This window comes from Chryseobacterium candidae, assembly GCF_004916905.1.
Classification (GTDB): domain Bacteria; phylum Bacteroidota; class Bacteroidia; order Flavobacteriales; family Weeksellaceae; genus Chryseobacterium; species Chryseobacterium candidae.
In genome coordinates, this window is the sequence record NZ_SDLV01000029.1 from 1 (window position 1) to 115,343 (window position 115,343).

A 115,343-nucleotide genomic window follows, 5' to 3' on the forward strand; every position below is an offset into this window, starting at 1 on the left:
AATGCAAAAAAAATATTTCTTATTTATCGTTTTTCTTTGTCAGAATTTATTCTTTTCTCAGAATATAAAAGGTTTTCATATTCCAGATTCTTTAAGAAAAAAAAGTTTTGAACAATTGATCAGCTGTTATAATAAAGTCTTAAGAATAGATAATGAGAAGGCAGAATTGTATGCAAATAGTATTCTTAGTAAAGCCAAAAAAGAAGAAAATAATGACTATATATATGATGGCTATTATAAGTTGGCTCATGCAAAAGGACTGAATTCCGAAGATGGACATCCTTATGCGGACTCTTTAATAAAAATAACACAAAAAGTTAATACAAAAGAATATCCGGCAAAAGCATATATCATTAAAGGAATTTTACTGAATAATGAATTTAAATATAAAGAGGCGCTAAATTACTATATAAAAGCACAGAACTTATCCAGGAATAAAAATTTAGATCAATTTTATTATGTGAAAAAACTGGTGGGCATTTTAAAGACTGCTACTGATGAAAATGAAGAAGCACTTCCTCTTTTCTTAGAATATTACCAATATGAAAAGAAAAAAATGCAAACCAATGATAAAGACATTAAAAGTTACATAGGTTCAATTTTTTCTGTATCAAATTCCTATAGTAAAAATAAAAAATACCAACAAAGCAAACTCTATAATAAAATAGGTCTTTCCGAGTGTGAAAAATATAATGATTATAGCCAATATGTTTATTTTATTATGTCTGAAGGTATAGCAGAATATTATCTTAAAAATTATGCTATTGCTTATAAGCATCTGGCAGGAATCGAAAAAGACCTTCAAAAAAATAAAAATCATGTTAATTTATCAGTTTTATATTATTATTTAGGGAAGATTAATTACGAGCTTGATAAAGAAAGAGAGGCAATACAATATTTTATAAAATCGGATTCATTATCATTCAAGTCAAACGACTTTGTACCAATAGTGAGAGATCAATATGAAATTTTAATTGATTATTATAAAAAAAATGGGGATGAAAAAAAGCAACTAAAATTCATTAATAAACTCTTTTATGCAGACAGCATTATCAATAATAACAAGCAATATTTATCCAAGGAGATTTATAAAAAATACGATACTCCTATTCTGCTAGAGGATAAAGAAAGAATAATATCTGATTTGAATAATAAAAATTCAATATTATACTGGTTTCTAGGAGGTGGTATTTTGTTTATTTTTTCTTTAATATATGTATATAAAAGAAGAATTAAAGAATATCAAAAACAGGCAGACTTATTAATTAAAAAATCAAAATCTTCCGAAGTTTTACCGACTCCTCCTGCTGTAATCAGAAATCCAAAAGTTCCTTCAGAAGAAAAGTCTAAAAGCTTATTATCTGATGAAAAATTACAGAGCCTCAAAACAAAATTAGAGCAGTTTGAAAAAAATAAAAAATTTCTACATAAAAATATTACTATAGATAATTTAGCTAAAGATTTAGGAACAAATCGGGATTACCTTTCAAAATCAGTAAATGAATTAAAAGGAAAGAATTTTTCGCAATATTTGAATGAGCTAAGAATTAACTATATTGTACAGGAATTAAAGGATAACGAAAAATTAAGAAGATATACAATTTCATCTATTGCCAATGAGATAGGTTATAATAATTCTGAGTCTTTTGCAAATGCTTTTAAGAAAATCACTGGAACTTTGCCTTCTTATTATATTAAATTATTACAAGGACAAACTGAAAAGTAAGTTAGCTGATAATAAGTATTTTGTGATATTTCGTATAAGAAATTGATCAATTTCGAGATTATTATTTTTGATAAAAGAAACAAAGATAGTTTATTTGCAATCTTAACTATTAATTATTTATACCTGATGAAAAAACAGCAAAAAGCAGAAAAAAAAATGTCGTTGAAGAAATTACAATTGGTTAAAATTACAAACGGTTTGAATTCTATCAAGGGAGGAAATATTGCTCATGTAGCAGTGTTAGGAGATGATAATCAAACAATTGTAGAACAGACTCTGGGTAGTAATAACGGATAACCTTTTTGAATGAAAAAATTCTTCTTTATATATTTTGCCTTTTGTTTACAGTTTGCTTTTTGCCAAAAAATAAGTTTGCGGGAAATTGCTCCTAAAAATGTGGCAAATACAGAAAATATTGTAAAATATCTAGCCAGTCAGCTTAAAGACAGATATATGAAAAACAAAGCTACAGGTACTTATTATGATGATATTTTCAGAATAAATATTATTAATGAAAATTATAATTTATCACTTTCACAGCTGGATTCTCTTAGAAATATTACAATGAGAAATAATTCCGTAACAGCTGGCGCAATGGGAAGTCAATTTGAAATTTATATTAATACTATTAAACGAGCACCAAATAAGAACAATTTTGACAAAATATATGAAGAAGAATTCAAAAAAAAGTATGAAAAATTACCTTTAAAATCACAAATTATTTTATCCCAATATTTTACTTATGATCCAATAGCGTTAAAAAAAGATATTAGTGAAATCATTACGAGTAATATAAAACATGATAGTATTGACATTTCAGATGCTATAAAATTATGTAGAAAATACAATATATATGATGTAGGGAATAAAACATTCAAATTAGGAGCACAGTTACTTAAAAATTTCGAAAAAGAGGTATTTACAATATATGATAGTATAAAAGTTACTACAAAAGATAATGGAATTCTTACATTAAGTGTTGTAGTAAATAATAAAGCTCCAAAACCTCAAAGTACAATACTTCTAAATACCATATATTCAGATCTTAAAAATATTAATGAGGCTAAGAAGTTAGCTTCGGATAATTATGCCGGAGTTATTTTAAATACAAGAGGAAAATATTTAAGCAATAATAGTATAGAACCTTTTGAACATGAAGTTGAAGATATCAATGAAGCGATTAATTGGATTATAAAGCAACCTTGGAGTAACGGAAAAGTGGGAATGATTGGTGGAAGCTATTTAGGATTCAGCCAATGGGCGGCTACAAAAAAACTCCATCCGGCATTAAAAACCATAATACCGCAAGCTGCGGTAGGAATTGGTACAGAAGATTTTCCTATGAATAATAATATATTTACGTCCTATGCTATAAGGTGGTTAAATTATGTAGTGAATTCAAAAATGACTGATTATGCAGATTTTAGTGATGTTAAAAAATGGAATTCCACCTACAAACAATGGTATATCACAGGGAAACCATTTAGACAACTAGACTCTATCAGTGGAAAATCTAATATCATCTTTCAGAGATGGCTTAATCATCCCAGTTTTGACGATTACTGGAAAAATATGATTCCTTATAAAAAAGATTTTTCTAATATTAATATTCCTGTTTTAACTATTACTGGGTATTTTGATGCTGACCAGTTAGGAGCGTTATATTATCTTAAAAATCATTATAAATACAATAAAAATGCCGATCACTATCTGATTATTGGCCCTTATGACCATTCCGGTGCGCAGGGATATATAAAGAACGAACTAAAAGGATATACAATTGATTCTGTGGCTAATATAGATTTTAACACGATTTGGATTGAATGGTTTGATTATATTTTAAAAAATGGTAAAAAACCATCTTTCTTGAAGAATAAGATTAATTATCAGGTTATGGGCACTAATCAATGGAAAAATGTAAATTCCTTAGAGAACATTAGTAAAAATACCCTAAGATTTTATTTAGAGAATAATGGTTTACTATCAGATGTAAAAATAAGTGATAAAAGTTTTTCATTACTGAAAGTAGATTTAAAAGACCGTTCTGATGCGGATGAATTATTAGAATTAAAGAATGAAATAGTTGAAAATAAAATATACACTAAGAATAGTCTAATATTCACAACTAATCCACTTGATAAATCTTTTGAATTGTCAGGTAATTTTTCTGGAAAATTTAAATTTTCAATCAACAAAAAAGATGTAGATGTCTATGTTTATTTATATGAGCTAATGCCCGACGGAAAATATTTTTTATTATCAAGTTATATGGATAGAGCTAGTTATAATAAAAATAACGAAAAACGAAATTTACTTACCCCTAATAAAAAGGAAACAATATCTATATCAAATAATAAATTTATAAGTAAAAAAATAGAAAAAGGAAGTAAGCTCGTTGCGATAGTAGGCGTTATGAAAACCCCATATTATCAAATAAATTATGGTTCGGGAAAAGATGTAAGTGATGAAACTATTCTTGATGCAAAGGAACTATTGGAAATAAAATTTTATAATGATAGCTATATAGATGTTCCTGTTATTAAGGAATAATTATCTGAAAAATTACAGATAACTTTAAAGCACATGATTTGCAACCAGAAGGTCTCACAGAAAATCACCGCTTATATAATGTGAGCGGTTTTTTATTGTCTTTATTTGTTTATTGTGAATCTGTGTGATAATTTTTGTTTGCCTTATAAAAATGAAGTAAGTGGTCATATACTACTATTTCAAATAATCGCTGTTAAGAAACAAATAATCTGTTAATATGCATATAAAAAATACTTTGAAAGAAATCTTTTATAGGGACTTTTAACATATCGTCTTTTCGAAATTTTAGAATTTCGCCAAGCTTTACATTACTTTCAGAAATATTATTGATTATTAAATCCCTTATTTCTTCATATTCACTGGAAGTAACGAATTCAAAAAACTCATTATATTTTCTCTTCAATTGATTATTTAAGTGCTTATCCGCCTTGAATTCTATTTTAAAAGCATTTTCATAACTTTTTATATACTGCGTTTTTCTTCTGTAGATAGGTTCAGTACTGTATAAATTTGATCAATATAAAACAGAGATACAATTATTTTTTCTTCATCATTATATTCTGAGAAATTTAAAATCAATTCGCTGCTTTAAAAAAATAGCTCTTCTGCACATTCTATAGTATTATCACCATAGCACTCAAGTTCTCTGGAGTACGTTTCCATGATGAAGGCAGACAATTCTCCCGATTTCAGATAATCTTTAGATATTGAATTGAGGATTTCCAGAACATAGCTCTAGTAACCAATATCGTATTCATTAAATTGTTTAATGATTATTTTTTGAAAAAAAATGATAGTAATCGATAAAAGAAAAGGTACGTATTACCCGAGAGGGTATACAGAGAAGAAAACCTTATTCGGTTTCCTTTTAATTTTCAGTTTTTTTATGTGGGTAATATACAAATGTCTCTGATAAAAAACACTGAAAATTGAAGCCAGACATCCATTTGCAGATTCAATTATCATAGAAAATAATCAGACGTCCTCTTCTTCATATAAAATAATTCAATTAAAGACAAACATAATAAGACCTTCATTAACAGTGTATTGAAATATTATTTTATCGAAATTTATCAATTTCGGTACATATATTTTCTTTATCTGCAAGATTAGAACTTTATTTGCATATCAATTTTAAAGGCTTAAGAAAATAGAAAGAAAAATTATCGTTAAACAAACTTAAAATGTCTAAGATAACATGCATACTAATTCCATCAGAGGTATTTTGGCTGTAAACGATCGAACTTTTTAATAGATAATAAAGCTAATGATATAGTTGTAAACAAAACACCAGAAACTATCGATATCCAACCAGGAACAAAACTAAAAAACTAATAACCATTTTATCAGTAATTTTCTTTTCAAAATTACTGATTTTTTCATTTTATGAAACACATATTAATCCTACCATTATTACTTTTTTTATGTATAACATTAAACATTTGTTTAAAAAATAATAAAATATATTTAAAATACAGTTAACAGCCTTCTTCTCCGGATACCGTTGCTTTGCAAAAAAAGTAATGATGGAAAACAACAACCCATTCAACAGAAGAAGATTTCTTAAAAATTCACTATTGGCAGCCGGAGGAATTTTTCTTGCTCCTCTCATTGAAAGCTGCAGCGACGATTTTACTGAAAATAGCAGTGCTCCTGACGATCTTAAGAACGGAGGTTTTGAATCCGGAGTAGCAAGCTTTGACCCAAGCGCAACAGGAATTATTATCTGGACCCGGTATTCAAAAGGAACTGATGCAGAGATTACATGGGAAATCAGTAAAAACAGCAATTTTTCAGAAGTAGTGAGAAGAGGTCAGGCGAATGCTGCACTGGTCAATGATTTTACTATAGCGGTAGATGTACAGAATATCTCTTCCAATACAAAATATTACTACAGATTCTATAACAGTACAAGTAAGGAAGTCAGCGTAACAGGAGAAACGCTTACTTTACCGTCAAAATCAGATGCTGTAAATGAAGTAAAAATGGCTGTCGTATCTTGTTCCAACTTTCCTGCAGGACTTTTCAATGTGTATGGTGCGATTGCAACATCTGAAGCTGATGTTGTAGTACACCTTGGAGACTATATTTATGAATATGCTCCTGGAGAATATGGCACGAACCCTTACACCAATCAGTTAGGAAGAACCCATCAGCCAGCAAAAGAAATTCTTACCCTCAGTGATTACAGGGAACGATACAGACAGTACAGAGGAGATAAAAATCTTCAGCTTCTTCACCAGAAAAAACCATTTATCTGTGTTTGGGATGATCATGAGTTTGCCAATGATACCTATAAATCGGGAGCAGAAAATCACCAGCCGAATGAAGGGGATTTTCAGGCAAGAAAAATGGCCGCTTTCCAGGCATACAGCGAATATATTCCCCTTAAAACGGGGAAGGACATGAGAATTTACAGAAGTTTCAGCTTTGGAAATATAGTTTCCCTTTATATGATGGATACAAGGGTAATTGCAAGGGATAAACAGATGGAATATTCGGATTATCTTGATAATACAGGAAATTTTAATCAGGTACAGTTTAAAACAGATTTTTTAAGCACCAGCAGAAGACTTATCGGAAGCGAGCAGATGTCATGGCTGAGTTCTCAGATCAATAGCGATACAGCAAAATGGAAAGTACTGGGACAGCAGATTTTAATGACTAAAATGATGGTTCCTGCAGAACTTCTGATGTTACTGAATCAGATTTTAGCAGAAATAAAACAGCATGGAAGCGCACAGCCGGCTACTATGCAGGCACTTCAGAATACCATCACTCAGCTGATTATTCTTAAAACAAGATATCAGCAGCAGGATCCTACATTAACGCCGCAGGAAATTGCAAGAATTACAACTACTTTACCATATAATCTGGATGCGTGGGATGGATATTTCATGGAAAGAGAGCAGCTTTACTCTGTTCTTGCAGGAAAAAATGTAGTGGTACTGGCAGGAGATACCCACAATGCGTGGTTAGGAAAACTGACCGATGCACAGGGTAAATTCATCGGAACAGAGCTTGCCTGCAGTTCCGTTTCTTCTCCTGGTCTCGAAGGATATCTGGGAATCACTTCAGATCCTGCAAAAGCAATAGAACTGGCCCAGGCATTTTCGTTGCTGATTGATGACCTGGATTATGCCAATCTTTATAAAAGAGGATATCTGCATGTGAAATTTACCACTGGAAGTTCTACTGCAGAATGGAGGTTTGTAGACAACGTTATTTCAGATACCTACAATATCACCACAGAAAAGACCTATACCATTTCATAGTTTCAATAATCATATCTTATTTTCAATTTGCTAAAAAGAGTCATGGTGCTGCTGTGGCTCTTTTATATTATTTTTTTTTGTATCTTAAACAAATGTGAGAAAATACAAGAAAAGATTTACAATAATGATACTCTTCTGTTTAGTATTAAGGAGTATTATGCTTGGGTTGGTTAAATGGTTTATTTAAGAATTTCTCATTGATTAATGGAGAATTTAAATTTCATATCCTTTTCAATTTATTTTTATATCTCAGAATCTTATGCTTATATTTATTTTATATTAAGGTTTGCCGGTCAATAAAATAGAGTGTATTTATCTAGAAACCATGGCTGGATTTAAAATTAAATAAATGAAAGGTTTAAAAAAACAGCTCGGACAGTTTCCCGATGAAAAAAGAAAAGAATATTTCAGTACACTGCCCAATTATCTCAACGGACGATTTCAGAATATATTAACAACACCAGCATTGTTAGAAGGAGAAAGTATGACTAAACTGCTTCTTCAAAGCCTGTGTAAAATAGAAAATACATCACCCAAAACCGCTCTCCCGTTTGTAGAGACTGATCTTAAAAATCTTCAGCCCGATGAAAATGTATTGGTATGGTTTGGACACAGCTCCTATTTCATTCAGGCTGATGGAAAGAAATTCCTGATAGATCCTGTTTTCAGTGGTAACGCTTCCCCCATGCCAGGTTCCATAAAAGCTTTTCAGGGAGCAGATTATTACAAACCGGAACATATGCCGGATATAGATTTCCTGCTTATTTCCCATGATCATTGGGATCATTTGGATTATAAAACTGTTCATGAATTAAAAGATAAGGTCGGTAAAGTTATTTGTGGTCTGGGAACCGGACAACATTTCGAATACTGGGGCTGGAGCTTTGATAAAATTATCGAAAAAAACTGGTGGGAAAGTATAGACATTGCAGAAGACTTCAGAGTCACACTCACTCCGGCAAGGCACTTTTCCGGGAGATTGCTGAACCGTAATATCTCATTGTGGACATCTTTTGTTTTAAAAACTCCTACTAAAAATCTTTTTCTAGGCGGTGACAGCGGCTATGGAAATCATTTTACAGAAATTGGAGAGAAATATGGACCATTTGATCTGGCCGTAATGGAAGCCGGGCAGTATAATGAAAAGTGGCCTTATATTCATACATTGCCGAATCAATTGATCACGGAAATAAAAGAACTGAAAGCCCAAAACTTTATCCCGGTACACAATTCCAAATTCAAGCTGGCACAGCATGCCTGGTACGAACCTCTGGAGCTGGCTTCAAAATATGCAGAAGAAAGTAATATGCCGATAAGTCTCCCTATGATCGGGGAAAAAGTAAACCTGGACAGTCTGGGAACGGTAAGCTGGAAAAATTGGTGGGAAGAATACAGGTAAATAATTGCAGGCAATACATCATTTGTAAAATATAAAAACCTATCTATCACTTGTCAGGGGCCTGATATTCATCAGCTGAATCAATTTCCTGCCAGAAAAATTCGGTAAAAATTTTATTTTTGAACATGAATAACAGAAACCGCGGAAAAAATACTGGCGATGATGCCCTGTTCGGCTCAGAGAAACAGATCGGCAAGCTGAAACTGGCAGTTGAAGACATGCATTATCTGCTGAGCAGAGAATACCCGGAAAAAGCAGCTTCTGATCTTGTGGGGAACAGGTACCGATTGAAAACCCGCCAGATACAGGCTCTTCGTGGAGCATCAGCCTCGGCTGCCCAGCTTCAGAACAGACAGTTAAAACAGATAGAAGCTTCAGATTTAAAAGGGAAAACTATTTATCTCGACGGTTTTAATGTTTTGATCCTGTTGGAAAGTCTGCTTTCCGAGGCTTATATTTTTGAAGGACTGGATGGCTGTATCCGTGATCTTTCAGGGGTGCATGGAACCTATAAAAGAGTTAATCAAACCTTAAGAGCTGTGGAGCTAGTGGCTTTTTTTTACCGGAAAAATCAGATTCATCAGCTTGTTTGGATCTTTGATAAGCCAGTCTCCAACAGTGGAAGAATTAAACAGAGTATCCTGGAGTTTGCAGAAGAGCACCAGCTCAATTGGGAATTCGATCTGCAATACAATCCTGATAAATTTTTGGCGGAAAGTTCAGAAATCATTATTTCCTCAGATGCCTGGATTCTGGATCACTGTAAAGCATGGTTTAATCTGATCGGTTATCTGATCAAAGAAGAAGATATTCCCGTTAACCTGATCAGAACAAAATAAGTATGAATCTGTTTGAACCCTATATTTACCTGTTTTCCGACACATGGAAAGACCAATACAAAGCCCTTTTAGCCAAAGAACATCTGGAAAACATGGAGAAAAATATCTATAGGTTTAAAGAAAATACTTTAGACTGGGATTTTCCCTATTTTAATGAAGAAATAACGATCAACAGACAGGAAAGCTTTGAAAAATTCATTACTGTTCTTGAAAGCAGTGATTCAGATGAGGTAAAAGCAGATTTTCTGGAAGCAATTCCGTTCGAGCATTGGCTGAATGTTTTGGGACAAAGATTAACCTCAGCAAGCATCCGTAATGAAAATGCCGTCCCTCCTTTGAAAACTATACTGATCAACGCCTGCAAAGAACCCTTCAACAGTGAAATAACCATGGCGCAGAGAGCCTGGGAAAAACATATAGGAAGAATAGATGATGATTTTTGGGGAGAAATCAAAGGGAACAATCAGCAGAAGCAGGAAAAAGTAATGGCAAAAATCCACGATATCCTTGAAAATAAAACCTGGTGGAATGTATTTTTTCATTATAAACATGAACTGGTTTTCGAAGTCCGGGAAAAAGAAGGGCATGGAATACGATGGAGCCATGGAGGAACAAAGCTGATCGGCTTTCTGGAAAAATTTCTCAATGAATAAATACCACACAGACATCTGTGTCATCAGCGAAATCTGGGGGAAATAAGGTCTTTCAGACGATTAAGACTCATATATCTATCCTTTAGTCCTTTTCTATTATTTTTACTGCGTAAAAACACTGCGCAGCAGGCTTCTATTTTTGCCAAATAAGTCACTCGGATCAAAAAATCAACCGGGTACAGAAAATAAAGTAATAATGTATAATAAAAAGTAAAAACAAATGAATACTTACATTGATATTGGCATTAATCTGACCAATAAACAGTTCTATAATGAACACGAAGAAATAATCAACCGTGCTTTGGACAACGGAGTTGAACATATGATTCTCACGGGAACCAACGTAAGAGGAAGCAAAGAATCTGCGGAAATTGCAGAACAATATCCTGAAATTTTATTTTCAACAGCCGGAATTCATCCCCACGATGCCAAATCTTTTAATGGACAAAGTATTGATGAGCTTAGGAAATTATTAAAACAGGATCATGTGATTTCAGTAGGAGAGTGCGGACTGGATTTTGACCGTGATTTCTCTCCAAGACCGATGCAGGAAAAATGTTACCAGGCACATCTTGAACTCGCCATTGAAGTAGATAAACCACTTTTTCTTCATGAAAGATCCGCTTTTAAAAGGTTTAATGATATCACAGATGAATACCTTGCCCAATTACCTGAAGCCGTTGTACACTGCTTTACCGGAACATTGACCGAAGCAAAAAACTATCTGGATAAAGGGTTTTATTTAGGGTTTACAGGAGCTGTCAGTGATGAAAAAAGATTTAAACATCTCGAAGAAGTTATAAAATACGTACCTCTTGACAGAATGATGATTGAAACAGACGCACCATTTATGCTTCCGAAAAATATGCCCAGAATGCAGAACAGAAGAAACGAACCTTCATTTTTACCTTATGTAGCACAAACCATTGCACATCTGAAGAAGATCAGAATTTCTGAAGTGGCAGATGAGACTACAGAAACTGCCAGAAATTTTTTCAGACTATAAAAAAGAGCTCTACTGATAAAGTATAGCTCTTTTTTATAATTAATTTTGTCTTATCACTTCTTACAAACTCTTAATGGCAGACTCCAGAGCCAGTTCCATCATCGGATTCAAAGCTTTTTCTCTCTCATCAGCAGAAATTTTCTCATGCGTTGGGATAATATCCGTTACCGTAAGAATAGTCGCTGCATTTTTTCCTAAATGCTGAGCATTGGCAAATAAACCGAAAGCTTCCATTTCTACTGCCGGGCAGTTGTATTTTGTAGCAATTTCAGGAGTTGCAGGATCTTTTCTATAGAAAATATCACTACTGTGGATATTGATAGCTTTAGCATTTAAAGATAAATCTTTAGCGGTTTCATTAATCGTGTTAAAGATATTCCCCTGGTGAGAAAGGATTTCTTCTTCAATTCCCCATGCATATTTAGCGTACGTACTTTCGCTGGCAGCTTTATCAATATTTAAGATATCAAAAAGTTTAAGATCGGTATTGTAGGCTCCACAAGTCCCGATTCTGATAATCGTATCTACTTCATATTCTGTAAACAGTTCAAAAGAATAGATTCCAATACTTGGAAAACCCATTCCACTAGCTCCTACAGTGATTTCTTTACCTTTATAAAGTCCCGTATAATAAAAAATACCTCTGGTTTTGCTTACCAGTTTAGCATTTTCTAAATAATTTTCAGCAATATACTGTGCACGAAGCGGATCCCCCGGCTGCAATACTACTTTAGCAATTTCTCCTTTTTTTGCACTGATGTGAATACTCATAATGTTATTTTGAATGGGACAAAGATAATAACTTTTAGTTTGTATCAGTTATTACGAAAATGGAAATAATGTAGCCAGATCTCGTCAAAAGAATTTATAAGATCTTACTAATAAATGTTTTAAATAAAATCTTAAATACCGTCTTTTAGGTAAATCAAAAATTCAATCTGGTAAATACAGAACAATAAAAGAATATTGCAGAGCAGGTATCATTCAATATTTAACATGAATCTTCTCTACAAAAATTTTATTCTCAACGAAATAATTTTATTTTTGTTAGATCATGGAAACCAAGTCACCGTTTTTAGACACGATCTTTTTGCTTCGTAAGGAAGAATGTATTACTCTTTTTTCTACCTTACAGCAAATTTCCCCTCGGGAAGAGGCGGAAGCAGGAGACTATTTTGAAACAGAATTCGAAAAAGAACGGCTTGAGTTTTTGTCTCACCAACTGATCTGCAATAAAGAAGCTGCAGTATGGGCTGCAAAAGTTCTTTACCATAGCGCACAGCTTTATCTCATCAGAGAAAATACAGAGAAAAATATTGAAAATCTTATTCCCGGATTCAAAGGAACACGGGATATTTCTTCTATCTTATCCGCAGACTTATCACTGAGATTTTTACCACAGGTAGTGGCTGCTCTAAACACGGCTGATCCTGAAGATCCTATAATTGCTATGCTGGAAAATATACTGACACAGTTTCACTATTCTGGAATAGGGTATGATCTTGAGCTGAAGAATGTGAATTGGAAGGAAGAACTGAAAGACTCTACCTACAGAAAACTCTATTTGGAAAGAATTGTAGAAAAAAGAGATTATAAACTGGCAGAAATTCCGTTGATCAATAAACTGCTAACTGCCGAATTCGGAATGCACAAAGAAGCATTCTGGCGAGAACTAAAAACTATAACCGAAGATAACAATGAAAATGTATGAGAAAGTATTTGAATTTTTAACCGATCCTACAAAAGAAACATTCCTGAAATGCCGTGAGCGGGTGATTAATGATCCGGAATATGATCCCTATTCCGAAGATATCGAAAACATACAGGATTTACTCAATAAAGGAAAATTTGAAGAGGTAATACGATATAATAATGTCAATATTCTGCTGAGTCCCAGAGCACATATTTATAAATATTTTGCTTACAAAGAACTGGGCGATGAAAAAGGAAGAAGTATTGAGATGACAATAGCACAGCTTATTTTTGAATGCCTTGAAAAAACAGGAAACGGAACAGAAGATTCTCCTTATATTATCACCAGGATTTCTGATGAAAGGGATTTAGTAAGACATCATCTCAATAAACAGGATGTTTCACAAAACCTGATCAGGGACGGAGATAAAATCATGGATGCACTCACACTGGAGGACGGAACGCAATTGTATTTCGATATCAAAGTGCCTTATCAGAGACTGGCTTTTTCATTCAGTAAAAGAAATGAACAGGCAGAAAATAAAGAAGAAGAGAAACCTCAGAAGAAAAAGTGGTGGAAATTTTAATTTTTTAAATCAATGAACCAGAATATCAATCAGCTTAATACAGTCCTTCACTACGTAAAAGATACTTTTGTAGGTAAAAATGATGTCGTAGATCTGTTAGGAATATGCCTGTTGGCAAGAGAAAATGCATTTTTATACGGACCTCCGGGAACAGCAAAATCAGCCATTGTCAGAACACTGGCCAAAACAGTGAAAGACGGCAGAAATTTCGAATATTTATTAACCCGTTTTACTGAACCGAACGAAATTTTTGGCCCTTTTGATATCAGGAAACTGAAAGAAGGTGAACTTTTAACCAATACGGAAGGAATGATGCCCGAAGCATCCATGGTCTTTCTGGATGAGATCTTCAATGCCAATTCAGCTATCCTGAATTCCTTATTGATGGCTCTTAACGAAAAGATTTTTAAAAGAGGAAAAGAAACCAAACACTTACCTGCGCTCATGTTTGTAGGAGCAAGTAACGTTCTTCCGGAAGATGAAGCGCTGAATGCATTATTTGATCGTTTTTTAGTGAGAATTAATGTAGATTATGTAAACCCCGAGCTCTTACAACAGGTACTTTTAGCAGGAAGAAAACTGGAAAATGAAGAAGAAACTGAAATTCCGGAAATTCATGCTGATGAGATCAGACAATTACAAAACTTATGCAGAACAATAGATCTTAAACCGATTTATGAAGTCTACCTGAATACCATTATGAGTCTCAGAAATACAGGGATTGCTATTTCAGACCGTAGAGCAGTGAAGCTTCAGAACCTGATTGCAGCAAGCGCCCTGATCTGCGGAAGAAAAGAAGCCGTACTTTCTGATCTTTGGGTATTGAAACATATCTGGGATACAGAAGAACAGATTGAAATTCTGGAAGGGATCATCAACAGAACGATTGAGAAAGATGATCACCCGGATTCCCATCCACAGGCAATGCAGAACAAAACTCCTAATCCCGAAGAGGTCATGAAAGACGTAAAAATTCTTGTGGAAAAATGGAATGGAGGAACATTGAGTTTTGAAGAACAAAATATAATAAAAGATAAACTGAGATATCTGCAGACCCGTTGCGACTGGATCAGAAATCCGGAACAGAAGCAGTATATCCAGCAGGAAATTGAAAGCTTATGGCAGAAGATTCTTCAAAGCGTTTAAAAGAATTCTGGGCGGAAATTCCCCGTGCTGATGAAGATTTTCTTGGCTCAATAAGAGACTGGAAAAATGTTCAGCTGGCAGTAGATGAAGAAACAATCTGGCTGAAAGGTTTTACTGATGAACAGGCTGCTGCTTCAGAAATACAACAGCTGCCGGATTGTATTCTGTATGAACTTCGTGATGGGCTTTTATTCAGAAAGGAAGCCTTAGTTCCGAGTAAAAAAATGCGAACAGCATTGCTTTGGATACCTATAGACAAAGCATTACAGCTTAGTCTGCCGCCTTCAAACCAGAATTATTTTGGGATTCACGAACAGGTTCATATAAAGCTTAAAGAAAGTAATGACGAACAGCCGGTAATCGCCTTGCTCAGCAATATTGAAGATATTAAAGAAAGTATTGCCGTATTGCCCAAATTTAAACTTGAAAAAATAAAATGGACCTTGCTGGGAGATAAAGCATTATTTGTAGGAGTTCCTCTACTCAGCTTTCCCGGAAAAACCTATTGGACCAAAGACAGACATTTACTGCCTGCCGGTCTGGATTTTGAATTTAAAAATGTAAGCACACTGTTGCAGCAGAAATATAATAAAGAGCAGGAAGGATGGCTTTTATGGGACGAAAGCGGAAATTGTCTTTTAATGAAAGAGACCGATTTCCGGCCATTGTCCGTAAGTTCATTCCGTCTCACCGAAAAATCTAGAAAATGGAATTAAAGGCCTACTTCCAGTCTTACGAAAATTACTTTTGGGAATGGAAAACTGATGAAGATGTTCCTGGTGATTCCGGTTACCATGACAACAATCTCCTCTCGGTTTCCGGAGTGGGAGCCATTGCTTACAGACCTTATATAATGGAAATTCTGAACTATCTTCAGCCTGTAGGATGGCCTCCGTTCGGAGCATTGCTTATGGTTTTATATGCCATGCAGGACGGCTATACAGATTTTGCCGGCCCATTAAGACGTACAGCAGAGTTTTATAGCAGAGAGGATTTTGAATTCAGTGTGGAAAAACAAATTGAATTTCTTGAAAAAATAAAATCACTTCCTAAAGCCTGTAAACAAAGACAGAACAGGATTGTACTGCTGCAGACCCTTTTTGAAAACGGGCACAACAGATTATCTCCCAGTCTTTCCGATGGTTTCTTAAGGTTCTATTACAAAAGACCGCAGGAACTTGCTGCCAGTGCAGAAAAACAAGACGACGCTTCATCAGCTTTAAACAAAGATTTAAGCGCTCTGAATCTGAATGAAAAGTTTCCAACTGCACAATCCATTATTGATGCCATGAAAGGCCTGAGTCATGAGCCTGAGCTGGATGATGAGGTCGCAGAGGAAGAAACTACGGCAGATAACAGTAAAGATTTTATTAAAGAATTAGTTGAAGAACCAAAGACCTTTCAGATAGGAAGCCTGATCAAAAGAATCTGGAGTGGACTGAAAATTCCGATGAGACATCTTTCTCCCGGAGAGCAGCCTGTCGGAGGGATTTCTGATATAACCAACAAAGGCGATTTCCACAGGATGCTGCTCTCAGAATTTGCTAATGAAGAGGACGTTTTCATGAATCGTGTAGCCAATAACGAAGCGCTTTATATTCAGAGAGAAATTCCGCCTGAAGAAAATATTTTTGAAAGAATTATCCTGATTGATACTTCACTCAGAAACTGGGGAACTCCAAAAGTATTGGCCTATGCCTCGGCAATAGCCATTATCAAACATCCCAAAGCCCATTCTGAATGTAAAGTTCTTGCTTTAGGGCAGGCAGCAATTTCGATTTCGCTGAACAAAGTGGAAGAAGTGGTGGAGAATCTTAATCAGGTAAGTCCGGTTCTGGAGGTTTCAGAAGCTTTGGAGAAATTTTTTGACGGACATCATTCGGAAAAAGATATGGAGGTTTTCTTTATTACCCATCAGGATAATATGGCTGATGAGAAAATTCAGCGGGTGGTCTATCAGAACAGAGATCAACTGAAATTTTTAGTGACTACAGCTTCAGATGGTGAAATAAATTTTTATAAACACCACAAAGGAGCAAGAAAACATATTCAGAAAATAAAACTTCCATTGCAGGAGCTTTGGGCCAATCCGCCACAGCAAAAACAATCCACTCAGAACTTCAACGGAAAGAAAACTGATCTTCCACAAAACTATCCGATTTTATTCCCAACTCCTGTTAATAAGATTGCTAAGTTCTTATATGACGGAGAATTTTTCATTCTGAGTTCAAAAAAGCAATTGCTGAAAACTTATCTTTCCGATAACTATTACGACAGACATTCCTACGATTATTATAAAACGCATCATGGCTGTGAAGTATTATTTGATAAAATTTCCATAAAACCCAAAGGACAGTTTGCGCTCGCGAAAAACAGGCAGCAGCATTTTATTTTGTGTCAGTATCAGCCTGAGCAGAAATTACTATCAAAGCTTAACCTTAATACCGGAGAATATTCTGAACAGAATCTTACAGGAATGCATATTCCCGAATCTTACAGGCTGATTTATTTTGGGCGTAACTTTTATCTGCATGAGAAATATAATCCTACCCATTACAAAATCAATATTGACGGGAATATTTCCGTAGAACCTATTACCGGAAAAGAAAAAGAATTTGAAAAAAATAATATAAAAGCCGAAGCCGAAGTCGCCAAGCTGAAAGGAAGCGGATTGAAGATTATCAATAATTTCAATAAAATCGGAATTAATCAGTATGAAAACCTGGTGGTTTCAGGAAATGAATTATACAGTGCTTCTGAAAACACGCTGAATTTTTCCAGAAATAAATATGATATCAGAATTTTTGCTGAGCAGAATAAAAATAAATTTACATTCCCTGACGGCAGTGAAATCATAACCGATTCAAGGGGAATGCTTACTTTCAGAAGCAGTAACAAAAGTATCGAAGAATTCTTCATTCCGTCAACATTGGGTGGTTTTCTCTCATTAACTACCTATACGGAATTTGGCGGATCAGAATATTATCTTCCCGAAAATGCCCTGCTGAAAGTAAGAACAATGGATGATATGTGTGACAGGTTTTTAAAACCGTTTATAGAACAGATTGTGGATTATGGAGCTTAGAATAAAACCTTTCCCCAAAAACAGCTATCCTAAAAAAGGACTTCTGATCAGAGGTTCTTCACCTGTGGTGTGGCTTCAGGAAATGGAAACGCTTGGGATCAATTTAAGCCAGATCCAATCTTTTGCTATTCCGGCAGATCGTCCCAATGTGCTGTATGGGTGTTTTCTTATTTTTAATGATCATATTCCGCAGGAAATAGGCAGGAATGCATATTTTCAAAAGGTGGATGACAGGCTTTTTATTCCTGAAAACACCACCTTTTATCCCAAAATAAATCCGGAAGACTGGGCACAGCTCGATTGCCGTTTTCTGATTATGCATCCCGAATTCGGATTGGTAAAACTCGCTGAAGAAATTGACTGGATTTCATTAATTCAACAGCCCGGTGCAATAAATGAAATCATCAGAAAACCACTGAACGGAGTTTCAATCCCTCAAAAAATAGAAAGCTACACAGTTGAAATAGATGATGAAAAAGTAATGCAGGCATTACAGCCCAAACAAACCGAAGAAGAATGGATGAACAATCTGCCGTTTGACCTTAAAAAAGTAATGGCCGGAAATAAAAAAGAAATAGAGAAATATTTAAAATACATTGAAAAATACCCTGAAAGAGCTGTAGAATTGGGTGTTTCACTGGATGTAATGGGTACCTCCAGAGGAGATGGTTTTGGTAGATTTACCTGGCTGGAAGGATTATTTGGCGGAGGCTCTGCAGGGAAAACCGAAAGTGCCGGAACAAGAAATTTCCGCAGAGTTTTCTGGGCACTCATTATTGCAGCTATCGTTTTAAAGATTGCATTACCTTCTGATAAAAACAGTTCAGAGCTGGAAGAAAATAGCAATTCATCAGGAACTATTGTAAGCAATGCGGTAAAGGCACCTTCCGATATGATAGCTTTTCAATCCGGAACTTCAGAAATTGATCTGAAGATAGATTCAATATATCACCAGCAGAGAAAAGGATTATCCAAAGAACTCATTCATGCAGGAATCATAGAATCCAAAACGAAAGAAGATAAAGAAAATTATAAAAAAAGCGGAGGAAGAGATGTAAGCGAAATAGGAAGTGATATCGAAAAGCTTGTTCATAAAGAAAAACAGAGCAGAGATTCTCTTAAAATCATTTACACCAAAAAAATTACAAAACATTTAGAACAGAAAACAGAAAACCTGAAACGTAAAATTTCAGATTCTTTAAAGCAATACACCAAAGGAAAACCAGTAAATGGTGATGTTGTAAAATATCTTCTGAAAAAGAGGAAGGCATTGATGGCCGATTCATTAGGAAAACTTTATGGTACATTGGATATCGTGGATCCTTCTTCTGCTTCAATTGACAAATCGAAAGTAAAAGGAGTGGGTACAGAAGGAACTCCTTTAGAAAAAAAAGCTCCCGTTTCAGATATTCTGTATATGGTGATCCTGATGATTGCGGGAGTAGGATTGTATTCTTTCCTGTTTAAAAACAAATCTTTGAATCTGGGTGGAGATAATGTACCTGCCTGGGTGAAATTTATTTTAATTGGTATCCTTGTAGCCATGCTTGTGTACTTATTTTATCCGCTGGTAAAAATGTTTGGATACAACTGGTTTGTATGGGTTTTGGTGATTTGTGTGCTGTTACTTCTTTACCGCCTGTTTAGAGAAGATAAAACTATTTTAAACTCCGATGATGATGAATAGACAGAAATTTATAGATAAATTTATGGCGGCATTCGTCCTGCTGGCCATGTTTAAGGTTGTCGGAATTGTAGCTCAGCTATTCCATGAAAGTTTCTGGAGTGTGGTAGGAACATTGGGGATTTTCTTAATTGTAGCCTTTATCATTCTTCTTGTGATCACTTCTTTAAAAGACAAAGAACAGAACAACAGGAATTCTGCAGGAAGAAAAGGCAGCGGAAGCAGCAGTTTCTATCTGGAAAATTCACTTTTCGACAGAATCCGGAGTAAATATGAAGAACTGGCCGAAAAATACATCGCCGAAAAAGATTATAAAAAAGCAGCAAGAGTCTATATGAACCTACTGCAGGATAATTACAGAGGTGCAAAAACACTGGAAAACGGAGGACTTTATAATGAAGCAGCTGTAGTATATCTTAAAAAACTCAATAATAAATTCGATGCTGCAGTCTGCTATGAAAAAGCAAAACAATACAAAAAAGCCATTGACCTTTACAAAGAAATGGAGCAGAAAGAAAAAGTAGGAGATCTTTATAAAGAAATCAACGATCTTAAAAATGCCCATTATTATTACCAGATGGTAGCAGACGATTATACAGGAAATAATCAGATGGTGAAAGCTTCCCTGATTTATCGTAAAAAGATGGAAAAGCCTGATGAGGCACAGAAAATCTTGTTGAAAGGATGGGAAGAAGATAAAGATGCTTTCAACTGCCTGAATAACTATTTTTCCAATATTTTTGATGTTAAAAAGCTGGAATCTGAAATTCTGAATTTATATGAAAAGACTCCAGCCTATAAAAAAATCACCTATCTGGAAGCGATGAAACATGAATTCAGGAAAGATCCTGAATTACATGCGGTAACAAAGAATATAGCGTATGAAATCATTGCCGAGAAAGTAACTACCCGTTCTGAAATTGTAAACGAACTTAAATTTTTCAACCCTGATGATTCAGTGATTCTGAAAGACATCTCAAGATTCAAAACAGGAAGAAATAAAATGTTCAGGAATTAATTATTAAATAAGAGTTCTGCTTCATTAAATCAATTTTTAATTGATTCTTCATAGCTCCCTAAAAATAAATAAAATCCCTACACTTTATAGTAATTTTCTTGGGATCGTTTTGTGGCTTTGTGTATTCGAAACCTTCCCGAAATTGTGAATATTATAAAATAATATCAAAAAAGATTTATCTTTGCACCAGAAAATTATGACAATACAAAGAGCACATATCAATGCAGAACTATTCGAAAGTCCTTCTAATAAAGGATTATTCGGATATGATGAGATGATATGGAATGAGGCGAAATGTGCTGACTTTGGAAATTATTTACTGTAAACCCGTAAAAAATTAATCAAAATACAACAGAAACGTCTCGGAAAACCGAGGCGTTTTTTGTTTTTTAGGTCAGAAATTATTTAGAATGAAAAAAAATAACCATCAACATGAAAATTTTTTAATCAACAATGAAACTTTAATACGATAAAATAGAGTGATAAGCAACCCGGTGAGAGACAGTCATTTAGGTAATTAAAATATCTGCAAAATATTGCGGACGGAAATTCTCTATTCTAAAATTAATATATAATTAATTGATTGTCAATAATTTAGATTGAAAATTTATTTGTGAATTCCAAAAATTCATATTTACTTTGCAACCGAAAATTGAAAGCAACAGGTTTTCAGGATTCAATTAAAAATAATTTAGAAACAAACAAAAATAAAATGAAACAGTTACACAACATATTCAATCAATATTCAAGACTATTCGGACAGAAGCCGACAGGTGTTGCGTGTCTTCTTGAAAGTGGAATTGTGGATAAAAGGTGCTTATATACGTGGGTCAGCTAATGATCTCTTACGTTTAAATAGATGAAGCGCCTCCCGAAAAGAGGCGCTTTTTTTATGGTTTCTTTAGCTTATTTGGTAAAGCGCCGGTCTGTGGAACCGGAGAACAGGGTTCGATCCCCGGAGATACCCAAAGGAGAAAATCTCATGGCTCAATTGGATAGAGCGTCGGTTTACGACACCGAAGGTTGAAGGTTCGAGTCCTTCTGAGATTACAAAAAAGTGAATTTTAAATTGACAAGCGAAGCGAATTGATTATTGACTATTCACGACTTTAAAACAATCTCATAGCTCAAATGGTTAGAGCACCGGTCTTTTAAACCGGGGGTTGAAAGTTCAAATCTTTCTGGGATTACAAAAAACGGTTCCGTAGCTCAACCGGATAGAGCATGGGTTTTCTAAACCCAGGGTTAGAGGTTCGAGTCCTCTCGGAATCACAAAAAGGTTCATGGAAGTTTTCCCATCCGGCTGTCTCCCGGAAAAGAAACAGAAGTGAACCCCAAAGCTGGAAAGATAACGGTGGTTGTTTACCCGTCTTGGACGCGGGAGGCCGCAAGTTCGAATCTTGCTTTCCAGACTATTTGTTCCATTAGCATAGAGGTAAGTGCATTCGGCTTTCTACCGAACGACAAGGGTTCGATTCCCTTATGGAATACCAATGATTTCGTAGCTCAAGTGGTTAGAGTGTCGGTCTGATACACCGAAGGTTGAAGGTTCGAGTCCTTCCGGAATTACAATGATTTTGTAGCTCAATGGCAGAGCACCGGTTTGTTAAACCGGAAGTTGAAAGTTCGAATCTTTCCAGAATCGCAGGTAACTAATTGTTAATTGTTTCAGGAGAAAAAGTAAAAGTTTGTCGAGAGCAGAAGATCTTTACGCCAAACACGAAAAATAGAGACAGGCTTTTCTTCTCTCCGGATTAATTAAAAGTTAAAGAATATCATTTATAAATTTTTAGGTAAAATAAAGTTGGTCAGGCGCAGAAGTTCTTTATCAAATAAATGAAGACAGACTTTATTTTTTAATCTGATGGTTCGCCGAAGTAGAAGAGTCGGGACGGTCTGCAAAACCGTTGTGTAAACTGAGTGGGTTTGAATCCCATAGCCATCTCAAAGTAAAAACTATAGGAAATATAAGAATGTTTTATCAATGATCTTTTATCATCTATAGCAAAGAATATCCTTTATTAATAAAAGGAAAAGGCTGTCGAGCGCAGAAGATCTTTAATTAAACATTCAATATAAAGACAGACCTTTTCTTTTTTGAAAGTAAAAATGAGGAATTACTTATGAATTATTACTAATTGCTCATAAAAATCCGGAAGTACGCCGAAGTTGGAGAGTCGGGGCAGACTGTAAATCTGTTGCTTCATTGCTGAGTAGGTTCGAATCCTACTACTTCCACCAACCGCTGATAATGTAATGGCAGCATGCAGGAAATGTACTCTTGTTGTTCAGGTTCGATTCCTGGTCAGTGGCTCAATGCTCTATTCGTCTAACGGTGAGGACGCCTGCCTTTCGAGCAGAAAACAAGGGTTCGATTCCCTTATAGAGTACTGGATGTGAATAACTGGTCAATATTGAATTGATAATAATACCATGAAAGTTCAGATTTTTTTAAAAATTGGCCAGTTACCATTCACACAAAAATGAAGAAAAGAGAAAAAGGACTGTCAAGAGCAGAAGATCTTTAGTCAATAAAAACAGACAGCCTTTTACTTTTTTAAAATAAAATAGAATTAGGAAATGAGAAAGGTTTGTCAGGCGCAGAAGATCTTTACAAACACTAACAGACAGAGCTTTCTCAAACCTAGACATAATATGAGTAATAAGTAATGAGCAATAAATAATACCCATGGATTTTCATTACTAGTTAATTACCAATAAGATACGCCTCTCTATTCCAATTGGCAGAGAAAACGGCTTTAAACCCCGTAAAGTCCCAGTTCGAATCTGGGGAGAGGTACAGAATATAAGTAATAAGTAAAGAGCAATGAGTAATAATGAAAATAGAAAATATTACTCATTACTCATAAAAAAGCCTGCGGGAATGGTGGAATGGCAGACACTCTTGATTTAGGATCAAGCTTTTGGGGGTTCGAATCCCTCTTTCCGTACAAAAACATAAACGATAAGAGATTAATGATCAATGATTGCTGAGCACTTCATCAATTATCAATCAACATTTATCGATTATAAAATTGATTCATAGTGTAATTGGCAGCACACAGGATTTTGATTCCTGGAGTTTAGGTTCGAGTCCTAATGAATCAACAGCAGTTACTCTGATAGTGTAATGGCAGCATCTCAGTCTCCAAAACTGATGGTATCTGTTCGAGTCCGGTTCAGAGTGCAAAAAAATAGAAATTAGAAACTAGAAGTTAGAAAATAGAACTGCTAGTTATCATTTATCAATTATCAACAATCATTTATGAATTAAAATAGGTAGAAAAAATGGAAACGCAACAACAAACATGGCAGAATATGAATGGAAAAATTTTCCAACACTCTATCACACAGCTGGTAGAAGAAGCCATCATTCGCGAACAGGCTAACGGACACCGTCTGAAAGTATGTGTGGGATCAGACTCTCATGTATACGGAGATGCCATCAGCTATGCTACGGCAGTAGTATTTATTCGTGAGGGAAAAGGAGCGTTTACCTTTATCAGAAAAGAAAGAGAAATACAGAGTATCAGTATCAAGGAGCGAATGCTGAATGAAGTCAACAAATCCGTTGAAATTGCTTACGCGATCTGTTCTGTATTGGATACTTATGGTGTGGAAATGGAGGTACACGCAGACATTAATACCGACCCGGATTTTAAATCCAACGTAGCATTGAAAGATGCCATGGGATATATTCTGGGAATGGGATATGTGTTTAAAGCAAAACCCTTTGCTTTCGCAAGTTCCAACTGTGCTGATATGATGGTGTAATAAATCTGGAAGCTTAAAAATCATAAAAATTAAATCATGGAAAAAGCAAAAAGACTATTATTTCTGGATGATATAAGATATCCTATTGAGGCTTATCATTATACGAAACAGGATATTTTCCTCAGAAGCGACTGGCATATCGTTCGTAATTACGAGCAGTTTGTCAACAGGATTTTGGAAAAAGGACTTCCGGAAATGATTTCTTTTGACCATGACCTTGCAGACGAGCACTATTTAAAACAGGATTCCCGGGAATTTGTTGAAAAAACAGGATACGACTGTGCCAAATGGCTGATAGAATATTGCATGGACAACTATCTGGACCTTCCAGAATTCTATTGCCACTCCATGAATCCGGTAGGAAAGGAAAATATCTTAAGCCTTTTAAAAAAATTTAAGAACAATTAAAAACTAAAACAAAATGATTTTCAAAACATATAACACTATAGAAAATGCTTACCAGGCCCGCGTGATCGAACAGATCAGGATGCAGGGTTTTGGGGATGAGGTTTTCATCGTACAGGAAAAAGTTCACGGAGCTAATTTCTCTTTCTTTACCGACGGAAAGGAAATTAAAATCGCGAAGAGAACTGCTTTCATTGAAAAAGATGAAAAATTTTTCAATGCCTATCAGATGTTGGAACGCTACAGAAAAAATGTAATAGAAGTGTTTCAAAAAGTGAAAGCCATTTACCCGAATGTAGAAACTGTAGTGATCTACGGTGAATTGTTCGGTGGTGGTTACAAACACAAAGATGTAGAACCCGTAAAAGATGCTGTAAAAGTACAGAAAGGTATTGAATATGCCCCTCACAACGAATTTTACGCTTTCGATATTAAACTGAATGGAATTACCTATTTGGATACAGAAGTGGTTAATCAGATTTTTGAAGAGACAGGTTTTTTCTATGCTAGAATTTTGTTTCAGGGAACGCTGGAAGAAGCTTTAAAATTCCCTAATGTTTTCAATTCAAAAATTCCGGCCTTGCTGGGATTACCCGAGTTGGAAGACAATAGGTGTGAAGGAACCATCGTAAAAACTTTGAAAACCAGATACTTTGGAAACGGAGCCAGAATTATTCTGAAAAATAAGAATGAAAAATGGGTAGAAAAGTCCAAAATGGTTAAAAAAGAAGGTAAAACTGTTCATAAACAGGTTCATTTCAGTGAAAAAGCGTATGAAATCTGGGAAGAAATCCAAAAATATGCTACAGCCAACAGATTGAATAATGTGGTAAGTAAAATAGGCGAATTCGAACCTAAAATGATAGGTAAGGTGATTGGTCTTTTTTCACAGGATATTTTAGAAGACTTTCAAAAGGACTTCCCGGCAGCTTTCACAGCTATTGAAAAAGAAGAGCAGAAAAGGATCAACAAAAAGTTGAATTCTTTAGTCATTGATTTTATAAAAGAAGAGTTGATGACTCTTAAAGTATAGTTTCGGTAATTTTTTACCGAAACTTTTTTATGTATAATAAGTATCCATCACAGTCAGAAGAACGAAAACACTTCATTGTATTAAAGAGAAACAGAACTCATGAAAGTGTGACAATTCCCATCCTTTGGAGAGGTGGCGAAAATTCAAAGAATTTTTGACGGGGTGGTTTTAAAAAGAAAAAACAATTAAAAAAATGAAACCCAATATATTTTTTACAGCAGACCATCATTTTGGTCACGAGAATATTATAAAGTTTTCAGAAAGACCTTTTGAATCACTGGACCATATGAATGAAGAGCTCATTAAAAGATGGAATGAGAAAATTGAACCTGGCGACACAGTCTACCATCTAGGAGATATGAGTTTAGGAAAACCGGATTTTACAAAAGAAATTTTAGACCGTTTACATGGCGATATTCATCTGATCAAAGGCAATCATGAAGGTGCAGCATTAACTTATCCCAAAAGGTTTGCGTCCATCAGAGATTACTACGAACTGAAAATTGATGACCCGGACCAAAACAACGGTAAACAGAAAATCATTCTTTTCCATTACGCCATGCGTACCTGGAATGGCTCACACCGCGGAGCCTGGCAATTATACGGCCATTCGCACGGAACACTGCCGGATGATGAAATGGCACTCAGTTTTGACGTTGGAGTAGACTGCCACAATTTTTATCCGGTTTCCTATGAGGAAGTCAAAGAAATAATGAAGAGGAAAAAATGGACACCACCATTTGCTCCCAGGAATTAACAATTAACAATGAAAATGAAGCTTGAGGATATGAGAAGTATAAACCTAACTAACTTTTAACCTCTAGCTTCTAATTTCTAAAAAATCATGAAAACAACCAATGAGATGATAATCATCGATCTGGAAGCTACATGCTGGGAAAACGACAGAATTCCTACCGGGCAAAAGGTCGATATTATAGAAATAGGAATTTGCAAATTAAACTTAACATCTAAAGCAATTTCCCAAAAAAAAAGCATTTACATCATTCCGGAACGGTCAGAAATCAATAGATTCTGTACAAAACTGACAGGAATTACTCCGCAGCTGATAGAACAAAAAGGGATCTATTTCGAAGAGGCCTGTGAAATGATCAGAGATCAATACCATACTGCAACATTTACATGGGCAGGATATGGAAACTTTGATGGAGAGCAGATCACAGAACAGTGTGACTGGCTCGGAATAACCAGTCCTTTTTCGGAAAACTATATGAATGTGATGCATGAATTTAAAAGACATTTCAATCTCCACAAACAGATAGGTCTTAAAAGGGCTTTGAGTTATTTAAATATGGATTTTGAAGGCACTCATCACAGCGGAGCAGACGATGCTTACAATACAGCCAGAATTTTAAGTGAAATTCTGTAAATCGTAATTAGGCTGGAAGATAGAAGCTGGAGGTTGGAAGTAAATTCAACACTGTAAAACGTTCCTCTTCCCGCATCCATCTTCCAATCTTTAACAATTAAATTTTAAACAAGTGAAAACAACAGAAAATATATTAATAGTAGATCTTGAAGCAACGTGTTGGGAAAACCGGCCGCCAAGAGGTCAGGAAAGTGAGATCATCGAAATCGGGGTATGCATTATGAATGCAAAAACGGGTAGGATCTCAAAAAATGAAGGGATTTTAATAAAACCCCAATATTCAAAAGTAAGTCCGTTCTGTACGGAATTGACCACTCTTACCCAAAATATGCTGGATCATGAAGGCATCATGCTGGATGATGCTTTCGATATCCTGAGAGCAGAATATGATTCCGAAGAATTGACATGGGCAAGTTATGGTAACTATGACCTGAATATGCTGAAGGATCAGGCAAGAAGATTCTACACAGATTATCCCATGAGTGATGATCACATCAATGTGAAGACCTTATTTGGTGAAATCCATCCTACCATCAGGAAAAGTGTCGGAATGAACAGAGCTTTGGGTGAACTGGGAATGACTTTAGAAGGTACGCATCACAGAGGAGTAGATGACGCAAAGAACATTGCAAAGATTCTGCATTGGTGTTTGCAGAATTACTAAATAATCTGAAATAAACAGATAAAAAAGAAGAGTTGTCTCAAATGTCGAATAATTTGGCTTGAGACAGCTTTTTTTGTAAAATGGGGTATTGTTGGAGATCAATTATAAAAGTTATATTGCCCATTCCTTTCCTGCAATCCGTTACAATGTTGCAGAAACCCTGAATCTTCTGCGGCATTGTAACGGATTGCAGTTCTTTTGTTATTATTTTAAAAAAAATTAACGTATCGGCAGGGTAGGATAATTTTGTTGTAAAACTTTATCAATACTTAAAATAAGACACCAAATGTTGTGTAAATGTCATTATATGGTGCTTTTAGCTGTTTTTTAATTTTATATCTTTAAACAGGGAATTATTTTTATCTTGCTAAAGGCTTTGTCAGGCATTGTTTTATTAACTTAATATTTGTTAAAAAAATCACTTTTATGGGATAATTTACTGTCTGTCAGCCATTTTTTTTTATTTTAGCCAATGAGAATAAATGGATGTTTATTAAGGAAGGTTTTGAGGTAAAATAATTAAACTGTTGATTAATTGCAAAGGAGATCATGAATATAAAGAAAAAATTCCGGAGAGATATTTATCAGATCATTTTGATACCGGATTCTTTAAATATTACAGTCCTGAAAATCCCTCTTTTATAAATGATTTATTCAATTTTTAGAAAGGTGTTTATGAAAATGTTCTGATGAGAATTTTATATAGCAGACCTGTTTTTCAGACTCTGTTTTCAGAGGAAAGAAATAGCAGATTATTGTTAAGTTCTGTATATCAGTATTGTATTGAAGGGTATGTAATGGTTTTAAATGTTGAAATGAAGATGAATTTACTTTCCATAACGAGGCTTTATTTATTTCTGTCTCTGGGACAGTTTGAAAAATATGAAGCTTGCGGTGGTAAAGCTTTTGACCCCCTGTTGGATACAGTGTTTTCAGGTTGTTATAAAGAAAAGGAACGGAAAACAGTAATCCACAAAAAGTCCAGCTTTGAATGTAAGCCTGTACAGACACCTGCATATGGGATTTTTAAACTTATTCATTTGAAAATCAGATGTAATGCTGCCTTAAGTAAACTGCTGTTCTCCATTCTTTCAGCAGTTGAGAGAAAGGTTTTTAATAGTAAAAAGTTCCTTTCGCTCTATAATAAACTGGTAGAGCAAAATTGGTTTGAACCGGAGAAAATTTTTGTCAGACCGCCTGAAGAATGGAAAAAAATAAATAACCTGAAACAAATTTATACATCAAATTAAAGCACATGAAAGAAAGACTTTATGAGATCCTTAATGAGGAAAAAGTACATGAGATTATCCCCTTTCTAAAAGAGCTTAGTATTGAAGAAAGGAAAACACTGATACCATCTATCAAGAAAATGGACCGTGAGATCAGTAAAATTGTAATGACTAAAAACTCCTACCACACGGCGGGATCTGTGAGCCAGCATTCCATTATAGATATTGCTTCATTTGTCTGCATGGACAAAAAGAATTTTGGTAAAAACTATTGGAGCCTTTTCCGTAATGCGGAACAGACCGAGCAGATACTGGAATGGGGATGTCCGGATTGGTTTTCAGATTTTATCAATGAATCAGTTGAAGCTGAATTTACAGCATTTAATTATAAAGATATTTTAGGATGGACGGAGAAAGGATATGTGCAGCCCAAACCCGAATTATTGGGACATCATCTTAGCAATTACCCGGCAGATCTTGACCATTACCCCGAAACACTTGCTACTCATTTTTGGTATTTGTGTGAATTCCCTTCCCGATCTTTGCCTTTCCGTAAAGAATGGTTTCCTATTGTTCAAAAGCTTATTGCTGATAAGAAGATTGAAAGAAAAAGATTTCTGAGAGAGTGCCTTCTGGCCTCCAACAGAAACTTTAATAAAAATGTCACGGGCTGGTTTATGGATTCATTTAACTCATTAAAACCAACGGAAGAAGAATTGTCTGATCTGCAGGATGACCTGCTTGCAGGGCTTGTTTCTTCACAGTCAAAAGCGGTGAATACAATATTATCACATCTGAAAAAAATTGTTGGAACATCTGAATTTAAGAGTGAGGAATTTTCACATTACCTGCCCAATTTACTCAGCTCAGAGGTAAAAACAGTAGTGGTTTCCAGTCTGGTACTTACAGAAAAAATATTTCAGAGAAAGAAGGTGGATACGGACATGCTTGGAATGGCATTAAGTACAGCATTTGTTAGTAAAGATGATGGTATACAGTCAAAAGCAGCAAAGATTATCCTTAAATATATTCCGGCTTCAGAAAATATGATAGAGGCTCTTTCTCATTATTCAGATAATATACTGACGAATGTGCGTCCTCTCTTGATAAAATATATTGAAGCGAAACAGCCGGAGCTTGAGGTAATAGACTCCGAAAAGAGACTGCTGGCTGCAGATGAAAATGCAGTGCAGGTACTTCAGAATTTTGAAGATCTGATGTTCTATCTGCCTGTGGCAATGGATGATCCATACAGTTATCATTGTGATATTGCTTTGACGGGATTTATCCAATTTGCAGGAGATGTAGATGCTGAATCTGTGAAACTGATAGAACCTGTATTTTTGAAAGCCTGTAAAACTATAGCAAAATGGGAAGTTCCTTATCTGAATGTTTTATTATGCAATGCAATCATCAATTATGGGTTGGCTTTAATGGAAAAATATCCGATTCAGCTAAAGAATCTGGAAAAAATATATCAGAAAACCAAAGAGGAGGAAGCGGCAAGAGAATCTTATTCCAATTATCAGAAAAAATTAGGTCCGATAGAAGATGTTGGAGCAGATTGTCCCGCAAGACAGGCTTTTAAGGATATTGCGATATATGCTGTTGACAAAATAAAATCCGGGGATAAGATTCCTTTGTTGTTTCCCGTTACCCATTCCCCATGCTGGATTTCTCCTGTAACCCTTGTTGAGAGATTGGAGAATTATCAGAATAATAATACAGAGCCTCATCATCTGGATATTCAGCTTGCCCTGCAGCGTTGTGCTTTAGATGATACCTCAAAAGCAATTGAAGAAGTTGAGAAAAGATTAAAAGGGGAATATAAAGAATTACTGCTTTTCTTCTTTGGTAAAAATGTACAGCCCGAAGGGACGTTTATACATCCCTCATGGTGGATAACAGCTGGGATTACACGTTCCCCCGAAACCTTTTTTGAGCAGTTCAAAACTCTCGGATATAATAGTATTCCTGCAGAATTCTTCTCAGGCGCTTATAAGTGGAAAACTATTGACAATAAGAAAAACTCTTATTATCCGGTGGAGCTGAATATTACGATTCCAAAATATCATCTCGAAAAAAGAAAAGAACCTTTGTTCATGGAATATTTCGTTGCCGAACAGAAAGAGCTTAATGAAATTCCAGCGCTGATGCTTTGTTTCCCCAATACACCTGCAAATGCTCTGGCGAAAGTAATTAAATACTGCCTTTTCTATTCAGGAATTGCAGAAGTATATGAAAGAAGTCTTGTTTTGAATACTGCGAATACGCTTTATCAGATCAAAAAACCTCTGGATGAAATTGGCTATTTGTTTCTTGGAACTATTTTCCTGGACAGTGATAAGACGATCCGGGGAACGGCGGCTGAAATATGGCTTGAACATGTTTCTTGCCAGATGATGGATAATGCAAGGCTGGGAAGAGTGATTGGTTTACACGAAAAATTAGAATGGGCCCCGGTGAAAAGATTAACCGATCTTATGCAGCACCACATGCTTAATGTAAGTAAAAACCATAATATTGCTCTTGAGGAATTGATTTCCAGTATTTTGCTTCAAATGGAAGAACCAGTTACCAACCTGAAAAGAATTCTGGAAATCTACCATGAAGTATTGGCTTTAAACCATTCATCGGTTCATAAAGAAGTCATGAAAAAATTAAACCACTGGAAAGAAAGCTCAAGTCTTAAAAAAATAGGGAATCTTCTTCTGAAAAAATAGATTATGGAAGATACGCTTTTTTACAACTATTCAGGAGCATCCGCTTTAGTTAAGAAAGGTGCTCTTGAAGAATTATTTCTCGCCAAGTACAGTGAGATACATAAAAACACTGATGCTCCCTGTTTTTTCTGGGGAAATGTAGGGCAGCCCTTTATTTTGGCCCGATGTCTGATCACGCTTTCCAATATTGTAAAATCCAGCTTTAACCTGTCTCCGTTTCAGATGGTACTTCTTAAAGATCCCATAGTGACGGCAGGAAATGAAAGATTAAGGTTGGAAGGTTTTTCTCATTGTGCGGGAGTATATGCAAGAGTAGATATGCTGCCAGAGGGATTGGATGGAGAGTTTCTTGAAAACGGAACAACGAATGTGGATTTCAATCAGCCCATGATAACTGCATTAGGAAGCATCCGTCCTAATGAAAAAATTATACTTTCTGTAGGACAAAAAGAAGTGGGCCTATACAAAGAGGAAAGTAAAATAACAGAAAGAAAAGTGCCATTGCCTGTAAAATGGATCAAAGGACTGGGAACCGTTCAGGTGTATTTATCAGAATCAGAAAAGCTTCATACCTTCAATAAAATCCAGACACAGCAATTGTTTAGAGGAATGCCGAAAGGAGTGGTGAAGTCAGACTATTATTTAATTGTGAGAGGAAATAAACCTGTTTTCTCTCCGGTACAATCTGCGGATTCTGTTTGCATAGGAGGACTTCACAGGCTTCGTCTTTTAGAACCCCTTCTTCCTTATATTGATGGTATGCAGGTTTTTGCACATGTTAATATGCAGTCTACTACATGGCAACTCAGTATGGGAAATATCCGGTTTAGTTTTTCTTTATCGAGAGAATGCTGGAGAGGTTTTTCAGGTGAAGGAGCAGTGTTGGATAGTCTGATTTCAGATGTTCCTGATGAATGGATTGATGCATTGGATAAATATGCCTATGCCAATCAGTCTTTTAATCCCCGCAGACTTGCCTTGGAAGAGCATATCAGTTTTGATAAAGTTGAAAATATTACAGGCAGGCTTGCCGCAATGGGATTACTAGGTTATGATCTTGATGACAGAGAATTTTTCTATCGTAGACTTCCTTTTAAATTAAACCGTATTATTGGACTCAATCCCCGTATAAAAAATGCTCAGAAATTAATAGAGGACGGAAAAGTAGAAATCTTAAATAATAATAAAGAAAGAACAGAAGCCAGAGTAAAAGGAACCGGTGTACATCATATAGTAATCATTCAAGAAGAAAAAGAGCGTTGCACCTGCGAATGGTTCAGTAAATATCAGGGAGAAAGAGGTCCCTGTAAACATGTATTGGCGGTAAAAAGACTGGTTAATGTTTAAATACTGCTGATGCTCATTTTATCATTTTGTTGAGCAGCACAAAGGCGCAACATCTTGCGCCACTGTGTTGTATTAGTGTCTTATTAATTACCAGTCTGCTTCATCCATTCCTCATAGCTCAGTACTCCCAGTTCCGGTCTGCCTTCACCCTCCAGAATAGAAATAAACTCAAGCTGGTTTCCATCAGGATCATTAAAATAAATAGCCAGTGCAGGCATCCATGCAAATACCATAGGCTCTGTACTTCCGTTTTTCAGAAAATTGTAAGGTTTTAAATTCTTTTTTTCTAGAAACTCCACAGAATAATTCAAAATATCCTCCTTACTGCTGGAAAAAGCAAAATGTCTGGTCTGAAGATTTTCCTTTTGCTCCCATAATCCCAGCATAAATTCCTTTTCTTCTCCCACCCATAAAAAAGCAATAGGCCTGGTTTTATCCCTATGAGCTAGCTTTAGCCCTAATACTTCCGTATAAAACAGTATCGCATTTTCCAGATTGCTTACCTGAACATGGGTTTCATATATTCCTTTAATCATAGTTCAATTTTAATAAAAGCAAAGCTAGAAAACCTTTGCCGGAAAACGTAGTATAGACGATTTCTTTCTTGAAAATGAATAATAGAAGGAGTTTATAATTAAGAATTAGATTCTTGTTGAATATCAATATTTTTTTAATGTTAATTCAATAGAGGTGGGCTTTAGAGCCAAAACTTAAAATCTGCTACAGTTATTCAATTATTATATCGAATTTAAATCTCCTTTCAATCACCTTTCAAAAATAAAAATTAAAAAAACAAAGAAAAAATTACTACGCAAAAAGGTTGCGTAATATCGTTTTTACTTTGCATCAGAAATCAGAGAGGAAGTATTAATCCCTTCCATGTTTAACAATAAAAACAGTAACCATGAAATTTAATTTTTTAAGAAAAGAAAATAAAGTAGTACAGAACTATGAAGGTGCAAAAGCATATGCCATGACACCTGCAGAAGAGTTGTATAGTGCTGTTGTTACAACAGGACTGTCCGATGCCAATTATGAAAAAGGAAATGACAGATTGGTGAGAATCCAGTCTCTGGTCAAAAAAAATGATCCTGAATTTGTGGCAAAACTTGCCGTATATGCTAGAAAAAATATGTACTTAAGATCCATTCCATTGGTTTTAACAACCGAATTGGCAAAGCGGACTTCCGGTACAGACCTTGTAAGCAAAACAGTAGACGGAGTCGTTCAGAGAGCAGATGAAATCACAGAATTGCTGGCATATTACCAGCTTGCCAACAAAAGAACAGATACCAAAAAACTGAACAAGCTTTCAAAGCAGATTCAGAAAGGTCTGGTGAAATCATTCAATAAATTTGATGAATACCAGTTCGCAAAATATAACAGAAAAGCGGAAGTAACCCTGAAAGACGCATTATTCCTGGTACACCCGAAAGCTAAAGATGAAAATCAGCAAACAGTTTTCAATAAAATTGCCAACAATACACTGGAAACACCTTATACCTGGGAAGTGGAGCTTTCCGTTCTGGGCCAAGCGAAATTTACAGATGATGCAGAAAGAAAACTGGCTTTCAGAAACAAGTGGGAAGAATTGATCTTCAGCAACAAATTGGGTTATATGGCAACTATGAGAAACCTGAGGAATATCCTGGAAGCTGGAGTGTCTTCTGATGCTATGCAAAAAGTATGCGCCTATCTTTCCGATGAAAGAGCAGTATCCAATTCAAAACAGCTCCCATTCAGGTTTCTTGCTGCTTACAGAGAATTAAAAAATATCGATTCTCCATACCTGTCCTCAGTATTGGAAGCATTGGAAAATGCCGTTGTAGTGAGTGCCAGAAATATCAAAGGTTTTGGTTTTGAAACTTCGGTAGTGATTGCTGCAGACGTATCAGGCTCTATGCAGAAAGCAGTTTCCGGTAAAAGTAAAATTTTGCTGTATGATATCGGATTGCTGATGTCCATGATCCTCCAGTCACAGTGTAAAAATGTGGTAACAGGTATCTTCGGCGACCGCTGGTTAAGAGTTCCAATGCCGAAAAATGGTATTTTAAGGAATGTAGATGCATTCTACAAACGTGAAGGTGAAGTAGGATACTCTACCAATGGTTATCTGGTCATTGAAGATCTCATCAAAAGAGGAGAACAGGTAGATAAAGTCATGCTGTTCACGGATACTCAGCTATGGGATAGCACAGGAAACAGAAACTCCTTTGAAGACGTGTGGAAAAAGTACAAAGCCATCGCGCCTCATGCAAAGCTGTATATTTTTGACCTGGCAGGTTATGGTACGCAGCCGCTTGATATCAGGAAGGATGATGTACACCTAATTGCAGGTTGGTCAGACAAAATTTTCGATGTACTGAATGCTTTGGAAGACAAAAAATCGGCAGTGAAAATGATTCAGAAAGTAGTGCTGTAACAGGCACTGCTTTTAACATATAGAATAAAATAATCAATATATTCAGGAGCTTAATCCCGCTTTCCACTCTATCTTTTTCGCCAAAACTTTCTTCAAGCCATTCAGAAAAAGGATGCCGTTGCAATCGGGGCTAGGAATGAAAAAATTATAAATTAAAAATGATGAATTCTTCTTGATCATGAAGTAATAGTTCTTTGTAAAATTTAACAGAATGTATATGAAGAATAATAATAAAAAGTTGAAATCTCCAGCGATGAGAACTATGGAAATGTGAAATAGAAAACGGAAGGGTTAAGAAAATAAGCTATACGAATGGTAAGAAAATTCTATTGTTTGAAGCGCGACACAGAAGGTGAAACGAAGAACTAATATAACATTCGCGCAAGTTTTAGAATTTTTAGAGCGTGTAGGTTATTTTTAGCCGGAGTTTCCAGGTCTTGAACCTTTGGTTCTTTTGCTTCAAGGCAAAATGAACCAATAGGTAAATAAAAAATGAAACGGCAAAACAACAATGGGAAATTTATTGTACAGAATTGAACAGGATCTTAAAGAAGGCAGAAAGAAAAAGGCATGCGACAGATTGAGAAATATGATCAATCAGTTTCCTGATGATCTTTCCCTGAGAAAAAAGTTAGGGTATATTTACTTTGAAGCAGGATTTCTTGATGAAGCAGGTAAATTCTGGATTCTGTCTGCACCGGAGAATAATGAAATGGAAAATGCAGTACAGATTTACATAAAGTCTTTAAGCAATTCAGGAAATGCCATTTTAAAAGACATTGTTTTCAGAGGAGATAAAAATCTGCTTGATGAATATGCATTGAAGGTAATCACAGAACTTGAACAGAATAGTCTTACAATCACAAAACAGATTCCTGTTTTCAAAACCAAAACAAGAGAGAAAGGAAACTATTCAGAAGATAAAACAGATTTTTTAAGTAAAATCGGAATCTTTTTATTGATCGGATTTATTATTTTACTTCCGATTTTAGGGGTTTTAAAACTTTTCGAAGTGATTTCATCATTATTTTATTATTAAAAATAAAACTGCGTAAAAAGATTGCGTACTTACAATATAATTTTGCAGTGTTAATATTACCGGTGCCGTTAGAAAGACTTACTTCGATTCCAAACTGACAAAGTCTTTCACCAGATTGCCCGGTAGCTGACCAATGTCGTTCATAAGAGTTCCATCATCAAACTTTTAATTTGAATCGAATCAAAAACTCTTATACATTGTTACTTGGTTTTTAATAAAAAAACAAATGCGTAAAAAGAATGCGCACTAAGAATATAAATTTGTAAAGAATAAAACGAATAACCATGAATAATCATAAACCAGATCTAAAAGAAGCACTGTATTGAGGTTAATACTCAATACTTATGAAAAAAGCTAAAGCGTTAAGAAAGAAATTCGGATTCAATGAATATGAATTGATTGACTTCCCAAAGAAAATTTCCGGTGTACAGATTTCCAGAATCTTATATGGAAATGAAATGGGTTGTTCGCGATGTTTTCCACACGGTTTTGAAGTGGTGAATGCAACGTATACAAAGTTCCAGCGATGTTGGAAGAAATACAGAAAAACCCAATGGAAAAATTAAAATCAGGTGTCGTTTTGGAATCATACTTCGAGTTAGGTCTTCAGATGTAGGTTCAATTCCTGCCATTCCTGTTGTAAACGGAACGTAGCTCAAAAGATAGAGCAGAAGAAAAAGAAGAGATTCCACCGTTTTTGCCCTGATATTATTAAAAGAGTGCCGTAGAAAAGATCTACTTCGGTTTAATTTGGTTCGATTCCAGAAAGGTCATGAAAGTGATCTTGTATAAGTCTTTTCGAACTTAGCCTCTTTTGTTTAAATCATATCAATGAAAAAAAGTAATAAAAGTCGAAATTTCCAGCGATGAGAAGTATGGAAATATGACATAGGAAATGGAGGCGTTAAGAAAATAAACTATACGAATGGTAAGAAAATTCTATTGTTTGAAGCGCGAGACAGAAGGTGAAGCGAAGAACTGATATAACATTCGCGCAAGTTTTAGAATTTTTAGAGAGTATAGGTTATTTTTAGCCGGAGTTTCCAGGTCTTGAATTTCTGGTTCTTTTGCTTCAAGGCAAAACGAACCAATAGGTAAATAAAAATTTACACTACGTAAATAGATTGCGCAGTATCAATATAATTTTGTAAAAAGAAAACTAATAACTAAAAATAAAAAATCGAGTGTCGTCTTAGAATCATACTTCGAGATTGAGTAAACATTGGGTCGCAGGTTCGAATCCTGTCTTTTCCCTCGAAAAGGAGAAGTAGCTCAGCAGGTAGAGCAAATGCACGGAAGATTCTGAAAAATATTACCTTGATTTGTAAAAGAGTGCTGTAGAAAAGGCCTGCTTCGGTTTAATTTGGTTCGACTTCAGAAGGTCATGAAAGTGATCTTGTATAAGTCTTTTCGAACTTAGCCTCTTTTTTATTTTAAAAACAAACAAGTGCCGTAGAAAAATGTTACTTCGCTCATCACGACGGGGTCACGGGTTCGAATCCCGTCTCTTCCACAATAAAAAAACACAGTCTATATAGGAAGAGTAGCTCAGCTGGTTAGAGCACGACTGCATTATTCGTTTTTTGCCTTGTTTTTACAACATACAAGAAGCCGGAAGTGGGACGTTGAAAGATCTTTGTATATAATTTTCTATAAAGTCAGATAGATTATCGGCTTTAACCTCTTTCTTCTTTCCACTTCCAGCTTCTTTATATTACTATTTTGAAGTGTCGTTAGGAAAAAATTCATCGTAACACAATTAGGGGAGGAATAGCGAAGCCGGTCACTCCGGCAAGGTTATCCGGTTCGACTCCGGCAAACGTTAGCCCGTTTTTTTCCTTACTATTACCTTTAAAAAAGCCGGTAGTTTACTTACCGGCAATTTTCATTGTATCTTCAAGCTCTTCTTCAAACATCACTTTCCACTTAGAAAGAGTAGTTCTGCTTATTTTATATTTTCTGGACATATAACTTATGGAATGACCATGCTTTTTCTGATACTGCAGTAATTTTAGCATAGTCTGTTTGTCATAGGTTTTGAGTTTTTGATTTTCTCTGGACTGCTTGAACAGTTTTTCATTGAATTTAAGCACATCCTCACTGGTATGAAGCTTTTCAAGAAGTTCTTTGATTTTCGGATCTTTCAGCTTTTCAGGATATTCCGTTTTAAGCATATCCAGGTAAATTTTTTTATAATTGGGACGCATGTCTTATCTGTTTATCCGTTTGCATTATCACTCTTCTGAAGCCATCTGTGAAGGGTACTTTTCGGAATAGAATATTCTTTAATCACTTCACTATGGGTCATCTCACCGGAAAGAATTCTTTTCATGATAAAGTCTTTGATTTCCTGAGTATAAATATTTTTCCTGAAATAAGGCGTTTTTTCGGACTTCTGCTGGTTTTTGTTAATGGCAGAAGGAGGGGCGTATAAAATCAAATGTGAGCTGTAAAGTCTGAAAAAATCATATTCCAGTAACTTGCTCCATCTTAAAAGAAGATCCGTATCCATTGATTTGCTGTCATACATCATTTCAACAGTCTCTTCATCTTTACTTAAAAATTTGCATATCCTCTCTACTGTAATTTCATTTTCATCAACTCTTTCCTTTATAAATTTCCCAATATGGATTTCTTTATATAACATTTTTACTGAATATTGTTCTTTTGTTTAAATTTATATATAAAAAAACGAGAATAGGTGCTGTATATATTATGCTTTGCAGGGAATAATTCACAAAAATTTGAAATTGATTAACAATAGAAACAATGATTTAAGAATACTAAAATAGGTTTTATAAGACTACTATTTATCTTATAAAATGGATATGTATTTTGCTAAATATCTTAATAACAGGCGGGTAGGGATCGCCTTAATGTACTTGCAATATATTCTTTATTTTCAATGGTTTTCTCTTCTTCTCTTTCAAACTTCTTTTCCTGCCATTTGTGTCAAATAATATATAACCTATTAAGGTTTTATGCAATTCTATGAGTTAAAGCTGCAGATAAACTGATAAACAGCTTTTTACACATTGAATTTTAAATTAGTACCGAATAATTGCTTATTCTTTTTCAAATGTAGACAAAAATAAGAAGTAAAAAGAATCATAAATATAAAAATTATAGATTATATATTTATTTTAATTAAAATTAACATATTATAAGAACTGATGTGGGAATTATTTAAATGGCGGATTTGTTTCTCAAAAAATCATAAAAAGAAAAAATTGTGTACCATCGGGACAGTCCATACCTTTGCCTATCAATGAAAAATACTATAAGCTTATTCGATTTTTCGAAAAAAATCAATTATAAAAATGAATTGCTGGCTGGTTTTACTGTAGCGATGACGATGATTCCTGAATCTCTTTCATTTGCTATCCTGGCCGGTTTGTCTCCTCTTACAGGACTTTATGCAGCTTTTATGATGGGATTGGTAACAGCTGTTTTAGGAGGGCGTCCGGGGATGGTTTCCGGTGGAGCAGGAGCAACTATTGTTGTGCTGATTGCTTTAATACAATCTCATGGGATAGAATATCTTTTTGCCACCGTAGCACTTGCCGGAATCCTTCAGATGATGGTAGGAATTTTTAAACTGGGGAAATTTGTAAGGCTGATTCCACAACCCGTTATGTACGGATTCCTGAACGGTTTGGCTATTATTATTTTCATGGCACAGGTAGAACAGTTCAAAATCACGGATAGTAATGGTGGGATAAGCTGGCTGCAGGGAATGCCTTTGTATATCATGGCAGGCTTAACGGCTCTTACAATCGCAATTGTTTATTTTTTTCCGAAAATCACAAAAGTTGTCCCAGCCTCTCTTGTGGCAATTATAATTGTCTTTGCAATTGTTCTCGGATTTAATATTCCGACAAAAACGGTAGCAGATATTGCTCATATCAGTGGAAATCTTCCTGATTTTCATATCCCGCAGATTCCTTTTTCGCTGGAAACGTTACAGATTATTTTCCCTTATGCCTTAATTATGGCCGGAGTAGGTCTTATTGAATCCCTTCTGACATTATCCATGGTAGATGAAATTACCAATACAAAAGGAAAAGCAAATAAAGAATCCGTAGCTCAGGGGCTGGCTAATATTGCCAATGGCTTCTTTGGCGGAATGGGTGGATGTGCAATGGTAGCGCAAACGCTGGTGAATCTTAACGCCGGTTCCAGAGCCAGATTATCCGGGATTATAGCATCATTATTAATTTTAATCATTATTCTGTGCGGAGCACCAGTCATAGAGAAAATTCCTATGGCAGCTTTGGTTGGAGTGATGATGATGGTCGCTATCAGTACTTTTCAGTGGGTATCGATCAGGATTGTGAATAAAATGCCGAAGTCTGATATCTTCGTCGGAGTTACTGTGGCATTGGTTACGGTGATTTTACATAACCTGGCTTTAGCAGTCTTGATTGGAGTGTTCATTTCAGCATTGGTTTTTGCCTGGGATAATGCTAAAAGAATCAGAGCCAGAAAATATGAGGATGAAAATGGAGTGAAGTATTACGAAATATACGGACCTTTATTTTTCGGTTCAGTAACAGCGTTTACAGATAAATTTGATCCTATGAATGATCCTGATCAGGTGGTGGTTGATTTTAAAGAAAGCCGCATTGTAGACATGAGTGCAATAGATGCGCTGGACAAATTATCCAAACGGTATAAGCAATATCATAAAACCTTACACCTGCGTCATCTCAGCGAAGACTGCCGGAAAATACTTAAAAATGCAGAGGCCGTAGTGGAAGTTGATATCCTGGAAGATCCAACGTATAAAGTAATGCCGGAAAAATAGCGAAGAGGGCAATAAGTAAATTTTGCTTCGCAAGTGAATGATGAATTTTTGTAGTTTAGAAAAAATTAACAGGCGCAGCGGATTGACGATTGACTTTTCACTATAAAAACTCCCCATAACCAGACAAGGACTGTAAGAAAAAATCTACAGTCCTTGCTTGGTTAGGTGATTAATGTATTGGCAATAAAATCAGGCACTAAAGCATAGTGAGATAATTTCATGCTGATAGAAGCGTGTCCGCTTGTCAGTGTTCTCAGGTCAGAGATGTACCCGAAAGTGGAAGCTAACGGAACTTCTGCCGCAAAAATTTTTCTTCCTGATCTTTCATCAATAGAAGTGATCATTCCTCTTCTTCTGTTAATATCCGCAGTGACAGCACCTGTGTATTCCTCTATACTTTGGATCTCTACCTGCATGACAGGTTCCATCAGTTTAGGACTACATCCTTTTGCTGCCGTTTTGAATCCTTCTCGTGCAACAATTTCGAAATCAAATGCTGCAGAATCCTGAGCGTGGAAAGAACCGTCAAGAAGAGTGACTTTCATATTTTCCAGAGGATATCCTTTCAATGGTCCATGATTCATGGCTTCCTTGAATCCTTTTTCAATAGAAGGAATAAATTCAGTAGGAATAACGCCTCCTTTGATCAGGTTAATAAACTCCAATCCGTGTTCATGGTCATTTCCTGGTCCGATTTCAAAAGTGATATCAGCAAACTGACCGCTTCCTCCGTTTTGTTTGGAAAGCTTTTCTCTGTGAACTTTAGTTTCCGTTAAGATCTCACGATAAGAAACTTTAGGTTTTCCCTGATTGATTTCAATACCATGATTCAGGCGGATTTTTTCCAAAGTGACTTCAAGATGAAGTTCACCCAATCCACTCAATAAAGTTTCCCCTGTCTGCAGATCTCTTTCAACCACCAAAGAAGGATCTTCTTCCTGAATTTTTGCCAGCACCAAACCGAAAGATTTCTCATCACCATTCGTTTTCGGCTCGATAGCAACTCTGATCACAGGAGTCGGAATTGTAATGGCTTCCAGTAAAATCGGTTGCTCTGTAGAACATAAAGAATCTCCGGTTTTGGCATCTTTTATTCCTGTTAAGGCAACAATATCTCCAGCTTTAGCTTCTTCAAGAGATAACGTTTTGTCTGACTGCATTTGTAAAATCCTGGAAATCCTGAAACTTTCACCCGTTCTTACATTCAGTATCGTATCTCCGGATTGTATCCTTCCGGAATACACACGAAGCATAGCCAGTCTTCCCATGTGTTTGTCAATCAATACTTTGAAAACAAGTCCTGAAAAGGCAGTTTCCTCATTTCTTTTCAGTACTACCGTTTCTTCTGTATGAGGATCTTTTCCCTGCAGGTCAGCAAGCTGATCCGGAGCCGGAATATAAGTGACTATAGCATCAAGAAGAGGCTGGATTCCTTTATTCTTAAAAGCAGAACCACACAGAACAGGTACGGCTGCTACGGATCTGCAGACTCTTTGTATAGCTTCCGAAATCATTTCAACAGTGACTGTTTGTTCAGTATCCATAAAGATTTCAAAGAACATCTCGTCATTTTCTGCCAGGGTTTCCATTAATTTTATCCTGTATTCATCAGCTTCCACAATATAATGGTCGGGAATTTCCTTTTCCACAATGGTTTCTCCGTTTTCATCATTCCAGTATAACGCTTTCATTTTAACAAGATCGATTACTCCTTCAAAATGGTTTTCAGCGCCAATCGGAATCTGAAGGGCAAGAGGAACGGTATTCAGTTTAGTTCTTATCTCATGAAGAACCGCGAAGAAATCTGCTCCAATTCTGTCCATTTTATTGATAAAACAGATTTTGGATGTTCCGTGTTTTTCAGCCTGGAACCAGACATTTTCAGTCTGTGGCTGAACTCCTGAAGAAGCACAGAAAACGGCGACAACACTATCTAAAACTCTTAAGGAACGTTCTACTTCCACTGCAAAATCAATGTGTCCTGGCGTATCAATAATGTTGATGTTATAAACTTTTTCGTCCTTTTTCCATTGGGTAGAAACTGCAGCGGATGAAATGGTAATCCCTCTGTTTCTTTCCTGTATGTCTTTATCCATGGTGGTATTTCCATCATCTACATTACCAATTTTATGAATAAGTCCTGTATAATACAAAAGCCTTTCTGATAACGTTGTTTTTCCTGCATCTACGTGTGCTATGATCCCTATATTTCGTGTGTTATATTTCATTTTGTTTGATTTAAATTGTTGATTTTTAGCTCTGTATTTAGAAAAGGTTCTGAAAAAATGAACACAAAATACACCCCGGTCTTATAAAGCCGGTAAAACATTTTTTGTATTTCGTATCAAAGGGAAATTTTCAGAGATCTTAACAAATACCAGAAGTTTTTTGAATTGTTAAAGTCTGAAATCAGGGCAGCAAAAAAGACCTATCCGAATAGACAGGTCTTCAATATATTTTTTAGTATAAAAGATCTGTAGAACTATTCAGATAAATATTCAGTGCTGCCAAAGAACACAGCTCTGACAGGATTGCTTAAGGTTATAATATTTATCATTTTTGTTGACATTGTTGATTTTTAATCGGTTGCGAAATTATAATTTTTTTTTGATTTTCAAAGAATTTTTGAAAATATTTTTTTGTGGGCGGATAGTAAACACTTCGTAAATCACCTTCCGTGTGACTGTCAAATTTCAGGAATTTCATAAAAATATCTTAAAACAGATAACGGACGTAATGCTTTTATGATAAATATTTTATCTTTGGGAAGAATAGTATTATAGACACTTTTTGATGATAAAATAATTACATCTTTTTCAAGAAGCTAAATAAAAACTTTTAACTTAAAACCTATTGAAAACAGATATCGACATCCATAACCACCGTCATTTTTCCTTTGACCTGTGGCTCACCTTAATCAAATCTCACCCTGAATTTAAAACAAAAAGAGTTGAGCTGTTCTCCTCATTTTTTAATGTAGATAAACCGATAGAGCAGGTTGCGAAAACCGTAAAATATTACGATAATCTTTGCAATACTATTAATGAAGTAACAGGAGGAAATATAAACACTTTTGAGATCTACCTGATGATTCTCGGTGCTCTGGATGTAGATGTAAAGCAATTGAATAAAGAAAAACTCAATTCGTTTTACGCTAAAAGTGAAGACTTGTTTCTGGAATACAAACCCGTTGTTATTTTTGAAAATATTCATGATTTTTTTGAGGATATCAAAAACCAGGGAAAGACCATTAATATTCTGAGCAATACAGGCTTTATCAAAGGGAAAACCATGAGAAAATTTCTGATTCATGAAAATCTGGATCAGTATATAGATTTCCATATCTATTCTGATGAAATCAACTGTTCCAAACCGAATCCGCTTATTTTTCAGGAAGTGAAGAATAACATCAAAGATAAGGATTTGCCGCTGCATCAGATCCTGCACATCGGAGACAATCCGGTAGCAGATTATCAGGGAGCAAAAGATTTCGGTTTCAGTGCCCATTTACTTAAACACTAACAATAAACATGAATACAAGATACAGCTTACACCACATTCATTCGGCGGATGAGTTTACTTTCTCCCCTGCGGAATACAGTTATTTCAAATATGGCGATAAGTCGTATGCTGAAAAATTTGCAAGAGAATTGTTCGACGGATTTATTTCGGAAAATGAAGAACTCTTAAATACGGATAAAGAAATTGTTGTACTTCCAAGTCCGTACATGGCGATTCCTACAGCATCCAATTTTTTATGTTTTTACTTTAAAAAGCATCTTGATTTTTACTTGTTTCAAAAAGGAAAAAAGTCAAGCATTTTATCTAAAATCAATCGTAATCATACATACATCACAGATTACGGGAATCTTAATTTTGAAGACCGAAAAAATCTGATCGCCAATGACACTTATTATATCGATAAAGATTTTTTGAGAGGAAAACTTTGTATTTTTATAGACGATATAAAAATCACGGGAAGTCATGAATATACAGTCAACAGAATCCTTAATGAATATAATGTTGAGGCAGATTTTATGTTTCTGTATTATGCAGAGCTGATGAATTTTGATCTTGACCCGAAAATTGAAAACTTTTTCAACTATTACGCCGTGAAAAATGTAAATCATGTTGCAGAAGTGATGAATAAAGAAAGCTTTCAGTTCAATACAAGGATTGTAAAATATATTTTAGGGTTGGATTCAGGTAATTTTGATTATCTTACGTCTAAAGTAAAAAAGGAACAGATGGACCTGCTTTTGGAGCTGGCGATCAGTAACAATTATCATTTAATAAAAGAATACGAAAACAATATCAATACTTTAACACAAACGGAATTATATTATGGCTATTAACTTACAAAAAGGACAAAGAGAAAACATTAACGCACCTAAATTTACTGTAGGTTTAGGATGGGATATCAATAATACTTCTACAGGAACGGCTTTCGACCTTGATGCTTCTTTATTTTTGCTTGGGGACGACAAAAAATTAGTTTCAGATAATCACTTTATTTTCTATAATAATCTTGAGTCTCCGGACAAATCTGTAATTCATACAGGAGATAACCTTACAGGAGAAGGATCAGGTGATGATGAGCAGATCAAAATTGATCTTACAAAGATTGATGATGCTATCAAAGAAATTACAGTAGTAGTAACCATTCACGAAGCTGATTCAAGAAAACAAAACTTTGGACAGGTAAGAAATTCTTTCATCAGAATTTTCAATACAGATACGAATGAAGAGATCTTAAAATATGAATTAGACGAAGATTTCTCCATCGAAACCGCTGTAGAATTCGGAAGAATTTACAACAGAAACGGAGAATGGAAATTTGAGGCTGTAGGAGCAGGACAGAGAGACGGCCTTGAGAAATTTGTATCAATTTATCAGAAGTAATTATGGACAATCAGGAAAATCAACCCATAGATCCGCTAGGATCAATAGAACCTCTTAAAACCTTTGAACCGACTCCAATGGTTCCGCCAACTCCGGCTCAGCCTGTTCAGAATGCAGCGCCGGCAGTTCTTGTGGATAGAGAAGGAAATGTAAACCTTACTCAGCTTCAGTCAGAAGAACGTCAGAAATATGAAGTTCTTGCCAACTCCATTGATGAGGCCAACCCAGGTTCCATCGTGAATTTCGGGGCGGAACTTCAGAAAACTCTTACCAATCAGAGTGACAGCTTCTTAGGGAATGTAAGAAGATCCAACTCCGGAGAAGTAGGAGGACTTATCAATGATCTTTTGGTAGAGCTTAATTATGTAGATGTAGAGGAGCTTCACGGAAATAAAGTAAAAAGCTTCCTGAGCAAATTACCATTCATGAAAAAGGTGATGACTCAGGTGGAAAATCTTTTTGCAAAATACGATAAGATCATCAATAATATTGAGCAGATCTCTTATAAAGTAAATGCCGGAATTATCACCTCTACAAAAGATAACGCTGTACTTCAGACTATTTTTGAAAGCAATGTGAATTCTATCAAGCAGATTGAAGATCTTGTGATTGCAGGAAATATCAGAATGGAAAGAGCTGCCGTAGAGCTTGCTCAAATGGAAGCTGCTCCTCAGAATTTTCAGGATTATCAGATAGCGGATAAAAGAGATTTCATTGCAAGATTAGACAGAAGAATGGCTGATCTTAAAGTGGTGCGTGTGATTATGATGCAGTCGCTTCCTCAGATCAGACTGGTACAGAATAATAACGTTTCTATTGCTGAAAAAGCACAGACAATTCTTACCACCACACTTCCTGTATGGAAAAATCAGCTTTCATTAGCTGTAGCGATGTACAGACAGCAGCAGAATATTGAAATCCAGCAGAAAGTCTCTTCTACTACAGAAGAAATTTTAAGAAAGAATGCTGAACGTCTTGGCCAGAATTCAGTGAATGTTGCCAGAGCAAACGAACAGACTATTGTGTCTGTAGAAACATTGAGAGAAACAACATCAATGCTGATCAATACATTGAATGAAGTGAAACAAATCCAGAAACAGGGAGCAGATAACAGAAGAAAGCTGGATCAGGATCTTCAGACATTGGAGCATGAACTTAAAGCGAATGTCAGAGGTTAATTTATAGGATACCAAGGTGGGGGATGATGCAGCAACCATATTGTCGCAAAGCAAAAGAAGGTTAACAAAGCTTAAGCTTCTCGCTAATTTTTTTGAACATATTGATATTATATCTATTTACATCAAAACGGATATTATTCACAATCTGTTCCAGGAAAATATGGCTTTAGATTATAATAAACTGGAACTTTTCCACCTGCAGTATACCGACAGCCTTATAGAACTTCTGACTAAAATTAAAAAACAGAAGGAAAATGACATGCTGGCGGTCATCAATGAAATTAACATCAACAGTAAATATATTTCAGGTTTTGAAGAAAGGAGGGTAGACAGTTTTGAGACCGACAGGAAAATGTACAGCGGAGTATTTTCCCAGCATCTGAAAACGGTATATAAAGACCTTACGGAAGATAGCTTTACAGCCAACTGGGAAAATGTACTGTACTTTCATAAAAAATATGCTCAGGAATTTTACAGAACGGAAGCAGATGAAACGCTGCTGAAATCTGATTCTTTCCCGGCCTATCAGTATAAAGACTATTCCATTGAAAGAAAGCTTTTAGGAAGGCTTAATATACAGGGATTTAAAGTCCGTTTTGTCTGCGGTTACCTAATTGGAACCCATGATTATGAGCTTTTCAAAATCTTTCAGTCTGATGATCATTTTATTTTCAGTGTAGACGAAAAGAAATTGTATCTTTTTGACAAAGAAATGGATAAACTGGATATTTCTGAAAATCAGTCTAACCAGAGTTCTATTATTGATCAGCTGAGAAGCAAAAATGAACAGCTTGAACATAGCATGAACGAAAGAAAACGTACGTTACCGGCAGAAGTAGAAGCGGTTTTAAAAGATTATATCAAAAACCTGGAAAATATGGATATAATGAGCAAAATATTTGACTTCGACGAAGAAACCAATATCTTGCGGGCAATGCTTAATCTGAATTTGAATAATAACTAAACGAAATTTGTAAAGCAAAGAAGATTCGCTTTTTTGCAGAAAAGTAAATAACAACTAAAGATAAAAAGATGGCTATCAACTTACAAAAAGGTCAGAGAATCAACCTTAAAAAAGAAAATGGAGCTGAGCTTTCCCAGGCTTGCGTAGGAATTAACTGGGGAGCAATTGAAAAGAAAGGATTTTTTGGAACTAAAAAAGAAGCAGTAGACTTAGACGGAAGCTGTATTTTATATGATTCAAACAAAAACGTTACAGAAGTAATCTATTTCGGAAATCTTAAATCCAGAAACGGATCTGTAAGACACAGTGGAGACGATCTTACCGGTGACGTAAACGGAGATGACGGATTGGATAACGAAGTGATCACTGTAGATTTCAGCCAGCTGGAACCTAATGTAGAGCATGTGGCAATGGTGCTGAACAGTTACAGAGGTCAGGATTTCGGAACCATTCCTTTTGCTTCTATCCGTATTTATGAAGGAACTCCTACCAATGTGAGAGAAGTTTTTGCAAAATATGATATTGCGAATGATGCTTCTTTCAGCGGACACGTAGCAATGGTAATGGGTGTTTTCTACAAGAGAAACGGAGAATGGAAATTCAACGCAATCGGAGATCCTACAGCAGATAAAAAGCTGGAGCAGACGATCCAAACGGTACAAATGAATTATCTATAATCAATTGTAAATCAAAAGGTAAATAAATTAGCAATAGTTGTACTCTGTACATCTGTTGCTTTTATCATATAATAACATAACTCAAAGTGGAACATCAAAGTATTTTAGAACTGCACCCTGGTCTGGTGTGGGGATTTGCAGTAACGGTCGTTATCATGCTGCTCCTGGACTTAGGGGTATTTAACAAAAAAAGTCATGAAGTATCTTCCAAAGAAGCTACCATCTGGTCTGTCGTATGGATTTCATTATCCATGGTATTTTCAGGAGTGGTTTATTGGGTATTCAATACCGATGGAAGCCCTGAAAGTCACGCTTTGGCAGTAGAGAAATTTACACAGTATCAGGCTGCCTATTGGATTGAAAAAGCCTTGTCTGTGGATAACTTATTTGTATTTATCCTGGTTTTCGGCTTCTTTAAAGTTCCGAAATTTCTTCATCACAAAGTCCTTTTCTGGGGAATCATTGGAGCATTGATCTTCAGGGCTATATTCATCTTTGCAGGAGTAGGGTTAATTAACCTGACTTACCTTCCTGAAATGAATATCTTTGGTGAAGCGGTTAAAATCAACGTTGTGATGACCTTATTCGGATTATTCCTTGTCTATGCAGGGATCAAGTCATGGGGAGACGGTGATGATGATGATGACGAAGATTACAGCAATACGGCAGGAGCAAAACTGATCAAGAGTTTCTGGAAAGTTTCAGATAACTACGATGGAGATAAGTTCTTCACCATCCAGAACGGAATCAAAATGGCAACTCCTCTTTTAGTAGTAGTGGGTGTTATCGAGTTTACGGACGTTCTTTTTGCTGTAGACTCCATCCCGGCGATCTTTGCAATCTCAAATGACCCTTTTATCCTTTATACATCGAATATCTTTGCTATTTTAGGATTAAGATCATTATACTTCCTGCTGGCAAACTTTATTCATATGTTCAGCAAGCTTCCATACGGATTGGCAATTATCCTGTCCTTCATTGGAGTTAAAATGCTTATTGCTCCATGGATTCATATTCCGTCCCCGATTTCATTAGGAATCGTAGGAGGTGTATTGGTGATCTCTGTTCTTTTATCCGTTATCTTCCCTGAAAAGGAAGAAGAGAAGAAAGAAGAACTGGAAGAATAATCCTATTTAAAAATACTATCAAGCCTCTGGAATTTTTTTCCGGAGGCTTTTTTATTTGCGTTTTCCAATCTTATTCCCCCAAAAATATTTTAAAAATAAACAATATACAGACTGGTCTGTATATTGTTTTTTTTCATACATTTGTTCCAGAAAAGAAAAGCATATGAAATCTCCAAGAGAAAGAATTGTAGAAACAACCTTTGAATTGTTTGCAAAACAAGGGTATAATTCTACAGGGATCAACCAGATTATTTCCGAAGCAGAAGTTGCCAAGGCGAGCTTTTATCAGCATTTTAAATCCAAAGAAGATCTGTGTGTAGAATTTCTGAACGTGAGACATGAATATTGGTTTGGTGAACTCAATATTTTTTTAGCCAAAGAAAAAGATTCAAAATCTAAAATCATCAAAGCTTTTGATTTTTTAGTTTATATGAATGAAAAGGAAAACTTCCGGGGATGCAGCTTCCTGAATATTCTATCGGAAATTCCAATGGATAATACTAAAATACTGAGCGTTATTCAGTCACATAAATCAGATCTGAGAAATCTTTTTTCAGAATTGATTAATGATGACGAACTTTCTGATCATATCTATCTGCTTTTTGAAAGCAGTATTATAGAAAGCCAGCTTTTTAAATCCAATGAACTCCTTGAAAAGTCAAAAAAAATAATTACCAATTTAATACAATAAGTTATGGAACAAAAACATCCGCTTCCGCCTTTCACTATTGAAACGGCACTGGAAAAAATTCAACTGGCAGAAGATGCATGGAACAGTCAGGATCCTGAAAAGGTTTCCAAAGCTTATACCATCAACAGTGAATGGAGAAACAGGGATACCTTCGTGAATGGAAGAGAAGAAATAATAGTATTCCTTCAGAAGAAATGGGAAAAAGAACTGAATTATAAGCTTAAAAAAGAATATTGGGCACATACTGATAACCGTATTGCCGTTCGTTTTGAATATGAATATCAGACCAAGGATGGAAACTGGTTCAGAGCCTATGGAAATGAAAACTGGGAGTTTGATGAGAATGGACTGATGGCCAAAAGGTACGCAAGCATCAATGATCTTGCTATCCAAGAAAAAGACCGGAAATTATAAATAAAAGACTGTCGTTATAACAGTCTTTTATTTATAATTATTCTTTCCTTATTTCCCATGCAGCAGCTTATTAATCTTTCTTCTGGTTTGCAAAGAAATTTTATAAGCTTCATCCCGCAGTTTCTGTATTTTTCCTACAGGCTGGAAGAATATTTTACTTTCAAAAGGATTGAATGAAAGAAGTTCATTCGTACAATTACGGGAGTCCAATAAGGAATCTTTATTGATTCTTACCTCACCAATTTTAATAAAAGGAGAGTTTTTCCATACAACATTCAGTTTGTTGATAGGCTGATCTTTCAGATCATAACAGATCTGTATCAAAACATCTGCTGCAAAATCATTTGTCTGAAGATAGTTTTTTAACGAATCTTTGACCTTTTGCTTCCTGCCAATATTTTTATCTACAGACTTTGGACATAATTTTATTTTAATGACCTGGTCTCCCAGACGGTAAGCGCCTACAGAATGATAATCAAACGACAGCATAAAATCATTTCTCTTTCCAATAAGCTTTAGCATATTGCGGAGCATATCCCCAGTGAACAAAGAAGGAATCATTTTAATCATCTGAATACATATAGGGAATACTTTTCTCCATTGCTTCATATAAAGCTGATTAATTGCTGTAAAAAACTTCAAAAACGTAGAAACAGAATTAATAGGAAACAAAGGGAAATTAACCAACGGATAATTGGCAAGCAATACTCCGTTTTCATCCTTGATCTGCACAGCAAAGCCATAGGCCGGAATATCTTTTTTTGAATTTTTGATTTTCAGCTGAGCATTAGAAAAACGTATGGTCAAATCAAATTTTTCCTTATCAAAATAGGGTTGTAATGATTCAGGGATATCAGGTTCTATCCAGAAAGTACCTTTTGCTACCGCATAGGTTTTGGCATGAGCATTCCGGGTAGCATAATTGACATCACTGATGGAAGAGGACTGCTCAACAAAATCTGCTATTGTTTTTTTATTGATTTCCAGAAGCTTTTTTTCCTCCTCATTCAGTTCATCAAACTTCTTATTATATTTTAATGGATTTGGCATTTAGTTTTTAAAATTCAATTATAACGCCAAGTTTTGGAATCTGTGTTAAATAAGTATTACAATTATTTGAATTTTGTTGAAAATATCTTTGAAAATAAGGAAATGTAAGATAATATGATTAATGAATATTAAAAAAAAATACTGTTTAACTTGTTGATTTTTAGTGTTTAGTTTTTTTTAATAAGAATGCTTTAAGAACATATCGATTAGAAAGGAAATGCTTTGGTGTTTTAAACTTCCCTCACTGAGCTTCCACCTTCCAACCCTAAAAAGCCTTATCTTTGTAAAAAATTATAATATGGGAGTAGCAGATATGTTATTTAAACGTAAAAAAGAATTAGCAGAAAAGAACCTGAAAGACGGTAAAGAATATATGGAAGAGTATGGTAAAAGAGAAAGCGTTGTGCAGTTACCAAGCGGCTTGCAGTATGAAATTATTACAGAAGGTGAAGGCCCGAAACCTGGCCCAAAATCTACTGTAAAATGTCACTACCACGGAACTACCATTTCCGGTAAAGTATTCGACAGCTCTGTGAAAAGAGGTACACCTGCATCTTTCCCTTTAAACAGAGTTATTTCAGGATGGACGGAAGCGCTTCAGCTAATGCCTGTAGGAAGCAAATGGAGACTGATTATTCCTCCGCACTTAGCGTATGGAGATCAGGAGATCAGCAAAGAAATCGGACCTAACAGTACTCTTGTTTTCGAAGTTGAATTGCTGGATATTAAATAATACTACTTAAAAATAGATTAAAATTTACCTGATTTCAGGTAAATTTTTTTATTTGTATTATATTCGTATTGACAATTGTATGGGTGAAGAAAATTATGAACCGGGTACAATTCATCAATCCTGCACAAAAAATGACTGAATGAAAAAACTTTTTTATCCTTTGATTGTTTTCGGGCTTCTTACATCCTGTGTTTCCAGGAAGAATCAGGCTATTCAGCAGAATATTCTCACACTGAAAGACAGCTACTGCAAAGCTCCGTTCAAATATAACTACAGCAATAAACTTCCCTCTTACAATGCTGATTCTATTTTGGCAGCCAATAAAGAATTAAAAGAAATTTTTTCCGATCAGAGTATCCTGATATTAAATGCACTGGATAACTTAGACGAAGTTCATAAAATTATTGATCTTAAAAAAGACTCATCCCTTGCTTCCCAAATTAAAGTTTTACAGCTAAAGACAAAAATAAATAGTAAAATAACGATTGCTCTTACAGAATTGGATGCGGTAGCTGCGGAGTTTGACTGTGAAGGAGAAAGAGTAGCACAGATAGGAAACTATGTGGATAACCTGAATTCGTCAAGAAATAATAAACTTATTTTATATTCAATTGTTGCAGGAGCAGCAGCTTCCATCGCAGGAGGAATTGTACAAGATCAGGGCTGGAGTAATGCTATCGATATAGGCGGAGGGGTGCTGGGAGCTGGTTTTGGTTTGGCAACCCTTAATCCTAAAGGTAAAAAAGTAGAATTTATCCATCAGAGAAATCTTTTAAGAGATATATGGAGAGAAAAATTAGAATCTCCCAATTTTCCGCCTTTTATATGGTATATGTATACTGAGAAAAAGTTTTCCAACAAAGAAGAGCATTCCATTATTGGAAATATGAAAATGAGATGGCTGCATTATCAGTTTGATGACAGTAAGGAGACAGCAGATAAATCTGTGATCTTCAGTGATGGCGGGTTTTACAGGGCTGATGATCTTCATAACCGAGCTGCTATGCTGAATCAGATGCAGTCGGCAACCCGTACCATTAATCAAAACATCAATTATCTGTTGCTGGATCTGGATAAATTAATCCTTTAAGAAAAATTTAACTGTAATAAATTTTGTTACATTTAAAAAATGTGTATCTTTGCCCTGTAATTACAATGAACAATACAAGATTTGCTACGGCAGTACATATTATGACACTATTGGCGAAAAGCCCTCAGGAGTGGCTTACTTCTGACTGGATGGCTGGCAGTATCAATGTAAATCCGGTGATTATCCGAAAGGAGATCAGCGTATTGAGAGAAGCAGGTCTGATTATCAGCAGACAAGGAAAAGAAGGAGGAAGCCAGCTTGCGAAGAATGCTGAAATGATCACTATTTCTGAGATCTATAAAGCAGTAAAAAATACCGAAGTATTAGGCAAAAAAAATCAGAATCCCAATCCGGCATGCAGTGTTGGAAAGGAGATCAACAATCATTTAAATACATTATTTGAAGAAACAGATCAATTGGTGGTAAACTTTTTAGGAGACAAGTCATTACAGGAATTCACTGACCAGTTCGAATAAAAATTTTTTACCCTTAAATGTAACAAAATTTATTACAATTTAATTAAAAAAAATAAAACATTATGAAAAAAGTAGCAGTAATTGGTGCAACAGGATTTGTAGGAGCACACGTAGTATCAGAATTAGCAGAAAGAGGATATGCGGTGGAAGCATTGGTAAGAGATGCATCAAAAGTGAAAATACAGGAAAATGTAACCGCAAAAAGTGTTGACGTAAACAATGTTGATGAATTAGCAGAAGCATTGAAAGGAAGTGATGCGGTAATCAGCACATTCAATGCAGGATGGACGAATCCTAATCTTTACAACGATTTTTTAAATGGTTCAGAGAACATTGAAAAAGCAGTAGAACAGTCTGGAGTAAAAAGACTGATTGTAGTAGGCGGAGCAGGCAGCCTTTATACTCCGGATAATGTACAAATTGTAGATACTCCTGATTTCCCGGAAGCTTACAAACCAGGTGCAACAGCAGCAAGAGACTATTTAAACAAAATCAAAGAAAATAATACTCTCGATTGGACATTCTTCAGCCCTGCTATTGAAATGAACCAGGCCAACGTAGGAGAAAGAACAGGAAAATACAGAACATCACTGGAAACTCCTGTATTTGATGACAACGGAAGAAGCCGTCTGTCTGTAGAAGATGTAGCCGTAGTTTTAGTAGATGAATTAGAGCAGAACAACCATATCCGTGAACGTTTTACAGCTGCTTACTAACATAAAAGAACAGAGATGATACAAAAAAAATTATGGTCGTTATTAGCACTGTTGGGATTTGTCAGCATATTCGCGGGAAATCTCAAAGTAAAAGTATATAATCCGGGAACCAAAGCTATATTTCCCATTACGTCTACCATTATTTATGGAGATAAAGATGCCATACTTGTGGATGCTCAGTTTCAGAAACAATATGCAGAACAGCTCGTTAAAGAAATAAAGGCAACAGGAAAAAAACTGAAAACAGTCTTCATTTCTCACAGTGATCCTGATTTTTATTTTGGATTGGATGTGATTAAAAAAGCTTTTCCTGATGTAAAAATTATTTCAACAGCTCAGACCGCTTATCTGATATCAGCTTCCAAAGATGATAAACTGTCAGTATGGAAACCACAGTTGAAAACAGATGCGCCTTCAGAAATTATAGTTCCTGAAGCAGCTGTTTCAATTCCTGATCTAGAAGGAAATAAAATTGAGATCAGACAAAATCCGGAAGATCCGGCGCATAGTTTTCTTTGGATTCCTTCCATCAAAACCATTGCAGGCGGGATTTCAGTTTCTGTTGGCTCACATCTTTGGATGGCGGATACTCAGAATGTTAAAGCAATCGATCAATGGATAGAACAGATTGATGCTATGAAAGGTTTGAAACCGGAAAAAGTTATTCCTTCTCATTTTGCAGAACTTTCCACATCACCACAATCTCTTGATTTTGTAAAAAGCTATCTGGAAAATTATAAACAGGCAGTTAATGAAAACAAAACTTCATCTGCTATTGTAGATTTCATGGTTAAAAAATACCCTGATCTGCCAGGAAAGGAAGAACTTGAAATGGGAGTAAAGGTTTATCTTAAAGAAATGGACTGGGATCTTAAATCACCATATCCGGCAATCGGGCATAAAGTGGAAGTGGATTTTGGAGCAGTAAAATTCATCCTGGATTTTAAAGATAACAAAACCATGACATTCACAGGAACAGCCGGAAGTTCAAAAAACAGTACAGACACTGTGGAATATACCGCTGTAGAAGTGGCGAAAAATATTTTTATGGTCTATTGGCATGAGCCACACCTTGGTTTCAATGTAACCCATATTCAGGATTATAATAAAAATATCATCTACTCGAATATTGCAGGTCCCGGCGGTACATTTACCCATCCGAAAGGAACGCTTAAAATTTTAAAATAAAAAGACAGCTGCCAGTGCAGCTGTCTTTTTTGTATCATAATAGTTAACAATAAAATATCACCAGAGCTCATCAAATCAGTTTGCTGATTCCAACTTTGTCTCCTTAGACTCAAAAGAAAGCAAATTAAAAACTTTGAATTAAAATAATCTCTCGCAGATTTTATAGATCTATGATCATGAGAATTATATTAGTGATTCTTTATATTCGTGGAACTATTCGTGTTCTTAGTGTTTAAAAAAGGTCTTTAAATGAATACTCTATTTTGTAAAACCAAAAAACTGCCTCATGAGAGACCGTTTTCTTTTATAGATTCATAAATAATTTCGGGTTAATCGGAGTATTGTTTTTGTGTACTTCATAATGAAGATGAGGCCCTGTAGAACGCCCGGAATTTCCGGATTTTGCAATGACCTGACCAACTTTTACTTTATCATTCACTTTTGAGATAAGTTCAGATAAATGTCCGTATAATGTAGCCAATCCGTTACCATGGGAAACAATCACACAGTTTCCGTAACCGCCTTTCTGTCCTGAGAAAATAACAGTTCCGGCAGCGGCAGCTCTTACATCAGAACCATAAGCCACAGCAATATCGAGCCCTTTGTGGAACTGCATCTGATCAGCTTCAGCAGGTGGATTGTTTTTTTCAGTAACAGTTGTTTTAGTTGCAGGAGTTCCGGAAGCTGCTTTTGTTGTCGTTGCAGGAGCAGAAGTTGCAGCTACAGGAGCCGCTTTTGGTGTAACCATCACTTTTACCTCTCTTTTATTTCCATAGCTGTCTGTAAGTTCTATAATTTTCTCAACAGGTTCAGCTTTTACTTCAGGCTTAGCTGCTGCCACTACTGTTGGTTTTGCCTCTGTTGCGGCACTTGATCTTACCGAAGCAAAAACAGTTTTGAACGGAATAGGATTTTTTCTTATCCCGAAATTAGATGAAATATATCCGTCAGTAGGCATTCCTAATGGAACCTGCATCAGTTTTTTCTGAAGATCCATCAGGTATTGGCTGTATCGGTTAGCCTGCCTGGAAAGATAAATAGAATTTGAAATACTGTCCTGATTGAGCATCATTAGTTTTTCATTAGTGATGTCTTTGGCCTTCAGGAAGGAGTTGAGTTGAGCAACGGTCTGATCTACAAGAGTAAGATCAGTTTTCATTTTTAAATAATCTACACTGTCTTTTTCAGTGTTTATTTTTACAAGGTTCACTTCGTAGGTTTTGTCGTCTCTTTCAGAAAAGAGCTTCGCAATGAATACACCTTGTGCAAAAACTACTAGTAAAAGTCCTCCCAGGAGAATGTTTACGTTCTTCTTGCTGCTTAGAAATTTTTTCATATTTCTTCTCTTAGTAAGTTAAAACGGTTTTGAAGATGCAAATTTAAATAAAAATAAGTTTTGTGAGTTATTTTTATTTAAAATTCAGTTTTTTCTGTATTTAACGGCTAATTAGCTGTTTAATTGTGTGGAAGTGTTAATTTTTTCAGAAAATGGCTTTTATCATAGTTTCAAAGCCTGCGTTACGTCTTTGTTTTAATATCTTTGCATTTCACATTCCAATTATGGCTAAAAAGAAAATTATTTCAGAATCTTCGAATCCAAAAAAGAATAAAAAGGATATTTCTGTAGGAGTTGTAGGAAGCGGAAGTTTTGCAACCGCTATCGTAAAAATGCTTGTTGAAAACTGCAAAGTAGTACACTGGTGTGTAAGAAATGAATTTGTAAAAGGAGCTATTGAGCTTCGTGGACATAACCCCACTTATCTTACGGCTGCCCATTTTAATCTTAAAAGTTTAAAACTGACCACAGATATCAACGATCTGGTTGCTGCCTGTGATGTTATTGTTCTGGCAACACCGTCTATCTACCTGTCTGATACGTTGGATAAGATGACGTGTGATTATTCGGATAAGATCTTTATTTCTGCAATTAAAGGGATTATTCCTAAAGTAAATGACGTAGTAGCGCATTACCTGCGTGATGAATTTAAAATCGGTTTCAGAAACCAGGCTGTTATTGCAGGACCTTGCCATGCAGAAGAGGTGGCTATGGAAAGACTTTCCTATCTTACGATTGCGACAGTAGAAGATGAAACTGCAGAAAAACTTGAAGGAATCTTCAGTTCAGACTTTATCAAAGTTCATACAAGCAAAGATATTTTAGGAAATGAATACAGCGCCATTCTTAAAAATATTTTTGCCATCGGAGCGGGAATAGCAAGTGGGTTGGGTTATGGTGATAACTTTACAGCCGTATTTGTTTCCAATGCGATCCGTGAAATGGAAACATTTCTTGAAGCGATTTATGAAGCACCAAGAGATGTGAACGAAAGTGCCTATCTGGGTGACCTTCTGGTAACAGCATATTCACTTTTCTCAAGAAACAGAAACCTTGGAAACCTGATCGGGAAAGGGTATACGGTAAAATCTGCAATTCAGTCTATGAACATGGTGGCAGAAGGATATTACGCTGCAGATTCCATCTATAAAACAGCGAAACAGAAAAATCTTAAACTCCCGATTATCGATACAGTATATGCTATTTTGTATGAAGGTAAAAATGCTGAAAAACAGTTTAAAAAACTGACTGCAAAATTGAATTAAAAAACAAAGGCGTATTACTAAAACCTTGTTTGTGAAATAAAATTAATTGAACTTAGGCATTTCAATGCTTAAGTTTTTTTATGTTCATTTTGATGATCGCGGAGATGATAATGATATTACATTATCAATCCTTTCAATAATGTTTTATTGAAATTTTCCATGGTTTTTTGTTGCGTACCCAATAAGTGTTTTGAACGAAAAAATAACGTGTAAAATCGTTCCGGTTTTTAAAACTTTTCCCGAAATTTGAAGTAAAATTTTAAAATTATGTCACAATCGCTTACAAGCAGAACACCGAAACCTAAATACGACGTTGTACTGATAGGCGGCGGAATCATGAGCGCCACTTTAGCAACGCTGCTTCATGAATTTGATCCAACTCTTGAAATCGCGATCTTCGAAAGACTCGGAAGATTTGCCAAAGAAAGTACAGCTGCATGGAACAATGCCGGAACAGGACATTCCGCTTTTTGTGAGCTAAATTATACCCCTGAAAAGCCAGACGGATCTATTGATATTACCAAAGCTGAAAGTATTGCGGAGCAGTTTGAAATTTCAAAACAATTCTGGTCTTATCTGATTACCAAAGGATATATTCATGAACCCAAAGAATTTATCAATTCCTGTGCACACATGAGTCTGGTATTCGGAGAAAAGGATGCTGAATACCTTAGAAAACGTCACGATAAAATGGCTGAATCTGTCCTTTTTTCAGGAATGGAATTTTCTACAGATCACGAGAAACTGAAAGAATGGATTCCTTTGGTGATGAGCAAAAGAAATCAGTCTGAAGTAATGGCTGCAACAAAGATGGATATGGGAACCGATGTAAACTTCGGAACTCTGACGAGAAAGATGGGAAGACACCTTCTGGAAGATTCCAATGTTGAGGTTTTCTTATACCATGAAGTGAAAGATATCAGCCCGAGAGAAAGCGGTAAATGGGAAATGAAGGTGAAAGACAGAATCCATAGCCACAAACAGGAAGTGGTAGCAGATTTTGTATTCATCGGGGCAGGAGGCTATGCGCTTCCGTTACTGGACAGTTCAGATATTAAAGAAAGTGAAGGCTACGGAGGCTTCCCGGTTTCCGGCCAGTGGCTGGTAAGCCATAATCAGGAATTGGTAGAAAAACACCATGCTAAAGTATATACTCAGGCTACGGTAGATGCTCCGCCAATGTCTGTTCCACACCTGGATCTTAGAATTATTGATGGGAAAAAAGCACTTCTTTTCGGACCTTTTGCAGGATTTTCAACCAAATTTTTAAGAGAAGGAAGTTACCTTGATCTTCCTGAAAGTGTAAATACCAAAAACCTGAAATCCCTTTTCGGAGCATGGTGGCATAATATTCCATTAACGAAATATCTGATCCAGCAGGTTGCCATGACGAAGTCTCAGAGAATGCAGCATCTGAGGGAATTTATCAAAGATGCCAAAGAAGAAGACTGGGAACTGAAAGTAGCAGGACAAAGAGTTCAGATCATCAAAAAAGATGAAAAAGAAGGCGGTAAGCTGGAATTCGGAACTGAAGTAGTAGTGAACAAGAGCGGAACAATCGCTTCCCTGCTGGGAGCTTCCCCAGGCGCATCCACAGCAGTTTATGCCATGTTGAATGTACTGGAAAAATGTTTCCCTGAAAAGTTACACGGAGAATGGAAAGGAAAACTGCTGGAAATGGTTCCTTCTTATGGACAAAAACTGGCAGAAAACCCTGAGCTGACCCATGAAGTAAGAAATTACACCAAAGAAAAATTAGAATTAGAATATTAACATCCATAATGAGCAATGAGTAATAAAGACTATTACTCATTGCTCATTATTTATTACACATAAAAAAGGTGGAAGAAGTAATTGTAAAACCAGTTATTGCAAAAGAAATCCTGGAATCTCTTCAGGCGAAAACAGAAGAGGAGAGGCAGGTTATTGTACACTGCTGTTTTCCGGCATCACCGTTTCTGGGAAACCTGATCAGGATCTGGCATTCGACCTATCTTTTTGACAACCAGTCTGAGCATAGAAGCAAAATGATTCATGCGGAAAACATTTCAATTTCCCCGTATTGGACGCCGGTTCCTTTTATGAAAGACTTTTGGTTTACCCTGATATTTTCCGGGCTTCCGAAAGACTGTAAAAGTTTTGATCTGAAAGAAGTCATTCCTGAAGAAGGCGGTTTTTTTGTGGAATCAATCAAGAGAAACTCTTCTGACGTGTATCGTGTGAAAATATCAGAGTCTTATTAATATGAAAGTGAGGGAATAAAAGCTGAAAACAGATTATTCAATGGGCTGATAACAATCCTGACATCCGTGCTGTTGTTCTTACCAGTTCATTGGTAAACCCTTACGCTCCTGTAGATGATTTTAGTGACCTTGATATCGAACTTGTTTGAAAACAGAACATCTTATGAATCCGGAAATGAATGGATCAGACTCTTTGGTGAACCCATTTCCATGATTGAAGAAGATGATTATAGAGGTGGTTTTGTGAAGTTTTTAGAGTGATATGACCTTGCATAGGTTACAAGATATAGTTTGCTTGTTTAGTAACTATTTATTATATGTATTTCGAAAAACTGCCACAGCATCTAGACCAGTGTAAGATTAAACTTTTTAATGTTGTTTTTATTGAGATTTTTTGAACAGCAAGGGATAGAATAAAATGACATATATCTGTTATTTTATATTATGGTATTCCGACGTACTTTCATTAATAAAATCCAAAAAAAAAATATGAAAAAAAAGACTTACTTATGCATGGCCTTAGTAGGCTTAGGGGTGCAATCCCTGTTTGGCCAGAATTTCTGGGAAAAAACAAAAATCAACGAGAGGGAAGTTATTGAGTCCAAAAAAAACATCGGACTCGATTATTCTAAAGCGTATACTTTAGATATTGATCAGTTACGGTCTGTTTTGAAATCTGCGCCTCAATCAAAAACAGGAATGGCAGTTTCTTCCCATGTAACCATTGAAATTCCAACAGTGGAAGGAGGTTTTGAAAAATATACAGTATATGAGGCATCCAATATGTCTCCCAAACTTGCGGAAAAGTTCCCGGATATTAGGTCCTACAGAGGAGTATCAACAAGAGACAAAGGGAATACAATCAGTTTTGGAATTTCACACAAAGGTATCAAAATGATCTTATTTTCAAGAGATCAAAAACCGGTAGTTATAGAACCTGTAGTATCAGACGGATCAGTGTATCTTGTAAGTCCTGCTGTTGCGGAGCAGCTTCCGTTGGAAAAGGGATGGACCTGCAAAGTTAACGATGCTTCGGTGAATAAAAACGTAAACTTCGTTACGGATAACACAGATGACAGAAAATTCAGAACCTATAGGCTGGCGGTTTCCGTAGATGGAGAATTTAGTGCTTATCACGGAGGAACTATTGCCAATTCTCTCGCTGCAGTAAACGATCTGATGAGTTACATCAATCCGGTTTATGAAAGAGATCTGTCAATTCACATGAACCTGATTGATAACAATGATGCTGTGATTTTTCTGGATGCAGCTTCAGATCCGTATAACAGTGCCTACAATCTTAGCAATGACGTTCAGACTACACTTACCAACACCATAGGAGAAACAAATTATGATATAGGAATTATTTTTACCAACCAGGCGGAAGGAGGAAATGCAGGAATGATTGCTTCAGTATGCCGGAACAGTCAGGGATTGGTAAACGGACAGGTTGATAAGAAAAAAGGAAGCGCCTATGCAGGGCCCGTGAACGGAACCGGACCCCAGGGATATATTTATGCGATGGTCATTGCTCACGAAATGGGGCATCAGTATGGAGCCAACCATACCTTTTCCAGACCGGAGAATTTAGACTTGGGTATTTTTGGGTCATCGCCTGAAACCGGAGCTAACAGAGAGCCGGGAAGCGGAACCACTATTATGGCATATGCGGGAGTAACCGCAACCCATGACGTAATGGATAAACACAGTGATCAGTTTTTACATTACAGCATCAGCCAGATCAATAATTATATAAAAACAACAACCTGCGCAACAAGTATTGGTTTAACGAACAATCCACCAACGGTTAATGCCGGGTCAGATTATACCATTCCAAAAGGAACGGCATTCAAACTTACGGCTGCAGCAAGCGATCCGGATAACAACAGCATTACATATTCATGGGAGGAAGCCGATATTTCGCCCCCTAATCCGCCTTTTACATTCGGAGACTATACTTTTCCAGATCGTAACTCTACAACAACTCCCAATTTCAGAGTTTACTCTCCGGTTTCAAGCCCGGTAAGGTATTTTCCACCTCTGAATGAAGTGTTGGACGGAAGTCTTTACAGTACCTGGAATATGGTCTCCGATGTAGCAAGGAATATGAAGTTCATAAGTCTGGTAAGGGACAACTCTACAGAAGGTGGCCAGACCGCTACAGATGAAGCAATTGTAAGTGTTGATACCAGTACAGGGCCGTTTAAAGTAACTTCCATTTCTCTGAATCAGAACTATCCTTCAGGAAGTAGCCATCAGCTCCAGTGGAATGTTAACGGAACAAATGCTGCCCCTATCAACACGCAGATGGTTAATATCCTGATTTCAACAGATGGAGGAAGCACATTCACAACATTGGTTGCCAATACCGCAAATGATGGGCAGGAAACCATTACCATTCCTTCCATTCCTTCCCAGAAAGCGTATATTATCGTAGAATCTGTAGGAAATATATTCTATGCTGCAAGTCCTGCTTTTGCAATAAATCACAACGTCACTTTGACATGTAATCAGTATCCTGCGAATGGGACATTTGCGATAGCTCCCAATGCACCTGCCAATATTCCAATCAATATTCCTGTAACCAATACTATTGAAGATATTAATGTGGTAATGGACTTATCATATACCAATTTAGAAAATCTGGTATTAACGCTTAGAGGACCTAATGATCAACAGAATCAGATATTCTTGTACAGCAATTGTCCGGGAGTCAGCATTCTGAAGGCTACCTTTGATCAGGAAGGTCAGTCTTTACCAATGAACTGTAATAACCTGAATGCTAGCCCGAATACAAGAATAGAACCTATCAGGCTTGATCTTACCAGGTATTATGGACAAAATCCTAACGGAAACTGGACAATCAGAGCTTTAGATTTGGTGAATAATTCCACGGCTTCTGGAAATGTGAATGCAGCGGCTATAGAACTTTGTACAAGATTAGCTACGTCTACGAGTTTAGCCGTAAAAGACATTGGACTTGAAAAAGATGATTTCCAGATCTATCCGAACCCATCCAACGGAAGGTTTAATATTCTCATGAAAGATAAAACTACCGGAACGGCACATATTTTTGATATGTCCGGAAGATTGCTCCACACACAGGAAAAAGTAGGCAATGAAAGTAAAATAGATCTTACAGGTTTTGCCAAAGGAAATTATATGATAGTGATTGAAGCCGGAACTAAAAAGCTTGCGAAAAAGATCATTATCAAATAGAAGTACACCTATATTATTTTTAGTGATTCTTGGATGGCCCTGATTTCAGGGCTATCCAATTTTATAGCGAGAAAAAACTGCAGATTCAAAAATAATGAAATAGAACTTTTATCATAATAATGGCAGAATTGATTTATTAAATAACGTGAGTTCGATGTAATGAAAGTAGTATGAAGATTTGCAAAAAAGCGAAAGATTTAGTAAGTTAAAGTTATGGATTACAAATAATTAAACTAAATCTTTGCCTGTATTTTGTTCTAATAAAATTACTGAAATTTTCTGCAAAGTTGATGATTTTTGCAAAGAATTTATTCCAGTTTGGGAAAAAGCCATGATTTCTACGAAAAAAAGGAACAGGAAATTTACGATGTCTGTTTCGGAAGTGATGACCATCCAGATCCTTTTCCATCTTTCCGGATATAGAGAGTTCAAGTCCTTTTATTTGGGGTATGTGTAAAAATTCATGAAAGAGTATTTCCCCAAAACAATAAGCTACAACAGAATGGTAGAGCTGAAAAAACAAAGCTTTATGCCCATGAGTATTTTCCTGAAAAGTGAGAATCTATCCGATTGTACCGGGATCAGTTTTGTAGATAGTACACCTTTGAGGGTGTGCCACAACAGGAGGATTCTATGATCACTGCCGGAAATGCAGATGACAGAAATCCACTTCAATATAAACGCTTCATTAAAAAGCTTTATGGGAAAGTTTTTGGGGATAAAGGATATATCTCAAAAGAGCTTTTTCAAAATCTTTTTTCTCAGGGTATTCATCTGGTAACAAAGCTTAAAAAGAATATGAAAACAAAATCTCTAACCCCAATGTTTGATGCCTATATGATACGCAAAAGAGCTATTGTGGAAACCATCTTTGACCAGCTTAAAAACAATTTTGTAGATACTAAACAACTGTATTTATTTCATTAATTATATCGAACTCATGTTAAAATAAATTATATAGTTTGGAATTTATTAAATGATAATGTTAATATTCGTGATGTGGAAGAATTTCTTAGAGAAGAATATAAATGATTCAACTAAGCCAGATTTCAGAAAACTTTTAAGTGCATATGACTATAAAAAATATTCTTAAAGCAAAATATTTATGAAAATTATTCCCACTTTCGCTTTTCATTTAATTTTTTGAGCTTAATCATTTTATAGCTACAGTACGAAAATATCTCAATGAAACCAATATTTATAAATCATTAAAAATCAATACTATAAATAAATCAATAATATATTTGAGTAATTTTTGAGGGTATAGAAAAGCCAAAAAAAGCTTTTGTTATGTGTTACTTTGCATCAGAAACACAGAATATCAGGATTTGTAAAATAATATGTAATAAGATGATTGAAATTAAATTTTAAATTGAATATTTCAAGTAGGAATTAGTACTAAAATTTCCAAATAAATTTTTATAAAAATTATATAAAAAATCATCACAGTTAAAAAACTCCTTCATATTCTAAAGGTGCATAAAATTTTGATTTAACACTTTGTTTAAATTTTTTAAAGCACCTTAGAAAACACTATATATAAAAAAAAATATACATTTTATGAAAAAGACAATTTTTTCAGCAGTACTTTTTTTAAGTATTACTGCTATCTATCATGCACAAAGTACAGGTTTTGTAGGAATTAATACAACTACACCTAGAACTACACTTGATGTTACGGCATCTAATGACCCGACAAAATCAGACGGAGTATTAGTTCCACGTATGACAACCGCTCAGCTTGAAAGTAAAAATACAGCTTATGATATCGCGCAAAATGGAACTTTAGTATTTGTTACAAGTGGCACGGGTACTCCCTCCACGAAAACGGAACTAATAACACAGTCTGGTTTTTATTATTATGATGCAACTACTAGCCGTTGGACTCCTTTAAAATCTTTTGCTGTACCACCATCAAGTACAACTGCGAGTAATGGACTATCAATGGTAGGTACTGATGTTCAATTGGGAGGAACACTGAATAAAGATACAAATATTGCAGGCAGTAATAAATTAACATTCTCTGCTCCATTACAAGTAACAAGTGGTACTCCTGGAGCTGGAAAGGTACTAACATCCGATGCTACGGGTAATGCTACTTGGGGTACATTGCCTGCTGCTACAGTTACCACAGCCAACAACGGATTAACAATGAACGGTACAACTACACAATTGGGTGGAGCTTTAACTCAGGCTACCAATATTACAGGAGCAAGCAGACTAACATTAGCAACTCCTACTACCGTATCCGGAGCCTTACAAATAAGTAGCGGGACACCTGGTGCAGGCAAGATACTAACATCCGATGCTACAGGTAATGCTACTTGGGGTACATTGCCTGCTGCTACAGTTACCACAGCCAACAACGGATTAACAATGAACGGTACAACTACACAATTGGGTGGAGCTTTAACTCAGGCTACCAATATTACAGGAGCAAGCAGACTAACATTAGCAACTCCTACTACCGTATCCGGAGCCTTACAAATAAGTAGCGGGACACCTGGTGCAGGTAAGATACTAACATCCGATGCCAGCGGAAATGCTTCTTGGGAGCAGCCAAATGTATTTCGAACCCCATTATTCCCAAATTCTAGCGGATTCAGCTACAACGGACCTTTAGTGTCTGGTATTAATAGTGGGATTTCTATTACACTGCCTCCCAATTCCACATGGATTATACATATACAACAATTAATACGATTTAACAGAGCTTTAAAAGTATATCAATCAGGTACTAATATACTGAGTGAAGGAGTTTGGGTGAGATTCCATTGGTCTGACAGTACTAATGGAAATGCGTCTTCTGATATTCTTGCGGGAAGGTTAATTTCCGCAGCCTGTTATCCTGGACCTAATTATCATATGCTTAATGGTGAGACAATTATTAAAAATAATTCTGCAGTGTCTAAAAGCTATTATCTAACAACAGCTACCATTGATACAGCTTCTTTGGATACTACTAATCCGATTACATTTAATGGCTTATTTTTTGCCTGGAGTGAAAATACTCTTTATGCACTTCCTTCTAATAATTGATTTTTATAGTTTTAAATTTTTAAAATGATTTAAATATAGATGATTTAGACTTCAGATAAACTAAGATGTTTTCTCAATGCACATATATATATATAATTTTTGAGAAAGAGTTATCTTTTTTATTTTGTCTGAAGGTAAAAAAAGAAATTAAATATAACCTAAAAGCTGTGTAAGAAAATACAATGATAATACTCCAATTATGATCTTTAAATTTCCTTTTAACCCCTAAAGCTAAATAACAAACATGGAAATTGAAAATTTTAAAAATATACATTTGGGTAGGCTTTTAAAGCAAAGAGTTGATGAATGTGAAATAAGTAATCAGAGAATTTGCAATTTCTTTAAATGTGACTCGATGAATTTTAATCATATTTATAATTCAGAAAGTATTGATGTAATAGATCTATTAAAATGGTCAAAATTGTTAGAGTATGATTTCTTTAGATTGTACTCTCAACATCTCATATTGTATTCACCTGCTACAGCCCACTCTGAACTTTCAAGTAAATTATCAAAAACAAAACTTCCATGCTTTAGGAAAAACATTTATACAAAAGAGTTAATAGATTTTATTATTGAATCATTAAATAATGGCAAAAAAACCAAAAATCAAATCATAACTCAATATAAAATTCCTAAGACCACTCTGTATAAGTGGTTAAGTAAATACAATAATGAAAATGAATAAGCCTAATTATAAGTTAATTTATTCAGATATAATAAACGAAAAATATCCTTCAAAAAAGAAACAATGTTCAAATTTTCTTAATAAAGATGAACTTACGGTTTTGGACGTTATTAATATCAATAGAATAATATTTGGATCTACAGAAGTTAATGCTAAAGAAAATCAAAAATTTAAAAGTTATGATCAAAATACTATTAGTAGAATATTAACATATCAGAAGGAAAATAAGTTTACTAACAGTCAAACGGCAATTGAATTTAAGATGAGTAGAAATACTTTAACTAGTTGGAAAAAGAAGTACTCTATAAAGTAAATTCATAAAGTGATTATTTATTTTCTTAAAAAAATTATTTCATTCGATATGAAAAGAATTTTTAAGAAAATTTAGGGATAGATTGCTTTTTAAGCATGATATGAATTTTTATAACCCCATTTAGTTGAAACTAAGTAAAGAATGTATTATTAACAATTACGCTATGAATTCCTTTCAAATGGTTACAATTGATTATTACATAAAGGTTCTGTGGATTCTAAATTTACAAATGATGATGGACTGAGTACAAAGTGGGATTAAAAATTCCACTTTTGTAACTCTTTTTTATTTAAAAAATAAATTATATTTTTCAATTTTATATTAATTTTTTTTTACATGTTTTTTATTAAGATTGTGACTATAATCACAATCTTTTTACTTGTATTTATTTAATTATTATGATAATAAAATTTAAAAGTTTATTGAGATAGTATAAATAATGTTAAAAATGAAGAGATCTGATAAACCAGTTTTTTCAATCTAAATTATTATTTTGTTATGAAATGTCGTAAATTTATAACTAAAAACAAAAATAACCTATAATGTGCATTAAGTTAAAAAAAATCATAGTAATTATAAATAAAAGCCGCCCATTAATACATCGTTTATTATCCGTATTTATTTTATTTTTATCAAAAATTTTTTTTTGCCAAAATTCTCCCGCTCAAATTGATTCTTTATATAATACTACATATGAGTATAGAAAACAAGGAAAATATAATGAGGCAATAAATTTAAATCTGAAACTGATAGAATATTCAAAATCTCAGAAGTATGCAAAAGGAGCTGCTTATTCAAGTTACGAGGTTGGAAATCTCTATTATAATTTGGGAAACTATAAACAAAGTCTAGTTTATTTAGATCAGTCTTTGTCTTATAACAAAGAAGTTAAGAGCCCAGAGCTTTATTCTAAAATCTACGCTGAAATAGGCAAAAATTATAGCATGCTCTCTTTATTACAAAATGCTATAAACAATTATAATATAGCAGAGCAATGGTCATTAAAAGTATCAGATAAGGATAAAAAAGAAAAAACACTTTTTTATATATATAGTTGTAAAGCAGTTAGTTATGAGGCATTGGGCGATTTAAAGGCTTCAATTTTGGCTGCAGAAAATGCTTTCAAAATAAAACAAAATGTCATTTCCGCAACGAGATTAGCAAAAAACTATATTCGTTTTAATAACGACTTAGCTAAAGCCAAAAAATTTTTGGATATAGCAGATAGTTTTATTCAATCAGATTCTAGCGTAACTCCATATGATAGAATAGCATTTCTATATGCAGAGGGGCTATATTATAATAAAAATAAAGAATATCAAAAATCTGAAGAATCTTATCTGGAAGCAATTAGTATAGCTAAAAAGTTAAATCGTCCAAATGAGGAAAAAGAACTTTATAAACTATTATATCAAACTTACAAAGAAGGTAATAAAGATGAAAAATCTCTCTTAGATATTTTAGAAAAGTATACGGTTATCAATGATAGCATGGAAAATGAAAACAGTAGACTTATAGAAGAACCAATACACACAATAGTTAATGAAAAACAAAAAGAATACAGACAAAATTATAAGTGGCTTTTATACATAGGGATTGTTATACTTTCTGTAGTTTCTTTAGTGACTTACAGTTTATTTAAAAGGAGTGAGAATCGTAAAAAAAAGATTATTTTAGAAAAAGAAGAGATTATTTTAAAAAAGCAAGACGAAGCGCAGGAATTGAAGCAAAAAATAAATGAGTCTTTCTCCGAATTAGTACAATTAGCTGAAAAAAATAGTCCTCAATTTTGGATTAGATTTCAGGAAGTATATCCCGAATATCTTAGTAAGATGCTTACAGTGAATCCTAAGTTTACGAATGCTGAATTAATTCTTAGTGCCTACATCTATATTGGAATTTCAAGTAAAGATATTGCTTCATATACATTCAGAAGTTTAAAAACAATTGAGAACATTAGATATTCTTTAAGAAAAAAATTAGGTATTTCTTCTGACGAAAATCTAAATGTTTGGCTAAGAGATTATATTAAACTACATTAACATCAAAACTATTTTTGTGTGTGCTATAACAAACAATAGATTCGCTACAAACTATGATAGGGTTTAATTAGCAATAGAAGATACCAGAGAGAAAAATTTGAGAAGTCTGCTCAGCAATCTATAAACTATGCGTTTATCCAGCTGCTTAAATTAGTAAGTTTTATAATTTCAGGCAATTGAGTTTCTCTGATAATATATTAGCGAACATTTATATGATTAGTATTTACGCAATGCGTAAATTTAGATGTTACCTGCCATTTTAAGGTAAGACCCAAACAAGTAATATCAAACATTAAATTGAAATTGACATGAAAAAACTAGTAAATCTAATTTTAACTCTAATGCTAAGTTTAAGCATTGGACAAAATGTATTCGGACAACAACCAGCTTATGTTGGAATACCGAGTAGCAACTTTAACTATTTTGCATCAAGCCAACGAAATTCAAATTGGTGTTGGGCAGCTTCCTTACAAATGATTTTCAATTACTATGGAGTTAATATAACCCAAGAGCAAATAGTAGCAAGAAGTTATGGGGTTGACCCATATGGACAATTGCCAAATTGGACAGGCAGCTTTCAAGTGATAACAGCAAATTTGAATAATTGGAGTGTTGATAATTCAGGGAGAAGTTATGCAGTAGGTGCAACATTAAATTGGGGAGCACCAACGCCATCATATTTAGTACAAGAATTAACAGCACAAAGACCAGTGTTAATTGGTTATAGATCTGGTTCAAATTCTGGTCATGCAGTTGTTGTAACAGCATGTAGTTATATTCCATCTGTCTATGGACCTATCATCCAATCAATTGTAGTTAGAGACCCCTGGCCAAGTCAAGAGAATATTAACAATAATGGTAGAGCAGAGTATCCAGGACAGAATATTGCAAACCTAATGCAGGCTCATTGGTATATAAGAATACAATGACAAAACAAAAACGGCAGGTAATACGATGAACTAAGTCTCAAAAAATGATTATATAGCTATTCTAGATTTATTCGAAGAAAATACCTCGAGGCTTGCCTCGGGGTCAAAAGAGGAAAAGTTTGAAAAACTGATGATTTTTCATAAAACTAAAAATAGAGTCTCTTCCATTGAATACCTCGGGGATCTGCCCCGGGGATCATTTATTTTTTGTTCTGCAAAACGGAAATTCCTGCTTTAATGTTCCATTTAACTCTCTGCTAAATCATTTTGGTTACATTCGTAAACATAAGTCATTTAGGGTTTTAATATTATTTTACTTAGTTGATTTTGATAATAGCCAGAGTTGTATTGCAGTCCTTTTGGGACATTAACATACTAAACATTCTGCAAAGTATATTTTCATTTATTAAATTGCAAAATGTTTTGGTGTGTTGTAAAACGTCAAAAAATCTCAAAAAACAATAGCTTTACTTATAATTTTAAATTCATGAAAAAATATATCATACTCTTTCTACTGCTTCCATTATGGGGCTTTTCTCAAAAAAAGATATCAAAGGAAGAGAAAGAGGTCCAGAAATTTCAGAAAGAACTGAATGCGGAATACCTTAACCCAAAAGAGACTCCGTTAAGAGGTGATAATTTAAAAAAATTTAAAGGGCATCCCTTCTTTCCTTTTGATACTAAATACAGAGTGACAGCACAATTTGTCAAATCAGAAGATACAAAACCCTTCGATCTTCCTACGTCTTCAGGAAAAACAAAGTCGTATCAGGAATATGGAAAAGCAACCTTTACGTTGGATGGTAAGCCTTATACTGTAACGCTTTACCAAAGTCTGGATTTGATCAAACAGGAAAAATATAAAGACTATCTCTTCCTTCCGTTCCGTGATGCTACCAATGAAAAAGAAACCTATGGAGGAGGGAAATATATGGATCTTAAAATCCCGAAAGGAAATACTATCGTGCTTGATTTCAACCAGTCCTATCATCCTTTCTGTGCTTATAACGCTTATGATTATAATTGCCCCATTGTTCCTGAGGAAAATAAACTTCCTGTAGAAATCCGTGCAGGGGTAATGTATGAAGATATCTACCATCACTAATAGTATATGATACATTTAGAATTTTTTAAAACTGAGGATCTTTCCGGAGTCAGTTATCATTTGGATGACAATCAGATGAGGTTTACAGCGACTGCTCAGCAGGCTTTACAAAGCATCAGTGAGCGGGATGATGATGACGCATTTCCAGTGACGATATTTCAAAATGATCTGCCTGTAGGTTTTTTTGTCCTTGATTTTGGAAAAGATAAACTTGATCTTACGGATAATGAAAACTCAGCTTTACTGCGTTCTCTGTCTGTAAATCCTCAGATGCAGGGCAAAGGAATCGGGAAAGCTGCGATGCTGGAAGTAGGTACTTTTGTCCAAAATCATTTCAAGACCTGCGATGAAATTGTGCTGGCTGTCAACCAGAAAAATGAATCTGCTTACCATATTTATCTTCAGGCAGGATATATTTATGACGGTAAAACGAGGATCGGAAGAAGCGGGCCTCAATACCTGATGTATAAAAAACTTTAATAAAATTTTAAAATCATAATTTTTTATCTGCTGATATCTTTCCATAACTTTGAGTAACATCAAATTACAAAACATGGAAATATCACTTCAAAATCAGGTGGCAGTAGTTACAGGAGCTTCCAGCGGGATCGGTTCAGGAATTGCAAAATCATTGGCTGCAGCAGGAGCAACAGTGATCGTCAATCATTCCTCGGAAAGATCTACGGATGAAGCTAAAGCCGTCTTAAAGGAAATAACGGACGCCGGAGGAAAGGGAATGACCTACCAATGCGATGTTTCAAGGGAAGACCAGGTAGTCAGAATGTTTCAGGATGTCATTGCTGAATACCAGACTGTAGATATTCTGGTTAATAATGCAGGCATTCAAAAGGATGCGGAATTCACTGAAATGACTTTGGATCAATGGAATGCTGTCATCGGGGTCAATCTGACGGGGCAATTTCTATGCGCCAGAGAAGCCATTAAAGAATTTTTGCGACGGGGAATAGATCCCTCTCGGTCTGTTGCCTGTGGAAAAATTATTCATATCAGTTCGGTGCACGAAATTATTCCGTGGGCGGGACATGCTAATTATGCTTCCAGTAAAGGTGCAGTCAGAATGCTGATGCAGACATTGGCTCAGGAATATGGTGCAGACAAAATACGTGTCAATTCCATTTGCCCGGGAGCTATTCAAACTCCCATTAATAAGACTGCCTGGGATACTCCGGAAGCTCTCAATTCTCTCCTTACTCTTATTCCTTATAACCGAATCGGCCAGCCACAGGATATCGGAAACTTAGCTGCATTCCTTGCCAGTGACCTTGCAGATTATATCACCGGAACCAGCATTTTCGTGGATGGTGGAATGACTACATTTGAAAGTTTTTCTACGGGAGGGTAGGAGAGTTCAAGGTTTAAAGTTTTCAGGTTGTTCCTAGAGTTTGAAACGGAATTAAATATTACTCATTACTCATAATTATCGCTTATGTCGGAAAAACAGAGAATTTCAGATGTTTCATGGAAAAAATGGGGTCCCTATGTCAGTAACCGTGAATGGGGGCTTGTTCGTGAAGATTACAGTGAAAACGGAGATGCGTGGAATTATACCAATCATGACACCGCAGAAGCCAAAACATACCGTTGGGGCGAAGAAGGAATATGCGGAATCTGCGACGATCTCCAGAAGCTTGTATTTTCTGTAGGATTCTGGAATAAAAAAGATAAAATGGTCAAAGAGCGGTTTTTTGGACTCACCAATGGACAGGGAAATCATGGTGAAGATGTGAAAGAATATTTTTACTATCTGGATTCTACCCCTACCCATTCCTATATGAAAATGCTGTATAAATATCCTCAAAATGCCTTCCCTTATGAACAGCTTGTAAAAACAAATGCAGCAAGAGGAAAAGAGGATGCTGAATATGAGTTGATTGATACCGGAATTTTTGATTACAATGAATACTTTGACATCTTTATCGAATACGCAAAAGAAAGTCAGAACGATATTCTTGTAAGATTAACAATAGTCAATAAATCTGAAAAGGAAGCGCCTCTGATAGTTCTTCCGACTGTCTGGTTCAGGAATACCTGGAACTGGGGATATGATGATTATAGACCACAATTGTCTGCAGAAGATGCAGATCATATTAAAATCAATCATCAGGATATCGAGGTTAAAAACGTATATGCAAAACAATCTTTAAAAACATTATTCTGTAATAACGAGACCAATAATGAAAGGCTTTATCAGTCTTCCAATGAGTCGAAATACTGTAAAGATGGGATCAATAATTTTGTGACAACTGGAAATTCTCAGACTGTGAATCCTCAAAATACAGGAACTAAAGCTTCTTTCTTTATGGATGAAGATTTTAAAGCAGGAGAATCGAAAATATTTGAATTCAGACTTTCAGATAAAGAGGTAAGAGAACCTTTTAAAGATTTTGATATTCTTTTTGAACAAAGACAAAAAGAGGCAGACGAGTTTTATGCAGAAATCCAGAAAGGAATTGCTTCGGACGATGAAAAACTGGTTCAGAGACAGGCTTTTGCCGGAATGCTTTGGAATAAAATGTTTTATCATTACAATGTAGAAAAATGGCTGAAAGGTGATCCTGCAGAAATACCTCCGCCAAAATCCCGGGAGTCAATAAGAAACTTCGACTGGAAGCATCTTAACAATGAACACATTGTTTCCATGCCGGACAAATGGGAATATCCATGGTATGCAACATGGGATCTGGCATTTCATACCATCAGCTTTTCACTGATAGATCCCGATTTTGCAAAACATCAGTTAAAACTTTTCCTGTTTGAATGGTATATGCATCCCAACGGACAGCTTCCCGCTTACGAATGGAACTTAAGTGATGTGAATCCTCCTGTACATGCCTGGGCGGTTTTCAGAGTATTTAAAATTGATGAATATTTAAAAGATAAACCCGACCTGGAATTTCTGGAAAGTGCTTTCCAGAAGCTATTGATGAATTTTACCTGGTGGGTGAATAAGAAAGACCTTAACGGTAATAATATCTTTGAAGGAGGATTCCTGGGACTTGATAATATCGGTGCTTTTGACAGGAATTCTGTTTTGCCCAACGGAGAACAGCTGGAACAATCGGATGGAACAAGCTGGATGGCCATGTTTGCTCTGAATATGATGAGAATTGCCCTGGAACTGGCTCTTTACAATAAAGTGTATGAAGAAATGGCGATGAAATTCTTTGAACATTTCCTATCGATTGCCCATTCACTGGATAATATGGGAGATGAGAATTTCAGTCTTTGGGATGAGCAGGATGAATTTTTCTATGATGCTATAGCCTCCAGTGACGGAACACATATGTATCTCAAGTTAAGAACCATTGTTGGATTAATTCCGATGTTTGCCGTTGAGGTCATCGATGATGAAATGATTGAAAACCTTCCCAATTTCAAGAAAAGAATGAAATGGGTACTGGATAACAAGCCTGAATTGGCTTCTCTGGTTTCAAGATGGGAAGTGAAAGGACAGGATTCCAAACACCTTTTGTCTCTGCTTCGGGGACATCGCTTGAAAAGACTGTTAAACCGAATGTTGAATCCGGATGAATTTCTCAGTGATTACGGAGTAAGAGCTTTATCCAAAGAATATGAAAACAATCCCTACACATTAACATTGAATGATACGGATTACAGTGTAAAATATACCCCTGCAGAAAGTGATAGCGGTCTTTTTGGAGGTAACAGCAACTGGCGTGGTCCGGTGTGGTTCCCTATCAATTTCCTTATTATTGACAGTCTTCAGCGCTTTTTTTTCTATTATAGTCCGGATTTTTTAGTGGAATATCCTACGGGAAGCGGTAATTATTCAAACCTCGATCAGATTGCAGATGCCTTAAACAAGAGACTCGCCAAGATATTTTTAAAGGATGAAAATGGGAAACGCCCGGTTCATGGGCAGTATGAAAGATTTCAGACCGATCCGGATTTTAAAGATTATATCCTGTTCTACGAATATTTTCACGGAGACAACGGCCGTGGAGTAGGAGCTTCCCATCAGACCGGCTGGACGGGACTTATTGCTAAGATTCTTCAGCCCAGATTTTCCAAAAAAGAAATGGCAGCATCTGAAACAGAAATACCGGAGGATATTGGAAAAACAACAGGAAAGTAAAAAGATGATCTGTTTTACTCAAATATCTGCTGAATAATTTCCAGTGAGGCCGGAGTTTTGAAATCCGTGATATGGTAATGATAATAGACCAAAAGACTGTCCAGGAAATCTTTTCTTAAAGAAGGATGGATTTTTGTGGCATAAAAATCTTCTGCACAAAGCGCTTCTTTCCACAACAAGGAAATTTCTTCATTGAAAAGCTGATGACTTATTCCCGGAGAAAAAGTTCCGGTCTCCGGATCTAAAAATCTGCCTTCACTCAATAATGGAGCTACACCCTGAATTTTTAAAAAAGAAAGCAAAAACAGAAGATGTGCCTGATAATTTTTATTCGTCAGCTCACTGATAAGATGATCAATTCCGGAATAGATCGGAATATTTTTATTCTCATGCTTAAGAATATGGCTCAGAAAATCTGAGATGAAGAAAATGACGGTATTGACCTTGATGTCTGTATAAATATCATTGTTTTTTACCAGTTCAAACTTTGAAACAGACGGGATTCCGTTGCCCCGCGATGGATTTACAGAAAAATTGAGCTGGCTCAGCGGTTGAAGCAAGGCTTTCTTTTTATTCTTTTTGGAATAAATTCCCTTCAGAAAATAGCTTTGAAAACCCTCTTCTTCTGTAAAACAATGCAATACAGCATCATTTTCTCCATATTTTATAAATGAAAGTAAAAAACCGTTTTGAGAATTCATTAATTAACCACTCCTATTTTGGCGGTAGCTTTATCAGATCCGTCTTCATTCGTCATCAGGACAAAATAAATCCCTGAGGCTACTCTTGTTCCTTTCTGATTATTCATATCCCATTCATAATATCCTCCGCGTGCTACGGCTGAGTGCACTACATTTCCTGCAGCATCTACAATTCTTATATTGGTTTTTTCTGCAAGACCCTTAATGGTTACTTTTCCTTTGAAGCTAGAATAAACAACAGGATTAGGATACACTACAACATCCCCGAAATTGGACGTTACATCTGCAACATCGCCCTGATATGTTACAATACCATTATACGTTACAAAATATACTTTACCCGTTTTCTTATCAATCTTTATATCGGTAACACTATTCGTAGGAAGAGGTGAATTTTCTTTTGTAAAATGTTTTATGGTTCTCTGACCGTCGGCAGACAGATAATAAACACCACCACCATCAACAGATACCCACTTGTAATCACCTGCATCTACCGCAACCTGAAGAATTGCTGACTCTCTGAAAAGCTCTTCCCCCAAACCATTCTGCTCTATAACTATTGGCTCCACTTTAGGCTGAGCGCTTTTTATTTCTGATGCTGCGTTGGACATGATCCTCAGACCACCGTCTGTACCGATCCATGCATCACCAGCCTTATCAAATGCTACAGATAATATTCCTCCTGAACTGTTAAATCCATTAGCCGTTCCCAGGATATAATCTGAATCATCGGAAAGGTTAAGAGCATTTTTATAATCATATACCCAGAAATTATTAGATCTTGGCAGAGGTGTCCAAAGCATGTTTTCATGGTAAAAAGTCTTTTGTATACCATCACTGGCAAGAACTATTTTCTTGATGAGAAAATCATCAGATGCTTTATCGTAAATTCCTATAGAAGGGTTTCCATCGTTGAATCCAAAAGAAACAAAGAGATTATTTTGTGGGTCTACAGCAAAACCTACAGGACGTCTGAGGTAAGGCTGTGCCCCCAGATTATAATATTTTACCAGTTCAAAATCTTTGCTTGTCGCATTATATTTCATTTTGTACACCCCGTTATCCAACATTGTATAATTGGTAAAGAGCACTTCATTACTGTTATAAGGACTTATAATAGCATCCAGTACATTGATGAAAATGGGACGATTGGGATTACTTTTATTGAAAAATGAAGGATAAATCCACTCTGTACCATTGAAATAATAAAATCCCGGTTCTTGTGGCTGAATAAACGGATGGTTGTAGTTATTGGCTCTGGCGCCAGAGGAAACTAAAAGTTGGTTATTATCAAAAAGATTGATATTATACGCAAAATTGAAGTAAGGGCCGGAAGGTTTAAAAGTATTGTTCCCTTCATCCTTAATCCCCGATAATACCGTTCCGCCTAAAATCTTTCCACCGGCTGTTAATGCAGTATTACATTCTTCACCAAGGCTTACTGCATTTTGCGATACTCCATTGATTCCATAAGTATATACCCGGTTATCTGTCACCACAATACTATTAGAAGTAATCACCAGATCCCTGATTTTTTCAAAAGTAGTAGGAAGTTGTGTTGGTGTACCGTTGTTATAAATATAAGCTGCTGTAGCCGTTGAATACACCAGTTCTGATTCTGAATCTATATGTTTGAAAGCTCCCGGAGCTTCCGTTGTCCAGGTAGAAAATACCGGAAACGTAGTATTCATTTGATGGCTTTTCAATCCAGTATCCGTTACAGAATATACTTTATTTCCGAATATCGTGGCTTCATTACTTGCCTGATAAACACCACCGGAAAGGAAAAATGCAGAATCACCAAACTCTTTATTCTGAAGGTTAAATATGGAAACTCCATATCCAACTGAAATGACAGCCTGATCTCCTGTTATGGAAATATGGTTGATCTTTTTGTTCCCGTTATATCCTGTAGCAATAGGAATATCAACAATATATTTGATTTCCTGTGGCGTAATGACGTCCATAGACCCGTTTTCATAACCGATAAGTCCTGTTTTAGTCTGCGGATTATAATCGAAAGCAGTAATTCCGATATTATGCAGCCCATTGGCTTTGGATAACTTCGTAATTTCTCCTGTTGATATTGTATAATAGAATATTCCGTTTTGAGTGGCTGCAATGATTTTTCCGTTGTCTTCTTTCATGGCTAAGACATTATTATAGGAAAACAGATCTGCCCATTTTTTGGATGAAATAACCTGAGCTTTTGTCAGCTGCAGGGATGCTAAAATACCAAGAGAAATTATAAAGAGTTTTTTCATATTATGCGGTTATGCTGCTATCTATTACCTGATTGTTCCAGGAAATATGCTGTACGTTTTTGTTTGTATCAAAATAAAAATCTATCCTGCCTAAAAGAAGGCCTGCCCATCCTACCTGGTTGACAAGAACATTTTTGCCCTGTCTGTTGGTAAAGTTCTGAGGTTCCGGTAAGAATGTATGAGTATGGCCTCCTAAGATAATATCAATATTTTCCGTATTGGCGGCTAAAATTTTATCACTTATTTTATCAGGTTCGTCTTTGTAGTCGTAGCCGATGTGTGAAAGACAAATCACAAGATCACATTTCTGATCTTTCTTCAGGAAATTTGAATAATGCTGCGCTACATCAATCGGGTTGGTATAAACGGTTTCTCCATATTGTTTTTTGCCTACAAGGCCATCCAGCTGGATTCCCACCCCGAAAATTCCCACTTTTATTCCATTCTTGCTGAAGATCTGATAAGGAGATGTTTTTCCGTCGAGAATGGTGTTTTTAAAGTCATAATTGGAACAGATAAAAGGAAACTTCGCATTGGGAAGCACTTTTAAAAATCCATCAAGTCCATTATCGAAATCATGATTTCCCATAGTAGAAGCATCATATTTCATCATAGACATTAATTTGAATTCCAGTTCACCTCCGAAGAAATTAAAATAAGGAGTTCCCTGGAAAATATCTCCGGAATCAAGAAGAAGAACATTGCTTTCCTGACTCCTGATCTGTTGGATTAAGCTTGCCCTTCTTGCAAAACCTCCCTGATTGGGATTTTTTGTATAGCTTGCATCAAAAGGCTCTATTCTGCTATGTTGGTCATTAGTATGTAGAATAGTCAGTTTATTTGCAGATTTTAAATTAAGAATTTTTAATTCCTCCGCCATCATCATATTAGGAGCTAAAGCCATTGCTAAAGATCCGCTTCCTATTGCTTTTAAAAAACTTTTTCTATCCATTATTACTTCCCTATAAAATGTAAACGAACATCCGAATTGACCACCACTTCAGGTGATTTTTTAAAATAATCGATAAATAAATCTCTCATTTTAATACCTGTTGCAATAGATTCTCCTTTAGCAAAGAATTTCATATTGTCTCCACCCAGCGCAAGATAGTCTGATGTGGCAATATAATAATCTTTCTCCGGATCTACTGTGTAGCCGTTAATTAAGGATTTAATTACCTGTCCGTTTTTTGTTTCAATATATAAATGAGAAACAGGATTGTTGACCTGCGTTTTTGCATAATACTCAAAAAGCCCCTGTAAATCTGCTCCTTTCATTTTTACAATGACCACTTCATTTTCGAAAGGCATTACTTCAAATACATTTTTAAGTAAGATATCTCCTTTTCCGATAGTGGTTCGGATTCCTCCGATATTGATCAATGCAGCGTCTACGTTTTGCTTAAGATGAGTTTTGATCCATTCATTACCTCCTTCAAACGTATAGTCAGCTAAAAGATTGCCCAGATTGCTGTTATCGCCCTGTTTGGTAAGATCCACATTGGTATGCGAGATCTTCTGGTTCATTTCTTTATCCAGTTTCTGCTTATAAGGTTCGATAAATTTTACAAACTCCTCATCATTTTTTAGCTCATTATTAATAGAAATATTTTTCTGGGTCTTTACATTCACAAGCTGCGGCGCAGAAGCCGTTTTGCATGCAGTAAGCGACACCAGAGCAATTCCCAGTAACAAGAATTTATTTTTCATAATCTCTTTTAGTATATGCAAATATAACTATATGTATAATAAAACATTATTATTTATTACAAATTCTTACTGTAAATTATTAAATTTGGCAAAAATAATTCTAACAGATGAGCATTTTAAAAGGAGTAGGTGTTGCATTGGTAACGCCCTTTAATGAAGATTTATCCGTTGACTTCGACAGTTTGACAAAACTGGTGGAGTACAATATTGAAAACGGAACCAATTATTTAGTTGTATTGGGAACAACGGCAGAAGCCGCAACGCTTTCTGCAGAGGAGAAGAAACAGGTAATTGAGCATATCATTAAGGTGAATAATAAACGTCTTCCTTTAGTTTTGGGAATTGGCGGTAACGATACTCTTGATGTCAAGAAACAGATTGAAGAAGCAGATCTTTCTGCATTTGAAGCCGTACTTTCAGTATCTCCCTATTATAATAAACCCAACCAGGAAGGTCTTTATCAGCATTATAAGGCATTAGCTTCCACAGGTAAAAATATTATCATTTATAATGTTCCATCAAGAACAGGGCAAAATGTAGAAGCTGATACTACGCTTCGTCTTGCAAATGAATTCCCGAATTTGTTTTTAATTAAAGAGGCGGCACCGAATATTCTGCAGTATTTTGATATCCTCAGAAAGAAGCCTGAAGGCTTTTCTTTAGTTTCCGGAGATGATGAATATACATTGCCGGTAACATTAGCCGGTGGAGATGGTGTAATTTCCGTAATCGGGCAGGCCTATCCTAAAGAATTCTCTACGATGGTACAGCTGGCTTTCGAAGGTAAGGTAAAAGAAGCTTATGAAATCCACAACAAACTTGTAGATATTACCCGTTTGATTTTTGCTGAAGGTAATCCTTGTGGTATTAAAGTAATACTTACAGAAAAAGGAATCATCAAAAATTATCTTAGACTTCCTTTGGTAAAAGCTTCGGAAGGTCTTCATGCAAAAATTAAGGCTGAAATGGCTAAAATTTAACTAATGATTATGAATGGTTATTGGAAATGAATAATGCTTTTCCGGTACATTTTAACATTATAGTAAGCATATTAAGGTGAAAGGTGATATACTTTCACCTTTTTATTTCCACATCTGATGGGATTAAAGATTATTCGGTGAAAATTTTCATCAACTTTGCATTTGAAAATTAGAATAAAAAACAAATTTAGAATATGAAATTAATAGAAGCGAAAGAAAAGGATATTCCTTTAATCCAGGAATTGGCAAGAAGATCGTGGGAGAATGCTTATGCAGGAATTATTTCAGATGAACAGATCAATTATATGCTGGGAGAGATGTATTCTAAAGAAGAAATTTCAAAACACCTCGATAATCCAAATTATCATTATTATTTAATCTTTAACGAAAATAATGCTTCTTTCGAAGGCTTTATTGGTTATGAGCATGGCTACGAACCGGATACTACAAAACTGCACCGCATTTATCTGGTTCCGGAAAGTAAAGGTAAAGGATTCGGAAAAAGAGCTATTGATTTCCTGAAGAAAAAACTTTCTGAAAGCAATGACATAAGAATCATTCTCAATGTAAACAAGGAAAATAGCGCAAGAAAATTCTACGAATCCCAGGAATTTAAAGTTTATAATGAGATGGTTTTGGATATTGGAAATGGCTTTGTAATGGATGATTATCAAATGGAATATCTAATTCACAAGTAATTGACTTAAAATTTTGTAACTTTATCCTGTAATTCTATAACAAGTGATTTCTTTTTTTGATTCATCTTTGCTTCAGAACCAAATCACTTATACAATACATTCATATGCTTGGTTTTGAGCTGAAAAAGCTTTTTATCAGTATATTTTTTTCATCCTTAGTGTTTAAATTCCTGTATTCTAAAATACAGGAGTTTTTTCGTGTATAAAGTGAAATATTAAAAACATGCATCTATTTCACGTTTAATTGAAATAAATTGTTATATTTACTCAATAATATTGGCTTATATATACTAGGATGAAAATGTATGTTAAATTTGATTTCAATGCCCTTTGTAAAAAGGTATTGGACGAAAAACTTAAAGAACACGGGCTGAAGTACAGGTTACTGAACTTCGGTGAGGTGGAATTCTATGAGCCCCTTACACAGGAACAGCACAATCTTTTTAAGAAAAATCTTGAAGAGTATGGTATCGAGATCATAGAAAGCCAAAAAAGCGCGCTGGTACAGAAAATAAAAGATGCTATTGTGGAGCTCGTTTTTTCTGATGAAATTATACCGGTAAAAGCGTCCATCTATATTTCTGAAAAGCTGAATCACAGCTATGGATATCTTTCCAATCTTTTTTCGGAAGTTGCTTATACCTCTATTGAGAATTTTATTATTCTGCAAAAGATTGAGCATGCAAAGGCTTTGATCATAAGAAACAAACAAAGTCTTACAGAAATTGCCCATAAGCTGAACTACTCCAGTGTAGCCCATTTGAGTACCCAGTTCAAAAATACAACAGGAATTACACCATCCCAGTTTCAAAAAATTATAGGCAGGCGAAGAAGAGCACAAAGCAAGGTAATAAATCCTAAAATGCAGTATGAATAAAGAATTTCTGAACGTAATTGTAGCAGATAACGATCAAAATACTTTGATTTTTTTTAAAAATATTTTGAAAGAGTTAAAAATCTCTATAAAAGTTCAATGTTTTAGTAATGGGAACAATCTTATGGAATATCTGAATAATGACGATGCGGTAGTGCCGGAACTTGTTTTTATCAATTATATGATTCCCGGAAAAGAAATCATGGAATGTCTGGAAGATATAAGTTCAAACTCAAAATTCAATAATATGGTGACGGCTATTTTTTCTGAGCCGATTCCGGAAAGTGAAATAGAAGATATTTTTGTAAAAGGAGCTCATATTTTTATGAAAAAACCGGAGTGTTTTGAGAAGCTTAAAAAGGTGCTTTCGGAAGTGATTACTATCAACTGGCAGTATCATACTTCAGGATTGAATAAAGATAATCTCATCTTGAAAGTGTGATGAGTAAAGGATTTATTAATTAAATGTTAATGATTTTTAATCGTATTTACAGCATACTATTCACGAATAAGTGAAAATTTTATAACTAATAATTAAAATAATATAAAAGGCATCTGAATTAATATTCTGACATTTGTAAAAGTAAACTCAGACACAAATTTCATTATATAGTAGAAGATACAGATGAATGGGAAGTAATTGTTTCTTAAGAACAAAATTTTATAAATCACGATGTTAGTTAAACAAAATGGATTATACTAATTTTCCAATTTTAAAGCACAGAAGATCTTTAAACAAAACGGTACAATCATGAAAACTCAATAAGTAGTTGGAGATATTTTTATTCGTTTCATTCCCTCATCTCCACCGAAACACAGTTAGTTTTTATAATAAGCAAGTTGGAAAAAATAATTCATTTTGTTTTTTTTATAATTTATTTTAATAGTTATGGTTTTAGCTCATTATTATATTGTTATATAAATATTTTCACACCACATCACAAAATATTAAGCCTGAGCTATTAAAATAAATTTTTTTTGGACACACCAAAAGTAATTTCTTCTAAAGAACAGTTTTATAAGGGGGCCGCAGGAAGTTTTTTCTGCGGTTTTTTTATGATATTTTACTCCACTTATTTTTTCCTCTGTAGTATCTGATATAATAGTTTTTGATGATCATATTGTCAGGTCTTGAAAGCATAGGATCTGCTTCAAGGATTTTCTCTACCGTATTTTTTGTTGTTTTGATGATCGCCGAGTCATTAATAAGATCCAGCCTTTTAAAATCTACTACACCACTTTGCTGAGTACCCAGTATGTCTCCGGGACCGCGAAGCTGCATATCCACCTCAGAAATTTTAAAACCGTCGTTGGTCTCAGTCATGGTTTTAATACGCGTTCTGCTTTCTTTTGATAATTTATCGGAAGTCATCAAAATACAGTAACTCTGTTCAGCACCTCTTCCCACACGTCCTCTGAGCTGGTGAAGCTGTGATAGTCCGAACCTTTCCGAGCTTTCAATTACCATTACTGAAGCATTCGGAACATTTACTCCTACTTCAATTACCGTTGTTGCAACCATTATTTCAGCTTTTCCGGAAGCAAAATAAGCCATAGCAGCATCTTTTTCGTCCGGTTTCATTTTTCCGTGAAGCATGGTGACGTTATATTCTGAGAAAAACTCCATAACATGCTCCAGGCCTTCCATCAGATTTTTATAATCCAACGTTTCAGATTCCTCAATCAAAGGATATACGAAATAAATTTGTCTGCCCTTTCTAATTTCATCTTTACAGAAATTATATACATACAATCTGTCTTTTTCCCTGCGGTGAGCTGTAATAATAGGCTTTCTTCCCACGGGCATCTCATCAATCACGGAAACATCCAGATCAGAATAAAAACTCATAGCCAGAGTTCTTGGAATAGGAGTGGCGGTCATCACCAGAATATGAGGCGGAATCTTATTTTTAGCCCAAAGTTTGGCCCTTTGGGCAACTCCGAATCTATGCTGCTCATCAATAATGGCTAATCCCAGATTTTTAAATTTAACCTTGTCTTCAAGAACAGCATGAGTTCCTACCAAAATAGAAAGTGTCCCATTTTCCAGTTCTTCATGGATAATTCTTCTTTCAGCTGCTTTGGCGGAACCTGTAAGAAGACGGATATTAATTCCTGTTTTTTCCAACAGCTCTTTGATACCGTGGTAATGCTGCTGGGCAAGAATCTCCGTAGGAGCCATCAGACAGCTCTGAAATCCGTTGTCCATCGCAATAAGCATGGTAAGAAGGGCAACCATCGTTTTTCCTGATCCTACATCTCCCTGCAAAAGCCTGTTCATCTGAATAGGCCTTTTCATATCCATTCTTATTTCCTTCAAAACCCTTTTCTGTGCATTGGTAAGCTCAAAAGGAAGATGGTTTTCATAAAAATCATTAAAATGATCTCCGATTATCGGGAAAGGATTACCATGAGACTGTGTTTTATGATGAAGCTTTTTTAAGCCATATCCTAACTGAAAGAAGAATGATTCTTCAAACTTCAATCTGTAGTCCGCTTTATCAAAATGTTCCTGGTCTTTTGGAAAGTGAACATTCAGAAAAGCGTGCTGTCTTGACATGAACTTGAATGTTTTCATCAGATATTCCGGAAAATTTTCTTCAATAAGATTGGGAATCTCCCTGCAGATATTTCTTAAAGCATTCTGGAAAAACCTTTGATTTAATCCTCTTTTGGTCAGTTTTTCAGAACCCGGATAAATAGGTTTAAGACGAGTGTCTCCTTCTTTTTTTTCTTCCGCTTCAATTTCCGGATGCGGCATAGAAAACTGACGGTTGAAAACATTGATCTTTCCGAAAATATAAACTTCCCTGTTGATTGGAAGCTGTTCTTTTAACCACTTGGAATATTGAAACCAAACCAGATCCATACTCCCGGTTTCATCATTGAATTTTGCAGATAATCTTTTGGTTTTACCCGTTTGAATTTCCTGTACCTGAGTAATTCTTCCCTTTAGCTGAATTTCCTGGCTGGTTTCTTCTCCGAGCTGAGAAACGGTATAGATCTTACTTTTGTCCAGATAACGGATAGGGTAGAAATTCAACATGTCTTCTACAGTAGATAAGCCCAACACACTTTTAATGAGTTTGGCTCTTTCCGGACCTATTCCTTTTACATATTCTATGGAGGTTTCGAGATTCATTGTCTGATTTCAGGATGCTGTTTTTCGAATTTTAAGATTCTTATTTCGGATCATAAAAATAAAGGTTCGAATTTCGGCAAAATAAGAAAGACTTCCAAAAAATTGGAAGCCTCTATAGTGATTTTTTAGCATTGAAACTGAAAATCTATGTTTCAAAGTTCTGAATTAATCTTTGATCTTAGATCTGAATTTTTTCTGGTAATCCTCCCATTGTTCTCTGGTCTTGATCTTTTTAAACAGATCTTTGGAGATCAGTTCCAGATAGGGTTCCAGTTCTTTGGCAGATAATTCTCCCTGCAGAATGGTGATGGGATCGCCATGCTCATCCAGAAATACTGTGCTTGGGACAGCTCCTACATTCATATATTGGGTAAACTCATGCAGAGAATTTTTTCCTTTTTTATGTTCAGTATTGGGATTTGAAAATGTTCTTCCGAAAATTTCAATACTCTTTTTTTCTTCCGCATTAAATTTTACGGGATAATAATTCTCATTTAAAATCTGAGCCAGTACAGGGTGGCCGTACGTTTTTTTATCCATGATTTTGCATGGACCACACCAGTCTGCATAGAAATCAATCAATATTTTTTTTGGATTTTCTTTTTGAGCTTTTAAAGCCTCCTCAATGGTCATCCACTTTACCTGTGCAAAACTGATATTTAATAAAAGTAAGAGAACTATGCTTAAAATTTTCTTCATATTGTGATATTTAGGTAAAAATAAGCATAATTACTTATTTTTTATTTTACATCCTGCATTAATTTTTTCACGTACGGAGATATCAAAATTAATACCACTCCGGCAATTACCGCATACAATCCCAATTGTTTATATCCATCAGTATAAGTGATTAATTCATCATAGTTGGTAGATCCTTTTTTTGCCGTAGCAAGACTGGCTCCGATAATCCCGGCAACATACTGTCCGTAAGCCGAAGCAAGGAACCACATTCCCATCATCATTCCCTGAAGGTTCTTGGTAGAAAGTTTTGTCATGATAGATAATCCGATAGGAGAGAGGCATAATTCTCCAAGTGTAATGATTAGCAGTGCCAGTGTGAAGAAGTTCAGTGAAGTGATTCCCTGAAGGTCTGCAAACAGACGTGTTGCAAACAAAACATAATATCCTAATCCTAAGAAAATAAATCCTAATCCGAATTTGATGATTGTGTTGGGTTCAATTTTTCTTTTGTTCAGCCAGATCCAAAGAAGCCCGATCAGTGGAGCAAGGAAGATAATAAAGAAAGCTCCTCCTGAATTATTTACACCATTTGGATCTAATCCTAAAAGATCCTTATTCAGGTTCTTAGCTGCGAAAATACTTAAAGAACCTCCACTTTGCTCATAAATTCCCCAGAATATGATTGAAAATATAATGAATACTAAAGCAGCCCAAAGTTTTTTGCGCTCAGAAGCGGTTACTTTAGACATTTCATAGAATAAATAGATTAAGGTTAATGGCCCGATGGTCCACATAAAATAATCTGTATATTCAGTTTTAGCAACCATAGTCATAATGATAGGTACAAAAACCAGTGACAAGGCATAGACTCCATATTCTTTCCATTTTGGTATTGGAGCTGTTTTTTCTTCTGCTAAAGGATGTCCAGGCTGTAAACCGATAGTTCCTAATGTTCTTTGCGTAAATACAAAGTTAATTAAGCTTATCACCATTACTATTGAAGCCAATCCGAAAGCAATATGCCATCTCATTTCTTCTGCAATAATGTTGCTTAAAAATTCTCCTTTACCAATAGCAATACATAAATAACCTCCTAATAATGCCCCAAGATTAATTCCCGCATAAAAAAGTGAAAAGCCTGCATCCGCTCTTGAGTCATTAGGTTTATAAAGCTGTCCTACCATAGAAGAAATATTAGGTTTAAAGAAACCTGTTCCTACTACAGTGAATGCTATTCCTAAGAAAAAGAATTTGTGCGGATCGGTAGCAAGAATTAAACTTCCTACGATCATCAGAAGTCCGCCCCAGAAAAGGGATTTTCGGAATCCTAAAATTTTATCGGCAAAAAGACCTCCTACAAAAGTAAAGGCATATACGAATGCCTGAGTAGCGCCATATTGAAGATTGGCTTCTTTTTCATGGAAATTAAGCTGAGAAATCATAAAGAAAACCAGCATTCCACGCATTCCGTAGAAACAGAAACGTTCCCACATTTCAGAGAAAAACAGACTCCAGATTTGTCTGGGATATTTTCCTTTGAAATTTTGTATTTCATCTAAAGTTAAGCTCATAATGATATATGATTAAATTCTAATTAAGGGTTTTTATCTTTCTGATCCAGTTCAAAGCGGATTCTGTCCTGGTCAATAATTTGTTTTAATTCTTCTTCTTTTGGGAGGTACAGCAGGTATTTGCTGGCAAATAAATTGTTTTTATCATTCAAAACGGAGTATTTTACAATGGTCTCATCTTTTTCTGAACATAATAAAATTCCGATGGTTGGGTTATCTCCTTCACCGCGTTTCAGATCATCATACATTCTTACATACATATCAATCTGTCCTATATCCTGATGAGAAAGTTCTCCTGTTTTTAAATCAATAATGACAAAGCATTTTAAGATGTAATTATAGAATACAAGATCGATGTAGAAGTCTGATGTATCCGTAGAAATATGTTGTTGTCTCGCTACGAAAGCAAACCCTTTTCCAAATTCAAGTAAAAACTTTTGAATATGATCAATAATGGCTGTTTCAATTTCTTTTTCAGAAAATTGTTCATCAGCTTTTAATCCAAGAAACTCAAAAATATAAGGATCTTTTAAAACACTGTGAATAGTTTCCGGAGAAGATTTTTTATTTTCTAAAACCCTTTCATAAGCAAGCGAATTGATTTGTCTTTTAAGATCCCTGTAATTCCAGTTATTTTGAACGGATTCATTGATATAGTAATTCATTTTATCAGCATTGTCCAGCCTTATCAGTAATCTGTAATGAGTCCAGCTCAATTCGTGACGCAATGCGTCACATATTGGAAATGCATGATAAAAAGAGCGCATGTTTCTTAAGTTACTTTCATCAAACCCTTTTCCAAATTCTAAGGTAAGCTTCTGAGAAAGTTTTTTCAGCGTATATTTTCCGTATTCTGCCCGTTCTTTTCCCTGTTGTTCATCTTCAACAATCAATTTTCCAATCTGCCAGTAAGTGAGCAGCAACGTAGAATTCGCTATACGAAACACTTTTTCGCGCGACTGCTTAATGATTTCCTTTACGGATTGGAATAAAGAATCTTCGGAAATTTCCATCATACGAAAATAAAAAAAACCTCTGACTTAGCAGAGGTTTTATGATATTTTGTTGATACAATTAGTTTACACCGTGCATCATTTTCTTTAAGATAGGTGAAATTAAACCTAAAATCACAGAAGCAATCCCACAAAGTACTACGAATACCATGAAGAATTCAAATAAATTGTGAATTTCAAATCCTACAAAAGTAGGGTTGTGTAATGGAAGCTGAGCTTTATCAAAAGCTGCAACCTGATCAGCTGTCAGGGTTACTTTTTTATCTAAAACATCCTGTAGATTAATACCCATTTCTTCAGCCTTTTTGAACTTATCACCTGTAGCAGGGATAAGCGCTCCTAATGAACCTGCCAATGCATAACCAGCAGCATTAGAAATAAAGAAAACACCGTATAGTAATGAAGCAAATCTTTTTGGAGCAAGCTTACCAACCAATGATAGACCAATTGGAGAAAGGCAAAGCTCACCACATGTTTGAATGAAATATAATAACATTAACCATTTGATGGCTAATAATCCTGAGTTTCCAAGATCTTTTACATTGTGTGCAATAATAAAATAAGAAAGAGCGATCAGTGCTAATCCCATCGCTTGTTTGAACGGAGATACCGGCTCTTTTCCTTTAGCTCTTAACTTGTCCCAGCATAAACTGAAAGGAACCGCTAAAAGAACTACGAAAATACCGTTGAAGATCTGAACCATTGAAGGCGGCATATTCCATCCGAAAATGTTTCTGTCAGTCTGATTGTCTGCAATAAACGTTAATGAAGATCCTGCCTGCTCAAACGCAGCCCAGAAGAAAATAATAAAGAATGATACAATATAGATTACCCAGATTCTTTGTCTTTCTACCTTATTTTCAGCAGAAGACATAATTAAGAAGGCAAGAGCAATACCAGCTGAATAGATGAATGGATAAATGATCCCTTTAATCAACTGTCCCATTTCTACGGAGTTGAATCCAAACTCACCTACAAGAAGGTATCTGAAAATGAAGAATAAAACAACAAATATTCCTCCGGTGATTCCTAAAGCCTGACCTGAGAATTTGGCAGTTTGAGTTTCTCCTTCTTCGAAGTCAGCACTTGTATTGTTTTTTGGTAATCCCCCGATTGGTCTTCCCTCCGGAGTTACTACATATTTGTTTTTAAGGATAAAGAAGGTTACAGTCCCAATTACCATTGCAATAGAAGCTGCCAAGAATCCCCATTTGAAAGCAAAGATATCTCTTACCCCAGTTGCAGCATCTTTTACGTCTCCTAAGTATGGACAGATAAACTGACCTAAGAATGCTCCAATGTTGATCCCCATATAGAAAATGGTAAAAGCAGAGTCCAGTTTAGATTTTTCCTGCTTTGGATAAAGACTTCCTACCATTGAGGAAATATTCGGTTTGAAGAATCCGTTACCGAAAATGATAACGAATAATGCCAGCCACATGATAAGTTTAGCACTTCCAATATCTGCTGAGAAAGTAGAGGCACTGATGAATAATAAGAACTGGCCGATAGCCATTAAAGATCCACCAATGATGATAGCGTATCTGTTTCCTATATATTTGTCAGCAATAAATCCTCCCAAAAGAGGGGTTAAATAACATAAAGCCAGAAATCCACCATAGATGATTGCTGCATCAGCTTCTTTTATTAATAGGGAATTTACCATGAAGAGCGTCAAAAGAGCTCTCATTCCATAAAAGTTGAAACGCTCCCACATTTCTGTTCCGAAAAGAACCCATAATCCTTTAGGATGCCTGGAATTCTTATTCTCTACAAATTCATCCGGTTTCGGACTCAATGCTTCAATATTATCCATTTCTATTGTTAATTTTTGTTAAGACTGACAAATATAGTTTATTTTGGGTTTTTGGCAAGGTTTTAATTTTATTTTTAAATAAAAAAGCTGCGGGACTAGTCCGCAGCTTGGTTATCGTTATAATATTGAGCATTTTAATGCCCTTTTTCTGTCATGATTTTATTCAGTCTCTTTAACATAGAAAGGCCCAAAAGTGTAGCGAATATTAACAAAGCGAAGTTAACAAGGAAATAATTCGTTTTGTTTTCGTAGCTGTACCATGTACTGGCCAGGATTCCTGAAAGCTTATTTCCAACAGAGTTAGCCAGGAAGAATCCTCCCATCATCAATGCTGTAATTCTTGCAGGAGAAAGTTTAGATACAAAAGAAAGTCCCATTGGAGATAAACATAATTCACCGATGGTAATCACTCCGTAGCTGGCCACCAGCCATAGAGGAGAGACTTTTACAGATCCATTATCTCCGGCTATCACTGCTAAAACCATTACCAGACAAGAAAGTCCGGAAATAAATAATCCTAAAACAATCTTAGTTGGTGTTAAAGGCTCTTTGCCTTTTCTTCTCAATAATGCCCAGAATCCTACGATAACTGGAGTCAAAGCAATAACCCAGAATGGATTGATAGATTGGAATAATTCTGTATTGTAAAGATATACTTTGTTTTCCGGATTTTTCTCAAGAACCGCACGCTGTTCAGGGGATATGTTTTTAAAGTAAACATCTTTCCCCATTTCCTTTTTAGTTTCTCCATTATCATCTTTTTGAGAACGGAACTGATTGTCATAAACAGGGGTTTCTTTATCTTCATAACTTTTCCCTTCCACCATATAAATTCCTTCCAGTGGCTTTTCAAGAGAAGCAGGAACACTTCTGTCGGTATAATAATTCGCCCATCTTGTTAAAGCTGTACCGTTTTGTTTGAAAACAGCCCAGAAGAACATGCTGATCAGGAATACAGAAAGTAATGCCCCGATAGATGCTTTTTCATCAGGTTTAGCTTTAAAGTAAAGAGATGCATAAAAATAAATAACGGGTATACATGCGAAAATAAAGGCATCTGTACTGTCACTTCCGAAGATATTCCCAGGAATAAACCAACCTATTGCTCCGGCAACGATAGCAGGAACAAATACTTTGATCAGAATTTCTGAAAGCTTGGTATCGCCTTCCTGTACAGGTTTCATCTGTGCAGCATGGATATAATGCTTTCTTCCTATTGTAAAAATAACCATTCCGATAAGCATTCCTACACCCGCGGTGATGAAAGCTTCACCCCAACCGAATTTATTACGCATAAAAGCCGCAATAATATTACAGATAAATGCCCCGATATTGATCCCCATATAGAAGATATTATATCCGGAGTCTTTATTCGCTTTGTAAGGTTCTTCAGAATAGAGATTTCCTAGTAATGTTGAAATAGTAGGTTTAAAGAAACCATTTCCGATGATAATTAATGCCAGAGAAGCATAAAACAAAGGCAAATCTTTAAAAACACCCATTCCTATATATCCTGCAGCCATTAAAAAACCTCCAAGATAAATAGATTTAATATATCCTAAAACCCTGTCTGCCAGGAACCCTCCAATAAATGGAGTCAGATAAGTTAAGGCAATATAAGTTCCGAAAATGTCATCAGCAGTTTTATCCGGAAGTCCAAGTCCGCCTTTCATGCCTGTAGGCTCAATAACATAGAGAACAAAGATTCCAAGAATCAGGTAATACCCGAAACGCTCCCACATTTCTGTGAAAAAGAGATAGGGCAGCCCTTTAGGATGTTTAGTCTTCATATAATCAATTTTCAAATTTCCCAAAAATAGCTTTTTAATTTTAATTGATAAAATAAATAATACGCGTATAAATGATTAATGAAATAAATATAAAATTTTAAGTATAAAGAGTGATTTATATTGCTGAATTTAACTTGTACACAGAATGTAAATAGTGTAAATAACGGCTTGTACACAGAATATACAAATTAATTTCTCTGTTAAGTGATATTTGTTTTCTAGTTTCGAAGTGTCAATAATGACATGTAATTAAAAAACATTTATTATGAAAAAGATCAATTTAAAAAAGATGAAAGGAATTTTATCAAGAGAAGAGCAGAGAACAATTAAAGGAGGGAAGATGGCACCTGATGCATATGGAGGATGTGGATGTACGAATGCAGCTTGTGCCAATACCCATAATGGGAATGGTGATTCTTATTGCAATGGTACTTTTTGTTGTGGGTAATCAATGTAAATCTTTTAAAATGGCAACAGGAAACTGTTGCTTTTTTTTAATATAAAAAGATGCTTTAAAAATGACACGCCAAAGTTATATTGCTGTTATCAATTATCTGGATTATAATGAAATACATATTGATAGGGATGAGTTTGAACTTCAATTGGAAGGACATCCCGATTTTCCAAGCCTTCTTGCATTTTCTGATGCTTTAAGCTTTTTCAATATTGAAAATTACAGTTACAGAATTAATAATGACGAAAAAGATATTTTGCCTGAGGATTTTCTGGCTTTAGTAGAAGGAGAGTTGGCAGTGGTGAGTAATAAAGATAATAAAATAACAGTAAATGGTTCTCAAACGGAAGATTTTTTTTCGGAATGGGAAAATATAATACTTATTGTAGAAAAGTCTGAAGAGCAATCTTATACAAAATCAAAACTTGATTATACATACATCAATTGGGGAATTGTAACGCTGCTGTTTCTGTTCCTTTTCGTATATGATGATTCCAATCTGGTTTTGAAACTGATCTTTGCGGCTACCGGACTTATCGGATTCATCTTTGCCCATGAAGCTTATAAAAAGACACATGGTAAAGGAACATTCATTCCGGTTGGAGTATGTAAAAGCAATTATTTGAATACGGACTGCGACCTGGTTTTTAATTCGAAAAAATGGAAGATTTTTAACAAAATAGATTTATCTGAGATTTCACTGCTGTTTTTTACCAGTCAGATAGTCTGTTTTATTTTATTTGGTCTGATAAAAAATATTGAATTCTTTTTTGAGATCTATCAATATGGGTTATTTGCATTCATACCCGTTGCTTTCTTATCCTTATTCTATCAGGTATTTGTTGTTAAAAAATACTGTCCTGTCTGCATGGTAATCATAGCCTCAGTATGTATTCAGTTGATAGCAGCCAATCTTATCTCCTTTACAAGTAAAAAACCGGACATCAGTGCTGTTCTGTTTTTAATCGGGAGCTTGGGTTCACTCATTGTCTTGATTAATTTTAGAATAAAAAATAAGAAGGAACAGAAAGACGAAAATACCCTAAAAAGAAATCTGAAATTCAGAAGAAACTACCAGTTTTTCAAAAATAATTTGTCTTTGCAGAAAAGGTTGACCAATGAAGATTTTTCAAGCGCTTTTGTGTTTGGAAATGAAAAAGCAGGTGGAACTTTAACCTTTGTCACCAATCCTTTTTGTAAGCATTGTAAAGAATTTTACCCTGTTTTTCTAAAGCTGGTAAAAAAGTATTCTGATGAGTTGAGAATCAACATTTTCTTTGATATAGACCTTAGCAGGGATGATCCGGATAATAGAACGGTTCATGTAAATCTTACCAATATTTACATCAATAGCGAAAATAAAATAGCATTTCTGGAAGCGTTAAGCGGCTGGTATGACGTTCAGGGATATAGTGAAAACAAAAGTGGCTGGTATCAAAAATATTCTAAATATTTTGGAAACTCAGAGAATGCACTTGCCTTATTAAAAGGACATGAAGAGTGGGTAAGCAGCAATGGGATACATTTTACACCCAATATCTTTATCAATGACACGGAATACCCGGTTCAGTATGAAAGAGCAGATCTGGAGTTCTTTATCCCGGAATTATTATCTGAAAATTAAATTATTATGAAAAGCTTATTATTTATATTGCTGGGAACTGTAATGTTTTTTTCCCAGAACAACCGGTTCATCTATGAGGTGAAATACAAGAAAGATTCAACCTCAAAAGATATCACCCGGGAAAATTATTATCTGGATATCACAAAAGAGGATATTGCTTATTATAACAGACTGAATTATATTAGTGATTCAGTATTTACTGCTACCGGGAGAACTCCAATTAATAGACTGACTTCTTTTTTATTAAAAAAGAAGGATGATAATATATACCAAAACTATGAATATATCGGAGATGTAAATTTTTATAAAATATCTGAGGAGGCCAGGCAACAGTGGACTATTACAGACAGTATAAAAATAGCTGATAATCTTTCGCTTCAAAAGGCGACCACTGAATTTGGAGGAAGAAACTGGATCGCATGGTTTACTAAAGATATCCCAATGCCTTACGGACCTTATAAGTTTAGCGGATTACCGGGATTGATTATGGAATTGTATGATACAAAAAAGAATTATTATTTTAATGTGATTAAGAGTGAAAAGATTCCGGATGATTATCAACGTAATTCATTAAATAATTATATCCCCAGAGCAATTCCCGTTACTCAAAAAGATTTAAATAAACTAAGGCTGGACCTCTATTCCAACCCTTTTAAATATGTTTTGAATGGAAATCTGACTATGCGCGAAGGGCAAAAATTACAGCTTGATGACGGCACAATTCTCTCCAAAGAACAGCTGAAACCCGCAGAAGCCAACGAAAGAAAAAAATTAAAAGCATTTAACAACCCTATAGAACTGGATAAAGCTGTCAAATATCCTTAACAGGTATGTAAATAAAAATTCCTTTCAGACTTTCTGAAAGGAATTTTTTGTGAGATTTAAATTTGATATTTACAGATTATTCAGGATGAAATCCGTCATTTTCTGATACAACTGAGGTCTTGTCTGCCCACCGTAAATTCCGTGGTTTTTATCAGGATAAGCCATGAAGTCAAACTGTTTTTTGTTTTGAATCAAAGCTTCAGAGAACTCCATAGAATTCTGGAAGTGAACGTTATCATCAGCCGTTCCGTGGATCAACAAAAATTTCCCCTTCAACAGATTAGCATATTCCGTAGGAGAATTTTTATCATATCCATCCGGGTTTTCCTGAGGTGTCCTCATAAATCTTTCTGTGTATACAGAGTCGTAATATCTCCAGTTGGTTACCGGTGCTACAGCAATTCCTACTTTGAAGACATCAGCTCCTTTAGTCATTGCCAAACTTGTCATATAACCACCGAAGCTCCATCCGAACATTCCGATTCGGCTCTTGTCAATATAAGATTGATTCCCGAACCACTTGGCTGCTGTGATCTGATCTTCAATCTCATATTTTCCTAAATTCATATAAGTTACTTTCTTATATTTTGCTCCTTTATAGCCTGTTCCACGGCCGTCTACACAAGCAACAATATATCCTTTTTGTACAAGGTGATTGAACCACATGGCGTTTCCGTTGTCCCATGAGTTGGCAACCTGCTGAGATCCAGGTCCGGAATACTGGAACATAAATAAAGGATATTTCTTGTTCGGATCAAAGTTTTTAGGCTTCATGATCCAGGCATTCATCTGATCACCTGCAGCGTTTGGAATCGTAATGAATTCTTTTTCAACAAAATTATCAGCTTTTAGTTTCTGTAACTGGTCATTGTTGTTCTGAAGTTCTTTTACCGCTTTTCCGTTACCGTCTTTTAAAACATAGGTATAAGGTTTAGATGCTGTAGAAGATGTTTCAATGAAATAATTATAGTTTTTGCTGAAGTTCGCAGCGTTGTTTCCTTCTGCATTAGAGATCAGCTGAGTTTTTCCGTTGTCAATATTTACTTTGGAAATCACCTTATTAATGCTTCCTTTTTCAGTAGTCTGAACATAAATTTCTTTAGACTTTGGATTAAAACCATAATAATCCGTTACCTCCCAGTTTCCTTTTGTGATCTGTTTTTTCAACTTACCATCTTTGTCATACCAGTACAGGTGACGGTTTCCGTCTCTCTCAGAAGCCCAAAGGAAGGAATCATCTTCAAGGAATTCAAGAGTAGGACTGTCTGTATCAATCCATTTATCATCCGTTTCAGTAAATAACTTCTGAACTGCTCCTGTTTTGGTATTTACCTTTAAGATATCCGAAGCGTTTTGTATCCTTTCAGACGTAATTAAAACAATTTCGTCCGGTTTTGCAGTCTGGAATACATTCGGGATGTAGTAGTTTTTGAAAGAACCTAAGTTCAGCTGCATTGTTTTTCCGTTATCAAGACGGTATAGCTGTGCTGAAACTACAGAGTTTTTCTCACCTGCTTTTGGATATTTATAACGCATTTCAGCCGGATAAAGGTTTTTTCCATAAATGGGAATATAGATTTCCGGAACCTGGCTTTCATCAGACTTCACAAATACGATAGCATCAGAATTTTTTGTCCACTCATATTGTCTTGCATGCCCGAATTCTTCTTCATATACCCAGTCTGCCAAACCATTCAGGATAGAGTTCTTTTTACCATCCGTAGTAATCTGTGTGATTTTTCCGGAGCTAAGATCCTGATAGAAAAGATTATTATCAGAAATAAAGGCCACTTTTGTAGCATCCGGCGAAAATGTAGGCTCCTGAACCGGTTTCCCTTCATTCAGGCTGATTACTTTTCCGGATTTTAAATCTTTTACATCAAATTTTCCCAGGAAAGAATGTCTGTAAATAGGCTGGCTTCCGGTCTGTAAAAGAATCTTAGATTCATCATCAGAAAAAATATAGCTTTCAAACTTTCCGTCCACAAGATTTCCTTCCTTCTGTGAAGTTTTATAAGAATATTTTGCAATACCTGAAGATTCAATCACGAGATAATTTTCTCCGTTTTTCATGGAAGTGATTCCTGCAATCCCTTTTCCACGGTAATATCCTGAATATATTTTATCTAAAGTGATTTCCTGTGCAGACACATTTTGAAATACCGCCGCAACAGTAAGAGTTAAGAATAATTTTTTCATTTCTAATAGTAATGGATTTCAAAGATAATAATTTTATTAAAATGTATAAAAAAGCTTTTCAAATGAGCTTTTTGGCAAAAAAATTGAATATCATTTTATATAATCAAATCAAATAATAATTATGGAAACGAATGCATACAACCAGAAGCTGAACCGTTATGTATTAAGCGATCAGATTGTTTATACAGGTTTTTCCAGTTTTAAGGACGCGGAAGAATGTGCTCAAAAAAAAGGAGGAACATTGGCAGAAGTAGTATTCAGAGACGGAAATGATAATCCTGAAATTACTGATGAAGCGGGGTTGATAGAGAAAAAAATTCATTACTATGTGTATGCAGGCGATGAGTATAAATTTATTCATTCATCAGATCCGGGATTCAGAAAATATGCGGACGAACTGCAGAAAATAAAAGCAAGTAATGATAAAACCAGCCCTGATGAGCGATACTTTGCCAATTTTGAAATTGAAAATATAGAAGATCCGATTATTGTAATCAAAAATGATCATTTTGAATCGGTAACTTCTAGAGAGCGTTCAAAATATTTGAAACATGCCTGTGTTTATGAATTAGGGGTATCCCTGCCAAAATCCTAAAAATCTGATCATGGGCAAGATTAAATATTCAGAAAAAGCTCATGACAAAATAGGAAAGGTAATGCACGAATTTAAGGAAGGAAAATTAAAGTCTTCTTCCGGGAAAAAAGTGACAAGCAGAAAAAAGCCGTAGCCATAGGTATTTCTGAAGCGAAGGAAAAAGGTATGAAAGTACCATCTAAAAAAATAAGTAATTCATCATCCGGAAAGATAAACTTTCTGGATTTTTTTGTATTCTATATTTCATGTATTTCGAATAATCGAGAAGAAGTGGAGATAAAAGCAGGACATGGAAAATCAGCTGATCTGTTTTTTTTACTGTATTTTTTTATGTCTTGATAATGTTGGGATTTGTAAATTACTGTAAATGTGTATTTTATGTTATTGATGTATATATGATGTAGTTCACTTTGCAAGAGTTTATTCTTTTTTGTTGCAAATTTGCATCACATCCATAACTCATTATATCTTATTTCAAAATAAAACACAAATGATGAAAAAAGACTCCTTAATGTTTTGTGGATGTTTAAAGTTTTTCTTGATCCAGTGTTTAATCGATAAACAACCTTGGGAAGCTTTTCTTTGCTGCCACAATGCAACTCACATTCTTAGAAGGCTGATTACGTAAAATAATTGATATGTTTGGATTTTCAACTTTAAAATCAATATATATATTTCTATTGATTTTACCATTTAGCATCATTGCAGGACAGTCGCAAAAAAAATCTAAACCCAATGTAATCTTTATTGTGGTTGATGACCTGAGACCGGAACTGGGAGTTTACGGTAATACAATTATTAAAACACCCAATATTGATAAGCTGGCAAGAAGAGGTACTACTTTCACAAATGCATATTGCCAGGTGGCTGTTTGCGCTCCTTCCAGAGCAAGTGCTTTAACAGGCTTACGGCCGGATTCCACCAAAGTATGGGTGTTGGGAGAAGAATTTCGCAAAATACATCCTGATGTGGTAACGATTCCTCAACAGTTTGAAAAATTCAATTATCATACAGTATCCATCGGAAAGATTTTTCATAATCATATGCCTGATTCTATCTCTTTTCGGGAGCCTGATCTCCGTCCTGAAGGATATGCCGTTAAAAATATGATAGACAGAGATCCCGAATCTTTTTATTTCAGCGGAGAACTTAAAACTGAGCTTGCAGCCAAAAGACTGGAAAGATTAGCCAAAGATCCTAAAAGATATGCTAACGGCTGGGCATACGGACGTTCCGTAGAAGTGGCAGACTGTCCTGATGATTCATTGTATGACGGAGCTCAGACATCACTTGCCATTCAAACGATCAACCGTATTAAAAATAAAAAGAAACCTTTCTTCCTGGCATTGGGGTATTTCAGACCGCATTTACCATTTGTAGCTCCTAAAAAGTACTGGGACCTTTATGATCCTATGGAAATACCAATGGCAGATAACAGTTTTATTCCGTTCAATGCACCAAGCATGGCCATGTATAACCAAAGAGAGATGACTGCTTGTTATGACCTTGAATATGTAAGACATCCTGCCTACTTCAGAATGCCGGAAAAAGAAGCCAGAATGCTAAAACATGGGTATTATGCTTCTGTAAGTTATGTTGATGCCTGTATTGGACGACTTGTTGATGAGCTTGAAAAACAAAAATTGATAGATAACACCATTATTGTATTATGGGGAGACCACGGCTGGAAATTAGGAGAACATAATGCATGGGGGAAACAGACTAATTATTTAAATGATACCCGAGTTCCGCTTATTGTTTATGCGCCCGGAATGAAAAATCCAGGAAGCAAAAGCAATGAACTGGTAGAGATGGTAGATCTTTATCCTACCCTCTGTGATCTCGCAGGAATAGAAACTCCCTCTTATCTGCAAGGAGTAAGCTTTAAAAAACTTCTGAATGAAAATAGTGTGGAATGGAAAGGAGCTGTATTCAGTCAGTTTTTGCGGCCGGCCGGCGAAGGAATACATCTTAACAAAAAAAATTACATGGGATATTCAATGGTGACCAAAAGCTATCATCTGATAGAGTGGTATTATTGGGATAAAGTAACCCAAAAGCCTGGAGAACTTGTGGCTCAGGAACTTTATAATCTTAGCTCAGATCCAAAAGAGAATTTCAATATTGCAGTTTATCCGGAAAACAAAGATATCCTGGAAAAGCTTTCTGAGCAACGTAAAAAAGGATGGAAACAAGTGAAAGATAAGCTGATAACAACTAAATCTTATCAATAAAAGAAAATTTGGACCTCATGAAGAATTTCAATTTTTTAAAAATAGTATTCATTATATCGATTTGTAATTATATAACAATAAGTGGTGCAAGTTTCCATAAAGACAATCCTAAACCTAAAAAAAGTATAAGATCCAATGCAAAGCAAACAAGGCCCAATATTCTGTTTATTCCTATTGATGATTTAAGACCTGAAATGGGCTGTTATGGAAACACCGTTATAAAAACGCCTAATATGGATAAGCTTGCAGCAAAAGGAGTCGTTTTTAATAGAGCATACTGTCAGCAGGCGGTATGTAATCCTTCTAGAGCAAGCCTTCTTACAGGTTTGAGACCAGATTCTGTGCGTGTATGGGATCTTCAGACAGATTTCAGGAAAAACCTCCCGGATGCAATCACTCTTCCTCAGGCATTCAAAAATAACGGTTATTATACGGTAGGGATAGGAAAAACCTTTCATAATAATTTTCCTGATGATAAGTCCTGGAATGAAGAACTTCATGTAGCCGGATATCCTTTTGATCCGGACGCTGTGTACCAGATGGAAAAAAACAAGATGATTCAGAAGGAAAAAGAACTTGGTCTTCAAAAAATTGGAAAAGCCAGGCCTGATGCCTATGGATTTGTCTATACAAAGGCTAATTCCGTTGAAATGGCAGACGTTGATGATGATGCCTATTATGACGGAGCACAGACAACCATGGCCATTCAAAAGCTGAAAGAATTAAAAGGAAAAGATAAGCCTTTCTTTTTTTCAGTAGGCTATTACCGTCCGCATTTACCTTTTAATGCTCCTAAAAAATACTGGGATTTGTATAACAGAAACGATATACCGCTTGCGAAAAATCAATTCATGCCAGAAAATGCTCCGGAATTTGCCGTACATGGTGATACTGAACTGAGAGCGTATACTGATAGATCTGATCTGCCTTTGCCTTCAGAAAAACCTTATGATATTGAAAAGCAGCGGGAACTTCTCCATGGATATTACGCTTCTGTTTCTTATACGGATGCTCAGATAGGAAGACTCTTAAAAGCACTTGACGAACTGGAGCTTAGTGAAAATACCATTATCGTATTGTGGGGAGATCATGGCTGGAAACTGGGAGAGCATAACAGCTGGTGTAAACAGAGCAACTATGAGATTGATACCAGAGTACCGCTTATTATCAGTGGGGCAGGAGTAAAAGCAAAAGGAAAAACAAGCGATGCTCTTACAGAATTTGTGGATATTTATCCCACTTTATGCGATATGGCGGGAATAAAAATACCTGATTATCTTCAGGGAACCAGTATGAAACCTCTGCTTACAGATCCTGCCCGTAAATGGAAAACAGCATCCTACAGCCAGTTTTTATTAGGTAGGTTTGGAGTAAAAGCCAGAGGGGTGCAAAATGTGGAAAGAATGGGATATGCTATCCGTACAGACCGTTACAGATATGTAGAATGGTTTGAATGGAATAAAGAGACTGGCAAGCCGGGAGCTTATCTGGCCAGAGAACTGTATGATCATAAAAATGACCCTGATGAAAATGTGAATATCGCTGAAGAAGTTTCTTCTAAAAAGCTGGTTAGCCAATTGTCATTACAGATGAAAAAGGGATGGAGATATAGCAAGCCAAAATCATAAAACCTGTAAATATTCAGATAAGAAATGAGGTTTTTCATAATAAAGATGGTTGTATTCATAAGTGTATTAGGTTTTTTATCTTCCTGTAATAAGAATAAAATCTTAAAACCGGAGGAAGAGAAACCGGGACACACCTGTATGAATGTTCCGAAGCGGTTAGGAGCTGCAGATTCTTCCCATATCCGTTTTAACGGGAAAATTTCTTTGCAAGGAATGGTATTCATTCCCGGGGGTGAATTTGATATGGGAGGGGATAACAGCTATGCTGATGCAGATGAATATCCCAAACACAGAGTAAAAGTTTCTCCGTTCTATATGGATATAACCGAAGTAACGAATGAACAGTTCCGCAAATTTGTAAATGCTACAGGATATATCACAACGGCAGAACGTAAACCCGATTGGGATGAATTAAAAAAAAACCTGCCTGAGGGTACTCCGAAACCTCCGGATAGCTTGCTGGTAGCTGCTTCATTAGTATTTAAACCCACAAGCAAACCTGTGAATCTGAATGACTTCAGCCAATGGTGGAAATGGGTGAAAGGTGCTAGCTGGAAGCATCCTCAGGGACCGGCAAGCAATATTGAAGGAAAAGACAATTATCCCGTGGTACATGTAAGCTGGGATGATGTACAGGCATACTGTAAATGGTCAGGTAAACGCTTGCCTACAGAAGCAGAATGGGAATTTGCAGCACGGGGCGGATTAAAAAATAATATTTATCCATGGGGAAATGAACCCATCAATGCAGGAATTCCTAAAGCGAACAGCTGGGAAGGAAAATTTCCCTACCTTAATGATAAGAAAGACGGCTATATTACCCTTGCTCCTGTACAATCATTTAAAGCCAACGGATATGGCCTGTATGACATGGCTGGAAATGTTTGGGAATGGTGCAGCGATTTATACAATTATGATTACTATAAAAAACTGGAAGGCAGCCTCGTTGTGAATCCTCAGGGTGCAGACAGGTCTTATGACCCTCAGGAACCGTATAGTGTAAAACGCAGCCTGCGTGGAGGAAGCTTTTTATGTAATGATAGCTATTGCAGCGGATACAGAGTAGCCCGCCGCATGAAAAGCAGTCCTGATACAAGCCTTGAACACACCGGATTCAGATGTGTTCAGGATATTGCTCATTAATTCTATTGCTGATTATAGAGGATTCTGTAATATTCATCCGCCATTCTGTCACTGTTGAAATGATCTTTCACATCATTCATTGCATTGTACTGGATTTTTCTCCATTCGTCAGGACGGTCGTAATAGGTTGGGAGAATTTCATTTTCAAGAATTTCATACAATTTATTTAAATCATAATTATCCTGTTCGTAAATACTCATGTTCAGATAATCTGCTTTGGGAACTACAAAAGAGTTTTCTCCGTGTCTGGCAAATTCCGGGATCCAGCCGTCATCTGTGGATAAATTGACAGATCCGTTCATGGCAGCCGTCATACCGGAAGTTCCGGAAGCTTCCCTCGGAACTCTTGGATTATTAAGCCATACATCAGAACCCTGTTTTAAAGACTTGCTTAAAGAAAGCTCATAACCTGTAAGAACAGCAATATTCTTATGGTTTTTACTTTCTTCAACCAGTGTATTGAACGTAGAAATGGCAGAATAGTCCATTGGGTAAGGTTTCCCTGCCCAGATGATCTGTACCGGATATTTTGGATTATTCAGAAGTCTGTAGAATCTTTCCTTATCATGTAAAAGAAGTTCTGCTCTCTTATAGCCTGCAAATCTTCTGGCCCATACCATCGTAAAGACATTAGGATTAAATAAATTTCCTGTCTGATCTGCAACAATACTGAATAGTTTTTTCTTCAGATATTTTTTGCGGAAATCGAAAACTGTACTGTCGTTTTCATCCTTTGCATTGTATAAAGGTTTATCAGACCAGTATTTAAATTCCTGAGCATTGGTAATAGAAGTGATCTCACAGATTCCCGGATATTTATTCCACATGGCTCTGGAAACCATACCATGAAGCCGGGAAACTCCATTGGCCATTCTGGCCATTCTTAATGCGCAGAGAGAGTGATTAAAACGGTCGTCATCAGATCCTTCAATATTTTTTACTTCTTCCATACTGTATCCTGAAAAATAGGACATATCATAGCATAATCTGAAGCTATGTTTTTCATTCCCTGCTTCCTCAGGGGTATGAGTGGTGAAAACAAGTTTTTCTTTAACTTTATTAAGATCTCCGTTATATTTTCTCAGAAGATAAAATGCTGCAGGAAGTCCATGGGCTTCATTAAGATGATACACCTCTCTTTCAATATTCATTTCATCCAGTAACTTGGCTCCTCCTTTTCCCAGTAAAATATATTGAGCAAGTTTTGTAGATTCATTGGCATCATACAACCTGTGACAGATTGTTTTCGAAACGTGATCGTTTTCCGGAACATCTGTAGAAAGGAAAAACATGGGGGCCGTATTGAAGATTTCAGGATCAAGGTACCATACTTTTACCCAAACCGGAGCACTGTGGATTTCGATTTGGAATTTTATTCCGGTATCTTCAAGAAAACTGTACATTTTTTTCGTCCATACAGGCTGTAAAGACTGGTCGTGGTTTCTTGCCTGGTCATAATAACCAAATTTCCACAGGATACCGATTCCAATAAGATCCTGCTTAAGGTTATAAGCACTTCTCATGTGAGATCCTGCCAGAAAGCCAAGCCCTCCGGAATATATTTTAAGTACCTGCTCAAGAGCAAATTCCATGGAGAAATAGACGGTCTTTTTTGAATATTGAGGATTGATAGTGTAGGGTATTCTGAAATTCCTGAAATCCATAAGTTTGGGTTTGTGTTTAAAAAGACAAAGGTATTAATTATGAAAATAAACTTTACATTAATTAATCGATAAATTAATTTAAAAACTAAGTATTGAATTGTTTTTTTACTTACCTTTAAGAGTGTAAATTTTTGATTATCAAAAACTTTTAATGATGAAAGCCATTGGCTGCATGTGTTCTTTAATTAAATAAAAAAATCACACATGAAAAAGACTTTTTCTGAAGAAGATCTGGTAAAGAATCTTAGTTTATACTATCTTAATCGGCATTTGAAAAAAAAGCCAATGGAAAAGTATCACCGTACCATAGATGAATCTCCGCTGCATGACCGTGAAAAGTACAGAAAGAAATCCGAGATTCTTCTTCTCAACTCTTTTATGCATCATTTTCCCGAAGTGAAATTTGAAAACCTTACCTGCGAGAGTCCAGACTTTATCGCCAAGTTCAACGACAAAAAAATCGGAATAGAACTTACCGAAGTAATCAATCATCTGGAAATGAAAAAAGTAGAAAGTACTTTGAATAAAATGTTCCGTCAGGCAGAAATACTATTAGAACAGGAAGACACTACGAAATATCGTGGTGTTTATTTTTTGGAATTCCACCCGGAAACGAAATTTGACAATCTCGAAGTACAGCAGGAAAACATCATCAGTATCTATAAAAGCATCAAAAAAAATAAACCAGCAGGCTGTGTGAAAAGTCTGAGAAAATCTTTCCACCGCAGAAATGTCTTTATTACCCATGAATACAGCATGAATCTGTTTGATGAGCTTTGCTCGGAAAAGATTCTTGAACTTATTGAAAAAAAGAATGAAAAATTCCCATATTATGACACCTCTGTGGATGAATGCTGGCTGGTTATTGTTTCCGATATGAATTCTATTGCCTCAAGATATACTTTCATTCAGGATAAAGAACATCTGAAAGAAGTAAAAAGCCCTTTCCATAAAATATTTCACCTGGAAAATCTCTGTGGAAATATTACAAGTATAAAATAAAGTGAATATTTTATAGATTTGATTATTTGTTGTGTAATTTGATATAATATAGATTATTTTAAATTATTTGATGTTTTAATTTATAATAGTTTAAAATTATTTATATTTTATTGTTTTTAATTAAAATAAGGTTATATTTGATGGGTATTGATTATCAATACAATGTGTAACTGATATAACCATAAAAACATTAAATCTATGAGGAAACTTCTACTTTTCATACTTCTATGTCTCTCTCATACTTTCTATGCTCAGGCAGACTGTGCTACTGCACTCTCCGTTTGTGGAAATTCAAATATCACGTATAGTCCTACCGGATATGGTAATATAAAAGAATTGGTAAACTCCGGAAGTTGTATAGATTTTACGGGAGAACACAACTCAATCTGGTATAAAATTACAATCGCTACAGGAGGTACACTTACCTTCGACCTTGTTCCGAATAATCCGGATGCCGATTATGACTGGGCGATTTTTGGCCCTAATGTAACCTGTGGAAGTTTAGGGTCGCCGATACGTTGTAATGCAGCAACAGTTATCGGACCCGGACCCGCTACAGGATTGAATATGACAAGCACAATTTTAAGCGCTGCAGGAGGTTCTCTGACTCCTTATTGTAGATATCTTGATGTTTTGCCAGGGCAAACGTATTACTTGTTTATTGACAACTGGGTGAGCAGTACCAGTTCCACTACAGCTCCATTTTCTTTAACGTGGGGAGGAACTGCAACACTGGCTTCACCATTTACAGATCCGGCTATTCAGACACAGCCATTTAATCCTCCCGGAATTCCGGCTGCAAATCCTGCTGACCCAAGAGAAGTGGTCATTTGTTCTGCTACAGCTTTATTCGATTTTTCTACATTATCCTCAGGAATTCTTAATGGAAATCAAAACTTTGGGGTAAGTTATCATCTGAGTCAGAATGATGCCTTAACGGGGAATAATCCCATTACAACACCTATCACGGTAAATACGACAACTGTCTATTACTACAGCATCAATTATACCGATCCAACCAATACGTCTAATCCGCTCAATAAATGTAAACAGGTTGGATTATTTAAATTTAAAAATGGGTCTATAACAGTGAAAAATGCAACTTTAACCCAATGCAACAATAATAATGCAGGCACAGCTTTATTTGATTTAACCACAGCAGATGTTATCGCCAACCCGAACGTTACAAAGAAATACTATCCTACAATGGCGGATCTCAATACCGGAACCAATGAGATTACCACCCCAATGGCATTTGTCTCTGCAGAAGGTATTATCTACGTGAAGGTGATCTCAGAATTCGGTTGTACCGCTGTAGCAGAGATTACCCTGAAATTTTATCCGGTTGTGGTAGTGAATGAAACAACTTTGAGATCATGCTTCATCGAAGCCAGCCCCTCCACAGCTTCTTTCAATCTTGTTAATGCTTCGGTAACCGGCCAAACTAACCCTGCAAAAAAATACTATCCTTCATTGACAGATGCTGTTAATCAGACCAATGAAATCCTGAATCCCAATAATTACATTGCACCTAATGGATTTGTGTATATAAGAGTTTCTAATGCTCAGGGATGTTATAATGTGGCTAAGGTTACTTTAATTGTTATTCCACCTGTATATTCTGATAAACTTAAAGATGTGACTATTTGTGCAGAAGATCAGACCACTCTGGACGCAGGTCCCGGATTTAAAAGCTACGAGTGGAGTACAGGAGCAACTACACAAACGATCAAAGCCGGAATAGGAGTATACTGGGTAAAACTTAAAACAGGAGAATGTGTTACAACACAAACGGTAAAAGTACTTCCTTCCGAACAGCCTGTTGTTTCCGGTATCGATATCTCGAACAATACCATCACAGTATCTGTAATAGGAGGAACTCCGGCATATAAATATTCAATAGATAATATCATCTGGCAGGATTCCAATGTATTCAGTAATCTTTCAAGAGGAGATCATAAAGTCTATGTAAAAGATGCTTATGACTGTGATCCGATAGAAATAGGAATTGTTGTCCCTAATCTGATTAATGTGATAACACCCAATGCAGATGGAATAAATGATGTGATTGATTATTCAGCCCTGGCAAACAAACAAAACCTGATCATGAATGTCTTCGACCGTTATGGAAACAAAATCTTCCAGGCAGACAAATCCAATGGCTATAAATGGGATGGTACGCAGGGAGGAAGAAGAGTACCTACAGGAACATACTGGTATTCTATCACATGGAATGAAAATGATAAAAAGAATACTGCACTCAAATTCACAGGTTGGGTATTGGTGAAAAACAGAGAATAGTCAATAAAATAGATAGAAAAAACCACTTCAATTGAGGTGGTTTTTATTTTTAAAAGTTTTTAAATTAGATATCAAAATAGAAAGAATGAAAGACCTGTTTGTAAAACGTTTTGAATACTATAAATCTCTTGGTGATAAAACCTTTGAACAGTTAACAGATGAGCAGATGTTCTGGCAGTATAATGAAGAAAGTAATTCTATTGCCATTATTGTGAAACATCTTGCAGGAAATATGCTTTCAAGATGGACCAATTTCCTGACCGAAGATGGTGAGAAATCCTGGCGTAACCGTGACGGAGAATTTGTCAATACCTTTACCACTAAAGAACAGGTTCTGGATTTTTGGGAACAAGGCTGGCAATGCTTTTTTGATGCTCTTGAGAAAATAAATGAGGATAATCTTTATGCGTCAACCTATATCAGAGGAGAAGCACATCCTGTGATTGATGCAGTTCTTCGTCAATTGGCACATTATCCTTATCATATAGGTCAGATCGTTTATATTGCCAAAATGATAAAGAATGAAGATTGGAACACGCTTTCTATTGCCCGAAACCGATCTCAGGAGTTTAATACAGAAATGAAAGCCAAATTTTCAGGTCAGGATCCAGCTCCCAATTCATCATCCGTCTGCTTTCAAAACAGCCCCGAAGTAAGAGATGAATATAAACAATAGATTGAATCAATCTTGAATTCTTATTAAAATTACTATCTTTGCACCCATAAAATTCAGGAGTAACAAATGTCTACTTTTCACAGAACTGCCGCGTTTCATACACTGGGCTGCAAATTAAACTTTGCAGAAACATCTACTATTGCCCGTCAATTAACAGATGCAGGTTATGATAAGGTAAGCTTTGATGAAAAAGCGAATGTGTATGTTATCAATACATGTTCTGTGACAGAAAATGCTGACCGTGAATGTAAACTTCACGTGAAAAGAGCAATGAAAGCCAATCCGGAAGGGCTGGTGGTAATTGTTGGATGCTATGCACAGCTGAAACCTGAAGAAATTTCACAAATTGAAGGAGTGGACCTGGTTTTAGGTGCAAAAGAAAAATTCAATATTCTGAGCTACCTGGACGATTTGGAGAAATCTGAGAGTGAAGGCGTAGTGCATTCATGTGAAATTGAAGAAACCGATTTCTTTATCGGAAGTTATTCTATTGGGGACAGAACCAGAGCTTTCCTGAAAGTACAGGATGGCTGTGATTATAAATGTACCTACTGTACCATTCCTTTAGCAAGAGGAATTTCACGTTCCGATACCATCGAGAATGTTCTCAGAAATGCCACGGAAATCGCTGCAAAAGACATCAAGGAAATTGTTCTTACAGGGGTGAATATCGGTGATTATGGTAAAGGAGAATTTGGAAATAAAAAACACGAGCATACTTTCCTTGATCTTATTTCAGAACTGGATAAAGTGGAAGGAATAGAAAGAATCCGTATATCTTCTATTGAACCCAATCTTTTGAAAGATGAAAGTATTGAACTGGTTTCCAAAAGTAAAAGCTTTGTTCCGCATTTTCATATCCCGTTACAATCCGGAAGCGATGATCTTTTGAAAAAGATGAAACGTCGTTACCTGACCAAACTGTATAACGACAGAGTCAACAAGATCCGCGAGGTAATGCCTGATGCGGCTATCGGTGTAGATGTTATTGTAGGATTCCCGGGAGAAACAGAAGAAAGATTTATGGAAACCTATAATTTCCTTAATGAGCTTCCTATCACCTACCTTCACGTATTTACCTATTCTGAAAGAGAAAATACGGAAGCTGCCGCTATGGACGGAGTAGTTCCTGTAGCGGAAAGAAAAAAACGTAACAAAATGCTGAGAATTCTTTCTGAAAAGAAGAAAATGGCATTTTATCAGACGCAGTTGGGAAAAACGCTTCCTGTTCTTTGGGAACATGAAAATAAGGACGGGAAAATGTTTGGTTTCACAGAAAACTATGTGAGAGTCCAGAAAGACTTTGATCCTGCATCCGTAAACCAGATCGAATTTCTAAATTTAGAAAAAATCCTGTCAGATGGCACGGTTTCTGTGCAATCTTCTTACCAAAATTTTTTAGCAAAAGCGTAGGCTCTTTGCTAAAATTCCACTAAATTTATTTTTAAACTTTTAAATACTACATTCATGAGAGATAAGTTTTTATCTTGGGGAATTGTATTAGTAGTTGCTACATGGATTATAGCAATACTGATCAGAGCGCATTATTGGATACCTACGCTGTTATCCGCAATCTATGCATTGGGTGTTTACAATGCTTACCAATCGAAACATGCTATTTTGAGGAACTTTCCTGTATTGGGATACTTCAGGTATTTTTTCGAAAGTATTTCACCCGAAATGCAGCAATATTTTATTGAAAGGGAAACAGACGGGAAACCATTTCCAAGAAACCAGCGTTCTGCAGTATACAGACGTGCAAAAAATTTAAGTGATACGGTAGCTTTTGGTACGCAGCTGGAAGTAAATCACAGAAAATATGAAGGGATCAAGCATTCTATTTATGCAAAATCACCGTCAGAAGAACTTCCGAGAGTATGGGTGGGAGGAGAACAGTGTACACAGCCTTATCATGCTTCTTTATTGAATATCTCAGCAATGAGTTTCGGAGCATTGAGTGACAGAGCACAGATCTCACTGAACAGAGGCGCAAAAAAAGGAAACTTCTATCATAATACAGGAGAAGGTGGGATTTCACCTTATCATATGGAAGGAGGAGACCTTTGCTGGCAGATCGGAACAGGGTATTTCGGATGCCGTGACGCTGAAGGAAAATTCAACCCTGAATTATTCACAAAATATTCAAACCTTCCTAATGTGAAAATGATTGAGATCAAATTATCACAGGGTGCAAAACCAGGACATGGAGGAGTGCTTCCGGGAGTAAAAAATACACCGGAAATTGCAGCCATTCGTCACGTAACACCGGGAATGACTGTTATTTCACCGCCATCACACAGCGCTTTTTCTGATGCTGCCGGATTGCTGAGGTTTGTACAGCAGTTAAGAGACCTTTCAGGAGGAAAACCGGTTGGTTTTAAACTTTGTATCGGTGATACCAAAGAATTTGAAGATATCTGTGTACAGATGAATGTTTTGAAAATTTATCCTGATTTCATTACCATAGATGGAGCAGAAGGAGGAACAGGAGCCGCACCGCCAGAATTCTCTGATGGAGTAGGGATGCCATTGGAGCCTGCTTTGATCTTTGTAAACAGAACGCTTAATAACTATAATCTGAGAAGTAAATTAAGAGTGATTGCCAGCGGTAAAGTTCTTACCAGTCTTGATATTCTGAGAGCCGTTGCTATGGGAGCTGATATGTGTAATAACGCCAGAGGATTTATGTTCTCTTTAGGATGTATCCAGGCATTGAGATGTAACTCAAATAACTGTCCTACGGGAGTAGCAACCCAGGATAAAATGCTTATTAAAGGACTTGATGTGACGGATAAGGCCGAAAGAGTATATCATTTCCACAAAAATACACTTCATACCTGCAATGAACTGATTGCTGCTGCAGGAAGAAGTTCTTATGAAGAAGTAGACGCTACCATGTTTATGAGAGGAGATGAATTTGATCACCTTGCAGATCTTTACTTCCCGGATATTTTAGGAAATGTAAAACAGAAGGCAAGATCGTAATCCATATTAGATATAACAAAAAACACCGTCATTAAGACGGTGTTTTTTTATATTTGTTTGCTTTTATTGTTGTTCTGGTAGTTGTTCCTCACCACTCGGTCTGCTCTCTCGTCCATAAATCTGAAAGTTGAACACAAAAGATTTATTTCTGTAAGACGTATTTAAATACGGATAATGAGGATTTCTTGCAAAAGCAGCTCTGGAAGGGACAATAATGACGCCTTGTAAGTTATATGGTGTTTCACCGGTAAGATTATCAAATGCTTTGAACTTCTGTAAAGCTTCTCTGAAACCAGAAATTTGATAATAACCTGCTTTTTTTGCTGCATCAGGGCTAGTAACGGGGCTTAATATTGATCTTTTTACATAATAATACATTGGATCAATAACAGGCACACCTGTTCCGTCAATGGTATTTAAAAAAGCAGCTTTTGATGTAAATGAAGTGTTTCCATCAGAATTAACTGCCAGATAAGAGTATGCTCGTCCCATAATTTTGATAATATCAGTGCTACCAATCGTTTTTTCATCAGCTGGTGCAGGCTGAGCACCATTTCTCATAATATAGATTGTTCCTGAAGGAAGCGTTACAGGCGACAGTTCAGATAATTTCTTTTCAGTATCGTCTGCTGTGTCCGTAGAGCTGAAAGCTTTTATATTACCCTGTGCATCCAGATAATTCTCATCCATGAATTTTTTAATGGCCTGATCATCATAGGTGTTTTGTGTAGCGATGTCTTCCGGTTCTACATAAGTATCAATTGTATCATCTTTTTTACAGGCAGAAAAACACAAAGATCCTGCAAGGATATATAAAAATATTTTTTTCATTTCAAAAAACTTTAATTACTTTACAAATAATATAACGGCAAAAGTATAAAAAAATATGAGAATAGATAAATTTTTATGGAGCATTCGTTTTTATAAGACGAGAAGTATTGCAGCAGAGGAGATTAAAAAGAACAGAGTTTCTATAGGAACATCTGCCGTAAAGTCATCTAAAGAGGTAAAAGAAGGAGATACTATTAAAATCCGTAAGAATCAGATTGATTATAAAATAAAAGTAATTCAGATCCCTAAAAGCAGAATTGGAGCCAAGCTGGTGCCTCTTTATATTCAGGACGTAACAGATAAAGAACAATACGAACTGTTGAAACTCCGTAAAATGTCACAGGACTATTACAGAAACAAAGGTGAGGGAAGGCCTACCAAAAAAGACAGAAGAGATATGGATGGTTATGTAGGAAACGATATCGACTCCGATTTTACAGACTGGGATGATTTCTTTGGAGAGACTGGCGGTGAAGATGAGGATGAAGATTAATATAAAAAGTAGAAAAGCTCTAGAGATAGAGCTTTTCTATTATTTCGTTAACGATGTCTTCCGGTTCTCTGGAATCTGTCCCGACAGTGAATTGCGCCTTGCTGTAAAATTGATTTCTTTCAAATAAATGTTTGGCAATAAATTCCGGCAGGTCTTCATCAGATATATTGGCAATTAGTGGCCTTTTTTCTTTCTGTTTTGAAAGCCTTTCAACCAATGTTCCTACTCCGGTTCTTAAAAAAACACTCTTGGAGTTATGATTAATGATTTCCATATTATTATAATATACCGGAGTTCCTCCGCCCAGACTTAAAACTACATTTTCTTCCGAAGCCAATATCTCTTCAAGTGCCTCTCTTTCTAGCTTTCTAAAGTAAATTTCTCCCTTTTTCTCAAAAATTTCCGGGATGGTTAATTTATTTCTTCTGGAAATCTCTTTATCGAGATCGATTAATTT

At 35.6% G+C, this 115,343-nt stretch carries 98 protein-coding genes, 15 tRNA genes and 2 pseudogenes (1 of these 115 running past the window's edge); 92 read left to right on the top strand and 23 right to left on the bottom strand.

What is annotated here, in order from left to right:
• The 3 genes from EK417_RS13955 to EK417_RS13960 all read left to right on the top strand — a co-directional run.
• A partial coding sequence (locus EK417_RS13955; protein WP_136522501.1) for a helix-turn-helix domain-containing protein occupies positions 1 to 1,726 on the top strand: 1,726 nt, incomplete at its 5' end.
• Between the two features lie 126 nt (positions 1,727 to 1,852).
• Complete coding sequence (locus EK417_RS21125; RefSeq protein WP_168801995.1) at positions 1,853 to 2,023, top strand: hypothetical protein; 171 nt, start codon at positions 1,853 to 1,855, stop codon at positions 2,021 to 2,023.
• A 9-nt stretch (positions 2,024 to 2,032) separates the two neighbouring features.
• Positions 2,033 to 4,276 carry a CocE/NonD family hydrolase gene (locus EK417_RS13960; RefSeq protein ID WP_136522502.1) on the top strand — a complete coding sequence of 748 codons (2,244 nt, stop codon included), beginning with the start codon at positions 2,033 to 2,035 and terminating at the stop codon, positions 4,274 to 4,276.
• Between the two features lie 193 nt (positions 4,277 to 4,469).
• On the opposite strand, the gene EK417_RS21710 is transcribed toward EK417_RS13960, so the two are convergent.
• Both EK417_RS21710 and EK417_RS21715 read right to left on the bottom strand, forming a co-directional pair.
• Positions 4,470 to 4,766, bottom strand: coding sequence for a lantibiotic dehydratase C-terminal domain-containing protein (locus tag EK417_RS21710; protein ID WP_369073661.1), 297 nt, complete (start codon positions 4,764 to 4,766; stop codon positions 4,470 to 4,472).
• Between the two features lie 98 nt (positions 4,767 to 4,864).
• Positions 4,865 to 5,002 (bottom strand): lantibiotic dehydratase C-terminal domain-containing protein, encoded by a 138-nt coding sequence (locus EK417_RS21715; RefSeq protein ID WP_369073662.1) that lies wholly within the window; start codon positions 5,000 to 5,002, stop codon positions 4,865 to 4,867.
• Positions 5,003 to 5,799: 797 nt separating this feature from the next.
• Between EK417_RS21715 and EK417_RS13965 the strand changes: the two genes are divergently transcribed.
• From EK417_RS13965 to EK417_RS13985, 5 genes are all read left to right on the top strand, one after another.
• Positions 5,800 to 7,551, top strand: coding sequence for an alkaline phosphatase D family protein (locus EK417_RS13965; protein WP_110368233.1), 1,752 nt, complete (start codon positions 5,800 to 5,802; stop codon positions 7,549 to 7,551).
• 349 nt (positions 7,552 to 7,900) lie between these two features.
• Complete coding sequence (locus EK417_RS13970) at positions 7,901 to 8,950, top strand: MBL fold metallo-hydrolase (RefSeq protein ID WP_076596621.1); 1,050 nt, start codon at positions 7,901 to 7,903, stop codon at positions 8,948 to 8,950.
• A gap of 125 nt (positions 8,951 to 9,075) precedes the next feature.
• The gene (locus tag EK417_RS13975) at positions 9,076 to 9,789 is read left to right on the top strand and encodes a DUF434 domain-containing protein (RefSeq protein WP_168801996.1); all 714 of its coding nucleotides are present in this window, start codon (positions 9,076 to 9,078) and stop codon (positions 9,787 to 9,789) included.
• 2 nt (positions 9,790 to 9,791) lie between these two features.
• Positions 9,792 to 10,442: a tRNase toxin domain-containing protein gene (locus EK417_RS13980; protein WP_110368236.1), complete on the top strand. Its 651-nt coding sequence runs from the start codon at positions 9,792 to 9,794 to the stop codon at positions 10,440 to 10,442.
• A gap of 220 nt (positions 10,443 to 10,662) precedes the next feature.
• The gene (locus EK417_RS13985) at positions 10,663 to 11,448 is read left to right on the top strand and encodes a TatD family hydrolase (RefSeq protein WP_136522503.1); all 786 of its coding nucleotides are present in this window, start codon (positions 10,663 to 10,665) and stop codon (positions 11,446 to 11,448) included.
• 60 nt (positions 11,449 to 11,508) lie between these two features.
• On the opposite strand, the gene deoD is transcribed toward EK417_RS13985, so the two are convergent.
• Positions 11,509 to 12,219 carry a purine-nucleoside phosphorylase gene (gene deoD, locus EK417_RS13990; RefSeq protein WP_110368238.1) on the bottom strand — a complete coding sequence of 237 codons (711 nt, stop codon included), beginning with the start codon at positions 12,217 to 12,219 and terminating at the stop codon, positions 11,509 to 11,511.
• A gap of 280 nt (positions 12,220 to 12,499) precedes the next feature.
• Between deoD and EK417_RS13995 the strand changes: the two genes are divergently transcribed.
• The 32 genes from EK417_RS13995 to EK417_RS14135 all read left to right on the top strand — a co-directional run bounded on the left by EK417_RS13995 (position 12,500) and on the right by EK417_RS14135 (position 33,222).
• A complete protein-coding gene (locus tag EK417_RS13995) occupies positions 12,500 to 13,159 on the top strand; it encodes a conflict system bpX4 domain-containing protein (RefSeq protein ID WP_498365955.1) in 660 nt (219 codons plus the stop codon).
• Complete coding sequence (locus tag EK417_RS14000) at positions 13,146 to 13,727, top strand: DUF4919 domain-containing protein (RefSeq protein ID WP_110368239.1); 582 nt, start codon at positions 13,146 to 13,148, stop codon at positions 13,725 to 13,727. The genes EK417_RS13995 and EK417_RS14000 overlap by 14 nt, the downstream gene beginning before the upstream one ends.
• A gap of 12 nt (positions 13,728 to 13,739) precedes the next feature.
• On the top strand, positions 13,740 to 14,873 hold the full coding sequence (locus EK417_RS14005) for an AAA family ATPase (RefSeq protein ID WP_076596628.1): 1,134 nt from the start codon (positions 13,740 to 13,742) through the stop codon (positions 14,871 to 14,873).
• Positions 14,846 to 15,589 carry a hypothetical protein gene (locus tag EK417_RS14010; RefSeq protein ID WP_136522504.1) on the top strand — a complete coding sequence of 248 codons (744 nt, stop codon included), beginning with the start codon at positions 14,846 to 14,848 and terminating at the stop codon, positions 15,587 to 15,589. Before EK417_RS14005 ends, EK417_RS14010 begins: the two co-directional genes overlap by 28 nt.
• A complete protein-coding gene (locus tag EK417_RS14015) occupies positions 15,580 to 17,958 on the top strand; it encodes a hypothetical protein (RefSeq protein WP_136522505.1) in 2,379 nt (792 codons plus the stop codon). The genes EK417_RS14010 and EK417_RS14015 overlap by 10 nt, the downstream gene beginning before the upstream one ends.
• Positions 17,948 to 19,645, top strand: coding sequence for a bpX3 domain-containing protein (locus tag EK417_RS14020; RefSeq protein ID WP_136522506.1), 1,698 nt, complete (start codon positions 17,948 to 17,950; stop codon positions 19,643 to 19,645). The genes EK417_RS14015 and EK417_RS14020 overlap by 11 nt, the downstream gene beginning before the upstream one ends.
• Entirely contained in the window at positions 19,638 to 20,660 is a 1,023-nt protein-coding gene (locus EK417_RS14025) for a soluble NSF attachment family protein (protein WP_136522507.1), read from the top strand. Before EK417_RS14020 ends, EK417_RS14025 begins: the two co-directional genes overlap by 8 nt.
• A 196-nt stretch (positions 20,661 to 20,856) precedes the next feature.
• On the top strand, positions 20,857 to 20,985 hold the full coding sequence (locus tag EK417_RS14030) for a penicillin-binding protein (protein WP_076596632.1): 129 nt from the start codon (positions 20,857 to 20,859) through the stop codon (positions 20,983 to 20,985).
• A gap of 575 nt (positions 20,986 to 21,560) precedes the next feature.
• A tRNA-His gene (locus tag EK417_RS14035) sits at positions 21,561 to 21,628 on the top strand.
• 8 nt (positions 21,629 to 21,636) lie between these two features.
• Positions 21,637 to 21,710 (top strand) — tRNA-Arg (locus EK417_RS14040).
• A gap of 66 nt (positions 21,711 to 21,776) precedes the next feature.
• Positions 21,777 to 21,850 (top strand) — tRNA-Lys (locus tag EK417_RS14045).
• A gap of 8 nt (positions 21,851 to 21,858) precedes the next feature.
• A tRNA-Arg gene (locus tag EK417_RS14050) sits at positions 21,859 to 21,932 on the top strand.
• 68 nt (positions 21,933 to 22,000) lie between these two features.
• Positions 22,001 to 22,072, top strand: a tRNA-Pro gene (locus tag EK417_RS21130).
• A gap of 6 nt (positions 22,073 to 22,078) precedes the next feature.
• Positions 22,079 to 22,153: transfer RNA gene (locus EK417_RS14055), tRNA-Glu, on the top strand.
• A 2-nt stretch (positions 22,154 to 22,155) separates the two neighbouring features.
• A tRNA-Ile gene (locus EK417_RS14060) sits at positions 22,156 to 22,229 on the top strand.
• 4 nt (positions 22,230 to 22,233) lie between these two features.
• Positions 22,234 to 22,305, top strand: a tRNA-Asn gene (locus EK417_RS14065).
• A 218-nt stretch (positions 22,306 to 22,523) separates the two neighbouring features.
• Positions 22,524 to 22,605: transfer RNA gene (locus tag EK417_RS21135), tRNA-Cys, on the top strand.
• Between the two features lie 209 nt (positions 22,606 to 22,814).
• A tRNA-Tyr gene (locus tag EK417_RS14070) sits at positions 22,815 to 22,901 on the top strand.
• Between the two features lie 77 nt (positions 22,902 to 22,978).
• Positions 22,979 to 23,050: transfer RNA gene (locus EK417_RS14075), tRNA-Glu, on the top strand.
• A gap of 336 nt (positions 23,051 to 23,386) precedes the next feature.
• A tRNA-Leu gene (locus EK417_RS14080) sits at positions 23,387 to 23,460 on the top strand.
• Positions 23,461 to 23,538: 78 nt separating this feature from the next.
• Positions 23,539 to 23,611: transfer RNA gene (locus tag EK417_RS14085), tRNA-Leu, on the top strand.
• 85 nt (positions 23,612 to 23,696) lie between these two features.
• Positions 23,697 to 23,768: transfer RNA gene (locus EK417_RS14090), tRNA-Gln, on the top strand.
• Positions 23,769 to 23,776: 8 nt separating this feature from the next.
• Positions 23,777 to 23,847: transfer RNA gene (locus EK417_RS21140), tRNA-Trp, on the top strand.
• Between the two features lie 101 nt (positions 23,848 to 23,948).
• On the top strand, positions 23,949 to 24,434 hold the full coding sequence (locus tag EK417_RS14095) for a ribonuclease H-like YkuK family protein (RefSeq protein ID WP_076596634.1): 486 nt from the start codon (positions 23,949 to 23,951) through the stop codon (positions 24,432 to 24,434).
• A gap of 36 nt (positions 24,435 to 24,470) precedes the next feature.
• Positions 24,471 to 24,842, top strand: coding sequence for a cyclic-phosphate processing receiver domain-containing protein (locus EK417_RS14100; protein ID WP_136522508.1), 372 nt, complete (start codon positions 24,471 to 24,473; stop codon positions 24,840 to 24,842).
• A 13-nt stretch (positions 24,843 to 24,855) separates the two neighbouring features.
• Positions 24,856 to 25,872 carry an RNA ligase, Rnl2 family gene (locus EK417_RS14105; protein WP_136522509.1) on the top strand — a complete coding sequence of 339 codons (1,017 nt, stop codon included), beginning with the start codon at positions 24,856 to 24,858 and terminating at the stop codon, positions 25,870 to 25,872.
• 193 nt (positions 25,873 to 26,065) lie between these two features.
• Positions 26,066 to 26,629 (top strand): metallophosphoesterase family protein, encoded by a 564-nt coding sequence (locus tag EK417_RS14110; RefSeq protein WP_136522510.1) that lies wholly within the window; start codon positions 26,066 to 26,068, stop codon positions 26,627 to 26,629.
• An 87-nt stretch (positions 26,630 to 26,716) separates the two neighbouring features.
• Positions 26,717 to 27,259 (top strand): 3'-5' exonuclease, encoded by a 543-nt coding sequence (locus tag EK417_RS14115; protein ID WP_136522511.1) that lies wholly within the window; start codon positions 26,717 to 26,719, stop codon positions 27,257 to 27,259.
• A 112-nt stretch (positions 27,260 to 27,371) separates the two neighbouring features.
• Positions 27,372 to 27,923 (top strand): 3'-5' exonuclease, encoded by a 552-nt coding sequence (locus tag EK417_RS14120; RefSeq protein ID WP_076596639.1) that lies wholly within the window; start codon positions 27,372 to 27,374, stop codon positions 27,921 to 27,923.
• 689 nt (positions 27,924 to 28,612) lie between these two features.
• Positions 28,613 to 29,173 carry a hypothetical protein gene (locus EK417_RS14125; protein WP_076596640.1) on the top strand — a complete coding sequence of 187 codons (561 nt, stop codon included), beginning with the start codon at positions 28,613 to 28,615 and terminating at the stop codon, positions 29,171 to 29,173.
• A gap of 5 nt (positions 29,174 to 29,178) precedes the next feature.
• Positions 29,179 to 31,875, top strand: a complete 2,697-nt coding sequence (locus EK417_RS14130) for a DUF6493 family protein (protein ID WP_136522512.1) — start codon at positions 29,179 to 29,181, stop codon at positions 31,873 to 31,875.
• A gap of 3 nt (positions 31,876 to 31,878) precedes the next feature.
• Positions 31,879 to 33,222 (top strand): SWIM zinc finger family protein, encoded by a 1,344-nt coding sequence (locus tag EK417_RS14135; RefSeq protein WP_136522513.1) that lies wholly within the window; start codon positions 31,879 to 31,881, stop codon positions 33,220 to 33,222.
• Positions 33,223 to 33,305: 83 nt separating this feature from the next.
• Here the strand turns inward: EK417_RS14135 and EK417_RS14140 are convergent, their stop codons facing one another.
• Entirely contained in the window at positions 33,306 to 33,758 is a 453-nt protein-coding gene (locus tag EK417_RS14140) for a VOC family protein (protein ID WP_076596643.1), read from the bottom strand.
• A gap of 368 nt (positions 33,759 to 34,126) precedes the next feature.
• On the opposite strand from EK417_RS14140, the gene EK417_RS14145 reads away from it, so the two are divergent.
• The 3 genes from EK417_RS14145 to EK417_RS14155 all read left to right on the top strand — a co-directional run bounded on the left by EK417_RS14145 (position 34,127) and on the right by EK417_RS14155 (position 37,249).
• Positions 34,127 to 35,644: a TROVE domain-containing protein gene (locus EK417_RS14145; protein WP_136522514.1), complete on the top strand. Its 1,518-nt coding sequence runs from the start codon at positions 34,127 to 34,129 to the stop codon at positions 35,642 to 35,644.
• Between the two features lie 511 nt (positions 35,645 to 36,155).
• On the top strand, positions 36,156 to 36,683 hold the full coding sequence (locus EK417_RS14150) for a DUF6584 family protein (RefSeq protein ID WP_076596645.1): 528 nt from the start codon (positions 36,156 to 36,158) through the stop codon (positions 36,681 to 36,683).
• Between the two features lie 344 nt (positions 36,684 to 37,027).
• Entirely contained in the window at positions 37,028 to 37,249 is a 222-nt protein-coding gene (locus tag EK417_RS14155; RefSeq protein WP_076596646.1) for a phosphate ABC transporter substrate-binding protein, read from the top strand.
• A gap of 1,302 nt (positions 37,250 to 38,551) precedes the next feature.
• Here the strand turns inward: EK417_RS14155 and EK417_RS14160 are convergent.
• Together EK417_RS14160 and EK417_RS14165 are read right to left on the bottom strand one after the other, a co-directional pair.
• A complete protein-coding gene (locus EK417_RS14160; RefSeq protein WP_076596647.1) occupies positions 38,552 to 38,890 on the bottom strand; it encodes a helix-turn-helix domain-containing protein in 339 nt (112 codons plus the stop codon).
• A gap of 11 nt (positions 38,891 to 38,901) precedes the next feature.
• Positions 38,902 to 39,330, bottom strand: a complete 429-nt coding sequence (locus EK417_RS14165) for a transposase (protein ID WP_076596648.1) — start codon at positions 39,328 to 39,330, stop codon at positions 38,902 to 38,904.
• A gap of 621 nt (positions 39,331 to 39,951) precedes the next feature.
• On the opposite strand from EK417_RS14165, the gene EK417_RS14170 reads away from it, so the two are divergent.
• On the top strand, positions 39,952 to 41,490 hold the full coding sequence (locus EK417_RS14170) for a SulP family inorganic anion transporter (protein ID WP_136522515.1): 1,539 nt from the start codon (positions 39,952 to 39,954) through the stop codon (positions 41,488 to 41,490).
• A 161-nt stretch (positions 41,491 to 41,651) separates the two neighbouring features.
• On the opposite strand, the gene fusA is transcribed toward EK417_RS14170, so the two are convergent.
• Positions 41,652 to 43,718, bottom strand: coding sequence for an elongation factor G (gene fusA / locus EK417_RS14175; protein ID WP_136522516.1), 2,067 nt, complete (start codon positions 43,716 to 43,718; stop codon positions 41,652 to 41,654).
• A gap of 625 nt (positions 43,719 to 44,343) precedes the next feature.
• Between fusA and EK417_RS14180 the strand changes: the two genes are divergently transcribed.
• From EK417_RS14180 to EK417_RS14220, 9 genes are all read left to right on the top strand, one after another.
• A complete protein-coding gene (locus EK417_RS14180) occupies positions 44,344 to 45,012 on the top strand; it encodes an HAD family hydrolase (protein ID WP_136522517.1) in 669 nt (222 codons plus the stop codon).
• A gap of 8 nt (positions 45,013 to 45,020) precedes the next feature.
• Complete coding sequence (locus tag EK417_RS14185) at positions 45,021 to 45,845, top strand: phosphoribosyltransferase family protein (protein WP_136522518.1); 825 nt, start codon at positions 45,021 to 45,023, stop codon at positions 45,843 to 45,845.
• Positions 45,835 to 46,392: a TerD family protein gene (locus tag EK417_RS14190; RefSeq protein WP_047428250.1), complete on the top strand. Its 558-nt coding sequence runs from the start codon at positions 45,835 to 45,837 to the stop codon at positions 46,390 to 46,392. The genes EK417_RS14185 and EK417_RS14190 overlap by 11 nt, the downstream gene beginning before the upstream one ends.
• Before the next feature lie 2 nt (positions 46,393 to 46,394).
• Positions 46,395 to 47,570 carry a toxic anion resistance protein gene (locus tag EK417_RS14195; RefSeq protein WP_181416165.1) on the top strand — a complete coding sequence of 392 codons (1,176 nt, stop codon included), beginning with the start codon at positions 46,395 to 46,397 and terminating at the stop codon, positions 47,568 to 47,570.
• Positions 47,571 to 47,730: 160 nt separating this feature from the next.
• Positions 47,731 to 48,534 (top strand): hypothetical protein, encoded by an 804-nt coding sequence (locus tag EK417_RS14200; RefSeq protein WP_136522519.1) that lies wholly within the window; start codon positions 47,731 to 47,733, stop codon positions 48,532 to 48,534.
• Positions 48,535 to 48,602: 68 nt separating this feature from the next.
• The gene (locus EK417_RS14205) at positions 48,603 to 49,211 is read left to right on the top strand and encodes a TerD family protein (protein ID WP_076596653.1); all 609 of its coding nucleotides are present in this window, start codon (positions 48,603 to 48,605) and stop codon (positions 49,209 to 49,211) included.
• Between the two features lie 86 nt (positions 49,212 to 49,297).
• Positions 49,298 to 50,338: a TerC/Alx family metal homeostasis membrane protein gene (locus EK417_RS14210; RefSeq protein WP_076596654.1), complete on the top strand. Its 1,041-nt coding sequence runs from the start codon at positions 49,298 to 49,300 to the stop codon at positions 50,336 to 50,338.
• Positions 50,339 to 50,501: 163 nt separating this feature from the next.
• On the top strand, positions 50,502 to 51,029 hold the full coding sequence (locus EK417_RS14215) for a TetR/AcrR family transcriptional regulator (protein ID WP_136522520.1): 528 nt from the start codon (positions 50,502 to 50,504) through the stop codon (positions 51,027 to 51,029).
• A 3-nt stretch (positions 51,030 to 51,032) separates the two neighbouring features.
• Positions 51,033 to 51,443, top strand: coding sequence for a nuclear transport factor 2 family protein (locus EK417_RS14220; protein ID WP_110368262.1), 411 nt, complete (start codon positions 51,033 to 51,035; stop codon positions 51,441 to 51,443).
• Between the two features lie 48 nt (positions 51,444 to 51,491).
• On the opposite strand, the gene EK417_RS14225 is transcribed toward EK417_RS14220, so the two are convergent.
• A complete protein-coding gene (locus EK417_RS14225) occupies positions 51,492 to 52,493 on the bottom strand; it encodes a catalase family protein (RefSeq protein ID WP_136522521.1) in 1,002 nt (333 codons plus the stop codon).
• A gap of 298 nt (positions 52,494 to 52,791) precedes the next feature.
• Here EK417_RS14225 and bamJ point away from each other — a divergent pair, with 298 nt between their 5' ends.
• From bamJ to EK417_RS14250, 5 genes are all read left to right on the top strand, one after another.
• Complete coding sequence (gene bamJ / locus EK417_RS14230) at positions 52,792 to 53,226, top strand: BamJ family beta-barrel-assembly machinery protein (protein WP_076596658.1); 435 nt, start codon at positions 52,792 to 52,794, stop codon at positions 53,224 to 53,226.
• A 139-nt stretch (positions 53,227 to 53,365) separates the two neighbouring features.
• Positions 53,366 to 54,316, top strand: coding sequence for a hypothetical protein (locus EK417_RS14235; protein ID WP_136522522.1), 951 nt, complete (start codon positions 53,366 to 53,368; stop codon positions 54,314 to 54,316).
• Positions 54,317 to 54,339: 23 nt separating this feature from the next.
• Positions 54,340 to 54,792: an Rrf2 family transcriptional regulator gene (locus EK417_RS14240; protein ID WP_228457941.1), complete on the top strand. Its 453-nt coding sequence runs from the start codon at positions 54,340 to 54,342 to the stop codon at positions 54,790 to 54,792.
• 62 nt (positions 54,793 to 54,854) lie between these two features.
• Positions 54,855 to 55,508: an NAD(P)-dependent oxidoreductase gene (locus EK417_RS14245; protein WP_110368266.1), complete on the top strand. Its 654-nt coding sequence runs from the start codon at positions 54,855 to 54,857 to the stop codon at positions 55,506 to 55,508.
• Positions 55,509 to 55,523: 15 nt separating this feature from the next.
• The gene (locus EK417_RS14250; protein ID WP_136522523.1) at positions 55,524 to 56,696 is read left to right on the top strand and encodes an MBL fold metallo-hydrolase; all 1,173 of its coding nucleotides are present in this window, start codon (positions 55,524 to 55,526) and stop codon (positions 56,694 to 56,696) included.
• A gap of 304 nt (positions 56,697 to 57,000) precedes the next feature.
• Here the strand turns inward: EK417_RS14250 and EK417_RS14255 are convergent, their stop codons facing one another.
• The gene (locus tag EK417_RS14255; protein WP_110368268.1) at positions 57,001 to 58,032 is read right to left on the bottom strand and encodes a M23 family metallopeptidase; all 1,032 of its coding nucleotides are present in this window, start codon (positions 58,030 to 58,032) and stop codon (positions 57,001 to 57,003) included.
• Positions 58,033 to 58,256: 224 nt separating this feature from the next.
• Between EK417_RS14255 and EK417_RS14260 the strand changes: the two genes are divergently transcribed.
• The 16 genes and pseudogenes from EK417_RS14260 to EK417_RS14335 all read left to right on the top strand — a co-directional run bounded on the left by EK417_RS14260 (position 58,257) and on the right by EK417_RS14335 (position 76,992).
• Positions 58,257 to 59,297 carry an NAD(P)H-dependent glycerol-3-phosphate dehydrogenase gene (locus EK417_RS14260; protein ID WP_136522552.1) on the top strand — a complete coding sequence of 347 codons (1,041 nt, stop codon included), beginning with the start codon at positions 58,257 to 58,259 and terminating at the stop codon, positions 59,295 to 59,297.
• A gap of 267 nt (positions 59,298 to 59,564) precedes the next feature.
• On the top strand, positions 59,565 to 61,070 hold the full coding sequence (mqo, locus tag EK417_RS14265) for a malate dehydrogenase (quinone) (RefSeq protein WP_110368270.1): 1,506 nt from the start codon (positions 59,565 to 59,567) through the stop codon (positions 61,068 to 61,070).
• A 68-nt stretch (positions 61,071 to 61,138) separates the two neighbouring features.
• Positions 61,139 to 61,540, top strand: a complete 402-nt coding sequence (locus tag EK417_RS14270) for a hypothetical protein (protein WP_034693615.1) — start codon at positions 61,139 to 61,141, stop codon at positions 61,538 to 61,540.
• Between the two features lie 62 nt (positions 61,541 to 61,602).
• On the top strand, positions 61,603 to 61,689 hold the full coding sequence (locus EK417_RS21780) for an aminoglycoside 6-adenylyltransferase (protein ID WP_438830167.1): 87 nt from the start codon (positions 61,603 to 61,605) through the stop codon (positions 61,687 to 61,689).
• Complete coding sequence (locus tag EK417_RS21785; protein ID WP_438830165.1) at positions 61,655 to 61,801, top strand: hypothetical protein; 147 nt, start codon at positions 61,655 to 61,657, stop codon at positions 61,799 to 61,801. The genes EK417_RS21780 and EK417_RS21785 overlap by 35 nt, the downstream gene beginning before the upstream one ends.
• A 228-nt stretch (positions 61,802 to 62,029) precedes the next feature.
• Positions 62,030 to 64,759: a reprolysin-like metallopeptidase gene (locus EK417_RS14280; protein ID WP_168801998.1), complete on the top strand. Its 2,730-nt coding sequence runs from the start codon at positions 62,030 to 62,032 to the stop codon at positions 64,757 to 64,759.
• A gap of 241 nt (positions 64,760 to 65,000) precedes the next feature.
• A pseudogene (locus EK417_RS21790) lies at positions 65,001 to 65,686 on the top strand (transposase).
• Positions 65,687 to 66,319: 633 nt separating this feature from the next.
• The gene (locus EK417_RS14295; RefSeq protein WP_136522525.1) at positions 66,320 to 67,798 is read left to right on the top strand and encodes a phage tail-like protein; all 1,479 of its coding nucleotides are present in this window, start codon (positions 66,320 to 66,322) and stop codon (positions 67,796 to 67,798) included.
• Positions 67,799 to 68,042: 244 nt separating this feature from the next.
• Positions 68,043 to 68,486 (top strand): helix-turn-helix domain-containing protein, encoded by a 444-nt coding sequence (locus EK417_RS14300; protein WP_110368277.1) that lies wholly within the window; start codon positions 68,043 to 68,045, stop codon positions 68,484 to 68,486.
• Entirely contained in the window at positions 68,479 to 68,799 is a 321-nt protein-coding gene (locus EK417_RS14305; RefSeq protein WP_228408064.1) for a helix-turn-helix domain-containing protein, read from the top strand. The genes EK417_RS14300 and EK417_RS14305 overlap by 8 nt, the downstream gene beginning before the upstream one ends.
• 542 nt (positions 68,800 to 69,341) lie before the next feature.
• A complete protein-coding gene (locus EK417_RS14310; RefSeq protein WP_110368279.1) occupies positions 69,342 to 70,841 on the top strand; it encodes a tetratricopeptide repeat protein in 1,500 nt (499 codons plus the stop codon).
• Positions 70,842 to 71,149: 308 nt separating this feature from the next.
• Positions 71,150 to 71,770, top strand: coding sequence for a C39 family peptidase (locus EK417_RS14315; protein ID WP_110368280.1), 621 nt, complete (start codon positions 71,150 to 71,152; stop codon positions 71,768 to 71,770).
• 487 nt (positions 71,771 to 72,257) lie between these two features.
• Positions 72,258 to 72,875, top strand: a complete 618-nt coding sequence (locus EK417_RS14320; protein WP_136522526.1) for a DUF1684 domain-containing protein — start codon at positions 72,258 to 72,260, stop codon at positions 72,873 to 72,875.
• A 6-nt stretch (positions 72,876 to 72,881) separates the two neighbouring features.
• On the top strand, positions 72,882 to 73,355 hold the full coding sequence (locus tag EK417_RS14325; protein WP_136522527.1) for a GNAT family N-acetyltransferase: 474 nt from the start codon (positions 72,882 to 72,884) through the stop codon (positions 73,353 to 73,355).
• A gap of 73 nt (positions 73,356 to 73,428) precedes the next feature.
• Complete coding sequence (locus EK417_RS14330; RefSeq protein WP_136522528.1) at positions 73,429 to 74,238, top strand: glucose 1-dehydrogenase; 810 nt, start codon at positions 73,429 to 73,431, stop codon at positions 74,236 to 74,238.
• A gap of 84 nt (positions 74,239 to 74,322) precedes the next feature.
• Positions 74,323 to 76,992 (top strand): MGH1-like glycoside hydrolase domain-containing protein, encoded by a 2,670-nt coding sequence (locus EK417_RS14335; RefSeq protein WP_136522529.1) that lies wholly within the window; start codon positions 74,323 to 74,325, stop codon positions 76,990 to 76,992.
• Positions 76,993 to 77,006: 14 nt separating this feature from the next.
• Here EK417_RS14335 and recO read toward each other — a convergent pair whose 3' ends face one another.
• The 4 genes from recO to EK417_RS14355 are packed head-to-tail and all read right to left on the bottom strand — an operon-like array spanning position 77,007 to position 81,667.
• On the bottom strand, positions 77,007 to 77,693 hold the full coding sequence (gene recO / locus EK417_RS14340) for a DNA repair protein RecO (RefSeq protein ID WP_076596685.1): 687 nt from the start codon (positions 77,691 to 77,693) through the stop codon (positions 77,007 to 77,009).
• Entirely contained in the window at positions 77,693 to 79,957 is a 2,265-nt protein-coding gene (gene porZ, locus EK417_RS14345) for a type IX secretion system anionic LPS delivery protein PorZ (RefSeq protein WP_136522530.1), read from the bottom strand. The genes recO and porZ overlap by 1 nt, the downstream gene beginning before the upstream one ends.
• 1 nt (position 79,958) lies before the next feature.
• Positions 79,959 to 80,909, bottom strand: coding sequence for a bifunctional metallophosphatase/5'-nucleotidase (locus EK417_RS14350; protein ID WP_110368287.1), 951 nt, complete (start codon positions 80,907 to 80,909; stop codon positions 79,959 to 79,961).
• A 2-nt stretch (positions 80,910 to 80,911) separates the two neighbouring features.
• The gene (locus EK417_RS14355) at positions 80,912 to 81,667 is read right to left on the bottom strand and encodes a 5'-nucleotidase C-terminal domain-containing protein (RefSeq protein WP_076596688.1); all 756 of its coding nucleotides are present in this window, start codon (positions 81,665 to 81,667) and stop codon (positions 80,912 to 80,914) included.
• Positions 81,668 to 81,774: 107 nt separating this feature from the next.
• Here EK417_RS14355 and dapA point away from each other — a divergent pair, with 107 nt between their 5' ends.
• The 4 genes from dapA to EK417_RS14375 all read left to right on the top strand — a co-directional run bounded on the left by dapA (position 81,775) and on the right by EK417_RS14375 (position 84,661).
• Positions 81,775 to 82,647 carry a 4-hydroxy-tetrahydrodipicolinate synthase gene (gene dapA, locus EK417_RS14360; protein WP_110368288.1) on the top strand — a complete coding sequence of 291 codons (873 nt, stop codon included), beginning with the start codon at positions 81,775 to 81,777 and terminating at the stop codon, positions 82,645 to 82,647.
• A 194-nt stretch (positions 82,648 to 82,841) separates the two neighbouring features.
• Entirely contained in the window at positions 82,842 to 83,345 is a 504-nt protein-coding gene (locus EK417_RS14365) for a GNAT family N-acetyltransferase (protein ID WP_076596690.1), read from the top strand.
• A gap of 295 nt (positions 83,346 to 83,640) precedes the next feature.
• Positions 83,641 to 84,222, top strand: coding sequence for a helix-turn-helix domain-containing protein (locus tag EK417_RS14370; protein ID WP_076596691.1), 582 nt, complete (start codon positions 83,641 to 83,643; stop codon positions 84,220 to 84,222).
• Entirely contained in the window at positions 84,215 to 84,661 is a 447-nt protein-coding gene (locus EK417_RS14375; RefSeq protein WP_136522531.1) for a response regulator, read from the top strand. Before EK417_RS14370 ends, EK417_RS14375 begins: the two co-directional genes overlap by 8 nt.
• 612 nt (positions 84,662 to 85,273) lie before the next feature.
• Here the strand turns inward: EK417_RS14375 and recG are convergent.
• The 6 genes from recG to EK417_RS14405 all read right to left on the bottom strand — a co-directional run bounded on the left by recG (position 85,274) and on the right by EK417_RS14405 (position 94,232).
• Positions 85,274 to 87,361 carry an ATP-dependent DNA helicase RecG gene (gene recG / locus EK417_RS14380; protein WP_136522532.1) on the bottom strand — a complete coding sequence of 696 codons (2,088 nt, stop codon included), beginning with the start codon at positions 87,359 to 87,361 and terminating at the stop codon, positions 85,274 to 85,276.
• A gap of 165 nt (positions 87,362 to 87,526) precedes the next feature.
• Positions 87,527 to 88,060, bottom strand: a complete 534-nt coding sequence (locus EK417_RS14385; protein ID WP_076596694.1) for a thioredoxin family protein — start codon at positions 88,058 to 88,060, stop codon at positions 87,527 to 87,529.
• A 41-nt stretch (positions 88,061 to 88,101) separates the two neighbouring features.
• Positions 88,102 to 89,613, bottom strand: a complete 1,512-nt coding sequence (locus EK417_RS14390; RefSeq protein WP_076596695.1) for a peptide MFS transporter — start codon at positions 89,611 to 89,613, stop codon at positions 88,102 to 88,104.
• Between the two features lie 23 nt (positions 89,614 to 89,636).
• Complete coding sequence (locus EK417_RS14395; RefSeq protein WP_317129510.1) at positions 89,637 to 90,626, bottom strand: PDDEXK nuclease domain-containing protein; 990 nt, start codon at positions 90,624 to 90,626, stop codon at positions 89,637 to 89,639.
• 61 nt (positions 90,627 to 90,687) lie between these two features.
• Complete coding sequence (locus EK417_RS14400) at positions 90,688 to 92,442, bottom strand: peptide MFS transporter (protein WP_076596697.1); 1,755 nt, start codon at positions 92,440 to 92,442, stop codon at positions 90,688 to 90,690.
• A 134-nt stretch (positions 92,443 to 92,576) separates the two neighbouring features.
• Positions 92,577 to 94,232, bottom strand: a complete 1,656-nt coding sequence (locus EK417_RS14405; RefSeq protein ID WP_076596727.1) for a peptide MFS transporter — start codon at positions 94,230 to 94,232, stop codon at positions 92,577 to 92,579.
• A 265-nt stretch (positions 94,233 to 94,497) separates the two neighbouring features.
• On the opposite strand from EK417_RS14405, the gene EK417_RS14410 reads away from it, so the two are divergent.
• The 3 genes from EK417_RS14410 to EK417_RS14420 all read left to right on the top strand — a co-directional run bounded on the left by EK417_RS14410 (position 94,498) and on the right by EK417_RS14420 (position 97,135).
• On the top strand, positions 94,498 to 94,680 hold the full coding sequence (locus tag EK417_RS14410; protein ID WP_110368293.1) for a hypothetical protein: 183 nt from the start codon (positions 94,498 to 94,500) through the stop codon (positions 94,678 to 94,680).
• A 70-nt stretch (positions 94,681 to 94,750) separates the two neighbouring features.
• The gene (locus tag EK417_RS14415) at positions 94,751 to 96,310 is read left to right on the top strand and encodes a vitamin K epoxide reductase family protein (RefSeq protein ID WP_110368294.1); all 1,560 of its coding nucleotides are present in this window, start codon (positions 94,751 to 94,753) and stop codon (positions 96,308 to 96,310) included.
• A 6-nt stretch (positions 96,311 to 96,316) separates the two neighbouring features.
• Positions 96,317 to 97,135, top strand: coding sequence for a GLPGLI family protein (locus tag EK417_RS14420; protein ID WP_076596699.1), 819 nt, complete (start codon positions 96,317 to 96,319; stop codon positions 97,133 to 97,135).
• Positions 97,136 to 97,204: 69 nt separating this feature from the next.
• Here the strand turns inward: EK417_RS14420 and EK417_RS14425 are convergent, their stop codons facing one another.
• Positions 97,205 to 99,334: a S9 family peptidase gene (locus EK417_RS14425; RefSeq protein ID WP_136522534.1), complete on the bottom strand. Its 2,130-nt coding sequence runs from the start codon at positions 99,332 to 99,334 to the stop codon at positions 97,205 to 97,207.
• Positions 99,335 to 99,455: 121 nt separating this feature from the next.
• Between EK417_RS14425 and EK417_RS14430 the strand changes: the two genes are divergently transcribed.
• The 5 genes and pseudogenes from EK417_RS14430 to EK417_RS14445 all read left to right on the top strand — a co-directional run bounded on the left by EK417_RS14430 (position 99,456) and on the right by EK417_RS14445 (position 104,934).
• On the top strand, positions 99,456 to 99,929 hold the full coding sequence (locus tag EK417_RS14430) for a hypothetical protein (RefSeq protein WP_076596701.1): 474 nt from the start codon (positions 99,456 to 99,458) through the stop codon (positions 99,927 to 99,929).
• 61 nt (positions 99,930 to 99,990) lie between these two features.
• Positions 99,991 to 100,268: pseudogene (locus EK417_RS21420) on the top strand (DUF6496 domain-containing protein).
• A gap of 341 nt (positions 100,269 to 100,609) precedes the next feature.
• A complete protein-coding gene (locus EK417_RS14435) occupies positions 100,610 to 102,163 on the top strand; it encodes a sulfatase (RefSeq protein WP_168801999.1) in 1,554 nt (517 codons plus the stop codon).
• A 17-nt stretch (positions 102,164 to 102,180) separates the two neighbouring features.
• On the top strand, positions 102,181 to 103,791 hold the full coding sequence (locus EK417_RS14440; RefSeq protein ID WP_136522536.1) for a sulfatase: 1,611 nt from the start codon (positions 102,181 to 102,183) through the stop codon (positions 103,789 to 103,791).
• 45 nt (positions 103,792 to 103,836) lie between these two features.
• Positions 103,837 to 104,934 (top strand): formylglycine-generating enzyme family protein, encoded by a 1,098-nt coding sequence (locus EK417_RS14445; RefSeq protein WP_228457942.1) that lies wholly within the window; start codon positions 103,837 to 103,839, stop codon positions 104,932 to 104,934.
• A gap of 2 nt (positions 104,935 to 104,936) precedes the next feature.
• On the opposite strand, the gene glgP is transcribed toward EK417_RS14445, so the two are convergent.
• The gene (gene glgP / locus EK417_RS14450; RefSeq protein ID WP_110368300.1) at positions 104,937 to 106,598 is read right to left on the bottom strand and encodes an alpha-glucan family phosphorylase; all 1,662 of its coding nucleotides are present in this window, start codon (positions 106,596 to 106,598) and stop codon (positions 104,937 to 104,939) included.
• A 204-nt stretch (positions 106,599 to 106,802) separates the two neighbouring features.
• Between glgP and EK417_RS14455 the strand changes: the two genes are divergently transcribed.
• The 5 genes from EK417_RS14455 (at position 106,803) to EK417_RS14475 (ending at position 113,562) form a co-directional block, all read left to right on the top strand.
• Positions 106,803 to 107,600 carry a hypothetical protein gene (locus EK417_RS14455; protein ID WP_076596705.1) on the top strand — a complete coding sequence of 266 codons (798 nt, stop codon included), beginning with the start codon at positions 106,803 to 106,805 and terminating at the stop codon, positions 107,598 to 107,600.
• A 198-nt stretch (positions 107,601 to 107,798) separates the two neighbouring features.
• Positions 107,799 to 109,901, top strand: a complete 2,103-nt coding sequence (locus tag EK417_RS14460) for an FIDD domain-containing protein (RefSeq protein WP_136522538.1) — start codon at positions 107,799 to 107,801, stop codon at positions 109,899 to 109,901.
• A gap of 85 nt (positions 109,902 to 109,986) precedes the next feature.
• Complete coding sequence (locus EK417_RS14465) at positions 109,987 to 110,577, top strand: DUF1572 family protein (protein WP_136522539.1); 591 nt, start codon at positions 109,987 to 109,989, stop codon at positions 110,575 to 110,577.
• Between the two features lie 66 nt (positions 110,578 to 110,643).
• Positions 110,644 to 111,990 carry a tRNA (N(6)-L-threonylcarbamoyladenosine(37)-C(2))-methylthiotransferase MtaB gene (mtaB, locus tag EK417_RS14470; RefSeq protein WP_136522540.1) on the top strand — a complete coding sequence of 449 codons (1,347 nt, stop codon included), beginning with the start codon at positions 110,644 to 110,646 and terminating at the stop codon, positions 111,988 to 111,990.
• Between the two features lie 54 nt (positions 111,991 to 112,044).
• Positions 112,045 to 113,562: an FMN-binding glutamate synthase family protein gene (locus EK417_RS14475; protein WP_136522541.1), complete on the top strand. Its 1,518-nt coding sequence runs from the start codon at positions 112,045 to 112,047 to the stop codon at positions 113,560 to 113,562.
• A 63-nt stretch (positions 113,563 to 113,625) separates the two neighbouring features.
• Here EK417_RS14475 and EK417_RS14480 read toward each other — a convergent pair whose 3' ends face one another.
• On the bottom strand, positions 113,626 to 114,393 hold the full coding sequence (locus tag EK417_RS14480) for a hypothetical protein (protein ID WP_136522542.1): 768 nt from the start codon (positions 114,391 to 114,393) through the stop codon (positions 113,626 to 113,628).
• 55 nt (positions 114,394 to 114,448) lie between these two features.
• Between EK417_RS14480 and EK417_RS14485 the strand changes: the two genes are divergently transcribed.
• Complete coding sequence (locus EK417_RS14485; RefSeq protein WP_076596711.1) at positions 114,449 to 114,886, top strand: RNA-binding S4 domain-containing protein; 438 nt, start codon at positions 114,449 to 114,451, stop codon at positions 114,884 to 114,886.
• 19 nt (positions 114,887 to 114,905) lie between these two features.
• On the opposite strand, the gene EK417_RS14490 is transcribed toward EK417_RS14485, so the two are convergent.
• On the bottom strand, positions 114,906 to 115,343 hold the 3' portion of the coding sequence (locus EK417_RS14490) for a shikimate kinase (RefSeq protein WP_047428102.1). The gene runs 78 nt beyond the window's last position; only the last 438 of its 516 coding nucleotides appear in the window; its start codon lies beyond the right edge, outside the window; the stop codon is at positions 114,906 to 114,908.

Bases quoted from the DNA above. Each gene is read 5' to 3' on its own strand.
- EK417_RS21125 (WP_168801995.1), top strand. From the start codon at position 1,853: ATGAAAAAACAGCAAAAAGCAGAAAAAAAAATGTCGTTGAAGAAATTA.
- EK417_RS13960 (WP_136522502.1), top strand. From the start codon at position 2,033: ATGAAAAAATTCTTCTTTATATATTTTGCCTTTTGTTTACAGTTTGCT.
- EK417_RS13965 (WP_110368233.1), top strand. From the start codon at position 5,800: ATGATGGAAAACAACAACCCATTCAACAGAAGAAGATTTCTTAAAAAT.
- EK417_RS13970 (WP_076596621.1), top strand. From the start codon at position 7,901: ATGAAAGGTTTAAAAAAACAGCTCGGACAGTTTCCCGATGAAAAAAGA.
- EK417_RS13975 (WP_168801996.1), top strand. From the start codon at position 9,076: ATGAATAACAGAAACCGCGGAAAAAATACTGGCGATGATGCCCTGTTC.
- EK417_RS13980 (WP_110368236.1), top strand. From the start codon at position 9,792: ATGAATCTGTTTGAACCCTATATTTACCTGTTTTCCGACACATGGAAA.
- EK417_RS13985 (WP_136522503.1), top strand. From the start codon at position 10,663: ATGAATACTTACATTGATATTGGCATTAATCTGACCAATAAACAGTTC.
- deoD (WP_110368238.1), bottom strand. From the start codon at position 12,219: ATGAGTATTCACATCAGTGCAAAAAAAGGAGAAATTGCTAAAGTAGTA.
- EK417_RS14000 (WP_110368239.1), top strand. From the start codon at position 13,146: ATGAAAATGTATGAGAAAGTATTTGAATTTTTAACCGATCCTACAAAA.
- EK417_RS14005 (WP_076596628.1), top strand. From the start codon at position 13,740: ATGAACCAGAATATCAATCAGCTTAATACAGTCCTTCACTACGTAAAA.
- EK417_RS14010 (WP_136522504.1), top strand. From the start codon at position 14,846: ATGGCAGAAGATTCTTCAAAGCGTTTAAAAGAATTCTGGGCGGAAATT.
- EK417_RS14015 (WP_136522505.1), top strand. From the start codon at position 15,580: ATGGAATTAAAGGCCTACTTCCAGTCTTACGAAAATTACTTTTGGGAA.
- EK417_RS14020 (WP_136522506.1), top strand. From the start codon at position 17,948: ATGGAGCTTAGAATAAAACCTTTCCCCAAAAACAGCTATCCTAAAAAA.
- EK417_RS14025 (WP_136522507.1), top strand. From the start codon at position 19,638: ATGAATAGACAGAAATTTATAGATAAATTTATGGCGGCATTCGTCCTG.
- EK417_RS14030 (WP_076596632.1), top strand. From the start codon at position 20,857: ATGACAATACAAAGAGCACATATCAATGCAGAACTATTCGAAAGTCCT.
- EK417_RS14095 (WP_076596634.1), top strand. From the start codon at position 23,949: ATGGAAACGCAACAACAAACATGGCAGAATATGAATGGAAAAATTTTC.
- EK417_RS14100 (WP_136522508.1), top strand. From the start codon at position 24,471: ATGGAAAAAGCAAAAAGACTATTATTTCTGGATGATATAAGATATCCT.
- EK417_RS14105 (WP_136522509.1), top strand. From the start codon at position 24,856: ATGATTTTCAAAACATATAACACTATAGAAAATGCTTACCAGGCCCGC.
- EK417_RS14110 (WP_136522510.1), top strand. From the start codon at position 26,066: ATGAAACCCAATATATTTTTTACAGCAGACCATCATTTTGGTCACGAG.
- EK417_RS14115 (WP_136522511.1), top strand. From the start codon at position 26,717: ATGAAAACAACCAATGAGATGATAATCATCGATCTGGAAGCTACATGC.
- EK417_RS14125 (WP_076596640.1), top strand. From the start codon at position 28,613: ATGAGAATTTTATATAGCAGACCTGTTTTTCAGACTCTGTTTTCAGAG.
- EK417_RS14130 (WP_136522512.1), top strand. From the start codon at position 29,179: ATGAAAGAAAGACTTTATGAGATCCTTAATGAGGAAAAAGTACATGAG.
- EK417_RS14135 (WP_136522513.1), top strand. From the start codon at position 31,879: ATGGAAGATACGCTTTTTTACAACTATTCAGGAGCATCCGCTTTAGTT.
- EK417_RS14140 (WP_076596643.1), bottom strand. From the start codon at position 33,758: ATGATTAAAGGAATATATGAAACCCATGTTCAGGTAAGCAATCTGGAA.
- EK417_RS14145 (WP_136522514.1), top strand. From the start codon at position 34,127: ATGAAATTTAATTTTTTAAGAAAAGAAAATAAAGTAGTACAGAACTAT.
- EK417_RS14150 (WP_076596645.1), top strand. From the start codon at position 36,156: ATGGGAAATTTATTGTACAGAATTGAACAGGATCTTAAAGAAGGCAGA.
- EK417_RS14155 (WP_076596646.1), top strand. From the start codon at position 37,028: ATGAAAAAAGCTAAAGCGTTAAGAAAGAAATTCGGATTCAATGAATAT.
- EK417_RS14160 (WP_076596647.1), bottom strand. From the start codon at position 38,890: ATGCGTCCCAATTATAAAAAAATTTACCTGGATATGCTTAAAACGGAA.
- EK417_RS14165 (WP_076596648.1), bottom strand. From the start codon at position 39,330: ATGTTATATAAAGAAATCCATATTGGGAAATTTATAAAGGAAAGAGTT.
- EK417_RS14170 (WP_136522515.1), top strand. From the start codon at position 39,952: ATGAAAAATACTATAAGCTTATTCGATTTTTCGAAAAAAATCAATTAT.
- fusA (WP_136522516.1), bottom strand. From the start codon at position 43,718: ATGAAATATAACACACGAAATATAGGGATCATAGCACACGTAGATGCA.
- EK417_RS14185 (WP_136522518.1), top strand. From the start codon at position 45,021: ATGAATACAAGATACAGCTTACACCACATTCATTCGGCGGATGAGTTT.
- EK417_RS14190 (WP_047428250.1), top strand. From the start codon at position 45,835: ATGGCTATTAACTTACAAAAAGGACAAAGAGAAAACATTAACGCACCT.
- EK417_RS14195 (WP_181416165.1), top strand. From the start codon at position 46,395: ATGGACAATCAGGAAAATCAACCCATAGATCCGCTAGGATCAATAGAA.
- EK417_RS14200 (WP_136522519.1), top strand. From the start codon at position 47,731: ATGGCTTTAGATTATAATAAACTGGAACTTTTCCACCTGCAGTATACC.
- EK417_RS14205 (WP_076596653.1), top strand. From the start codon at position 48,603: ATGGCTATCAACTTACAAAAAGGTCAGAGAATCAACCTTAAAAAAGAA.
- EK417_RS14215 (WP_136522520.1), top strand. From the start codon at position 50,502: ATGAAATCTCCAAGAGAAAGAATTGTAGAAACAACCTTTGAATTGTTT.
- EK417_RS14220 (WP_110368262.1), top strand. From the start codon at position 51,033: ATGGAACAAAAACATCCGCTTCCGCCTTTCACTATTGAAACGGCACTG.
- EK417_RS14225 (WP_136522521.1), bottom strand. From the start codon at position 52,493: ATGCCAAATCCATTAAAATATAATAAGAAGTTTGATGAACTGAATGAG.
- bamJ (WP_076596658.1), top strand. From the start codon at position 52,792: ATGGGAGTAGCAGATATGTTATTTAAACGTAAAAAAGAATTAGCAGAA.
- EK417_RS14235 (WP_136522522.1), top strand. From the start codon at position 53,366: ATGAAAAAACTTTTTTATCCTTTGATTGTTTTCGGGCTTCTTACATCC.
- EK417_RS14245 (WP_110368266.1), top strand. From the start codon at position 54,855: ATGAAAAAAGTAGCAGTAATTGGTGCAACAGGATTTGTAGGAGCACAC.
- EK417_RS14250 (WP_136522523.1), top strand. From the start codon at position 55,524: ATGATACAAAAAAAATTATGGTCGTTATTAGCACTGTTGGGATTTGTC.
- EK417_RS14255 (WP_110368268.1), bottom strand. From the start codon at position 58,032: ATGAAAAAATTTCTAAGCAGCAAGAAGAACGTAAACATTCTCCTGGGA.
- EK417_RS14260 (WP_136522552.1), top strand. From the start codon at position 58,257: ATGGCTAAAAAGAAAATTATTTCAGAATCTTCGAATCCAAAAAAGAAT.
- mqo (WP_110368270.1), top strand. From the start codon at position 59,565: ATGTCACAATCGCTTACAAGCAGAACACCGAAACCTAAATACGACGTT.
- EK417_RS21785 (WP_438830165.1), top strand. From the start codon at position 61,655: ATGATTTTAGTGACCTTGATATCGAACTTGTTTGAAAACAGAACATCT.
- EK417_RS14280 (WP_168801998.1), top strand. From the start codon at position 62,030: ATGAAAAAAAAGACTTACTTATGCATGGCCTTAGTAGGCTTAGGGGTG.
- EK417_RS14295 (WP_136522525.1), top strand. From the start codon at position 66,320: ATGAAAAAGACAATTTTTTCAGCAGTACTTTTTTTAAGTATTACTGCT.
- EK417_RS14300 (WP_110368277.1), top strand. From the start codon at position 68,043: ATGGAAATTGAAAATTTTAAAAATATACATTTGGGTAGGCTTTTAAAG.
- EK417_RS14305 (WP_228408064.1), top strand. From the start codon at position 68,479: ATGAATAAGCCTAATTATAAGTTAATTTATTCAGATATAATAAACGAA.
- EK417_RS14310 (WP_110368279.1), top strand. From the start codon at position 69,342: ATGTGCATTAAGTTAAAAAAAATCATAGTAATTATAAATAAAAGCCGC.
- EK417_RS14315 (WP_110368280.1), top strand. From the start codon at position 71,150: ATGAAAAAACTAGTAAATCTAATTTTAACTCTAATGCTAAGTTTAAGC.
- EK417_RS14320 (WP_136522526.1), top strand. From the start codon at position 72,258: ATGAAAAAATATATCATACTCTTTCTACTGCTTCCATTATGGGGCTTT.
- EK417_RS14325 (WP_136522527.1), top strand. From the start codon at position 72,882: ATGATACATTTAGAATTTTTTAAAACTGAGGATCTTTCCGGAGTCAGT.
- EK417_RS14330 (WP_136522528.1), top strand. From the start codon at position 73,429: ATGGAAATATCACTTCAAAATCAGGTGGCAGTAGTTACAGGAGCTTCC.
- EK417_RS14335 (WP_136522529.1), top strand. From the start codon at position 74,323: ATGTCGGAAAAACAGAGAATTTCAGATGTTTCATGGAAAAAATGGGGT.
- recO (WP_076596685.1), bottom strand. From the start codon at position 77,693: ATGAATTCTCAAAACGGTTTTTTACTTTCATTTATAAAATATGGAGAA.
- porZ (WP_136522530.1), bottom strand. From the start codon at position 79,957: ATGAAAAAACTCTTTATAATTTCTCTTGGTATTTTAGCATCCCTGCAG.
- EK417_RS14350 (WP_110368287.1), bottom strand. From the start codon at position 80,909: ATGGATAGAAAAAGTTTTTTAAAAGCAATAGGAAGCGGATCTTTAGCA.
- EK417_RS14355 (WP_076596688.1), bottom strand. From the start codon at position 81,667: ATGAAAAATAAATTCTTGTTACTGGGAATTGCTCTGGTGTCGCTTACT.
- dapA (WP_110368288.1), top strand. From the start codon at position 81,775: ATGAGCATTTTAAAAGGAGTAGGTGTTGCATTGGTAACGCCCTTTAAT.
- EK417_RS14365 (WP_076596690.1), top strand. From the start codon at position 82,842: ATGAAATTAATAGAAGCGAAAGAAAAGGATATTCCTTTAATCCAGGAA.
- EK417_RS14370 (WP_076596691.1), top strand. From the start codon at position 83,641: ATGAAAATGTATGTTAAATTTGATTTCAATGCCCTTTGTAAAAAGGTA.
- EK417_RS14375 (WP_136522531.1), top strand. From the start codon at position 84,215: ATGAATAAAGAATTTCTGAACGTAATTGTAGCAGATAACGATCAAAAT.
- recG (WP_136522532.1), bottom strand. From the start codon at position 87,361: ATGAATCTCGAAACCTCCATAGAATATGTAAAAGGAATAGGTCCGGAA.
- EK417_RS14385 (WP_076596694.1), bottom strand. From the start codon at position 88,060: ATGAAGAAAATTTTAAGCATAGTTCTCTTACTTTTATTAAATATCAGT.
- EK417_RS14390 (WP_076596695.1), bottom strand. From the start codon at position 89,613: ATGAGCTTAACTTTAGATGAAATACAAAATTTCAAAGGAAAATATCCC.
- EK417_RS14395 (WP_317129510.1), bottom strand. From the start codon at position 90,626: ATGGAAATTTCCGAAGATTCTTTATTCCAATCCGTAAAGGAAATCATT.
- EK417_RS14400 (WP_076596697.1), bottom strand. From the start codon at position 92,442: ATGGATAATATTGAAGCATTGAGTCCGAAACCGGATGAATTTGTAGAG.
- EK417_RS14405 (WP_076596727.1), bottom strand. From the start codon at position 94,232: ATGAAGACTAAACATCCTAAAGGGCTGCCCTATCTCTTTTTCACAGAA.
- EK417_RS14410 (WP_110368293.1), top strand. From the start codon at position 94,498: ATGAAAAAGATCAATTTAAAAAAGATGAAAGGAATTTTATCAAGAGAA.
- EK417_RS14415 (WP_110368294.1), top strand. From the start codon at position 94,751: ATGACACGCCAAAGTTATATTGCTGTTATCAATTATCTGGATTATAAT.
- EK417_RS14420 (WP_076596699.1), top strand. From the start codon at position 96,317: ATGAAAAGCTTATTATTTATATTGCTGGGAACTGTAATGTTTTTTTCC.
- EK417_RS14425 (WP_136522534.1), bottom strand. From the start codon at position 99,334: ATGAAAAAATTATTCTTAACTCTTACTGTTGCGGCGGTATTTCAAAAT.
- EK417_RS14430 (WP_076596701.1), top strand. From the start codon at position 99,456: ATGGAAACGAATGCATACAACCAGAAGCTGAACCGTTATGTATTAAGC.
- EK417_RS14440 (WP_136522536.1), top strand. From the start codon at position 102,181: ATGAAGAATTTCAATTTTTTAAAAATAGTATTCATTATATCGATTTGT.
- EK417_RS14445 (WP_228457942.1), top strand. From the start codon at position 103,837: ATGGTTGTATTCATAAGTGTATTAGGTTTTTTATCTTCCTGTAATAAG.
- glgP (WP_110368300.1), bottom strand. From the start codon at position 106,598: ATGGATTTCAGGAATTTCAGAATACCCTACACTATCAATCCTCAATAT.
- EK417_RS14455 (WP_076596705.1), top strand. From the start codon at position 106,803: ATGAAAAAGACTTTTTCTGAAGAAGATCTGGTAAAGAATCTTAGTTTA.
- EK417_RS14460 (WP_136522538.1), top strand. From the start codon at position 107,799: ATGAGGAAACTTCTACTTTTCATACTTCTATGTCTCTCTCATACTTTC.
- EK417_RS14465 (WP_136522539.1), top strand. From the start codon at position 109,987: ATGAAAGACCTGTTTGTAAAACGTTTTGAATACTATAAATCTCTTGGT.
- mtaB (WP_136522540.1), top strand. From the start codon at position 110,644: ATGTCTACTTTTCACAGAACTGCCGCGTTTCATACACTGGGCTGCAAA.
- EK417_RS14475 (WP_136522541.1), top strand. From the start codon at position 112,045: ATGAGAGATAAGTTTTTATCTTGGGGAATTGTATTAGTAGTTGCTACA.
- EK417_RS14480 (WP_136522542.1), bottom strand. From the start codon at position 114,393: ATGAAAAAAATATTTTTATATATCCTTGCAGGATCTTTGTGTTTTTCT.
- EK417_RS14485 (WP_076596711.1), top strand. From the start codon at position 114,449: ATGAGAATAGATAAATTTTTATGGAGCATTCGTTTTTATAAGACGAGA.